114 protein-coding genes, 1 pseudogene, 1 riboswitch and 1 other annotated feature (1 of these 117 cut by a window edge) are annotated in these 115,343 nt (G+C 47.9%); of the genes and pseudogenes, 106 read left to right on the forward strand and 9 right to left on the reverse strand.

Translation table 11 applies throughout. The annotated features are described in order from the left end of the window. Positions 1–214 (forward strand): annotated as a pseudogene (locus DESLBE_RS27165) (hypothetical protein); the annotation flags it as partial. Here DESLBE_RS27165 and DESLBE_RS22410 read toward each other — a convergent pair. Continuing rightward, on the reverse strand, positions 130–1,044 hold the full coding sequence (locus tag DESLBE_RS22410) for a Na/Pi cotransporter family protein (protein WP_058491094.1): 915 nt from the start codon (positions 1,042–1,044) through the stop codon (positions 130–132). The pseudogene DESLBE_RS27165 and the gene DESLBE_RS22410 overlap by 85 nt on opposite strands. Positions 1,045–1,209: 165 nt before the next feature. On the opposite strand from DESLBE_RS22410, the gene DESLBE_RS22415 reads away from it, so the two are divergent. The 58 genes from DESLBE_RS22415 (at position 1,210) to DESLBE_RS22695 (ending at position 62,585) form a co-directional block, all read left to right on the forward strand. Further along, a complete protein-coding gene (locus DESLBE_RS22415) occupies positions 1,210–1,686 on the forward strand; it encodes a GNAT family N-acetyltransferase (RefSeq protein WP_058491092.1) in 477 nt (158 codons plus the stop codon). 337 nt (positions 1,687–2,023) lie between these two features. Then, positions 2,024–3,520 carry a TldD/PmbA family protein gene (locus DESLBE_RS22420; protein ID WP_058491090.1) on the forward strand — a complete coding sequence of 499 codons (1,497 nt, stop codon included), beginning with the start codon at positions 2,024–2,026 and terminating at the stop codon, positions 3,518–3,520. Then, the gene (locus DESLBE_RS22425; protein ID WP_058491088.1) at positions 3,517–4,842 is read left to right on the forward strand and encodes a metallopeptidase TldD-related protein; all 1,326 of its coding nucleotides are present in this window, start codon (positions 3,517–3,519) and stop codon (positions 4,840–4,842) included. Before DESLBE_RS22420 ends, DESLBE_RS22425 begins: the two co-directional genes overlap by 4 nt. Positions 4,843–4,857: 15 nt before the next feature. Further along, positions 4,858–5,616, forward strand: coding sequence for a histidinol-phosphatase HisJ family protein (locus DESLBE_RS22430; RefSeq protein WP_144678252.1), 759 nt, complete (start codon positions 4,858–4,860; stop codon positions 5,614–5,616). 78 nt (positions 5,617–5,694) lie between these two features. Continuing rightward, positions 5,695–6,366 carry an HD domain-containing phosphohydrolase gene (locus tag DESLBE_RS22435; protein ID WP_058491085.1) on the forward strand — a complete coding sequence of 224 codons (672 nt, stop codon included), beginning with the start codon at positions 5,695–5,697 and terminating at the stop codon, positions 6,364–6,366. A gap of 79 nt (positions 6,367–6,445) precedes the next feature. Then, positions 6,446–7,171 carry a hypothetical protein gene (locus DESLBE_RS22440; protein WP_058491084.1) on the forward strand — a complete coding sequence of 242 codons (726 nt, stop codon included), beginning with the start codon at positions 6,446–6,448 and terminating at the stop codon, positions 7,169–7,171. Positions 7,172–7,290: 119 nt separating this feature from the next. Beyond that, on the forward strand, positions 7,291–7,665 hold the full coding sequence (locus tag DESLBE_RS22445; protein WP_015945006.1) for a YlbF family regulator: 375 nt from the start codon (positions 7,291–7,293) through the stop codon (positions 7,663–7,665). 169 nt (positions 7,666–7,834) lie between these two features. Then, positions 7,835–8,719, forward strand: coding sequence for a MoxR family ATPase (locus DESLBE_RS22450; RefSeq protein ID WP_058491082.1), 885 nt, complete (start codon positions 7,835–7,837; stop codon positions 8,717–8,719). A gap of 14 nt (positions 8,720–8,733) precedes the next feature. Then, positions 8,734–10,068, forward strand: coding sequence for a VWA domain-containing protein (locus DESLBE_RS22455; RefSeq protein ID WP_058491080.1), 1,335 nt, complete (start codon positions 8,734–8,736; stop codon positions 10,066–10,068). 74 nt (positions 10,069–10,142) lie between these two features. Beyond that, positions 10,143–10,298 (forward strand): hypothetical protein, encoded by a 156-nt coding sequence (locus tag DESLBE_RS26700; RefSeq protein ID WP_005809802.1) that lies wholly within the window; start codon positions 10,143–10,145, stop codon positions 10,296–10,298. Between the two features lie 132 nt (positions 10,299–10,430). After that, the gene (locus tag DESLBE_RS22460; protein ID WP_005809805.1) at positions 10,431–10,601 is read left to right on the forward strand and encodes a 4Fe-4S binding protein; all 171 of its coding nucleotides are present in this window, start codon (positions 10,431–10,433) and stop codon (positions 10,599–10,601) included. Positions 10,602–10,789: 188 nt separating this feature from the next. After that, positions 10,790–11,224 (forward strand): transcriptional repressor, encoded by a 435-nt coding sequence (locus DESLBE_RS22465; RefSeq protein ID WP_011460706.1) that lies wholly within the window; start codon positions 10,790–10,792, stop codon positions 11,222–11,224. 141 nt (positions 11,225–11,365) lie between these two features. Next, positions 11,366–13,489 carry a beta-galactosidase gene (locus DESLBE_RS22470; RefSeq protein ID WP_058491076.1) on the forward strand — a complete coding sequence of 708 codons (2,124 nt, stop codon included), beginning with the start codon at positions 11,366–11,368 and terminating at the stop codon, positions 13,487–13,489. A gap of 359 nt (positions 13,490–13,848) precedes the next feature. Continuing rightward, on the forward strand, positions 13,849–14,046 hold the full coding sequence (locus DESLBE_RS22475) for a DUF1858 domain-containing protein (RefSeq protein ID WP_005809809.1): 198 nt from the start codon (positions 13,849–13,851) through the stop codon (positions 14,044–14,046). A gap of 218 nt (positions 14,047–14,264) precedes the next feature. Beyond that, positions 14,265–15,554 (forward strand): HAMP domain-containing methyl-accepting chemotaxis protein, encoded by a 1,290-nt coding sequence (locus DESLBE_RS22480; protein WP_018306098.1) that lies wholly within the window; start codon positions 14,265–14,267, stop codon positions 15,552–15,554. A gap of 13 nt (positions 15,555–15,567) precedes the next feature. Beyond that, positions 15,568–16,953 carry a dihydrolipoyl dehydrogenase gene (lpdA, locus tag DESLBE_RS22485; protein WP_058491074.1) on the forward strand — a complete coding sequence of 462 codons (1,386 nt, stop codon included), beginning with the start codon at positions 15,568–15,570 and terminating at the stop codon, positions 16,951–16,953. A 200-nt stretch (positions 16,954–17,153) separates the two neighbouring features. Continuing rightward, positions 17,154–18,566, forward strand: coding sequence for an NCS2 family permease (locus DESLBE_RS22490; RefSeq protein WP_015945002.1), 1,413 nt, complete (start codon positions 17,154–17,156; stop codon positions 18,564–18,566). Between the two features lie 405 nt (positions 18,567–18,971). Beyond that, the gene (gene mraZ / locus DESLBE_RS22495; RefSeq protein WP_172625480.1) at positions 18,972–19,403 is read left to right on the forward strand and encodes a division/cell wall cluster transcriptional repressor MraZ; all 432 of its coding nucleotides are present in this window, start codon (positions 18,972–18,974) and stop codon (positions 19,401–19,403) included. Positions 19,404–19,420: 17 nt separating this feature from the next. Beyond that, positions 19,421–20,353: a 16S rRNA (cytosine(1402)-N(4))-methyltransferase RsmH gene (gene rsmH, locus DESLBE_RS22500; RefSeq protein ID WP_058491073.1), complete on the forward strand. Its 933-nt coding sequence runs from the start codon at positions 19,421–19,423 to the stop codon at positions 20,351–20,353. A 43-nt stretch (positions 20,354–20,396) separates the two neighbouring features. Then, on the forward strand, positions 20,397–20,876 hold the full coding sequence (locus DESLBE_RS22505) for a septum formation initiator family protein (RefSeq protein WP_058491072.1): 480 nt from the start codon (positions 20,397–20,399) through the stop codon (positions 20,874–20,876). A 53-nt stretch (positions 20,877–20,929) separates the two neighbouring features. Further along, positions 20,930–22,978, forward strand: a complete 2,049-nt coding sequence (locus DESLBE_RS22510; RefSeq protein ID WP_058491070.1) for a stage V sporulation protein D — start codon at positions 20,930–20,932, stop codon at positions 22,976–22,978. A gap of 44 nt (positions 22,979–23,022) precedes the next feature. Then, the gene (locus tag DESLBE_RS22515) at positions 23,023–24,510 is read left to right on the forward strand and encodes a UDP-N-acetylmuramoyl-L-alanyl-D-glutamate--2,6-diaminopimelate ligase (RefSeq protein ID WP_058491068.1); all 1,488 of its coding nucleotides are present in this window, start codon (positions 23,023–23,025) and stop codon (positions 24,508–24,510) included. Next, positions 24,500–25,948 carry a UDP-N-acetylmuramoyl-tripeptide--D-alanyl-D-alanine ligase gene (gene murF, locus DESLBE_RS22520; RefSeq protein WP_144678253.1) on the forward strand — a complete coding sequence of 483 codons (1,449 nt, stop codon included), beginning with the start codon at positions 24,500–24,502 and terminating at the stop codon, positions 25,946–25,948. The genes DESLBE_RS22515 and murF overlap by 11 nt, the downstream gene beginning before the upstream one ends. Positions 25,949–25,986: 38 nt before the next feature. Continuing rightward, positions 25,987–26,994 carry a phospho-N-acetylmuramoyl-pentapeptide-transferase gene (gene mraY / locus DESLBE_RS22525; RefSeq protein ID WP_015944997.1) on the forward strand — a complete coding sequence of 336 codons (1,008 nt, stop codon included), beginning with the start codon at positions 25,987–25,989 and terminating at the stop codon, positions 26,992–26,994. A 27-nt stretch (positions 26,995–27,021) separates the two neighbouring features. After that, complete coding sequence (murD, locus tag DESLBE_RS22530) at positions 27,022–28,386, forward strand: UDP-N-acetylmuramoyl-L-alanine--D-glutamate ligase (protein ID WP_144678254.1); 1,365 nt, start codon at positions 27,022–27,024, stop codon at positions 28,384–28,386. A gap of 22 nt (positions 28,387–28,408) precedes the next feature. Continuing rightward, positions 28,409–29,503, forward strand: coding sequence for a stage V sporulation protein E (gene spoVE / locus DESLBE_RS22535; RefSeq protein WP_018212635.1), 1,095 nt, complete (start codon positions 28,409–28,411; stop codon positions 29,501–29,503). A 634-nt stretch (positions 29,504–30,137) separates the two neighbouring features. Further along, positions 30,138–31,247, forward strand: coding sequence for an undecaprenyldiphospho-muramoylpentapeptide beta-N-acetylglucosaminyltransferase (murG, locus tag DESLBE_RS22540; RefSeq protein WP_144678255.1), 1,110 nt, complete (start codon positions 30,138–30,140; stop codon positions 31,245–31,247). Between the two features lie 71 nt (positions 31,248–31,318). Next, the gene (locus DESLBE_RS22545; protein ID WP_144678256.1) at positions 31,319–32,143 is read left to right on the forward strand and encodes a hypothetical protein; all 825 of its coding nucleotides are present in this window, start codon (positions 31,319–31,321) and stop codon (positions 32,141–32,143) included. Continuing rightward, positions 32,073–32,939, forward strand: coding sequence for a UDP-N-acetylmuramate dehydrogenase (gene murB, locus DESLBE_RS22550; protein ID WP_144678707.1), 867 nt, complete (start codon positions 32,073–32,075; stop codon positions 32,937–32,939). The genes DESLBE_RS22545 and murB overlap by 71 nt, the downstream gene beginning before the upstream one ends. Positions 32,940–32,955: 16 nt before the next feature. Further along, positions 32,956–34,215, forward strand: coding sequence for a UDP-N-acetylglucosamine 1-carboxyvinyltransferase (murA, locus tag DESLBE_RS22555; RefSeq protein WP_018212639.1), 1,260 nt, complete (start codon positions 32,956–32,958; stop codon positions 34,213–34,215). A gap of 82 nt (positions 34,216–34,297) precedes the next feature. After that, positions 34,298–35,023 carry an FtsQ-type POTRA domain-containing protein gene (locus DESLBE_RS22560; RefSeq protein ID WP_144678257.1) on the forward strand — a complete coding sequence of 242 codons (726 nt, stop codon included), beginning with the start codon at positions 34,298–34,300 and terminating at the stop codon, positions 35,021–35,023. Between the two features lie 18 nt (positions 35,024–35,041). After that, complete coding sequence (locus DESLBE_RS22565; protein ID WP_005811377.1) at positions 35,042–35,371, forward strand: small basic family protein; 330 nt, start codon at positions 35,042–35,044, stop codon at positions 35,369–35,371. Positions 35,372–35,605: 234 nt separating this feature from the next. Next, complete coding sequence (gene ftsZ / locus DESLBE_RS22570; protein WP_005811376.1) at positions 35,606–36,667, forward strand: cell division protein FtsZ; 1,062 nt, start codon at positions 35,606–35,608, stop codon at positions 36,665–36,667. A gap of 198 nt (positions 36,668–36,865) precedes the next feature. Then, on the forward strand, positions 36,866–37,639 hold the full coding sequence (locus DESLBE_RS22575) for a type II toxin-antitoxin system Phd/YefM family antitoxin (RefSeq protein ID WP_144678258.1): 774 nt from the start codon (positions 36,866–36,868) through the stop codon (positions 37,637–37,639). 287 nt (positions 37,640–37,926) lie between these two features. Further along, entirely contained in the window at positions 37,927–39,300 is a 1,374-nt protein-coding gene (locus DESLBE_RS22580; protein WP_144678259.1) for a helix-turn-helix domain-containing protein, read from the forward strand. Positions 39,301–39,498: 198 nt separating this feature from the next. Beyond that, complete coding sequence (locus DESLBE_RS22585) at positions 39,499–41,187, forward strand: FAD-dependent oxidoreductase (protein WP_144678260.1); 1,689 nt, start codon at positions 39,499–39,501, stop codon at positions 41,185–41,187. 29 nt (positions 41,188–41,216) lie between these two features. After that, entirely contained in the window at positions 41,217–41,654 is a 438-nt protein-coding gene (locus tag DESLBE_RS22590) for an FMN-binding protein (protein WP_144678261.1), read from the forward strand. A 249-nt stretch (positions 41,655–41,903) separates the two neighbouring features. Continuing rightward, positions 41,904–42,806, forward strand: coding sequence for a sigma-E processing peptidase SpoIIGA (locus DESLBE_RS22595; RefSeq protein ID WP_144678262.1), 903 nt, complete (start codon positions 41,904–41,906; stop codon positions 42,804–42,806). Further along, positions 42,806–43,534 carry an RNA polymerase sporulation sigma factor SigE gene (gene sigE, locus DESLBE_RS22600; protein WP_018212644.1) on the forward strand — a complete coding sequence of 243 codons (729 nt, stop codon included), beginning with the start codon at positions 42,806–42,808 and terminating at the stop codon, positions 43,532–43,534. Before DESLBE_RS22595 ends, sigE begins: the two co-directional genes overlap by 1 nt. Positions 43,535–43,592: 58 nt before the next feature. Beyond that, complete coding sequence (gene sigG, locus DESLBE_RS22605) at positions 43,593–44,366, forward strand: RNA polymerase sporulation sigma factor SigG (RefSeq protein WP_015944988.1); 774 nt, start codon at positions 43,593–43,595, stop codon at positions 44,364–44,366. Between the two features lie 53 nt (positions 44,367–44,419). Beyond that, complete coding sequence (locus tag DESLBE_RS22610) at positions 44,420–44,692, forward strand: YlmC/YmxH family sporulation protein (protein WP_144678263.1); 273 nt, start codon at positions 44,420–44,422, stop codon at positions 44,690–44,692. 155 nt (positions 44,693–44,847) lie between these two features. Further along, positions 44,848–45,666: a peptidoglycan editing factor PgeF gene (gene pgeF / locus DESLBE_RS22615; RefSeq protein ID WP_144678264.1), complete on the forward strand. Its 819-nt coding sequence runs from the start codon at positions 44,848–44,850 to the stop codon at positions 45,664–45,666. A gap of 2 nt (positions 45,667–45,668) precedes the next feature. Continuing rightward, entirely contained in the window at positions 45,669–46,352 is a 684-nt protein-coding gene (locus DESLBE_RS22620; RefSeq protein ID WP_144678265.1) for a response regulator, read from the forward strand. 3 nt (positions 46,353–46,355) lie between these two features. Further along, complete coding sequence (locus tag DESLBE_RS22625; protein WP_144678266.1) at positions 46,356–47,759, forward strand: ATP-binding protein; 1,404 nt, start codon at positions 46,356–46,358, stop codon at positions 47,757–47,759. After that, positions 47,728–48,723 (forward strand): HlyD family efflux transporter periplasmic adaptor subunit, encoded by a 996-nt coding sequence (locus tag DESLBE_RS22630; RefSeq protein ID WP_018306086.1) that lies wholly within the window; start codon positions 47,728–47,730, stop codon positions 48,721–48,723. Before DESLBE_RS22625 ends, DESLBE_RS22630 begins: the two co-directional genes overlap by 32 nt. A 69-nt stretch (positions 48,724–48,792) precedes the next feature. Continuing rightward, complete coding sequence (locus tag DESLBE_RS22635; RefSeq protein WP_144678267.1) at positions 48,793–49,494, forward strand: YggS family pyridoxal phosphate-dependent enzyme; 702 nt, start codon at positions 48,793–48,795, stop codon at positions 49,492–49,494. Positions 49,495–49,515: 21 nt separating this feature from the next. Beyond that, a complete protein-coding gene (locus DESLBE_RS22640; protein ID WP_015944981.1) occupies positions 49,516–49,965 on the forward strand; it encodes a cell division protein SepF in 450 nt (149 codons plus the stop codon). 3 nt (positions 49,966–49,968) lie between these two features. Continuing rightward, on the forward strand, positions 49,969–50,256 hold the full coding sequence (locus tag DESLBE_RS22645) for a YggT family protein (protein WP_011460681.1): 288 nt from the start codon (positions 49,969–49,971) through the stop codon (positions 50,254–50,256). An 11-nt stretch (positions 50,257–50,267) separates the two neighbouring features. Next, positions 50,268–51,065, forward strand: coding sequence for a YlmH/Sll1252 family protein (locus DESLBE_RS22650; RefSeq protein ID WP_144678268.1), 798 nt, complete (start codon positions 50,268–50,270; stop codon positions 51,063–51,065). Positions 51,066–51,078: 13 nt separating this feature from the next. Next, positions 51,079–51,537, forward strand: coding sequence for a DivIVA domain-containing protein (locus DESLBE_RS22655; RefSeq protein WP_015944979.1), 459 nt, complete (start codon positions 51,079–51,081; stop codon positions 51,535–51,537). Between the two features lie 72 nt (positions 51,538–51,609). Beyond that, positions 51,610–52,077, forward strand: coding sequence for a hypothetical protein (locus DESLBE_RS22660; protein ID WP_015944978.1), 468 nt, complete (start codon positions 51,610–51,612; stop codon positions 52,075–52,077). A 56-nt stretch (positions 52,078–52,133) separates the two neighbouring features. Further along, positions 52,134–52,341, forward strand: a binding site (T-box leader). A 64-nt stretch (positions 52,342–52,405) separates the two neighbouring features. Continuing rightward, positions 52,406–55,174 carry an isoleucine--tRNA ligase gene (ileS, locus tag DESLBE_RS22665; protein WP_144678269.1) on the forward strand — a complete coding sequence of 923 codons (2,769 nt, stop codon included), beginning with the start codon at positions 52,406–52,408 and terminating at the stop codon, positions 55,172–55,174. Positions 55,175–55,444: 270 nt separating this feature from the next. Beyond that, positions 55,445–56,302, forward strand: a complete 858-nt coding sequence (locus DESLBE_RS27365) for a sugar diacid recognition domain-containing protein (RefSeq protein ID WP_144678270.1) — start codon at positions 55,445–55,447, stop codon at positions 56,300–56,302. 176 nt (positions 56,303–56,478) lie between these two features. After that, positions 56,479–56,586, forward strand: a riboswitch (glycine riboswitch). Positions 56,587–56,784: 198 nt separating this feature from the next. Continuing rightward, a complete protein-coding gene (gcvT, locus tag DESLBE_RS22675; RefSeq protein WP_144678271.1) occupies positions 56,785–57,882 on the forward strand; it encodes a glycine cleavage system aminomethyltransferase GcvT in 1,098 nt (365 codons plus the stop codon). 132 nt (positions 57,883–58,014) lie between these two features. Then, positions 58,015–58,401: a glycine cleavage system protein GcvH gene (gene gcvH / locus DESLBE_RS22680; protein ID WP_015944975.1), complete on the forward strand. Its 387-nt coding sequence runs from the start codon at positions 58,015–58,017 to the stop codon at positions 58,399–58,401. Beyond that, the gene (gene gcvPA / locus DESLBE_RS22685; RefSeq protein ID WP_144678272.1) at positions 58,402–59,742 is read left to right on the forward strand and encodes an aminomethyl-transferring glycine dehydrogenase subunit GcvPA; all 1,341 of its coding nucleotides are present in this window, start codon (positions 58,402–58,404) and stop codon (positions 59,740–59,742) included. Continuing rightward, complete coding sequence (gene gcvPB, locus DESLBE_RS22690) at positions 59,739–61,202, forward strand: aminomethyl-transferring glycine dehydrogenase subunit GcvPB (RefSeq protein WP_144678273.1); 1,464 nt, start codon at positions 59,739–59,741, stop codon at positions 61,200–61,202. The genes gcvPA and gcvPB overlap by 4 nt, the downstream gene beginning before the upstream one ends. Before the next feature lie 804 nt (positions 61,203–62,006). Next, on the forward strand, positions 62,007–62,585 hold the full coding sequence (locus DESLBE_RS22695; RefSeq protein WP_144678274.1) for a phosphate propanoyltransferase: 579 nt from the start codon (positions 62,007–62,009) through the stop codon (positions 62,583–62,585). A gap of 273 nt (positions 62,586–62,858) precedes the next feature. Here the strand turns inward: DESLBE_RS22695 and DESLBE_RS22700 are convergent, their stop codons facing one another. Both DESLBE_RS22700 and DESLBE_RS22705 read right to left on the reverse strand, forming a co-directional pair. Then, a complete protein-coding gene (locus DESLBE_RS22700; RefSeq protein ID WP_144678275.1) occupies positions 62,859–63,512 on the reverse strand; it encodes an L-2-amino-thiazoline-4-carboxylic acid hydrolase in 654 nt (217 codons plus the stop codon). Between the two features lie 242 nt (positions 63,513–63,754). Then, positions 63,755–64,366 (reverse strand): TetR/AcrR family transcriptional regulator, encoded by a 612-nt coding sequence (locus DESLBE_RS22705; protein ID WP_144678276.1) that lies wholly within the window; start codon positions 64,364–64,366, stop codon positions 63,755–63,757. A 363-nt stretch (positions 64,367–64,729) separates the two neighbouring features. On the opposite strand from DESLBE_RS22705, the gene DESLBE_RS22710 reads away from it, so the two are divergent. The 5 genes from DESLBE_RS22710 (at position 64,730) to DESLBE_RS22730 (ending at position 69,645) form a co-directional block, all read left to right on the forward strand. Further along, complete coding sequence (locus tag DESLBE_RS22710; protein ID WP_172625481.1) at positions 64,730–65,980, forward strand: NAD(P)/FAD-dependent oxidoreductase; 1,251 nt, start codon at positions 64,730–64,732, stop codon at positions 65,978–65,980. Positions 65,981–65,999: 19 nt separating this feature from the next. Continuing rightward, positions 66,000–66,641, forward strand: coding sequence for a hypothetical protein (locus DESLBE_RS22715; RefSeq protein ID WP_172625482.1), 642 nt, complete (start codon positions 66,000–66,002; stop codon positions 66,639–66,641). A gap of 179 nt (positions 66,642–66,820) precedes the next feature. Then, a complete protein-coding gene (locus DESLBE_RS22720) occupies positions 66,821–67,744 on the forward strand; it encodes a 1,4-dihydroxy-2-naphthoate polyprenyltransferase (RefSeq protein ID WP_015944966.1) in 924 nt (307 codons plus the stop codon). Between the two features lie 129 nt (positions 67,745–67,873). After that, positions 67,874–68,704 (forward strand): sugar phosphate isomerase/epimerase family protein, encoded by an 831-nt coding sequence (locus DESLBE_RS22725; protein ID WP_144678278.1) that lies wholly within the window; start codon positions 67,874–67,876, stop codon positions 68,702–68,704. Between the two features lie 83 nt (positions 68,705–68,787). After that, positions 68,788–69,645 (forward strand): pirin family protein, encoded by an 858-nt coding sequence (locus DESLBE_RS22730; protein WP_144678279.1) that lies wholly within the window; start codon positions 68,788–68,790, stop codon positions 69,643–69,645. Positions 69,646–69,755: 110 nt separating this feature from the next. On the opposite strand, the gene DESLBE_RS22735 is transcribed toward DESLBE_RS22730, so the two are convergent. Beyond that, the gene (locus tag DESLBE_RS22735) at positions 69,756–70,880 is read right to left on the reverse strand and encodes a Fic family protein (protein WP_144678280.1); all 1,125 of its coding nucleotides are present in this window, start codon (positions 70,878–70,880) and stop codon (positions 69,756–69,758) included. Positions 70,881–71,083: 203 nt separating this feature from the next. On the opposite strand from DESLBE_RS22735, the gene DESLBE_RS22740 reads away from it, so the two are divergent. The 24 genes from DESLBE_RS22740 to DESLBE_RS22855 all read left to right on the forward strand — a co-directional run bounded on the left by DESLBE_RS22740 (position 71,084) and on the right by DESLBE_RS22855 (position 96,514). Next, the gene (locus tag DESLBE_RS22740) at positions 71,084–71,461 is read left to right on the forward strand and encodes a DUF5665 domain-containing protein (RefSeq protein ID WP_015944964.1); all 378 of its coding nucleotides are present in this window, start codon (positions 71,084–71,086) and stop codon (positions 71,459–71,461) included. Positions 71,462–71,479: 18 nt separating this feature from the next. Then, the gene (locus tag DESLBE_RS22745) at positions 71,480–72,148 is read left to right on the forward strand and encodes a TraR/DksA C4-type zinc finger protein (RefSeq protein WP_144678281.1); all 669 of its coding nucleotides are present in this window, start codon (positions 71,480–71,482) and stop codon (positions 72,146–72,148) included. A 77-nt stretch (positions 72,149–72,225) separates the two neighbouring features. After that, positions 72,226–72,681, forward strand: a complete 456-nt coding sequence (gene lspA / locus DESLBE_RS22750) for a signal peptidase II (protein WP_005811304.1) — start codon at positions 72,226–72,228, stop codon at positions 72,679–72,681. A 34-nt stretch (positions 72,682–72,715) separates the two neighbouring features. Beyond that, the gene (locus tag DESLBE_RS22755; RefSeq protein ID WP_005811302.1) at positions 72,716–73,720 is read left to right on the forward strand and encodes an RluA family pseudouridine synthase; all 1,005 of its coding nucleotides are present in this window, start codon (positions 72,716–72,718) and stop codon (positions 73,718–73,720) included. A 45-nt stretch (positions 73,721–73,765) separates the two neighbouring features. Next, positions 73,766–74,947, forward strand: coding sequence for a winged helix DNA-binding domain-containing protein (locus tag DESLBE_RS22760; protein ID WP_144678283.1), 1,182 nt, complete (start codon positions 73,766–73,768; stop codon positions 74,945–74,947). Between the two features lie 219 nt (positions 74,948–75,166). Beyond that, positions 75,167–75,718, forward strand: a complete 552-nt coding sequence (gene pyrR / locus DESLBE_RS22765) for a bifunctional pyr operon transcriptional regulator/uracil phosphoribosyltransferase PyrR (RefSeq protein ID WP_018306070.1) — start codon at positions 75,167–75,169, stop codon at positions 75,716–75,718. Between the two features lie 214 nt (positions 75,719–75,932). Continuing rightward, positions 75,933–76,871: an aspartate carbamoyltransferase catalytic subunit gene (locus tag DESLBE_RS22770; protein ID WP_144678284.1), complete on the forward strand. Its 939-nt coding sequence runs from the start codon at positions 75,933–75,935 to the stop codon at positions 76,869–76,871. Continuing rightward, positions 76,858–78,162, forward strand: a complete 1,305-nt coding sequence (locus DESLBE_RS22775; RefSeq protein WP_144678285.1) for a dihydroorotase — start codon at positions 76,858–76,860, stop codon at positions 78,160–78,162. Before DESLBE_RS22770 ends, DESLBE_RS22775 begins: the two co-directional genes overlap by 14 nt. Positions 78,163–78,174: 12 nt before the next feature. Further along, the gene (carA, locus tag DESLBE_RS22780; protein WP_144678286.1) at positions 78,175–79,278 is read left to right on the forward strand and encodes a glutamine-hydrolyzing carbamoyl-phosphate synthase small subunit; all 1,104 of its coding nucleotides are present in this window, start codon (positions 78,175–78,177) and stop codon (positions 79,276–79,278) included. Positions 79,279–79,343: 65 nt separating this feature from the next. Continuing rightward, the gene (gene carB / locus DESLBE_RS22785) at positions 79,344–82,541 is read left to right on the forward strand and encodes a carbamoyl-phosphate synthase large subunit (protein WP_144678287.1); all 3,198 of its coding nucleotides are present in this window, start codon (positions 79,344–79,346) and stop codon (positions 82,539–82,541) included. A 426-nt stretch (positions 82,542–82,967) separates the two neighbouring features. After that, positions 82,968–83,795 carry a dihydroorotate dehydrogenase electron transfer subunit gene (locus DESLBE_RS22790; RefSeq protein WP_172625483.1) on the forward strand — a complete coding sequence of 276 codons (828 nt, stop codon included), beginning with the start codon at positions 82,968–82,970 and terminating at the stop codon, positions 83,793–83,795. Continuing rightward, on the forward strand, positions 83,785–84,729 hold the full coding sequence (locus DESLBE_RS22795) for a dihydroorotate dehydrogenase (protein ID WP_144678289.1): 945 nt from the start codon (positions 83,785–83,787) through the stop codon (positions 84,727–84,729). The genes DESLBE_RS22790 and DESLBE_RS22795 overlap by 11 nt, the downstream gene beginning before the upstream one ends. A 160-nt stretch (positions 84,730–84,889) precedes the next feature. Beyond that, positions 84,890–85,618 carry an orotidine-5'-phosphate decarboxylase gene (gene pyrF, locus DESLBE_RS22800; RefSeq protein WP_144678290.1) on the forward strand — a complete coding sequence of 243 codons (729 nt, stop codon included), beginning with the start codon at positions 84,890–84,892 and terminating at the stop codon, positions 85,616–85,618. A gap of 49 nt (positions 85,619–85,667) precedes the next feature. Next, complete coding sequence (gene pyrE, locus DESLBE_RS22805) at positions 85,668–86,273, forward strand: orotate phosphoribosyltransferase (RefSeq protein ID WP_144678291.1); 606 nt, start codon at positions 85,668–85,670, stop codon at positions 86,271–86,273. Between the two features lie 232 nt (positions 86,274–86,505). After that, on the forward strand, positions 86,506–86,886 hold the full coding sequence (locus tag DESLBE_RS22810; protein WP_144678292.1) for a transposase: 381 nt from the start codon (positions 86,506–86,508) through the stop codon (positions 86,884–86,886). A gap of 325 nt (positions 86,887–87,211) precedes the next feature. Next, positions 87,212–88,159, forward strand: coding sequence for a hypothetical protein (locus tag DESLBE_RS22815; protein WP_144678293.1), 948 nt, complete (start codon positions 87,212–87,214; stop codon positions 88,157–88,159). A 182-nt stretch (positions 88,160–88,341) separates the two neighbouring features. Then, positions 88,342–89,199 carry a hypothetical protein gene (locus DESLBE_RS22820; protein WP_144678294.1) on the forward strand — a complete coding sequence of 286 codons (858 nt, stop codon included), beginning with the start codon at positions 88,342–88,344 and terminating at the stop codon, positions 89,197–89,199. A 214-nt stretch (positions 89,200–89,413) separates the two neighbouring features. Further along, positions 89,414–90,814, forward strand: coding sequence for a hypothetical protein (locus tag DESLBE_RS22825; protein WP_144678295.1), 1,401 nt, complete (start codon positions 89,414–89,416; stop codon positions 90,812–90,814). A gap of 107 nt (positions 90,815–90,921) precedes the next feature. Next, positions 90,922–91,632, forward strand: coding sequence for a hypothetical protein (locus DESLBE_RS22830; RefSeq protein ID WP_144678296.1), 711 nt, complete (start codon positions 90,922–90,924; stop codon positions 91,630–91,632). Between the two features lie 35 nt (positions 91,633–91,667). Then, entirely contained in the window at positions 91,668–92,105 is a 438-nt protein-coding gene (locus DESLBE_RS22835) for a hypothetical protein (protein WP_144678297.1), read from the forward strand. A gap of 548 nt (positions 92,106–92,653) precedes the next feature. Then, entirely contained in the window at positions 92,654–93,787 is a 1,134-nt protein-coding gene (ltrA, locus tag DESLBE_RS22840; protein WP_144678298.1) for a group II intron reverse transcriptase/maturase, read from the forward strand. 422 nt (positions 93,788–94,209) lie between these two features. Then, the gene (locus DESLBE_RS22845; protein WP_144678299.1) at positions 94,210–95,037 is read left to right on the forward strand and encodes an RNA methyltransferase; all 828 of its coding nucleotides are present in this window, start codon (positions 94,210–94,212) and stop codon (positions 95,035–95,037) included. Positions 95,038–95,726: 689 nt separating this feature from the next. Next, on the forward strand, positions 95,727–95,894 hold the full coding sequence (locus DESLBE_RS26705) for a hypothetical protein (RefSeq protein WP_015944948.1): 168 nt from the start codon (positions 95,727–95,729) through the stop codon (positions 95,892–95,894). A gap of 248 nt (positions 95,895–96,142) precedes the next feature. Further along, positions 96,143–96,514: a hypothetical protein gene (locus tag DESLBE_RS22855; RefSeq protein WP_172625544.1), complete on the forward strand. Its 372-nt coding sequence runs from the start codon at positions 96,143–96,145 to the stop codon at positions 96,512–96,514. A 190-nt stretch (positions 96,515–96,704) separates the two neighbouring features. On the opposite strand, the gene DESLBE_RS27180 is transcribed toward DESLBE_RS22855, so the two are convergent. Next, entirely contained in the window at positions 96,705–97,175 is a 471-nt protein-coding gene (locus DESLBE_RS27180) for a hypothetical protein (RefSeq protein ID WP_242659904.1), read from the reverse strand. A 339-nt stretch (positions 97,176–97,514) separates the two neighbouring features. Continuing rightward, positions 97,515–97,685, reverse strand: coding sequence for a hypothetical protein (locus DESLBE_RS26710; RefSeq protein WP_005811419.1), 171 nt, complete (start codon positions 97,683–97,685; stop codon positions 97,515–97,517). Between the two features lie 161 nt (positions 97,686–97,846). On the opposite strand from DESLBE_RS26710, the gene DESLBE_RS22870 reads away from it, so the two are divergent. Further along, on the forward strand, positions 97,847–98,392 hold the full coding sequence (locus tag DESLBE_RS22870) for a dihydrofolate reductase family protein (protein ID WP_015944943.1): 546 nt from the start codon (positions 97,847–97,849) through the stop codon (positions 98,390–98,392). Between the two features lie 199 nt (positions 98,393–98,591). Then, positions 98,592–99,548 (forward strand): 3-hydroxyacyl-CoA dehydrogenase family protein, encoded by a 957-nt coding sequence (locus tag DESLBE_RS22875; protein ID WP_144678301.1) that lies wholly within the window; start codon positions 98,592–98,594, stop codon positions 99,546–99,548. Between the two features lie 812 nt (positions 99,549–100,360). Here the strand turns inward: DESLBE_RS22875 and DESLBE_RS22880 are convergent. Then, positions 100,361–100,765 carry a PBECR2 nuclease fold domain-containing protein gene (locus tag DESLBE_RS22880; protein WP_144678302.1) on the reverse strand — a complete coding sequence of 135 codons (405 nt, stop codon included), beginning with the start codon at positions 100,763–100,765 and terminating at the stop codon, positions 100,361–100,363. 258 nt (positions 100,766–101,023) lie between these two features. Between DESLBE_RS22880 and DESLBE_RS27370 the strand changes: the two genes are divergently transcribed. The 12 genes from DESLBE_RS27370 (at position 101,024) to DESLBE_RS22935 (ending at position 109,449) form a co-directional block, all read left to right on the forward strand. Next, complete coding sequence (locus DESLBE_RS27370) at positions 101,024–101,278, forward strand: GNAT family N-acetyltransferase (protein WP_041272005.1); 255 nt, start codon at positions 101,024–101,026, stop codon at positions 101,276–101,278. 34 nt (positions 101,279–101,312) lie between these two features. Beyond that, a complete protein-coding gene (locus DESLBE_RS27375; RefSeq protein WP_049769583.1) occupies positions 101,313–101,510 on the forward strand; it encodes a GNAT family N-acetyltransferase in 198 nt (65 codons plus the stop codon). Between the two features lie 365 nt (positions 101,511–101,875). Next, positions 101,876–103,261 (forward strand): radical SAM protein, encoded by a 1,386-nt coding sequence (locus DESLBE_RS22895; protein WP_144678303.1) that lies wholly within the window; start codon positions 101,876–101,878, stop codon positions 103,259–103,261. Positions 103,262–103,491: 230 nt separating this feature from the next. Continuing rightward, positions 103,492–103,809 (forward strand): hypothetical protein, encoded by a 318-nt coding sequence (locus DESLBE_RS22900; RefSeq protein WP_015944938.1) that lies wholly within the window; start codon positions 103,492–103,494, stop codon positions 103,807–103,809. Positions 103,810–104,143: 334 nt separating this feature from the next. After that, complete coding sequence (locus DESLBE_RS22905; protein WP_144678304.1) at positions 104,144–104,602, forward strand: GNAT family N-acetyltransferase; 459 nt, start codon at positions 104,144–104,146, stop codon at positions 104,600–104,602. Positions 104,603–104,702: 100 nt separating this feature from the next. Further along, positions 104,703–104,906: a DUF6366 family protein gene (locus DESLBE_RS22910; protein WP_144678305.1), complete on the forward strand. Its 204-nt coding sequence runs from the start codon at positions 104,703–104,705 to the stop codon at positions 104,904–104,906. A 160-nt stretch (positions 104,907–105,066) separates the two neighbouring features. Beyond that, complete coding sequence (yqeK, locus tag DESLBE_RS22915) at positions 105,067–105,684, forward strand: bis(5'-nucleosyl)-tetraphosphatase (symmetrical) YqeK (RefSeq protein ID WP_144678306.1); 618 nt, start codon at positions 105,067–105,069, stop codon at positions 105,682–105,684. A 200-nt stretch (positions 105,685–105,884) separates the two neighbouring features. Then, positions 105,885–106,481, forward strand: a complete 597-nt coding sequence (locus DESLBE_RS22920; RefSeq protein ID WP_144678307.1) for a VanZ family protein — start codon at positions 105,885–105,887, stop codon at positions 106,479–106,481. Between the two features lie 107 nt (positions 106,482–106,588). Beyond that, a complete protein-coding gene (locus DESLBE_RS26715) occupies positions 106,589–106,753 on the forward strand; it encodes a hypothetical protein (protein ID WP_172625484.1) in 165 nt (54 codons plus the stop codon). Positions 106,754–106,908: 155 nt separating this feature from the next. Continuing rightward, positions 106,909–108,261, forward strand: a complete 1,353-nt coding sequence (locus DESLBE_RS22925) for an IS4-like element ISDha5 family transposase (protein WP_005808317.1) — start codon at positions 106,909–106,911, stop codon at positions 108,259–108,261. 50 nt (positions 108,262–108,311) lie between these two features. Next, entirely contained in the window at positions 108,312–108,800 is a 489-nt protein-coding gene (locus DESLBE_RS22930) for a GNAT family N-acetyltransferase (protein WP_144678308.1), read from the forward strand. Between the two features lie 121 nt (positions 108,801–108,921). Continuing rightward, complete coding sequence (locus tag DESLBE_RS22935; protein WP_144678309.1) at positions 108,922–109,449, forward strand: GNAT family N-acetyltransferase; 528 nt, start codon at positions 108,922–108,924, stop codon at positions 109,447–109,449. Between the two features lie 438 nt (positions 109,450–109,887). On the opposite strand, the gene DESLBE_RS22945 is transcribed toward DESLBE_RS22935, so the two are convergent. Both DESLBE_RS22945 and DESLBE_RS22950 read right to left on the reverse strand, forming a co-directional pair. Further along, positions 109,888–111,051, reverse strand: a complete 1,164-nt coding sequence (locus tag DESLBE_RS22945) for an alpha/beta hydrolase (protein ID WP_243131366.1) — start codon at positions 111,049–111,051, stop codon at positions 109,888–109,890. After that, positions 111,038–111,655 (reverse strand): TetR/AcrR family transcriptional regulator, encoded by a 618-nt coding sequence (locus tag DESLBE_RS22950; RefSeq protein ID WP_144678310.1) that lies wholly within the window; start codon positions 111,653–111,655, stop codon positions 111,038–111,040. Before DESLBE_RS22950 ends, DESLBE_RS22945 begins: the two co-directional genes overlap by 14 nt. 564 nt (positions 111,656–112,219) lie before the next feature. On the opposite strand from DESLBE_RS22950, the gene DESLBE_RS22955 reads away from it, so the two are divergent. The 4 genes from DESLBE_RS22955 to DESLBE_RS22970 form a co-directional block, all read left to right on the forward strand. After that, positions 112,220–113,176: an AraC family transcriptional regulator gene (locus DESLBE_RS22955; RefSeq protein ID WP_144678311.1), complete on the forward strand. Its 957-nt coding sequence runs from the start codon at positions 112,220–112,222 to the stop codon at positions 113,174–113,176. A gap of 300 nt (positions 113,177–113,476) precedes the next feature. Beyond that, positions 113,477–114,406, forward strand: coding sequence for an ABC transporter permease (locus tag DESLBE_RS22960; protein ID WP_144678312.1), 930 nt, complete (start codon positions 113,477–113,479; stop codon positions 114,404–114,406). Beyond that, complete coding sequence (locus DESLBE_RS22965) at positions 114,403–115,221, forward strand: ABC transporter permease subunit (protein ID WP_144678313.1); 819 nt, start codon at positions 114,403–114,405, stop codon at positions 115,219–115,221. Before DESLBE_RS22960 ends, DESLBE_RS22965 begins: the two co-directional genes overlap by 4 nt. Next, a protein-coding gene (locus DESLBE_RS22970; RefSeq protein WP_005817506.1) for an ABC transporter ATP-binding protein crosses the window boundary here: on the forward strand, positions 115,211–115,343 show its beginning. 641 nt of this gene lie beyond the right edge of the window; the window shows 133 of its 774 coding nt (coding positions 1–133); its start codon is at positions 115,211–115,213; its stop codon lies beyond the right edge, outside the window. The genes DESLBE_RS22965 and DESLBE_RS22970 overlap by 11 nt, the downstream gene beginning before the upstream one ends.

The following is a 115,343-nucleotide window of genomic DNA, read 5'->3' on the forward strand; positions in this document are numbered from 1 at the left end:
CGGAGCGGAGGGCTTGAGCGGTAGTTTTGTCCGCGCAGCTTATGGAGCGACCGGTGTAAATCAAAATCCTGGAGATCAGCTTTTGACAGAGCCTACTATGCTTGCGATACCTGCAAAAAAGAGGCTAACTCAGCGTATCCGCTCCAAAAGCCGGGCCGCCAGAGGCAGAAAAGGCATGGCAATGAGAGAGGACAGCACATTGAAAAGGGTATGAGCATTGGCAACCTGAAGACTGACAGGCCCCCCGAGCCATTGCAGGAAAAGAGCGAGTGGCGTTAGGAAGGGAAAGAAAATAAGTGCACCGAAGAGGTTTAAAAGGACGTGGAAGAGGGCTACCCGCTGGGCCGCCCGGTTAGTGGCCAATGAGGCTATGACAGCTGTAAAGCAGGTGCCGATATTGGCTCCGAAGATAAAGGCGATGGCTGTAGGCAGGGTAATGCAACCGTCTGAAGCGAGTATCATGACGATTCCCGTGGTAGCTGCTGAGGAGTGGAGGACGGCAGAAAGCAGAGTGCCGGCGATGATCCCCTGGAAATGGTGATCCCCCAATTGATGGAGTAATTCCTGCACCCAATCCACCTCAGCCAAAGGAGCCATACCGCTTTCCAAAAGGTTTAAGGCAAGAAAGAGAAAACTTAAACCTAAGCAGGAAAGGGCCAGATAGCGCCAGCGCTGAGGAAAAAAAAGATAGCCTAATCCACCTATTAAAAGGGCATAGGGAATCATCGGTTCCAGGGGTAGGGCCAGCAGCTGGGTGGTCACAGTCGTACCTATATTGCTGCCTAAGATCAGCCCTAAAGCGTTGCGAAAGGAAATAAGGCCGGAATCGACAAAAGAGACGGCCATAACTGTCAGTGCCGTGCTGGATTGGAGTACAGCTGTTGCCAGGGTTCCGCTCCAGAATCCCCGCCAGGGGGTGGCGGTCATTTGATAGAGAAGATTGCGGAAGGTGTCACCGGCAAAGGCTTGAAGTCCATACCGCAGAATATGCATACCATAAAGGAGAAAGGCAAGCCCCAGGGTTAAGGCAAGGAGAATGGTCAAGATCGCGGCCTCTCCTTTCTTTTATAGAGTCTGCATTGATAGGGTCTACATAGCCCGCTTAAGGAATCTCTTCGAGGCATCCATAAATTATATGGGTAAATTTTCGTTAGCAGAACAGGAGCATCTCTTCCCGGAGGAGCGTAAATTATCCCAAGGGGTGATGGTATGCTCATTCGCCAGGGAACGGTAAAGGACTGGCCATTTATGTATGAACTAGCCAAGAGGGTTATTCCGGTGAATATTTCGCCATGGCGTCAGCAGCCCATGGAAGAGACCATGAAGTATCGGATCAAGATGCTGAAAAACTTCTGGACATGGATCAATCAAAGCGGCTCTAAGGTGTTTATTGCTGAGATGGAGCAAGAAAAGCCGGCAGGCTTTTTAGTTCTTTATCCCAATGCTGTGGAAGAGCTGACGGGATTACCTCAAGGATGGGTTATGGATATTGCGGTTCTCGAAGACTATCGCAACCATGGCATCGGCAGGGTTCTGATGGAGGCCGCAGAAACCTATTGCCGGGAGCAAGGGATTGAATATCTTGGTTTAGCAGTTAGTTCTCATAACGTCCAGGCCGTAAAATTATATCAGAGCCTTGGTTTTGCGGAAGAGCGGAAGCTCATGGTCAAGGTGCTTAAAGATTAAAAGAAAAAATGCAGGGAGATCAATAGATTTCCTTGCATTTTCCGGCATATGAGACTTACAGATTTTCAGGTTTCCACACTTCCACACTGCTGATCATATTTGTTTGCTTAGGCAAAAAAAAGCTTGCGACAATCAGCCGCAAGTGAAGTAAAAGAGAGGAGTGGGGATAAAAAATTGGAAAACGTGAGACTATCTTCATTGTGTCCCAGGAAATTTGCCAATATACATGTAGGGTAAAATTTTTTGGTGCGAAAAGTAGCTCAGAATTTCATAATGAAGATTATGTTCAGCAAGGACAGTGGTATAATAGAGAAAAGCTTGTTAATGGAGGAATAGTGTGGATCAGAAAGAAATATCAGACATAGTGCAAAGGATCCTGCAGGATGGCCCCCAAACCCAGGAAGGTGGTTATTGCCTTGTGCGTGCTCAAGCGAGACGCGAATGGTCCCTAAGGCTTAACAATGGGCGCTTTGAAAGAGTGTCTACCGCCAGAGAGAGGGGAATCGGCGTTCAGGCCTTTACTCCGGAAGGAGCCTCGGGATTTGCTTCTGTGGATGCTTTGACGGTGGAGGCGGGAAGGGAGGCTATGAAAAGGGCGATGTCCCTGGCCGAACATAACGCTAAATTAGGAGCAGAATTAAACCGCACCATCTACGACGCTTCTCCTTTAAAGGCTGAAGGTCCCAATCCGGCCAAGCTGGAGTTTGCTCATTTTTCCTTAGCTGAATTGCAGGAACAGGTGATGTTTTTACATAAGCGTTTGCTGAATCGAAGTCCGGAACATGCCTGGCAGACCAGTTATCGTCAGGTGGAAGATAGTTGGTGTATCGGGCGGACCGATGGAACCTTAGTGTCCTATGTAGTCCCCCGGGCCGTGCTGATGCATCAGGTGACGGTCAGGGTGCAGGGACGGGCTAAGAATGCCCTTGTACAACGGAGCGGGGTGGATGCCGGGCTCCTGATTTTGGAAAAAGAGGATTCCGATCTGGAGCGAAGAGGGGTTGAGCGGGGAGAATTTGCCAAGCAGGTCTGTGTGGCTCCCCATTTGCCCAGCGGTCATTATCCGTTGATTATTGATTATGGATTGGCCAAGGGGCTGGCTCATGAGGCTTTTGGACATGCGGTGGAGTCGGATCATATGCAGGAGTCCGTGCTGGGGGAAGTAGGGAAGCTGAGAAAAGGCCTGCAAGTAGCCCGTCCCGGGGTACATATTATCGATGGTCCTTTAGAGGGGGATTGGGCCTATCAGCCTTTTTCCGCTAATGGTCTGGTACGGGAAACGGTGGAGATCGTGAAAGACGGCGTGCTGCAAGCAGGCTTAGGCGATATCTTTTCAGCCCATAAGGCCGGTATACCTGTCTCAGGGGCCGGAAGGGCGGAAAGTTATGGACATATTCCTCTGCCGCGGATGACCAATATTCGTTTGCTGGTGGATCATGTCCTTCCTTTAGCCCCTACCTCCGATTTGATGGCAGAGATCTCCCAGGTGCGCCAGACCTTGATGGCGGCGGGGGAGCTTCATGATGAAGGAAAACATCTCCTGCTTTTAGGGTATCGGGGAGGTCAGGTTAACCCGAAGACCGGTGATTTTGTCTTTCAATGTGATGGAATCGTCGATGTGGCTGATCCCAATTTAACCATCTACCAGCCCAGCATTTTTAGCGGTAAAATTCTTTCGGCGTTGCAGGCTATTCGGGCCGGATTGGGCGGGGGATGCTTTGACGCTATCGGAACTTGCGGTAAAGGCGGACAATCGGTTCCCTCCAGCGGCGGCAGTCACCGTTACCTCCTCCTTGATCAGGATGAATATGTGACATTGGGGGGAGAGCAATGATGAAACTTGTGAAACAGCTTGAGGGATTCCTCCAAAGAGCCAAAAAGGAACCCTTAAACGATGAATTAAGAATCCGGGACTGGAGATTGATGGTTCAGGAAGCCAGGCTTATCTCCCTGGGAATTAAAGAAAACTCCCTGGGCAGTGTCTACACTCCGCCCAGCAGCCGTCAAGGAGAGAGTGGAGAAGTCTATATTATTTGGGAGGATGGACGATTAACCCAGGCTCAGGTCCAAACCCCTCCTCCCCATGAGGGAAACGCATATTGGCAGAGTCAGCTGGAGGAATGGCGCCAGGGTGCTTACGAAGATCCGGGGGGAGCGGATATCCCCGCTCCTGAGCCTTTGCCATTAGTAACAGTAGAGGACCAGGGAATAGAGAGGATTTTGGCCGGTGAGGATGGAATTCTCTTCGAGCAACTGGCCAAGCTGCTGGGTGACACTCCCTCAGGAATTCATCTCAATGCCGGTATTCAAGCAAGCTGGGGGTATCGGCACAATCGGAACTCCCATGGCTTAGCCGTCAGCCACCAGCAGTCCCAATATGCCCTTTCTTATTCCTTTGACAGCTTGGTAGGGGCAGGATTTGCCAAGCGCAGGCTGATTCGCCCTGAAGAATGGGAAATTCTTTGGCAGCGAACCCTGGGCTATTATGAGGCATTGCAGAAGGAGTCTTCCGGGATTAACGCCCAAACTGCAGTGGTGTTTTCACCCAGTGTTGTCGGTGAGCTTTTGGGGCAATTTATCTACCCAAATCTTGTCGGGCAAACCATCTTGGAAGGACAAAGCGCTTTTAAAGTCGAAGATTTTAAAAATCATCAGCTGGTTTTTCATGAAGATCTGAGTCTCTATGTGGATCCTCTCCGCCCTCTGGAATGGAGTTCTTATCTCTTGACGTCAGAAGGAGTGCCGGCTAAGCAAACGGTACTGATTCAACGGGGAAGCCTGCACAGTCCCATCCTGCGGATGAAGGACGCCAAAGCCTGGGGAGCACCTCCCACAGGTATCTCCTACGGAACCTCAGGACTCTATCTTAAGTCTGCTCAGGAGAAGCCCTGGGAAGAGGTGCTTGAGGGGATTGAGGATGGAATTCTGATTCTCTCTGTTTTAGGGATGCACACCCAGAACAGTGTTTCCGGGGATTATTCCCTCAGTGCCCCGCAAAGTTTGCGTATCCTGAAGGGTAAAATTGTTGGCAAACGGGATGTGAAGATCAACGGGAACTTCTTTAGAGATTTGGCTGGGGCTGAGACCCTCCTGGGGAAAGCTGAGATTGAGCTGAAGCCTTATCTTGTGGTGAAGACCGGTGTGCAGAATAGTTGAACGGAGGACCAAGGGATGTTGGATATGCATGTACACCTTACCGGTCATGGGGATCGTTTGGCCACGGCGGAAACGATACGGGAGTTCCTGGATCAAGCCCGGAGGGTGGGTCTGAAACAGATCGGCTTCGCGGATCATGATGTTTATTATAACGAGCTGAATCTGCCGCTGATCCGGGAAGTGGCTGAAGAGTATCCTGATCTAAAGGTTGCTGTCGGCCTGGAAGTGGATTATCGACCGTCAGATGAGGGGAAAATCAAAACCCTCTTGGAGCAATTTCCTTTTGACTTTGTCATAGGCTCTGTTCATGAGCTGAATGGGTGGGCTTTCGATTATCCTGAGGAGGAGGCCGTTCATCGTCAGAAAGATCCGGATGGGATGTATGAGGAGTATTTTCGTTGGGTGGAGATGGCGGCTGCCAGCGATCTTTTTACCACCATGGGTCATTTCGATCTCATAAAGCTTTTTGGAGTCCGGCCCCGGACGGATATTCTTCGTTTAGCAGGCGGGGCATTGGCGCAGATTCAAAAAAAGGGGCTGGTCATCGAGCTTAACACCGCCGGACGGTACAAACCGGTAGGTGAATATTACCCTGAGGTGAAAATCATTCAAGAGATTAAGCGTCGCGGCATTCCCATGACCTTGAGCTCAGATGCCCATAGAGCGGAGCATGTAGGACGTGATGCCGGGAGGGCTGCCCAACTTCTGAAAGATTTGGGGATAAAAGATATTATTGGATTTGACCATGGACAAAAAGAATATTACCCGCTGTGAAAGCTGAGCGGCGGCAGTGGGCGGAATGGGGCAGGAAACCTGCTCCCCTGTTCCGGAATGGCGGAAAGGAAATCATGTATGTACGGTAATGAAATACGACAGCTGCTCACGGACTTGGCGTGGGTGGATGATATAAGCTATTACCATAGCTTAAGGGTAGGCTACCTGATGAATCGTTTCGCAGAAACGGACATGGGAAAGCAGTTTGTCAAGCAGGCTTGGGTTACACGAAATGAATTTGTGGCGACAGGACTTTTGCATGATATCGCCAAACTCCGCTGGCCCCTAGAAATACTTCTTTCCGGTGAACGTTTAAAAGATCTCGAACGGGAGGCGCTGCTTAGACTATGGGGCTATATGGTCGAACATCCTCTCGTCTCCGAAGAGATTGTCATGGACTATTATAAAAGGACCGGCAATCGTTTCTGGGAGAGGATTGCCAAAGGCGTGGTATCCCATCACGAGAACTATTCCGGAGACGGCTATCCTTATCGCTTGAAGGGCACGGAAATTCCCTTACTGGCACGGGGGGTGCGGGTTTTCGATCATTATGTCAGGGATGTTGAGGTCCGCCGGCATAAAAATAAATCCCAGGACCCCGGTGCAGTCATTAAAGAGATGCGTTTCATATTGGGAATCCATTTTGATCCCTATTGGGGTGAAAAAATATTGGACTATTTGGAGACGACTCCCGTCTTTCCGGCTAACCTTGATCAATGGTTGGACGAGGAATTAAAGAAGAATTTTTAGCCTCGGTAAATTCTCGGGATAGAAATCCTGATCCGAAGCCAAACTATGGAAAACATAGGATCAGGATAGGAGAGAGTGTATGCCGTGGATGGAATTAGCTTTAAATCCCTTGGGAGATTGGGATGAAGAAGGTTTGACCGATTGGGCCGAAGCTTTGGGAGCGTTTTTAACGGAGCGGGGAAAGGAAATCAAGACCTCCTTACAGCTGCTCCCTGGATATCAGATTCTGCGCATGGGGGAAGAGCAGAGCGCGGGGGAGCTGCTGATTAGTTCCTCGGAACGATTGATCGTGATGATGGGGTTAACAGTCAAGAATGCTGGTGAACGTGAATTTGCGGAAATGGTCACCCGCTTTGCCCGGCAAATGGGAGCGATGGCTTTGCGAGCGCCGATAAACTATGTTGCTGAGAAGGAGTTTTGGCGGGGGCTTGGTGCTCAGGATGTTCTGGAACCCTCTCTTTTGCGGGAGGAGATTCAAAAGGAAAAGGTAGGGGTAGAGCCTTTATATAAACAAAGTTTGCTGGTGACTTACAAAGATAAACCGGCACTATGTCTGGAGCCGATTTTCTGTACGGCACGCCCCAATGGTCCGGTGAGTCTGGCAGCCCGGAGGCTGGAAAAGCTCCTCGGCGAAGGACGCCCCATCGGCTTTGCCAGCCGGGTATCGGCCTATTCACCCTGGGAATTCGAAAGAAGGAAATGGGATGATCTTCTGGCCTACAGCCGCCTTCAGGCTTATGAAGTGCTGGAGCAGCTCATTATCCAAAGCCTTCCCCTGGAATATTCTACGCCTTTTAACGGCTAGTACTCATCAGGCAATATGAGTTTTAAGTGTTACAAAGTATGAGGCGAAGGATTTTATGAGGTGGTTATTGAATAATAAGAGAGTAAGGTTAAAGCGGAAGAGGGAGAGGGGTTGGGAAGATGTCTATTTACGAGACAGCCCAGCAATTGGCTCAGCAAATCAAAGAATCTGATGAGTATCGCGACTTTATCGTCGCCAAAGAGTTGATGAAAGCTGATGAAGGCCAGTACAAAATGATTCGCGATTTCCAGATGAAGCAATTTGAAATCCAGCAAGCACAGCTTTTTCAGCTGGATATCTCACAAGGCAAGCAGCAGGAGCTTGAACGTCTATACAGTTTGTTAAGTCTTAATCCTGCGGCCCGGGAGTACTTGGAAGCAGAATTTCGTATATCGCGCATGATTAATGATGTACAGAAAATCATCGGGGAAGCCATCATTGATGTATTGCCCCTGGGCTTCGAAGATAATGACCAGCCACAAATATTGGCTTAGAAGAGCGCATAGCTGCACATATCTGCAAATTATAAAATCCGTAAATTCCTTGGGGGAGCTGCGGATTTTTTGCTAAAATAACTAAAAAGTAAAAGTTTCACGAGAAGATTTCTGAATTTTCATAATGTTGGTTTCGTGCTATGATGGATACTATGGAGGAGGAGAGCTCATGAAATTGGATATTTCGCTGGATCAATTTGAACAGGAATTGACAAAACAAGGCTATATAACGGAGAAAGAGGATCGAATCGCCCTCACAGCCTATCTAGCCGCCCAACTGGAAAAACCGATTCTGGTGGCCGGACCCCCTGGTGTGGGAAAGACGGAAATTGCCAAAGTGTTGAGCCAGGTATTTGCCGCGCCTCTTATTCGTCTCCAGTGTTATGAGGGACTTGATGAGAACAAAGCTCTCTATGAATGGAATTATCAGAGGCAGCTGATCAGAATTCAAATGAGAGAGGAGGGTCTTAAGGAAGAGGACTTATTTGGGCTGGATTACCTCTTGCCCCGCCCCCTTTTGCAGGGACTGATGAGTGATGAATACACCATATTGCTGATTGATGAGATCGATAAGACCGATGCGGAATTCGAGGCTTTTTTGCTGGAGGTTTTAGGTGAATTCCAGGTAACGATTCCCGAAATGGGAACGGTCAAAGCGAAAAGGCGTCCTTTTGTAATTTTAACCACCAATGGTGAACGGGAATTATCTGACGCCCTCAAACGGCGCTGTATCTTTCTCCATGTCAATCCCCCCACCGTGGAGAAGGAAGTGAGGATTCTCCGTACCAAATATCCTGAGTTACCTGATAAATTGGCCTTTCAGGTGGCTAAGGCCGTCGGTATTCTGCGGGAGCGCCTGGCTTTGCAAAAGCTTCCTTCCATTGCCGAGACCATGGATTGGGCCAAAGCTTTATTGGTCATGGGGAAAACGGAGCTTGACCCTGCCTGGGTAGAGGCTACTCTGAATCTGCTCCTCAAAAGCAAGGAAGATCTGGAGCTTTTCTATCGGGAGATGGGAGCAGAGCGGCTTATCTGGGAGACGAAAGGGATGTAAGGGGTGCGTCTTTAGTGCAACGAAGTGAATTGGATCGTCATCTGCTGGAATTTATTGGCCTTCTGCGTGAAGGGGGCATCTCGGTCAACCTCACTGAGTTTCAGGATGCGCTGCAGGGGTTAACCCTCATCGGCATGGAAGATAAGTCCCGGGTAGAAGGGATTTTGCAGAGTACTTTGGTAAAATCCGTGAATCAGCTTCCCTGGTTCCAAGAGGTCTTTCGTGTGTTCTTTGCCCCGCCTGAGGCCAAGTCCGCCTGGCAGCGGAAGGCTCAGGAGAAAGCGGAGAGCTGGAAAAAAGGAGTGGCCCAGAGCCGGGAGGAATTGCGTTTTCAGGGCGAAGAGCTGAAGTTCTCCGATGAACAGCTGGCAACGTACATGAACCTTCCGGAAGCGGAAAAAGAGCGGTTGAAGCAGTTTCTTGAACGGTCAGAAGAGGGGACGAGAAATGGGATGCAGCTGGATCACTCTTTCCAACCCATGGTGGAAAAAATGCTTCATGGCTCCCTGGAATACTGGAAGCGCAAGCTGGGAGAAGATTTTCCAATTACACCTCCGGGGCAGGAAGGGTTATTGAACGAAGCCCAGCGGGCTATGCGCCAAAAGGAAATGCATTATCTGACTAAGGATTTGAAAGATATCCCCCCGGAGGAATGGCCTGAGGTCAGTAAATTAATCCGCCGCTTATCCCGCAGGCTTGCTTCTCAGGTCTCCCGCAGACTGGGTCAGGGAAAACGGGGAAGCCTGGATATGCGGCGCACCGTCCGGGAAAATCTGCGTTATGGAGGAGTCTTATTAAAGCAAACCTATCGTAAACGGCGCAAGGGTAAGCCCAAATTTGTGCTTGTCTGCGATATGTCGGGCTCCATGTTGAAATATACGGAGTTTATCCTGCAATTTATCTATGGTTTAACCAGCTTGGTTTCCGGAATCGAGACCTATGTCTTTGCCAGCCATTTGGTTAATATTACCTCTAAGCTGAGAGGCGCTCAAACTTTTCAGGGGATGCTCAACACTTCGATGACGGATTTAGTGGGGGAATTTGGCGGGGGTACCAATCTTGCCGTGTCTCTGGAGGAACTCCATGAGCATTATGGTAGTTCCCTCAGCCGCCGGACGGTGCTCTTCATCCTCAGTGATGCGCAAACTCTTGAAGGGGAAAAGGCCGCCGTCTATTTAAAGAAGACCCGCGGCAAAGTCAGGGAGATCATCTGGTTGAACACCTTACCCGAGAAACGCTGGAAAGATGTCAGAGCCATCGAGCTTTTTCAACCTTATTGCCAAATGTTTGAATGCAATACCTTAGGGCATTTGCAGGATATCCTGAAGAAATCAACCGGGTTTGTTTAAACCCTGGATTTGTGAGGCATACTATAGGTGTAAACACATCGTTCATAAGCTCACAAACTAGGAGGTTAGTCAGGGTGTTAGAAAAATGTCGTTCCTGCGGATTTGAACATGAAGATTTGGACAGAGTGCTTTTTCGGAGAAATCATGTCAGCAATCGGATGCTGCCCTATTGCGCCCAGTGTATGAGGAGACTCTATCAGGTTCCTTATCGGCCGGATCGGGATCTCTAAGGTCCTGATGGTTGGGGATGCAAAATGAATAAGTTTTTCTGAGCTGGACAAAATATTGGATTACATATTGCCTAACTTTCTTTCTTTATGTTATAGTGACAATTGAGAATGGGGAGAAAGGGGTTGTATACAATGGCATATGTAATTAATTCTGAGTGCATCAGCTGCGGAGCTTGTGAAGCAGAATGTCCAGTAGGTGCGATCAGCGCCGGAGATGATCTTTACGTCATTGATGCCGATACTTGCACTGATTGTGGTTCTTGTGCTGGAGTTTGCCCGACTGGCGCTCCAAATCCAGCTTAATTCATGTTCTTAAAAAGGGAGTCTTTTGACTCCCTTTTTAATTTATTCAGCCGAGCTGATGATAAAAAGTGGTTCACTAGGACTAAAGTCCTAATTTTAAAGAAATATTGTTTTTTTATCTTGACAATTTATATATTTTTCATTAAACTAAAAATAATAATTATTTTAAAATGCAAGGAGATGAGTTCATGACTGCCATCGAAATTCTTAAGCAGCTTAAGGACAAAGGGGTACGATTTACTCCCCAGCGTCAGGCTATTTTAGAGTTTCTTTTAGGTACGGATACTCATCCGACAGCTGAGGAAATCTATCATCATGTCAAGGCGAAGTTTCCCGGTGTAAGTTTGGGAACTATATACAATACCTTAAACATGTTGAAAGAACATGGACATATCTTGGAGCTTTCCTATGGAGATATGTCAAGCCGTTTTGATGGGAATCCTAGCAATCACTACCATGTGGCGTGCACTGAATGTGGGAAAATCGTCGACTTCCATCGTCCTCTGCTGGAATTGGAGAGAGAAGTGGGTTCCCATACAGGCTTCCAAGTCCATGGACATCGTCTTGAGTTCTATGGGGTCTGTCCCCAATGTGCGGCGCGGGATATAAAAAAGATGAATTAAACGATAGTCGATTGATTAAAGTCTGGTCATGGATCGGGCTTTTTTTATTGTGCGGATTGTTTTCATAGAGGGATTCCTTGAAGGAATTTAACGGACCATCTAGAAATTAAGAACGAACAAAAGGAAAGGTTTACACCGACTATGTTTAATAAACGTCTTTACTTATTGGTTTTGACTTTTGCTATAGCTCTGGGACTGTTGATTTGGAATTGGAATTCTACACCTGGGGTGTTCCTGAAAACCTCCTCTTTTTTAGCCAGCGTTGACCGCTGGGAAATGGACCTGGGAGGGCAGTGGAAGATTTACCCTTCCTTGCGCCAAGCCTGGATTACGGAAACGGAGCAGGAAGGAAAGGGGATCGACTCGCCGATCACAGGCGGGGAATATGGCTATCTTCCTTCAAGCAAGGAATTTCAAGTGGCGCTGAAAACCTTTAAAATCCCGGCTGAATGGAATGCCCGCAGCATTATGCTCCAGATCAATGGAGTATATGGCCATTGTGATCTTTATCTTAACGGGATGGAAAGTGCCCATCGCATTGGCAGTATAGTCGGCGAGGGGGGGAGCGAGCGTATCCAGATTCCTGTCACAGCCTTAAACCATGGTCAGGATAATTTGCTCCTGCTGGAACTTTCCGCACCTTCTTCTCAGAAAGCCACCTTTCTGGGCTCAGGCTATCCGGATAAAGGCAGGATTACCGGGCGCATAGCTTTACAAGCAGTTATGGAGACCAGTCTTGAAAACCCGCGCACTCAGGTGACATGGGAAGATACTATGGCCCGGGTTCAAGTTGATTTTCAGCTCAGTCATCATGGGTTTTCCGAATATGGACCATGGACTGTTCAGGGGATAATTTCTGATGGCTCTGCAGAGATTGCTCAAGCCGTAACTCAAGTTCACTCCGATGAAAGCCCTGTGCAGAATGTGAGCCTGGCCTTTCAGATTCCTGATGGACATCTTTGGAGTCCGGAAGATCCTTATCTCTATCAAGTGTATTTGACTGTAAGCAACTCGCGGGGTGATCGTGACGATATTGCCTTTGCGTTGGGGCTTACATCTTTGGCATATCAGGATGGGCTGTTTCTTTTGAATGGGAAGGAATTGCCCATTAAAGGGCTGGCTCTGTCACCGGAAAAAGAGGCTGAACTGAGAAATCAAGGCGATATTGAAGCTTGGCTTAAGGAGTGCAAGGAGCAAGGTTATAATCTTATTTACTTTCTCGGCCAGCAGCCGGATGAGTATTGGCTGCTGGAAGCAGATCGAGCGGGGATAGGGCTGTGGATAGAGCTGCCAGGCAGTGCCATGGTTCCGGCGCAACGTCTTCCCGAGCCCAGGGCGTGGGGGGAATGGGCGAAAATAGCCAGTCTTCACCCCTCGGTATGGGCTTATACTTCCGGAATCGGTTTGGAGTACAACTCCCAGTCCCTGGTAAAAGCCTATGAGCAGGAAGTCAGCTCTGTAACGGCGCCAATCCCCACTTTCAACTTAAATCTGACCGATGAAGAATCAAGGGTCGGATCTTGGGGAGAAATTCAGCAACCTCAAGAGACTCAAGGAAGCCGAGGGGGATTATGGCCTGCAGAAAAGTGGGTCAGTGTGATCTGGGCAGTCTTTTTGGTCATCGTAGCCTGGTCAAACCTGGCGGCAGTGAACTGGCGATACAAAGAGCTCCAGAATAAGAAGCCTAAACGTGCCTTGCGCATGGCGTGGTTCTGGCAGGGCTTGGCCATGATTACCCGGCAAATGACCCTGGCCGGTATACTGACGGCCCTTCTTTTTAACACGGAGGTTCCCTGGGCGCAGTGGGTTCCCAATCAATGGCCGTTATGGGAAGGAATAAGGATGCAATCCCCCTGGTTGATATGGGTGATTTTGGGCAGTTTGTTTTCTTTATTGCGTTTGCTGCAAGTGGGCGTGGTGGCGCCGCACCTGCCTGGGGCTCCTGATACCAAAGGCTTGGCGGCTTGGCTGGAAAGAAGGTACTTCTGGAATTGGACGGTGGGTGTGTTGTGGGCCTTGCAGGCCTGGGGGATACCCCGCTCAGTGCCTTTCTTGGTCTATATGGGCTTTAACTTTCTTTTCCTCCCTCTCAAGGTTCGGGATGTCCATCGTATTGGCGGTGGTTATGCCGCTTTTCTGTGGGTGCCTGGTATCATTCTCCTGATCGCGGCGGTGGTGGCTGCTTTCCGCTGGGAAGACATCCTCTATGCCGTCCATATGGTTCAGCAGTCCAATTGGCTGAGGCTGATCTTGTTTGATGGCTGAAAGCGAGCCGAAAGCCGAGTCTCCAGGATTTTGCTTTACAGCGGTCGCTCCATAAGCTGCGCGGACAAAACTAACGCTCAAGCCCTTCGCTCCGAAAGGTGCCCCGCCAAATCGCTCCATGCTCAATGGCGGGTTGGAAACGTCCTGTTTCCAACCTTTCTCCGCTGCATGCTCTTCGCGAAGTTTTGTCTCCGCTCGCTTAAATCCGCTCTCTGCTGTAAAGCAAAATTCTTGGGCTGCTTTTCGGGCTTGAAGCGGTACACCACGGACATAAAAAGTTGAACAAGTAAGCAAAATAAGTTATAATAAATCCGACCATTTTAGTGAGAATTGTAAGAGGGAGTTAGGAGGTTTTGGCTTTGATCACTAAGGACATGACAGTGGGTCAGGTTTTACGCAGCTATCCTCAGACGGTGCAGACTTTTCTGGAATTAGGCATGCATTGTTTAGGATGCCCTTCATCCACGATGGAAAGCATTGAAGGAGCAGCACTTACCCATGGCAAGAAACCGGATGAGCTGGTAGAGAAGCTGAACAAGGTGATTGCAGCGAATTAAATAGATAAGTATAGGTGGAAAAGGAGAACCTATTTTGTGTTGTGCAGAATAGGTTCTTTTTGTAGGGAAGAAGGTAGGCGTGCCGGAGGGAAGACCCTGGAATTATTCAGAAATTTTAGTTAATTTAAAAGGAATAAGCAAATTCAAAGAGAATCATTTAGACAAAAGAATAAGAAAAGTCTGGGATAAAATCACCAGATCTATGAGGGGGTATCTCAATGAGCCTTGTGATGAATGGCTCCGAGGATTTAAAGCAGGTTAGCCTTTTCAAGTATATCGGGCAGACCTTGAAGGTTGTCATTCCTTCAGTTGTCGTGATAGCCGCGGTGATTCAATTTATTCTGAAACTACCTCAGTTTGAAATGTTGGTGGTTTGCGGGGGGTATCTGATAGCGGGTTTGGGGATTGCTGTAGCGGCTTCTTTTCGGAATTATAATCGTTTTTTAAAGCCTATTCAGCAGATGGAAATCGGGATATTGCAGGTGGCGGAGGGTGAGCTGAACACGCAAATTCAGGTTACCAGTGCGGAAATGGCGGCAGTGACCCAGGCGTTTAATGCGATGACGAAAAACTTCCGGGAGATCATTCATAAGATCAGAATCATGGCCAATGAATGGGTTGAGTCCATTGATGAGCTTTCCGCAAACTCGGAGGAGATAGCGGCTAAGAATGAAGAAGTCAGCCAACATATAGCGGGAATGTCCAATGGGATGGCCCAGCAAAGAACGGTTATCTCCCGGGCCATGGATTCCTTCAGGGCCCTGCAGGATACTATTCAGATTATTGCGGAGCGAGCCCGTTCGGTGGCCCAGGAAGCAGGTATTTCTCAAGGAAATGCCGAAAAGGGATTGGATGGTCTATCGGGAATTGTCCAGGCTATGCAGGATACCAATACCACGGTGGATGAGGCCTCCGAGCGTATCAAGAATTTAGATGAGCAATCCCAGCAAATTGTTTCGATTACGGCGACCATAGCTTCCATTGCGCGTCAGACCAATCTTTTGGCTCTCAACGCTGCCATCGAAGCAGCCAGGGCCGGCGAGCATGGCCGGGGTTTTGCGGTAGTAGCTGATGAGATTCGCAAGTTAGCGGAAGGGGTATCGGTCTCTACCGATGAGGTAGCCGAGATCACCAATGGTATTCAGGAAACCATTACAGCCACGGTGGACGCCATGAAAGTGGCCGATTCGAAAGTGGAGAATTCTTTACAACAGACCTTGGCGGCCCGGCAGGCTTTGGAGATTATTGTGAAGTCCACCAAACAAGTGTCCAGTGATATTTCGGAAATTGCCGCTTCCGGCGAGCAAATCTTAACTCATATGGAAGGGGTCACCAATCAATCCCAGCAAGTAGAATATATCGCGGCGGAAGCCGAAGTGTCCACAAGGGAGATCGAGCAGGCTTCGGCTGAGGTTGCGGCAAGTATGCAGAATATTGCCGGGGCTGCTCAAAGTTTGGTAAGTATGGCTATCGAACTTAGAGAACAGGTCGCGGGTTTTAAGGTATAGGGAGGAAGAACTAATGGAACAGTATCAGGTTGGCATCTTAGGCGGAGGTCCCGGGGGCTATGTCTGCGCCTTACGCGCTGCCCAGCTTGGCTTATCCGTCGTTTTGGTTGAGAAAGAGCGTTTGGGGGGGACCTGTCTGAACAAAGGATGCATTCCCACCAAGACCTTGGTCAAAAGCGCGGAGTTATGGCGGGAAATAAAGCATGCCGAAGAATTCGGCATTCAGCTTGGGGGCGCGTTGCTCCATTACCCGCAAATTGCCGCAAGGAAAAAGGAAGTGGTCAATACCTTAGTAAGCGGCATTGAGCAGCTCATGAAGGCGAAAAAGATTAATGTGCTGAAAGGGTGGGGAGAGGTAAAAGAGGCCAATCGGATTGAAGTCACGACCGAAACGGGCAAAGTTGAGCTTCATGTGGAGAATTTGGTTTTGGCCACGGGATCCATCCCGACCAGGATTCCTGTACCCGGTGTGGACCTCCCGGGAGTGGTGACCAGCGAAGAGCTTCTCGAACAGGAAACTCTTCCCGATAGCCTGGTGGTCGTCGGCGGTGGCGTGATTGGTTTGGAGTTTGCGTCCATTTACCACGAATTTGGCGTCAAGGTTAGTGTGGTGGAAATGCTTCCTGCTCTTCTTCCCAATATCGATGAAGAGATACCCAAACGCTTAGCTCCTTTACTGAAAAGAAGCGGGCTGGAGATTTTAACGAAGGCTTCTGTAAGAGAAATCAAACCTAAGGAAGAGGGTTTGGTGGTTATCGTTGAGGATGGGAAGGGCTTGAAGGAGTTGCCGGCCCAACAGGTGCTTTTGGCTACGGGCAGAAGACCGAGTCTCAGTGGCATCCATGGGGATGCCTTAGGACTTGAGCTGGACCGGGGAGCTATCAAAGTCAACTCTCAGATGCAAACCTCAGTCCCCAAGGTGTATGCTCTTGGGGATGTAGTGGGTGGGGCGATGCTTGCCCATGTAGCCTCCATGCAGGGGATGGTGGCGGCTGAGCATATGGCGGGGCAGCAGGTTAGTATGGAGGGAAGGGCGATACCCAGTGCCATCTTTACCTACCCGGAGATTGCCGCTGTCGGTGAGACTGAGCAGGCTTTAAAGGCTTCAGGCCAAAACTATAAGGTCAGTAAGTTCCCTTTCAGTGCCAATGGCAAAGCCTTAGCCTTAGGGGAAATCATGGGATTGGTGAAGCTGTTGGCTGATGAAGAGGGAGTGGTAATAGGCGCCAGTATCATGGGACCTCAGGCCAGCAGCCTGATTCAGGAATGTGTGCTGGCCGTGGAGAAAAAGATAAAGGCTGAAGATCTGGCTAAGATCATTCACGCTCATCCCACTTTGCCGGAGGCCATTATGGAGGCCGCTCATGGGATTTCGGCAAAGCCTCTGCATCTGGCCTAGTAGTGAATCAAGGGGACAGGTCCCGTTTTTCAAATTTGAAAAACGGGACCTGTCCCCTTGATTCAAGAAAATATCCGAACGAAAGAAAAAAGCTGTAGACTAATGTTCGGAAGTAAAGTATAATACATTCATTAAATGCCGTTGCAAGTCTGTTTATGACGAATAATGGCAAAGATAACAATAAAACAGGAGGAATCAGAGTGGAAAATTTCTTCAAACTTAAGGAAAACGGCTCCAATGTCCGCACTGAGCTCGTTGCCGGACTCACTACATTTTTCGCAATGGCCTACATCATCATGGTCAATCCGGCTATGCTTTCTCAAGCGGGTATGCCTTGGGGTGCAGTATTCCTGGCTACGATTATCGCAGCGGTTATCGGAACATTAGTCATGGGTCTAGTTGCTAATGTACCTTATGCCCAGGCGCCAGGTATGGGGCTTAATGCTTTTTTTGTTTTTACAGTTGTCTTTGGTCTTGGCTTTACTTGGCAAGAAGCATTAGCCATGGTTTTCTTATGCGGTCTTATTAATATTTTAATCACAGTGACAAGCATTCGGAAAAAAATTATTACATCCATTCCTTTAAGTCTGCAAAATGCTATTGGCGGCGGTATTGGTATTTTTATTGCTTATATCGGTATTAAGAATGCCGGCTTGCTTTCCTTTACCTCCGACCCCGGAACTTATGTTCAACTGGGTGAAGGCGGAACGGTTATCGCAAGCTCCAGTGCTGTTCCGGCCCTTGTTACTTTAAATTCTCCTTCCGTACTTCTGGCTATTTTAGGCCTCGTTCTTACAGTTATTTTGCTTATTCGCAATGTTAAAGGCGCTATTTTGATTGGTATTATTGTGACAACTCTGGTCGGTATTCCTTTAGGTCTTACTCATATGGGTTCCTCCATCAGCTTTAGCGGTGCTCTTGCTGAACTGCCGCAAACGTTTATGGCAGCCTTCGGAAATCCCGGACTTGTTTCCCTCTTCAGTGATCCGGCTAAGATTCCTCTCGTTCTGGTCACAATTTTTGCTTTCAGTTTATCTGATGTTTTTGACACTATTGGTACCTTTATCGGCACCGGCCGCAGTTCAGGAATTTTCTCCGAAGCCGATCTGAAAGCCATGGAAACCAGCAAAGGCTTCAGCTCCAAAATGGACAAGGCCCTCTTTGCCGATGCTATCGCTACTTCGGTAGGTTCCCTCTTTGGGACATCCAACACAACCACTTATGTGGAAAGCGCAGCCGGTATTGGAGCCGGTGGACGGACCGGATTAACCAGCATCGTGGTCGCTGTTCTCTTCGCGGCCAGTGCTTTCTTAGCCCCGGTGGTCAGTGCGGTTCCTGGTGTAGCTACTGCTCCAGCTTTAATCATCGTCGGTATCATGATGCTTTCTTCCTTTAAGGAGATTAAATGGGGAGATTTAAGCGAAGCCATTCCTGCTTTCTTTGCCGGTATCTTCATGGCTTTTTGCTACAGCATCTCTTATGGTATTGCCGCCGGCTTTATTTTCTTTTGCATCGTCAAGGTCTTCAAGGGTGAGACCAAAGAAATCAGCCCGGTATTGTGGATCGCCACTCTGCTCTTTGTTCTTAACTTTATTCTTTTAGCCAGAATTTAATTTGAATCAAGGGGACAGGTCCCGTTATTCACTAGCCCGGAGTATTCCTTCCAGGCAGTGAATGATGGGACCTGTCTTTTGGCGTTTTTTTCGGTCAAATTCCCAAGCGCTTGGGAATTTGACCGGGAGTTTTCTCAAAAAGTGGAGACACCAGGGCTTGAGGCCGGAAACTCATGCCCCTGGTGTTTTTAGCATTTTTGTATAGGATAAGGGAAAATTACTGCGGGATTCAGGCTGAAAAACGGGACCTGTCCCCTTGATTCCTTCAATAGGACTTTCTTCCCATTTTTCGGTTTTCGCAAAAAAAGCTCTTAAGGCAAGAAGGAAAATCCTCATTAATGGAGAATAAGTGGGGTAAAGTGGGTTGAAGTGGGGCAAAGTGACGCCGCTGTGGGGTGACGAAGTATGTTCATGGGGGAATACCTCCATACGATCGATGGAAAAGGCCGGCTGATTGTACCGGCAAGATTCCGGGAAGCCTTAGGGGAGCGGTTCATCGCCACCAAAGGCTTAGATCACTGTCTCTTTGTCTACCCATTGGACGAATGGAAAGTGCTCGAAGAGAAATTGCGGGCCTTACCTTTTACTCAACCTGAAGCACGAGCTTTTGTCCGTTTCTTTTTTTCCGGGGCTACTGAATGCGAGTTGGATAAGCAAGGGAGAATTCTTTTGCCGGCTAACCTGCGGGAATATGCTCAGCTTGATAAGGATACGGTCTTGGTGGGCGTCTCCTCCCGTGTGGAGATTTGGAGTCAGGCCCTTTGGGCAGACTATTCCCGTCAGGCTGAAGATGCTTATGCCAGTGCTGCAGAATCTTTGGTGAACCTGGGAATATAGAGAAGAGGTCGAATGGTTTGGAATTTCATCATGTCACAGTTTTGCTCAAAGAAACGGTGGACGGGGTTGTCAGGGATCCTTCGGGCACCTATGTGGACTGCACCTTGGGGGGAGCGGGGCATAGTGGTTATTTATTATCGAAGCTGAGTGAAACAGGAAAGCTGGTGGGCTTCGATCAGGATCCCTTAGCCATCAAAAACGCTCAGGACAAATTTGCGGGAGACCCCCGGGTTTTTCTGGTTAACCGCAATTTCGAAGGGTTGGAGGAGTCTCTTCAATCTCTGGAACTTCTTCCCGTTCAAGGTGTCCTTTTTGACCTGGGGGTGTCTTCCCCCCAACTGGATGAGGCTGAACGAGGGTTCAGCTATATGCAGGATGCGGAGTTGGACATGCGGATGAATCCGCAGAATCCACTGTCTGCGAAGACTTTGGTTAATGAAGGGAAAGCTGAAATGCTGGCTGAGATCCTCTGGAAGTATGGAGAGGAAAAATGGTCCAAACGCATTGTGGAGTTTATTGTGGAAGCCCGTAAACAGAAATCCATCACAACTACGGGTGAATTAGTGGATATTATCAAAAGAGCGATTCCGGCAGGGGCTCGCCGGGAAGGGCCTCATCCTGCGAAGAGGACATTTCAGGCCCTGCGCATAGCCGTCAATGATGAACTGGGGGTCTTAGAGAGAGCTCTGGACCAAGTGATACACTGTCTGGCTCCGGGAGGAAGGGTAGGAGTCATCACCTTTCACTCTCTGGAAGATCGGATCGTGAAAGAAACCTTCAACTCCTGGCTGGGCCGCTGCACTTGTCCGCCGGTTTTTCCGGTTTGTCAGTGCGGCGCGAAGGCAATGGCCCGTTTAGTTCATCGCAAACCGATTCTGCCCAGTCCCCAGGAGATTGAAGCCAATCCCCGGGCACGAAGTGCGAAGTTAAGAATTGCTGAAAAGCTTTGATTTGGATTTTTTGAATTCTAAAGAGAACGGAGGAGGAATACCTTTGGTATTAGCGCAGGAAAAAATTGAATGGGAACAGCCCATAGAGAAGAAACCCCGCAAAGCAAAAAAACCTGTCCATAGGGAGAAGCCCCGTTCTCACTGGAAAAGTGTACTTATCTTGAGTTTAGTGGTGGCCGTAGCGACAGTTTTTGCCGCGGAAACCATTAATCTGACGGTGGTCAAGGGAGCACAAATCCGGGCGACCCAGAAGGAGATTGCCGACCTGAAGGCCAATAACGATCTTTTGCAAGCCCAAGTGGATAAACTGCGATCGGTAAGCCGGATTGAAAGTGCTGCACTTGCCATGGGCATGGAAAAACCTGCGGGAACGGTCTATGTGGCTGGAACCTTGCCTGTCGCCAAGACTGAAATGGGCGTCCAGTCAACACCGGCCAAAGCGGAAGAGGTCGTTAAAGAGCCTTCCGCTTTGGAACAGATTTCGCAGAAATTTACAAGCTTTTTTGCTTCCACGCAACGATAAACGATCAAAGGCGGTAGAGTTTGCTGTGACGCCCTAGAATAGGGGGTGGGACGATGAGTCCTTATGTCGTCATGCGCAAACGTATCGCCTTTCTTTTTTTCTGTGTCAGTGCTTTTTTGGTGGTGCTGATTGTCCGACTGGCCTTTGTGCAATTGGCTCAGGGGGCGATTTTAAGCGATAAGGCTGATGAAAGCCATTATCGGGGGGTTCCTGTAGCAGCCAAAAGGGGAAATATTGAGGATCGCAACGGGGAGGTGCTGGCCATGAGTGTCAGTACTGAAACTGTGTATGCTGTGCCTGCCCAAGTTCGTTCCTCCGGCAGAGCGGAGGAGATCGCCCATGCTTTGTCCGGCCTCTTGGAGATGGGACCGGAGCAGGTTATGGAAAGAATAACCAAGCGATCGGCTTTGGAATATGTCAAGAAAAGGGTGACGGCAGAGGTGGCGGCTCAAGTCCGGGCCTTAGAGCTGCCTGGGATTGGGATTACTGAGGATAGTGTGCGTTATTACCCCAACAGCACCTTAGCTGCACATATTATTGGCTTTGCGGGGATTGACAACCAGGGGTTAGAAGGAATAGAGTTGACTAGGGATTCCGAGTTGAACGGAGTCCCGGGTGCCGTATTGACAGAGTTTGCTGCCAATGGTATCCCTTTGCCCTTTGCCAATCAAATGTATGTTTCCCCGAAGAATGGCAATACGGTGCGTCTGACCATTGATAAAAATATTCAGGCTTTTGCGGAGCGGGAACTGCAGAAACTGCTGTCCGGACAAGGGGATAATATGAATGGGCAGGTCCCCAAGAGCGCTTCTATCCTGGTTATGGATCCCAATACCGGGCAGGTTCTCGCTCTTGCTTCGGCACCTACCTATGATCCGAATTATTACAACAACTATGATCAGAGTACCCGGCGCAATATTGCGATTCAAAACGGTTATGAACCAGGGTCCACTTTTAAGATTATTACGTTGGCGGCTGCCCTTGAGGAAAAAAAGATCAGTCCCCAGGAAGGTTTTTTCGATCCGGGGGGAGTGACCATTCTGGGCAAGACCGTTCATTGCTGGAAGCATGGGGGTCATGGCAGCCAGACCTTTACTCAGGTCGTGGAAAACTCCTGCAACCCGGGGTTTGTCGCCATGGGCCAGCGCCTGGGTATAGATAAATTCTATGAGTACCTGCATGACTTCGGCTTTGGTCAGAAAACGGGAATCGAGATGTCCGGTGAGGCTGTAGGAATTTTAGCCGGGAAGAAGAGAGCCACGGCCTTGGACCTTGCCACTATGTCGATTGGGCAAACCAATAATGTGACGGCCATTCAGCTGCTGACGGCGGTTTCCGCGGTAGCTAACGGCGGGACCCTGATGAAGCCCCAATTGGTGAAAGAAATCGTCGGGCCTGCGGGGAACGTGGTGGAATCCTTTGAACCTCAGACCGTGCGGCGTGTGATCAGTGAGGGTACTTCGAAAACGGCCCGGCAGATGCTGGAGTCCGTGGTCACCAACGGCACGGGGTACCGGGCCTTTCTGCCCGGATACCGGGTGGCAGGCAAGACCGGGACCGCCCAAAAAGTTGCCAATGGGGCGTACATACAAGGGGAATACATTGCTTCCTTTATTGCCTTTGCTCCGGCGGATAACCCCAGACTGGCCATCCTTTGTGTGATTGATGGTGTGCCCTTTTACGGGGGCTCTGTGGCGGCTCCGCCGGTAAGAGGGGTGCTGCAGGATTCTTTGAAATATTTAGGTGTGGAAATGGATCTGAAAGCCCCTCTGACGCTGGGCAAACCCCGTCTGGATATGCAGATACCTCCTGTAAAAAAAGCGGTAACGGTTCCTTCGGTTCTGGGGCTGACCCTGGCCGAGGCCGAGAAGTCTCTGCGGCAAGCCGGTTTTACCGTCCTGACGGAGGGCAGTGGAACGGTTGTTCAGGACCAAATTCCTCATGGGGATTCTAAAGTGGAAGAGGGATCCTCGGTGCTGCTCTATCTTGGTTCCGAGGCGGGAGCACCCACTTCAGGCAACTGGTGGGCCGTGGAAGAGGAAGTGGATATCGACATAGAAACCATGCTGCAAATGCCCTGGCGGCAGCCCTTAAGCCAATGATTGCAATAGATTTTTACTGTCTATAATAGAGTTGAAAGGTAGTGATGAGGGTGAAGTCTGTTCGGAAAAGACTCTCAGAGATTGCATCCGGAATTGAAATTGTGAATCATGTTGGAGATCAAGATACTCTGATCCAGGGGATGGTTATGGATTCCCGCCAGGTTCAGCCCGGAGACCTCTATGCCTGTGTACCCGGAATGAATGTGGACGGCCATGACTTTGCAGCCCAAGCCATTGCTCAAGGGGCAGCTGCCTTACTGGTGGAACGGATTCTCCCTCTTGATATCCCTCAGCTCCAAGTGAAGAAGGTGCGGGAGGTTATGGGAAATCTCGCCGCCAACCTCTATGATCATCCTGCCGCTAAATTGGAAGTGGTGGGGGTAACCGGTACCAATGGGAAAACCACCATTACCTATCTTGTGGAGAGTATTGCTGCAGGGGAAGGTAAGAAGGTGGGCTTAATCGGCACTTTAGGAGCCCGCATCGCGGGCAGGGAACTGCCGGGAAACCGGACCACCCCGGAGGCTATTGATCTCCAGAAGCTGCTCAGGGAAATGGTGGACGAAGGGGTTCAATTGGCTGTCATGGAAGTCTCTTCCCATGCCTTGGTTTTCGGACGGGTGACAGGGTGCGAATTTGACGCAGGTATTTTCAGCAATTTGACACAAGATCATTTGGATTATCATAAAACAATGGAGGAGTACCTCCAGGCTAAAGCCCAACTTTTCAGCGGCCTTACCGGGGTTAAAGAACCTAAGGTGGGGGTTGTCAACGGGGATGATCCGGCTGCAGAGACCTTGATCCGGCTTTCTGCCGCTCCCGTGGTGACCTATGGAGTTAACGCCGATCCTCTGGATTACCGGGCGGAGGATATCCGGCTGACTGCTGATGGAGTGAAATTCACGGTCCGTTTTAAGGGCGGAGGGTCGCAGGTGGAATACTCAACCCCCGGCATGTTCAGCGTGTACAACGCTCTGGCTGCTTTTGCCTGGGGGGTGGAGAGCGGAAGAAGCCCCCGTCAGGTTTGTGAAGCCCTGGCAGCGGTCCAAGGGGTCCCGGGACGCTTCGAAAGCGTGCGGATGGGGCAGCCCTTCCAGGTCATCGTCGATTATGCCCATACTCCGGATGGTTTGGAGAATGTCTGCAAAACGGCCCGGGAGTTCACCCAAGGCCGCCTGATTACGGTGTTTGGCTGCGGCGGGGATCGGGATAAAGGAAAGCGGCCCCAGATGGGAGCCATTGCCGAGGAACTCAGCGATCATGTGATCGTTACTTCAGATAATCCCCGTACCGAGGATCCCCGGCAGATCATCCGGGACATTCTGGAGGGTATCGAGGGAATCGATTATACTGCTAATGTGAACCGCCGGGAGGCGATTGAATGTGCCTGCCTGCTGGCCAAGGAAGGGGATACGGTGCTGATTGCCGGAAAAGGCCATGAGGACTATCAGATCATCGGCAAGGATGTGTTCCCCTTTGATGATCGGGAAGTAGCCCGGGAAGCCTTAAGGAGGCTCGGTTATGTGGGATAGCCAAAGGATTGCCGATTTGGTCCGGGGGGAATTGACAGGTGATTCCCAGGTCAGGGCTTCCGGCTGTTGTATCGACAGCCGGGGGGTCAAAGCAGGTGAGATCTTTTTTGCCTTAGTGGGCGAGCGGACGGACGGACATGATTATATTGAGGGGGCCTGGCAGAAAGGCGCCTCGGTGGTGATCGGGGAGAAGGAACGGTTGGAACACCGCCGGGAAGTCCGGGTTCCTGAGGGCAAAGCCCTGATCCGGGTGGAGTCCGGCCTTGCCGCTATGCAGACCTTGGCTCAGGCCTGGCGTAAGGAGCTGGGGGCCAAAGTGGTGGCCATCACAGGCAGCAATGGGAAAACCACCACCAAAGATATGGTAGCGGCGGTCTTAAGTGAAAAATACCGCACCCATAAAAATTCAGAGAACCAAAACAATGAGTTGGGCCTTCCTATGACTATTTTAAAGGCGACCGAGAATACGGAAGTTCTTATTTTAGAGATGGGCATGCGCGGATTGGGGCAAATTGCTTTTTTATGTGATATAGCCTGCCCGGATATCGGTGTTATAACCAATATTGGCACGACCCATATGGAGCTTTTAGGTTCACAAGAAGCTATTGCCCGGGCTAAGTGGGAGCTGATTGAAGCCCTTCCTGAGACAGGGAGCGCCGTCCTCAATGGGGAGGATGAGTGGAGTGTGAAGCAGGCTGAGCATGACTCACATCAGACCTTCTTCTATGGTCTGGAAGGGAGATTCCACGAGCCCGATCTGCGGGGAAGGTCTCTGACACCCTTCGGTACTCTGGGAACCTGCTTTCAAGCGGAAATGGGACACGGGGACAGGTCCCTTGTCCCACTAGGAGAAAAGCAAGCCGCTTCGTCGGTTACGGTTCGCCTGCCCCTGCCGGGAGAGCATAATGTGCTGGATGCTCTAGCCGCCCTCAGTGTCGGGGTTCTCTTGAATGTATCCCTGGAAGAGGGATGCCGGGGGCTGGCTGCTATGGAACTATCCAGGATGCGCCTGGAGCTTCAACCGGGACCAGGGGGCAGCACCTTAATCAGTGATGTCTATAATGCCAACCCGACCTCGATGAAGGCCTCCCTGCAGGTCTTAAAGGAAAGAGGGGGGGAGTCCACTGTGGCCATACTGGGAGAAATGTATGAACTGGGGCAATCCTGCCGGGCGGGGCATTATGAAGTGGGGCAGACGGTAGCCGACCTGGGAATCTCTGAACTGATCACCGTTGGTCCGCTGGCTGAGGAAATTGCTCGCGGAGCTTTGGAAAAGGGGTTATCACCCCAAAGGATTCATTCTTTTCCTGAGCGCGAGGGGGCGATCAAGAAAGCCCGGGAGTTGCTGGCAGGTTTAAATCAAGGCACCTGGGTCTTAATCAAAGCTTCTCGTGGTATGAAAATGGAAGAAGTCACAAGGGCACTTCGCAAAGATTAGTGTGTCGCTATGCTGAGAGTAAAGGAAGGAATTAATCCATGTGGGAACGCATATTTTTGGCTGCTGCTTTAGCGCTGATGATCACTTTAATACTTGGGCCGTTGATGATTCCCGTTTTACGGGTGATGAAATTTGGCCAGACTATTCGTGAGGAAGGCCCTAAACGGCATTTAGCTAAGGCTGGAACGCCCACCATGGGTGGTATTATCTTTTTAGTGGGGATTGTCGTAAGTGCTCTGATCATGGCGGAAAAACCCACGTCTCTGGAAATGGTCATGGTGATTAGTGCCATGCTGGGATACGGTCTGATCGGTTTTATTGATGATTTTATCAAAGTGGTGCTGCACCGCTCTTTAGGTCTGAGGGCATACCAAAAGTTAATCGGCCAAATAGCCCTGGCGTTGCTCCTGACCTGGGGGGCCAATCGCTATCTGGGGCGGGGGACGGATCTTGTGATTCCCTTTACCTCCATTCATTTGGAGTTAGGTTTATTCTACTATCCTTTTGTCTCCTTCATCATCGTGGGGATTACCAATGCCGTCAATCTGACGGATGGACTGGACGGCCTGGCGGCAGGCACCACCCTGTTCAGTATGCTGAGCTACGTTAGCATCGCTACGCTGGCCGCTTCCCAGGGGGGCGGAGTGGCTATTCTGGCCTATGAATCCGATCTTGCCGTCTTTGCGGCGGCCGCTGTCGGAGGATGTTTCGGCTTTCTCCGCTTTAATAAAAACCCGGCCCGGGTCTTTATGGGGGATACGGGTTCCTTAGCCTTGGGGGGAGCCTTGGTCGGCTTAGCTGTGCTGACCAAAACGGAGCTTATTCTCCTGATTATTGGCGGGGTCTATGTGGTTGAGGCAATTTCGGTTATTTTACAGGTTTTTTCCTATCAGACTACGGGTAAACGGATCTTCCGCATGAGCCCATTGCATCACCATTTTGAACTGGGCGGTTGGAATGAATGGAAGGTCGTCATGGTTTTTTGGCTGGCTTCTCTTCTTTGCGGTGTGCTTGGGGTAATAGCTTACATGGCTGGAATGTTCTGAGCTTGATTTTTTCAAGAGGGTGAAAGAATGAATTTAAAGAAAAAAAAAGTATTGGTCGTCGGTGCTGGAAGAAGTGGCTTGGCGGCAGTTAAAAGACTGAAAGCCCTGGGCGCGCACGTCATCTTAACGGATCAAAAGGAGCCGGATCAACTCAGTGGTATCTTAGAATTGGGCTTGCCGGATGGACAACTTGTGTTGGGGCATATCCCGCAATGGCATGAGGTGGAAGCTGAAGTGATCGTTCTTTCTCCCGGAGTATCCCCCCAACTTCCCTTTATTCAAGAGGGGATTGCTCAGGGGGCTTTGGTTTGGAGTGAGGTTGAGCTTGCCTTGAGAGATCATCCGGCCTTCAAGATTGGCGTGACAGGTACCAATGGGAAAACCACTACCACCACATTGATTGGGGAACTGGCCAGGCGGACCGGAAAATCAACTCTGGTCGCCGGCAATATCGGCGTGGCCTTAAGCGATCAGGTGGAGAACCTGGATGAGGAAGGGATTATCGTAGCCGAGCTTTCCAGTTTTCAGTTGGAATTGGTGGACAGTCTCTGTATGAATGTGGGGATTCTCCTCAATGTGACCCCTGACCATTTAGATCGTCATGGGACCCTGGAGAATTATCTGGCAGCCAAGGCCCGGATTTTTGAGAAGCAAAGGCCGTCGGATTGTGCTATTTTAAACTGGGATGATGCCAGGGTTCGTGAGTTGGCTCCTCATCTCAAGGCCCGGGTGGTCTTCTTTAGCCCTACTTCTCTCTTGGCAGAGGGATACGGAGTGCAAGGGGATGAGATTGTTCTTGCCAAAGACGGGAAGATCACTCCCATCATCAAGCGCAGGGAACTTCAGCTCAGGGGTAATCATAATCTGGAAAACATTATGGCTTCCATCGCGGCGGTGAGGGAGCTGGGACTTTCCTGGGAGGAGATCGCTCAAGGCCTCCGGGAGTTTAAAGGGGTTGAACACCGTCAGGAAGTGGTAGGGACCTATGAGGGAATCCTTTTTATTAATGATTCCAAAGGGACTAATCCTGATGCGGCAGAAAAAGCCTTATATGCCTTTGAAGAGCCCATCGTTCTTATTGCCGGGGGGAAAAACAAAGGCTTGGATTTCCATGATTTCATGAAAACGGTTAAGGAACAGGTGAAAAGCCTTGTCCTGGTCGGCTCGGCGGCGGCTGAGATGGAGCAGGCGGCCAAAGATACAGGAATTCGGCATTACCTGCGGGCTGAGACCTTTGCAGAGGCTGTGGAGCTGGCCATTGCCGAAGCAGAGCCTGGAAATGTGGTTTTGCTCTCACCGGCTTGTACAAGTTGGGATATGTTTAAGAGTTATGAAGAAAGAGGGGAATTCTTTAAGGAGTTAGTGCGTAGGCATTATAGGGAACCCATTTAAATTTTCAAAGGGGGAACTAAACATGCCAAGACGCCGTCGCCCTGATCTGGTCTTACTTGGAGCAATCCTGGCGCTCCTTACGATAGGAATCGTAATGGTGTACAGTTCCAGCGCTGTGAAAGGATATGTGATGTATGACGATCCCTATCACTTTCTGAAAATGGAGGTGATGTGGGTTGTCGCTGGCTTAGTGGCGATGATTCTGGCCATGACCCTGGATTTGGACCTTATGCGCCGTTGGGCAAAGCCGGCTCTTATGATCGCTATTGTCCTCCTGATCATGGTTAAGATTCCCGGGATCGGGCGCAGGGTTAATGGTGCTGACCGCTGGATCGGTCTGGGTCCTTTATCCATTCAACCTTCTGAAGTGATCAAGTTGGCCATGGTTTTGGTCATGGCCAACATCTTAGCCATTGATCCTCATAAGATTAGGTCTTTTCGGCATGGTTTGCTTCCCGTATTGGGGCTTTTGGGTCTTGTTGCGGGCCTGATTATGCTCCAGCCTGATTTGGGAACAACCCTTGTGATCGCCGGAGTGACTTTCTTTATGCTCATAGCCGCAGGTGCCAGAGCCAGCCATATTATCGGTTTAGGAGGCGCCGGTGTGGGGTTGGTGGTGGCCGCTATTATAGCGGAACCCTATCGCATGAACCGGATTTTTGCCTTCCTGGATCCCTGGGTGGATCCTTCAGGAAAGGGATATCAAACGATTCAGGCTTTGCTTGCTCTGGGGCCGGGCGGGCTTTTTGGCTTAGGCCTGGGGCAAAGCAAACAGAAGTTTCTTTATCTCCCGGAGAATCATACGGATTTTATCTTCGCTATGATCGGGGAGGAACTGGGCTTTGTAGGCGCCACCCTCGTCATTCTGCTTTTTTTCCTGTTTGCCTGGCGGGGGTTCCGGGTGGCTATGGGAGCACCGGATGCTTTTACCGGCTTTCTGGCTGTGGGGCTGACAGGGATGGTGTGCATACAGGCGATGATCAATATGGGTGTGGTCAGCGGAGTGCTTCCCGTGACGGGAATCACCCTGCCGTTCCTAAGCTATGGCGGGACGTCCCTGGTATTTACCATGCTGGGGGTGGGAGTGCTTTTGAATATTTCGCGGGAGTCACGCTAGCAAGGGAGTTGCGTTACAGACGCTCGGAAATTACGGTCGCAGAGCAAACTAAGGGCTAAACTGCCTTTTGCAAGCGGCGGGGTCCCCGCCTAAATCGCTCCTGCTCTGTAGGCGGCGTGTCACATTCGTGTGACCCGCCCCGCTGTCTGGGGTGCAGTTTAGCCCAAGTTTGCTTAACTGCTCCCGTAAAAGCCTCGCTTACTGTAATCGCAAGCTCGCTTGCGGGATTAGCTGGCCGGAGAGTCTCAAGAGGCATACCCGTACATATACTTATAAGTGGGACCCAAGGATTTTGCTATACAGCGGGAAACGCCTTCAAAGCGAGCGGAAACCAATCTTCGCGAAAGTACGCAGCGGAGCCGGGTTGGAAACAGGACGTTTCCAACCGGCCATTGAGAACAAAGTGCGAAAGCAGTGCTTTCGAGGAGCGATTTGGGCGGGAACCCGGCGGAGCGGAGTGCTTGAGCGATTAGATTGGTCCGCGCAGCTTTATAGAGTGACCGCGGATAGCAAAATCCTGGAGACTTAACTTCAGAGTAATACCTAAAGAGCGAGAGAACTATCCGAAACAAGCTAATAAAACACTAAGCAGCAACCCAAACAAACTTACCAAACACGAAGGGAGCAGAATTCCATGCGCGTGATTGTAACAGGTGGAGGAACGGGGGGCCATATCTATCCGGCTCTTGCCATCGCCAAAGGGATTCTCGCCCACCAGCCGGAAGCTGAAATTCTTTACATAGGCACTCGGGAAGGGATGGAAGCGCGCCTGGTTCCTGAGGCCGGGATTGAATTTGCAGGTGTTTCCGGGCAGGGGCTGCCCCGCAAACTCAGCCTGGAAACTCTCAAAGTCGGGGGCAAGAGCTTTAAAGCCCTATGGGAGACCAAACAGATTCTCAAAAAATTTAAACCGGATCTTGTGGTGGGAACGGGAGGATATGTAGCGGGGCCGGTAGTATTGACTGCGGCCTTATTTGGGATTCCGACTTTGCTCCATGAGCAGAATGCTCTGCCGGGGATTACCAATAAGATTCTCACCCGTTTTGTGCGCAAGGTCATGGTGACCTTCCCGGAGAGCATTGCTCACTTCGGTGTGAGGCGGAAGTTGGTTTTGACGGGTTTGCCCGTTCGCCCTGAGATAGGGAACATATCCCGGGAGAAAGGGGCGGCATGTTTAGGGCTGCGCCCTGATTGTCTGACCCTCCTTGTGACAGGAGGAAGCCGGGGTGCCCGCAGTATTAATCAAGCTATGCCCACAGTGCTTAAGCATTTGGCAGGCAGAAAAGATATTCAAGTCATTTGGGCTACCGGTAAAGCGACCTATCAGGAAACTCTGGAGAGTTTAAAGACTCAGGGGATTCAGTGGCAACGAGAAAACTGGCGGGTCCTTGAATACCTTAAGGATATGCCCGAGGCTATGGCCTGTGCTGATTTATTTGTGGGGCGGGCCGGAGCAACGACCTTAGCTGAGATTATGGTGGCTGGCAAACCGGGGCTTCTTGTACCGTATCCTTTAGCAGCTGAAAACCATCAGGAATTCAACGCCAGGGCTCTGGAGAAAGATGGTGCCGCCTGTGTTATTCTGGATAAAGATCTAACCGGTGAAAATCTCTGGGCCTTGGTCCAAGGGCTTATAGAAAAGCCTGAAAAGCTGCGTAAGATGGCTCAAGCCGCCCGGAGTCTGGGTCAGCCGGATGCCCTTAATAAGATCGTCAAAGTCTGCCTGGATACGGCCTGGAAATAATCTCCGCCCTTTCACACCTTCTGACTGTGCTGCATAACATATGACAGTCAGAAGGAAGGGAGTGGGTTGCTTTGTGGCCTAAGCGGAAAATATTACTTCTCGTTCCCCGAGATAGGGATGAGTGGCAAGGAATTCTTTCTCTGTTGAATGCCCTGCATAGAGATGTTATAGTCAGAGAAGCATCACCTGAAGCTAGCGTCGATTGGGCAGATGGAACAATCCCGGGTCTGGAAGAGGAGCTGTATGATGCATCCGATGCAGGACCCACAGAAATTCTCTATTGGCCCGGAATCCCTCAGGAGGATCCTCACCGGCAATGGGGCCTCTCCCGAGGGCTTATGCAAACTGAACTGACGGAGTTCCTACATAGGTATTGGGAAGAAGAGATCATCCTCCCGGTAAATTCCGGGGGAGGAGATGATGAACCTTTTCTGTGGAAAATATTGGATTGTGCCGGATTTGAACCGTCATTGCTGTGGCAGACCGAGGAAGGTCAATGGGAGGTTCGCATCAATAACGGCCTCCATTGGATCATCCCTGAAAGCTGGCTTACAGGGTGTTGGGGTCATGAGAGCTTTGGACGCCGGCCCCAGCTGGTTCTCACTGAAAGCTGTTGGGTTTGTCAGGGAGAGCAGGTGGAATTCTATGGGGATAAAGACCGCTTCGAATATCTGGGGGATGTTGCCCCTTGTGGGAATAAACCCCTGGATGACGCGGTATATACAGTAGTGCTGCAGGCGCTCCAGCTGGGGGTTCCCTGGCGGAGTATCCGGCGTGCCTATGATATGATGAACATAAGGTGGTATACCAATGACATGGCAAGGGATGAGGGGACGGATCGAGCATCGGTACCCTCTGCAGAAATTGAATACCTGGCGTATAGGGGGGCTGGCTGAAACTGTCTGTTGGCCGGAAAGTGAGGAAGAGCTCCGGGAAATTTGGCTTAAGTGTCAGGAGCAGGGCATACCGTTTCGCTTATTTGGCCGGGGCTCCAATGTTCTGTTTCCGGATGAAGGATTAAGCGGGGTAACGGTGATCAGCACGGGCTTAGCTCAGTCCGTATGGGATTCTGAATGGGTCACTGTGGGAGCGGGATATTCTTTGGCCAGGCTGTCTCAAGAGGCCGCCGATCGTGGCTTGACGGGATTGGAGTTTGCCCGGGGGATTCCGGGCACAGTGGGCGGAGCCGTGGTTATGAATGCGGGAGCCCATGGAGGGAGCATCCAGGATATTCTGGAAGAGGTTAAAATCCTGGCTCCAGAGGGAGAAGTGCAGCGGCTTGCTAAAGAAGACATACAGTTTGGCTATAGGGAGTGTTCCTTACGGGATCAGGCCATTGTTCTGGAGGGAGTTTTTCACCTGAAACCCGGAGATCCGGATGTGATTCAGGCCACCATGAGTGAGAACCTGGCCAAGCGCAAAGCAGCCCAGCCTTTGGAGCTGCCCAATGCAGGAAGTGTGTTCCGGAATCCTCCCGGAGGTTCGGCGGGACGTTTAATCGAGGAAGCCGGTTGGAAGGGAAAGCGATTAGGCGGAGCTCAAGTATCCTCAAAGCACGCCAATTTTATAGTAAACCAAGGAAATGCCACAGCCCGCGATGTATTAGCCTTGATTAGGGAAATACAAAAGGATGTTCATCATCAGTTCGGTGTTGAATTAAAGACTGAGGTGCGGTATATCTCACCCAGCTAAGAGGGAGGAATCTTTCATGGCGATGGATCGCTATGTCATTACCGGAAAACAACAGTTGGAAGGTAGACTGCGTAATAGTGGAGCCAAAAACTCATCCCTACCTTTACTGGCAGCTTCTTTGCTGGTTTCGGGAAAAACCACGTTATTGGATATTCCCCATTTAGCAGATATCAGCAATATGATCGAAGTGCTGGAATATCTCGGTGCTCATGTGGAAGATCAAAAAGAGGCCTTGCTTGTAGATGCTTCAGACCTGGCCCGCTGGGAAGTGGATGAAGGACTGATGCGTCAAATGAGAGCCTCTAATCTTATCCTTGGTCCCATACTGGCCCGCAACGGGCGGGTGCGCATTTCCAAACCGGGCGGGTGTGCCATTGGTTCGCGGCCCATGGATCAACATATCAAGGGTCTCCAGGAACTGGGGGTCAAGGTTAAAGAGAAACATGGTTATATCGAGGCTTGGGCGGATCAGCTCCAAGGGGCTAAGATTTATTTGGATCTCCCCAGTGTAGGAGCTACGGAAAACCTCATGATGGCGGCTGTCCTGGCTAAAGGAACCACCACTATCTACAATGCGGCCAGGGAGCCGGAGATTATCGATCTGCAGAATTTCCTGAACAAGATGGGGGCAAAAGTCCGCGGTGCCGGCATGGATGTTCTGCGCATTGAAGGAGTGAGCAAGCTCTATCCTGTGGAGCATACGGTGATACCGGATCGGATCGAGGCGGGGACTCATATGGTGGCCGCCGTAATGACTCAGGGAGATATTGAAATCAGCAATGTGATTCCTGAGCATTTGGAACCTGTGACGGCTAAACTGCTGCAAGCGGGGGCGGAGATCACCCTCGGGGATGACACGATTCGGGTCAAGGGCAAGAGGAGAATCAAGGGAGTGGATTGCAAAACTATGCCTCATCCCGGTTTTCCAACGGATATGCAGCCTCAATTCATGGCCCTGCTGTCCATGGCTGAGGGGACCAGCATCATTACTGAAACCATTTTCGAAAACCGTTTTCAGCATGTGGATGAACTTCGCCGCATGGGGGCTCAAATTACTGTGGAAGGGCGGACAGCCATTATCCGCGGTGTGAAAAGTCTGGAGGGCGCCTTTGTAGAGGCTACGGATCTGCGGGCGGGAGCCGCGCTTTTCCTGGCGGCTTTAGCTGCCGAAGAAGCTACTGTGCTGGAAAAGGTGGGACATATTGATCGCGGCTATGATAATCTGGAGGAAAAATACCGCAGTGTAGGTGCCAAGCTCAAACGGGTCAAATCTTAGAGTGCCGAAATTAAAGGATTCCCAAAGAAAGACATGACAGAGAGGATTGTATTCGATATACTGAGAGCTGGGGGGAGTGACCGTGGAGCCAAGGAAATCGACTACATCCTTTCTCTATATTTCCATACTTGTTATACTCTTTGTAGTGGGGATAAGCTTCTTCCTGCAGTCCAGCTATTTTAACATTGAAGCAGTAAGCATCGAGGGCCTGCAAGAAATTCCCCTCAATGAAATCGAACGTTTAACTACGGATGTAACAGGACAAAATCTAATTATGTTGGATCAAAGGCAGCTTGAGCAAAAGGTGCTGCTTCACCCTCTGGTGGAGTCGGTGGCATTCAAGAAGAAGTTCCCCAATCGTTTGGTCCTGGAGGTTCAGGAGCGTACTCCTGTAGCTCTGGTGATTGTCGCTTCGGGAATAGTTGAGGTGGACGGTAAAGGGATTTATCTTCGTCGCCGGGAGGGATGGCCTGAGCAAAGCTATCCTGTGATCAATGGGGTGACTCTTCCTGATACAGCAGGTCCTGGGCAGGAATTGGATCTTCCCGGTCTGAAGGCTGCCCTTAATTTGTTAGGACAAGCCCCTGAGGAGTTAACGCCTTTGATTGGGGAAATCTATGTTAATCCTATCCAGCAGATTATCCTTTTTCTGACGGATGGCATAGAGGTCCGTTTAGGCAAGGCTGATGCCTGGGCAGAAAAACTTAAGTCCCTTTATACGCTGATCAATGATGAGGGGTATAAGTCGTTTAAGAATGGGGTAAGGTATATCGATTTCACGGCTGCTAAGCCTGTTATCGGTCGTTAATGAGGAGGAATTTCTTACATGTGGTTACCATTTTTAGGTCTGATCCTGGGACTGGCTATCGGCTGGTTCAGCCCGTTTTCCGTGCCGGTTGAATATTCGAAATATCTCTCAGTGGCTATTTTGGCGGCTTTGGACTCCGTATTGGGAGGTATTCGTGCTGCTCAGGAAGACCATTTTGACTCTGTTGTTTTTCTTTCGGGTTTCTTTACCAACATTCTGCTGGCTGGAATCCTTGCCTATGTGGGAGACCGGATTGGGGTGGACCTGTTCTTGGCAGCTGTGGTGGCGTTTGGAGTCCGATTGTTCAATAACTTAGCGATTATTCGCCGACATTTGATTAGGAGATAGAGATAGGGAAGAATAAAAGGATATTCTTGACGATAATCCGTGAACATTAGGTTTTGTGGATAATATTTCATGTTAAAAAATTGAAGTGAAAAGAAGGATAATATGCCTGTCCATAGAATTTATCTCTGGTATGGGAATACTTTGAATTTGCTTCGAACCGGGATTAACTCTATTGGGAAATCGCATTATGGATAAAAGGTTTTCTTTAATATAAGCGAGGGGGTCGTCAGCTAAATGCTTGAATTTGATATGGACTTTAATCAGTTCGCCCAGATTAAGGTGATTGGGGTCGGGGGCGGAGGCAACAACGCGGTTAACCGTATGATTACGGCGGGTTTAAAAGGTGTGGATTTTGTAGCGGTAAATACCGATGCCCAGGCAATTAACCTCTCGCGGGCCGGCCAGAAAGTCCAAATAGGCAATAAATTAACTAAAGGACTTGGCGCAGGAGCAAATCCTGAAATCGGGTCAAAAGCGGCTGAGGAAAGCCGGGAAGAATTGATTAATGTTCTGAAGGGCGCAGATATGGTCTTTGTTACCGCCGGAATGGGCGGAGGCACAGGAACCGGAGCGGCCCCGATAGTTGCTGAAATCGCTAAGGAGCTGGGTGCTCTGACGGTTGGGGTTGTGACACGTCCTTTTTCCTTTGAGGGCAGAAAGCGGGCTATGCAGGCCGAAAAAGGCATCGCTGAGCTTAAGAGCAAAGTGGATACCTTGATCACCATTCCCAATGATCGTTTGCTTCAAGTGGTGGATAAACATACCGCTCTTCATGAAGCCTTCCGGATCGCTGATGATGTATTGCGCCAAGGGGTCCAGGGGATTTCGGATTTGATAGCGGTTCCCGGACTGATTAATTTGGACTTTGCCGATGTGAAGACCATTATGCGCAATACCGGTTCGGCCTTGATGGGAATCGGTTCGGCAACAGGTGAGAACAGAGCGGCGGATGCGGCGCGGAAAGCGATTTCCAGTCCTTTGCTGGAGACCTCTATCGAAGGCGCTCAAGGGGTTCTGCTGAATATCACCGGCGGTCAAAACCTGACCTTATTTGAAGTCAATGAGGCCTCTGAGATCATTGCTGAAGCGGCAGATCCGGAAGCAAATATTATCTTTGGTGCGGTCATCGATGAAGGCCTGAAGGATGAGATTCGGGTTACGGTCATTGCTACCGGCTTTGATCAACAAAAATCCGCTGCCGGTAATTTAAGAGGAAATGCCAATGAAGCGATTCGCCCGGTGGCAGCAACATCTGAGGATCTTGATATTCCCGAATTCTTACGTCGCAGACGTTAATTGATTTGTTAAATTGATTTTGATGAAATACATAGGAGCCAGGCTTTGAGCTCAGTGAGCAGGCAAAGCCTGGCTTTTTATCATTGGCCTTCGGGGGCTTTTCCGGAGCAGACAGCTCTTTAGGTAGTCATTTTTGAATACAAATAGTTGATATAATTCGTGCGATATTATATAATTATCGTACGAGGTGAGAATAAAATGGACGATAAAAAAGAAGCTAATACGATAAAAGCGGACGACACAATCACGGCTACGGAGCTTAAAAACAACCTGGGCATGTATCTGGACTATGTCATGAACGAAAATGAGGAAGTGGTGATCACCAAAAATGGCAAGAAGGCTGTACGGCTCACCCCCTACATCACAGATGCCGACCGCTATTTTCTTATGAAGGAGAAGGCCCTGGATTACCAGTACGGGGGCAAGAAGGTCTCCTATGAGGAATTCATGGAAATCTATGAGAAAAGCGACCTGCGCATGGAGTTCATCAATGGGGAAATCGTGCTGTTGAGTTCCCCAAGCCTCTCTCACCAGGAAATCTCGGGAAACTTATTTGCTGAATTCAGGGAATACCTTAAAGGAAAACCCTGTAAGGTGTTCTACGCTCCTTTCGATGTGCATTTCCGCAAAGAGGGGTTCAAAGATCCTGACGTAATGCAGCCGGATCTGTTCATTGCCTGTGATGTAGCGGAGACCACCAATGAGAAAGGACGCTATATGGGCACGCCGGTTCTGGTGGTGGAAATCCTCTCTCCCAGCACCCGCTCCAGGGATATGGTGGATAAGCTGAACACCTTTATGATTTCCGGGGTCAAGGAGTTTTGGATTGTTGATCCTGTGCAGGAGATTATTCTGGTCTATGGCTTTAAAGACCTGGATATTGATCATTTTATGACCCACCGGAAACAGGACAGGGTCCGGTCCTTCTGGTTTCCCGACCTGGAAATTGAGGGAACCGAGATTTTTCCTTAAAGCCTTGAAACTAACCCGTCACTTGCATGTTCCCCAATCGAACTGCCCGGAGGCAGCCGATTGAGGAACATGCTGTTTTTGTCTAGGGGCACGGGTTCACAGAAAGAGAGATGGGTTGATTAGGACGATATTAGCATAAAAGGTTTACCAAAGATCATAATATCGTCATAGTTTTTCCGAGGGCATCTTTACATAATTGACTTAGGATTGTTATTGTATGATCAATCGCAAAATGCAGTCAGAAACTTTCTAAGGTATTCGCAAGCAGGAAAGGAGCGGAATTCCCAATGGCTGGCAAAACCATTATTTATAGACCCAATGAATATTTGAAGGCTGAAGTTGTAAAAATCAAGCAGACAGCAGTTCATTTTCATCTGAGTTCGCTGCAAATCATCCTGGTTTTGGAAGGAACTCTTTGGGTAAAGACCAGTTTTGAAATCAATAAGGTTCACGAAGGGGAGCTTATTTTCATTAACCCCAGTGATGTTTATGCGCTATGGAATGAGGAAGAAAGCTGTCTGGTTGAAGTCGTTTCCTTGGAGCTTGATAAGCTAAAGCATTCATTTGGGGCGCTGGCGGGAATCCGTTTCAGGAACATTCCCATGAAAGGCAAAGCATTTAAGGAAAGAAAGCTGGATGAAGTCCGCAAAAAGACCTTTCAGCGCTATCTGATCGAAGTTTTACTCCAATTGAACAGCGAAAGTATGCTGAATGAAAACGGCTTGAATAAGCTGGTGATGCGAATGATCTCTCTGGCCCTCAGCGAATACAATTCCTTATACTTTGTCTGGCCGGATGTAAGGTATATCAGCAGCAAGAAAGTTGAACGGTTTCACCGGGTGGTCCGGTATGTCAAAGAGAATCTGAACCAAAACATCGGGTTAAACGATATTGCCCAAATGGAATGGGTGGGGAAGACGTACTTCACTCAGATGTGGAAAGAAATGATGGACCTGCCTTTCGGGGAATACGTCAATTACGAGCGGATTCTATATTCGGAAAGACTCCTGCTTTTCACGGATAAAACGATGATCGATATTTCGGAGGAATGTGGCTTTTCCGATGTCAAATATTATTATAAGAATTTTAAACACTGGTATGGCAAGAAACCTGTGGAATGGAAAAAAGAATGGTTGGAATTTCAGCTGAAGGGAGTGCTCATGGAAACGGTGGAATTTGCCGAAGCTAAACCAAGCGTCAATAAATTTTATGAAAAGTATTTGACCAATACCAAAATGGATAGCAGAATTTATGAGCAGTATTTGATGCTGAAGGAAGAAGTCAGCTTTGAGGAATCTCTGAAAAGAAATATGATTGTGTCCTTTGACTTATTTTCACCTAAAAACCTGTCCGATGAAGAAAGCGGGGAGCTGGAACTTCCAGAATACAGTGCTGTCGATTTATTTATCGGCCAGGTATATGAGTTGGGTTTGGGGCTGCAGATGCAGATAAGAACCGAGGCTTTAAAAGCCCGGGTTTACAGTGATGCGCTGAAGTATATGCTGGAAAAGTCTGAGCAATTTTTCGGTTTGAAAGAAATGAAGAATTGGGAGTTTCAGTTTGTGTGCAAAAGCCTGGAAGAACTATATGAGGCAGAATTTTATGGGAACTGGCTTAATGATCGATTAAACGGCGGAAAAATACGCTATGTTCTGGTCTGAGTAAAGTTCTTATCATAAAATACAGTCATATCAAAATAGAAAAAGTATCTTTAGCAGGGTGATGATATTATACAAAATGTTCTTAGTTAAAGTATAATATCGTCATTTTTTTTCTTTTGTAAATTTTAGATAATCTAGGTATGGGCTTGTTGATTTGGGAGTCAATTTTCAGGACTAATATTATGTGGAGGTAAAAGCATGGAAAGGAAAGGATTAAGCCGCCGGGATTTCTTAAAAGGAACGGTGGCAGGGACCGTGGGCATATCAACGGTTGGCCTTTTAAGCGCTTGCGCAACGCAGGAAACCAGCGGGAAAGGGGAACAGAAGATTCAAGAGCCTGCAGAGGAAGCAGGTAAAGTCTCATGGAAAACACCACCTCAGGCCATCACCGAATTTGTCAGCACCATCAATACGGAGGTTCTCGTGGTCGGAGCTGGAAACGCAGGGTTGTTTGCAGCATGTGCTGCGGCGGAGAAAGGTGCGAAAGTAACTGTTATTGAAAGAAATGCTATGGTGGGCGTAGGCCGTGAGTGGATTGGAGCCATCGGCTCACGGTTGCAAAAAGAAGCCGGAGTCAACATTAATAAATTTGAAGTCATTGAAGAACTATCCCGGTATGCATCCCACAGGGTGGATCAAAAAATAATAAAGCTTTGGGCGGACAATAGTGGACAGACAGTTGACTGGCTGGAAAATGTCGTCAAGGAATACGGCGCATACATGGTTCTGGAAACAGATACCGGTGAACCTATACACGGCGTATATAAAACCTTTGCCATCCAGCACAGTATTCAAAACGATGAAAAACATTTAGACTCCACTCAGATTCTTAAAGAAAAAGCGAAAGAGCTGGGAGTGGAGGTATTGTTTGAAACCACCATGGTTCAAGTGGTGCGAGAGAATAATAACACCGGCAGGGTATCCGGTATTATTGCCAAAACCAAGGACGGCCATATCAAAATCGACGCAAGTAAGGGAACGATTCTTTGCACAGGGGGCTATGGCGGCAATAAGGAAATGGTGGAGGAATTGAATCCGCTCGCAGTCCAAAGTTGTACTGGCAAGGAGGCTCCTCCGGGATGCCAGGGAGACGGAATCAAAGCTGCTACGTGGGTTGGGGCTGCTAAAGATGATATAGCAACGGCACAGATTTTCGACAGAGCGGCAATCAAACCCGGAGCGGACGGAAAGGATTGGTCTCAGGCGGCGTTTCTCCATATGGGAAGCCAGCCGTTTCTGAAAGTAAACCTGAAAGGCGAGCGTTTTGCCAATGAATCCGTTCCTTATGATTTTATTGTACACGCGGCGAGCCTTCAGCCCGGAGATAGATACTGCATGATTTGGGATGGAAATTGGAAAGAACACACGAGACAATTCCATACCATCGGTTGTTCTCGGTTGCAGTACAGCAAATCCGGAAGCAAGCTTATTGTCTTTGACGAAAACGCTACCGAAGGCATGCATAATGAAGCCCTGATACCGCAAGGCTTTATCGTTGAATCTGACACGTTGGAAGGGTTAGCCGAAAAACTTCAATTGCCTGTAAATACGTTTGTAAAAACAGTTCAGAGATATAACGAGCTCTGCCAAAAAGGTGTGGACGAGGATTTCGGTAAGGAAAGCTATCGGATGCTGGCCTTGGAAAAAGCACCCTTCCGAGGCGCTGTTCTGGGTGGACAGCTGATTTGCACATGCGACGGATTACGTATCAACACAAACCTGCAAGTTTTGGATGTAAATCTGGAACCCATTGAAGGACTGTATGCTGCGGGCAATGACAGTGGAGGATTCTTTGCCGATAACTATCCTGAATTAATTATTGGCTCTACCTGCGGAAGAGCGATCACCTTCGGCAGACTGGCCGGGCAAATTGTGGCAAGCTTATAAAGAATGCTAAGAAAGCAGAGGGAAATGCAATGACAAGAAACGGATTGAAAACTGCAGGCTTAGCCCTGTTTTTGTCGGCACTTTTATTGACGAGCACAGGATGTGGAGCTTCTCCAACAACCCAGAATGGTAACGCCAGCCAGAAAGAAGGCTCAGGCCAAACAGAAAGCTCAAATCCAAAAGAGACGACAGGCAACAATTCTTATAAGGATGGCACCTATGAAGGGGTTGGCCAGGGAATTCACGGTGAAGTCAAAGTATCTGTCAGCGTAGCCGGAGGGAAAATCTCAGAAGTCAAGGTCACTGAACATCACGAGACTGATGGTGTAGGTACTGTAGCCGCTGAGATCCTGCCCGGCAAGATCCTCGAAGCTCAAGGGACGGAAGTGGAGACTGTATCCGGTGCTACCGTCACCTCTACGGCCATTATCGATGGGGTTAAAAAAGCTTTGGAACAAGCTAAATAAGCAGTTTCCCTAGATGAAAAGAACTCCGGACGACTAAAAAGACTTAAAGAATTTCTTTCCTTTTCAAGCCTGCCCGAAATAAGTACGCGCGTACTTATTTCGGGCAGGCTTTTCGTTTGAGCTATCAAACCGCGATTATACGTCACCAGTCGCAATAGTTTTCCTAAATATTCCCACCTATTGCGACAGCTTTTATTCGCCACCTTCGGTATAATTTGGGAGAGACGGTAGAAAGGGCTGCAATGAGTCATGGAGAGGTATTTGGATCTTGACCTTTTAGTGAATGGAAGTATGGATGCCTTGCTCTTAATCCTCGCCGCCCGACTAGCGAATCTACCCTTTCGAGGCAAGAGAATTGCGGCAGGTGTAATCGCTGGAGAAATTCCGGTTATTCTATCTGCCTATGCTCCAGCCTCGTTGATTTTTGAATTGAGTAAATACCTCATTCCCTGGCTCATGGTTTGGCTGGCCTATCCCTACCGGGGATTCAGGCTTTACTTTAAGTCTCTCCTGATCTTTTGGATTCTGTCAGCCGGGCTGGGGGGGCTTATCTACGCTTTATGGGGTTGGCTCAGCTTCGATGGCAGAATAGGGGGTTCTTTGCGGCTTGGCCTGAAGAATCTGTGGATTCTGCCCCTGGTGGCCGGATTGTGGTGGTTTACTCAAAAAGCCTGGCATCGGATCTTAGGTTCCGCTGCCCACCACCAAACTTCAATCTATGACCTGGAGATTGACATGGGCGGGGGGAACCCTTTCCAGGTAAAAGCGCTCTTGGATACGGGGAATCAATTGCGGGATCCGTTGACCGGATATCCGGTGATTTTAATTGAGGAAGAGGCAGCTGCTGCCGGGGTGCCGGAAGAGCTGCTCCCGGTTTTGCAAGGAGCTTGGCGGGATTTGGACGATCCTTGGCCCTGGCTGTGGCAGTCCGATTCTTTATGGATTAAACAATGTGCCTTTATCCCCTATCAGGGAGTAGGACATAAAAGTTGGCTTCTGGGTATCCGACCCCAAAAGGTGGTTTGTACATCCTTGTCGGAGCCCAGGGAAATGAAAGCAACCCTTGCTTTTGTGCGGCAGGTGCTTAGCCCGGATAGAGCCTATCAGGCCTTGCTGCATCCGGAGCATGTTCAAGGAGCGGAGGAAAGCTGATGAGAAGGATAGTAGAACGTTTCAAACTATGGATCATGAAAATTAAATCAATAGTGATAAGCAAGTTTACCGACTGGCGGGAAATTTATTATGTAGGGAGCAGTGAAGCTCTCCCTCCCCCCCTGAGCACGGATGAAGAGGGGGAGCTGTTGGAACGCCTGGAGCAGGGGGATGTGAGTGTCCGGGATATTCTGATTGAAAGAAACCTGCGGCTGGTGGTCTATATTGCCCGCAAGTTCGAAAATACGGGAGTAGGTATTGAGGATCTTGTCTCCATTGGCACCATCGGGCTGATCAAGGCTGTCAATACTTTTGATCCTCAGAAAAAGATCAAACTGGCAACCTATGCTTCACGTTGTATTGAAAATGAAATTCTGATGCATTTGCGCCGCAACAATAAAACGAGAACCGAGGTATCCTTCGATGAGCCTCTAAATATTGATTGGGATGGCAATGAGCTCCTGCTTTCCGATGTCCTGGGGACGGAAAACGATATTATTTCCCGCCCTCTGGAGGAGAAGGTGGATCGTCAGCTTTTGCATTTAGCCATGGCCAGGCTGACGGATCGGGAAAAATTGATTATGGAATTGCGCTTTGGCTTGGATAATGGAGAAGAAAAAACCCAGAAGGAAGTTGCCGATCGGCTGGGTATATCCCAATCCTATATTTCGCGGCTGGAAAAGCGGATTATCCGCCGTTTGCGGAAAGAATTTATCCGTTTGGAATAAGTTTCAATTCCAGCGGGCATACTCTTCCAAGATGAAAAATGGCTTGGAGGGTGCTCAAATGGCCTTAAACAAAGTAGAAATCTGTGGAGTGAACACCTCAAAATTGCCTGTTCTCAGTAGCGCAAAAATGAAGGAGTTATTTGTTGCCTATCAAAGCGGGGAAAAGGAAGCTCGGGAGAAGTTGATTTACGGTAACCTCCGCTTGGTGCTCAGTGTGATTCAGAGATTCACCAATCGTGGGGAGTATGTGGATGACCTCTTTCAGGTAGGTTGTATTGGCCTGATGAAGGCTATCGATAATTTTGATCTGAGCCAGAATGTAAAATTCTCGACCTACGCTGTCCCGATGATTATCGGAGAGATTCGCAGGTATCTGCGGGATAATAATCCGATTCGGGTCAGCCGGTCTCTGCGGGATATCGCCTACAAAGCGCTGCAAGTCCGGGATCAGCTGGTCAATGAATGCTCCCGGGAACCAACGGTGTCGGAGATTGCGGATAAGCTGACTCTGCCCCGGGAAGAAGTGATTTTTGCTCTGGATGCTATTCAGGAACCCATCTCTCTTTTCGAGCCCATCTACCATGATGGGGGAGATCCTATTTTCGTTATGGACCAGATCGGGGATGAAAAGCATTCCGATAACAGCTGGCTGGAGGGAATTGCCGTACGGGAAGCTTTGCGGCGGCTGAGTGAACGAGAGAAACTCATTTTGTCCCTGCGCTTTTTCCACGGCAAGACCCAGATGGAAGTAGCCGATGAGATCGGAATATCCCAGGCCCAGGTTTCCCGTTTGGAGAAGGCAGCCTTGGGGCATATGCGCAAGTATGTATGAGGTATAAACCTCCTCTCTCCGGAATATATATGGAGAGAGGGGAGGTTTAGTGGATGCGGATCTCTGAGCTGCGTTTATTGGATATAGTGAATATTAAAGACGGTCGCCGGTTAGGTCCTATTAAAGACCTGGATCTGGACCTGGAACGGGGTTCGATTAAGGGGATCGTGGTGCAGGGTGCCTCTCGAAGCTGGGGTTTCTTTGGGGGACGGACAGAGGATATTCTTGTTCCCTGGGAACGGGTAAAAAAAATCGGGGTGGACGTGATTTTGGTTGATGCCACCGATTTGCCGGAATTCAATTCCCTGATGGACGACCGGCGGTAAATAGGAATAGAAATCTGCAAAAGATAGTGAAAGCCTTCTGAAGGGCAATATACCCCTCGGAAGGCTTTAAATCGTATAAATAGGACTTTTGGGGAGTACATCCCCCCCGGACTTTATGGTATAGTTAAAATTGAGAATCGTATGGGGGTAAATCAATGACTTGGAGTTGGCATCAGGGAAAAAACCTAACCTATCTTACCATTCCCCGCTGGGAAGCGGAGGGACTTCAGATTGGGTTTTCCACACGCTGGGGAGGGGTAAGTCCGGCACCTTATGCCAGCTTAAACCTTGGACTCCATGTAGGGGATGAGCCTGATAAAGTACGGCTTAACCGTGATCTATGGTTTAAGGAATGGGATGCTGCTCCATCTCAGGTTGTAGTTGGAGAGCAGGTCCATGGAACCAGAATTCATCAAGTTCAGGAAGAGGACGGGGGACGGGGCAGCGAGTCCCTGGATAGTGCGATTGCCGGTGTCGATGGCCTGTATACCATGGAGCACAGCGGCTTGATGGCCTTTTTTGCAGATTGCGTTCCGGTGTTCTTTTATCATCCCGGCCTTCAGGCCGTAGGCATTGCTCATGCGGGATGGAAAGGAACCTCAGGGAAGATCGTGGGTCACATGCTGGAGGAATTCCGGCGCCTTGGCGGAGATCCCAGTGAAACCTGGGCGGCTATCGGACCGAGTATTGGACCCTGCTGTTATGAAGTGGATGAACGGGTTATGGCTGAGTTTGCTAAAAATTTTACCCATACCCCTTTTTTAAAACCAAGCAGAAGCGGACATGGGCTGCTGGACTTAAAGGCGGCCAATGAGATGGTATTGAGGGAAGCGGGGATACTAAGGGAAAGACTATGGGTAGCCCCGGAATGTACCGCCTGTCATACGGACTCCTTCTTTTCTCATCGCCGGGAGGGTCCGCGGACAGGACGGATGGCAGGCTGGATTCGCCGGCTGCCGGAAAAGGAGGAATAATCGTGGCCGTAATTTTGGTGGTTGATGACGAAGAACCCATTCAGGAGCTGCTCAAGTTTAATCTTGAGAAGGAAGGCTACCAGGTATTGATCGCGGCAGACGGCACTGAAGCATTGGGCATTCTTGAGGAAAAACAACCGGAGCTTGTGGTTCTTGACATTATGCTTCCCGGTATCAGCGGTCTGGAGGTATTGAATCAAATCCGCAAGACCCCCAAGTTTGTTGAACTGCCGGTCATTATGCTGACAGCCAAAGGGGAAGAGATTGATAAAGTATTGGGGCTGGAGATCGGCGCCGATGATTATATTACGAAGCCATTCAGCCCCAGAGAGCTGATCGCCAGAATCCGGGCCAGGCTGAGGCGTCTCAAACCTTCGGAGGAGAACAACGATATCCTTCGTCAGGATCTGCATATTGATTTGGACCGTTTCCGAGTATCCGTTCGGGGAGAGTACATAGAATTAACACCGAAAGAATTTGAACTGCTGCGTGTCCTGGCCACCTATCCCGGTAAAGTCTATACCCGGGATGAGCTCCTGGAACGAATCTGGGGATATGAATACGCAGGGGATACACGAACAGTGGATGTCCATGTGCGGCATCTCAGGCAAAAGATTGAGAAAGACCCTTCAAATCCTGAATATATCGAAACATTGCGCGGTATCGGGTATCGTTTGAAAGGATAGAACATGAAGATTAAGTGGCTTATCTTAGGTCTTTATCTGCTGGTCAGCTCCTTTTCCATACTGCTTTTCTGGCTGGGTGCTCAAGTGCATACAGGGATTCGTTGGGATATCGATCCTTTGGCGACAGCGTTGGCGATTCTTCTTCCCGGGGGAATAATTTACTTCTTTGCTTTTCAATTTGAAAAGCGCATTCGCAGGATCAATGATGCCATTGCCGGGATTCTTGAAGAGGAGTTTCAGCCAGACTCTCTTCCTGAGGATGCTGATGAATTAGGAACTCTATCCAAGGCAATTGCCAATTTGGGGCAGCAAATTAATCTCAGCATGCTGAATAATCGACAAGAAGCTCAGAAGATTCAGGCCATTCTTGCCGGTATGCAGGAAGGGGTTATTTCCCTGGATCATGTGGGACGCATTGTCTTGCTCAACCGGGCGGCGGAAAGGCTTTTTGGCAGAGAGCAGGAGGCTGTCCGGGATAAGCACTTCAGTGAATTATGCGGGTTTGAGGAATTAGGAGACCTGGTGACTCAAGCTTTGGAAAAGGGCAGCTCCGGCCAAATCGAGCTGGCTACGAATTCGAAACTCATGATCCGGGCACAGGTCAGTCCCATAAGCGGGGAGAGGGCCCGTTCTCAGGGGGCAGTGATCGTCTGCTATGATATTACGGAAATTCGCCGTTTGGAGCTGCTCCGGACGGAGTTTGTCGGGAATGTATCCCATGAGCTGAGAACCCCGTTAACCTCGATTAAGGGATTTGTAGAGACTTTGCTGGATGGGGCGTCGGAAGTTCCTCACTTGCGGGAGCGTTTTTTAAATATCATCCATAAGGAGACCTTGCGTTTGCAGCGCCTGGTGGATGAGCTGCTGACACTTTCCCGGATCGAAAACCAACGGCAGGATGCGGGTCAGGGCATGAGCAAAGTTCAGGAAGCCTATGAGAAGATCCGCCCCGTGATTGAGCCTTATACGGAGGCTAAAAAAGTCGAACTAGAGATTAAAATACCTAAGGATCTTCCGGAAGTTGCCATGGGCATAGATTTATTGAGCCAGGTACTTCTCAACCTTATGGAAAATGCTGTAAAATATACAGTGAAGGGTAAAGTGTGGCTCCATGCTTTTCATGACGACGGGAAGATTCTTTTAGAGTTCGGCGATACAGGGTGCGGGATTCCTAAAGAGGACCTGCCCCGCATCTTTGAACGTTTTTACCGGGTGGACAAAGCCCGCTCCCGGGAACAAGGAGGAACGGGGCTGGGTTTAAGCATTGTCAAGCATATCGTTGAAGGAGCTAAAGGGAAAATTACTGTGGCCTCTGAACTGGGTTCGGGCTCAGTATTTATCTGTGAATTATCAACCGGAAATGGAGTGGAGAGGAATGAAGAGGAGCCCAAGGAGGGGAATATATAAAGTCGTTCGGGTAGTTGGTGTCAGCGTTTTTCTTCTTCTTCTCCTGGGTTCACTGGGATGGGTTTACCGTTCCAGCTTCCTGACAGGATCTCTTAAGGTTGAGATCGCCAGGCAAGGGAGTATTGACCATCTCCAGACTGTCGCGGCGGTTTTTGCCAATGAGGAAACCTTGCTTAAAGCACCTGGCGCAGGAACAACCGAGTTTCTGGTTCAGGAAGGAGAAAGAGTACGCAAGGGGGACCTGATCGCCAGGATTCATTCCGGAGGGGTGGTGCTGGGACAGGAGAATGCCGCTGCCGCCCATGACCTCTATGCCTCCAGCGGCGGTATCGTCTTTTCTGTCATCGATGGATTGGAAACGTATTTAACCCCTGAAAATCTCCTGGCCATGGATGTGGGTAAAATTCTTCAACCGACCCAGGAGCTATCCACAACTCAGGAAGCTCAGGAAGCTCAGGAGCCGTCCCCCCCTCAGAGCAGCGGGAGTGTGGCGGCGGGAAAAGTGATCGGTAAGATAGTCAACAATCTCAAACCTACGGTGGCGGTGCTCAAAGTTGAGCCTAAGGGGTATGAGGTAGGGAAAAGCGTTAAGCTGATCATTGATGATCAGAATTACAGTGCCAAGATTCTGCGCCTTCTGGATAATCCCCATGGTCTGGTCGTTCAATTTAACCAATATATCAATGGGACAAGCCAAAAGAGGCTCCAGGATATTTCCCTTGTGCAGAGACCTTCGGTCAGCGGGGTGCTTGTTCCTAAGAGCAGCTTGTGGAGTAAAGGGGAAGAGCAGGGGGTCTATGTGGTTAAGGAAGGGGCTATTCAGTACCGCAAAGTCAAGATTTTGGATCAAAATGACCAGGTCATTTGTGTTGAGAACCTGCCCCATGGAATTCCCGTCATCACTAATCCCCGAACGGGCATCGATGGGCTGATCATGAATATAAAAAATGTTTCTCAATCTTAACCTGTTCTATGAAACAGGCAGGAAACGGGCCTTCTTTGTAGAATTGAAACAAGATGGACGGTGTAACAAATGGATATTTATGGAAATCTATTTGCTGTGCGGCAGAGGATTCAACAGGCTGCAGTGAAAAGCGGCCGGGATCCATCCGCAATCAAGCTGCTGGCAGTAAGTAAAACCATGAGTGCCGGGACGGTACAAAGGGCATATGAAGCAGGACAGCGGTCTTTCGCCGAAAACAGGGTTCAGGAATGGCAGGATAAGGTAACACAGCTTCCGGAGGATTGCGAATGGCATCTCATTGGCCGTTTGCAAACCAATAAAGTGAAGTATCTGGATGAGAGGATCAATCTTATCCACTCTCTGGACAGGCTTAGCTTGTTAGAGACCTTAGAAAGCCAAGGAGCTCAGCGAAATATTATCTGGCCTACCCTCGTCCAGGTTAATATTGCCCGGGACTCACAAAAGGCAGGATTATTGGCCGAAGAAGTGGAGGATTTCCTGAGGGAGGCAGCGGGTTGTCAGCATATCCAGGTCTATGGATTGATGACCATCGGTGCCTTGGGTGCTTCCCCTGAGGATACTCAAGGTTTTTTCCGGGAGCTTCGTCTGCTCAAGGAGCGGCTTCAGCAGAAAAATCTGCCCCATGTGAACCTCAAAGAGCTATCTATGGGGATGAGTCAGGATTTTGAGTGGGCGATTCAGGAAGGGTCCACCATCATCCGGGTGGGAAGACAAATCTTTGGCGAACGAATAGATTTGAATCATGAGTGATGTTGAAGGAGGTCAATGACAATGGCTAAATTATTTGACAAAGTGATTGGTATTATGGGCTTTGCAGACGATGATTATGAGGAAGATTATTTCGAGGAAGAAGAGGAGAAGGAAGAAGTCCGGGAAGAGACCAGAGGGACCGGCAATCGCAAAGGAGCTCAGGTGGTCAGTATTCACACCCAAAAGCAAATCAAAGTGGTAGTGATGGAACCCCAGGCCTTTGAAGATTCGCAAAGCATCGCCGATCAATTGAGAAACCGCCGTCCTGTAATTGTTAATCTGGAAAATGCTGAACGCAATTTGGCAAAGCGGATTGTGGATTTTGTCAGCGGCGCTACCTATGCTTTAGGCGGAAATATGCAAAAAGTCGGCAACGGCATTTTCCTCTTTGTGCCTAATAATGTGGATATATCCGGAGAAATGAAGGATGATTTTAAAGAGAAAGGCTTCTTTTGGTCTCTCACTAAATAAGGAGTGATTATTATAATTTTTGTTTATCAAGTAGCGGATAAGGTGCTCCTGATTTTGATGTACGCCATCATTTTGCGTGCTTTGTTATCATGGATTCCTAATCTGCCTTACAATGCTTTTGTGCGCATCCTGCATGATATTACGGATCCCTTGATCAGGCCCTTTGAGCGTCTTCAATTTGGCGGGCCTGGTTTCGCCATTGGTTTGGCGCCGCTTATTGCCTATTTCGTGCTGATGCTGGTTCGCTCCATCTTGCTTCCTGGGATATTCAGCTTTTTGCTTCGTCTCTAAGGGTGGAAGGGATGGAATATCATATTGACCGCAGTGCCTTGAAATTCTGGACGGAGAAAGAGATGCGGCTGGAAGGGGCTCATTTGCTGGATTTATGCGATGAGGCCTTGGGTCAAGGTCAGCCGGTATGGACTCCTTTTCTGGGACAGGCGTTAGCTAATTGGCTGGAAGGCATCCTGCAGAGGGAAGGTCTTGCCTTTCGGTTGGAGGGTGGGTTTCCCGATGCGGAAAGGGTGCGCTTTCTGATGGTCGAAGATCCGGATGTTCTGGATAATGTCCCCAGCGAGATCCGTGCTTTGCAGGCAACCCCGGCTGATCCACGGGGCAAGCTGGACCATCGTCAGGTTTTAGGCTCCCTGATGGGTTTGGGGTTGAAGCGGGAAGTTATTGGGGATATACGTTTGGCTGAACAGTGTTGCTTTGTGGCCGTTGCCCAGGAGATCGCCGATTTTCTTCTTAGTCAATGGGATAAGGCGGGGAGGGAACGGATTCGTGTGGAGGCTGTGGAGAAAGATGTGGAGATTCCCCTGGAACAGGGGAAAGAGCGGCGCATTACCGCAGCATCTTCCCGCATTGATGCGGTGGCTTCCAGCGGTTTTAATGTTTCCCGGACTATGTTCCAGGAGCTTATTCAGCAGGGGAAAGTTAAACGCAATGACCGGATGGTTGCCAAAGCGGATCTGGAAGTGAAACCTGGGGATATCTTATCCTGCCGCGGTTATGGCCGTATGCGTTTGCTTGAGTTTCAGGAGACCCGCAAGGGGAGAATTGCATGGAACGTCATACTATATACACCTCATAAGCATTAAGAGGAGGATGATTATGGCATTAACTCCCATCGATATTCAAAATAAAGAGTTTCGCAAAGGGGTTCGGGGTTATAATACTGAAGAAGTAAATAAGTTTTTGGAAAGCATCAGCAAAGAATATGAGGGGGTCTATGCTGAGATTTTTGAACTGAGAGACAAAGTCCAGCGTCTTGAAGCGGAGTTAAAGCAGTATAAGCAGTTGGAGTCTACTTTGCAGCAGACCATGGTCCTGGCTCAACAGACCGCTGACGATGTGAAGCAAGCGGCACGGCATGAAGCTGAGCTGCTCTTAAAGGAAGCTGAGCAAGAGAAGACCAAGCGTATGAGTGAGGCGCAGAAGAAACTGAATCAAGTAAACGATGAAATTGAAGATCTGCAAAAACGCCGGGAAATGATTCGTACCCAATTAAAGTCTTTCTTGCTTGCTCAGCTTGATTTAGCAGAAGCTTTTGACAAAGATCGTGTTTCTTGAATGCTTGCGAAACAATGAGTGATTGTGCTAGAATTAAATCTAGACATTTTTTGAAGGGGAAGAAGATTTCGCATGAAGAGTATTTTGTATTCGGAGCTTGGCTCCGACTTTCTTGTGCAGGGCTTGGGACTACACAAAGAGGAGCAGGGTTCTATCACAGGGAAGTTAGGACGCCACGAAATAGAGATTACCTCTTCGCCAAACTCTTTGAGGAATCAAGAGGAAGTGCAGGTCATCTATATTGGTAAAGCGGAACCTGGTCCTTATCGGGACGGAGACATCCTGATGTCTGGAAGCGATGATTTGCTGGATCGCGCCTTCCGTGCTCTTGATGATATGGAACAACGGGGCGTGGTCGTTGGTTTATCCTCTGCGGCGGACCCTCATCAACTGAGCTTGAACAGAGATGAACTCAATCAAACAACCCTGGCTTGGAAAGAGAAGAAGGTTCCCTTTCTTTGCTTATTTATGAGAGAGCCGGTTGGTTTAGAAGGTCAAGCCAAGCTCGTGACCATCATTCGTAAGGTTTTGAATGACTAAGCACCAATCCCTTTTGGGCATTATATTCTATAAGTAATAAGCAGAAATTTTTATATGAAACAGCGTTGATAAGGACTGTCCTTGTCTGGAGCCTCTAAAGCGAGCAGGAAGTGGTGAAAGCCTGTGAGGAAAAACAAGGAGTATCCCCTTAGAGTGAAGTGCAGAAATTAAGTAAGCCTTCCGTCCGGTCCCCGTTAAAGGACTTCCGAGTGGCCATAGCAATGGCAACAAGGGTGGTACCGCGAGTGATATCCCGTCCCTTTTTGGGGTGCGGGATTTTTTATATTCAGAAGATCTAGCTTTATCGAAACAAGGAGGAATTATAACGATGGATTACCGGAATACATTGAATTTACCGGAAACGGACTTTCCGATGCGGGGAAACCTGCCCCAGCGGGAGCCGGAAATTTTGCAGAAATGGGAAGAAGAAGATATCTATGCTACGGTGCAAAAGGCCCGGGCAGGGCGGCCGAAATTTGTTCTTCACGATGGCCCTCCTTATGCCAATGGTGATATTCACCTTGGCCATGCTCTGAATAAAGTGATCAAAGACATTATCGTTAAATACAAAACCATGGCAGGGTTCGACGCCCCCTATGTTCCCGGCTGGGATACTCATGGTCTGCCCATCGAGCAACAGGTCATTAAAAAATTAGGGGTTAATCGCCATGCTGTTTCGGTGGTGGAATTCCGCCGGATGTGCAAAGAGTATGCCAAAAAATATATCAGCATTCAGAAAGAGCAGTTTAAGCGGTTAGGTGTGCGGGGAGATTGGCAGAATCCTTATTTAACCCTGGAGAAAGAGTATGAGGCTGCTCAAATCGGAGTCTTTGGTAAAATGGCCCGCAAGAAATACATCTATAAAGGCTTAAAGCCGGTCTACTGGTGTCCTTCTTGTGAAACGGCTTTGGCGGAAGCGGAGATCGAGTATGCTGAGAAGACCTCCCATGCCATCTATGTCAAGTTCCCCGTTAAGGAAGGAAAAGGGATCCTTACTGATGAAAACACTTTTGTCATCATCTGGACCACTACCCCTTGGACTTTGCCTGCCAACCTGGCCATTACCCTGCATGAAGAGTTCAGCTATGTCCAGGTGCAGGTGGAGAAGGAGCATTGGCTGGTTGCTGAAGGGATGCTGGAGAGCCTGCGTTCCCTTTGGAACCTTGAACTCTCCGTGGAAAAGCGTTTCGTAGGCAAAGAGCTGGAAGGTGTTATCTGTAAGCATCCTTTCATCGAGCGGGATTCTGTACTCATTCTGGGAGAGCATGTTACCCTGGAAGCAGGAACAGGCTGTGTTCATACCGCTCCCGGACATGGGGAAGAAGACTTTAATGTGGGTAAAAAATATGGGCTGCCTGTGCTTTGCCCTGTGGATCATCAAGGGAAGTTTACCGCTGAGGGCGGGGCCTATGCAGGCATGAAAGTGGACAAAGCGAACCCGGTGATCATTGAAGATCTTAAGAATCTCCACGCCTTGGTTCATGAGGATAAAATAAAGCATAGCTATGCTCATTGCTGGCGTTGCAATAACCCCATTATCTATCGGGCCACAGAGCAATGGTTTGCTTCCATCGATGGCTTCCGCAAAGCGGCCCTGGAGGAAATCGACAAGGTGCAATGGATTCCTTCCTGGGGCAAGGACCGTATTTATAACATGATAGCTGATCGGGGAGACTGGTGCATTTCCCGGCAACGGACCTGGGGGGTTCCCATTCCCATTTTCTACTGTGAGGATTGCGGGAAAGAGATCATTAGCGATGAGACCATTGCCAAGGTTCAGGAGATCTTCCGTGAGGAAGGGTCTGACGCCTGGTTTCTCCGTCCCGCCGCCGAACTTTTGCCGGAAGGATTCACCTGTGCCTGCGGTGGTAAGTCTTTCCGCAAAGAGACAGATATCATGGATGTTTGGTTCGACTCCGGAACCAGCCATACCAGCGTCTTGATGGAACGGAAGGAGCTCGCCTGGCCCGCCGACCTCTATATGGAAGGATCGGACCAACACCGGGGCTGGTTTAACTCCTCCTTGTCCACATCGGTAGCCGCTTATGGAAAAGCTCCTTATAAGGCAGTTCTGACTCATGGTTTCCTGGTGGACGAAAAAGGACGCAAAATGTCTAAGTCCCTGGGCAATGGAGTGGACCCCCTGCAGGTAACGAAGGAGATGGGGGCGGATATCTTAAGACTCTGGGTGTGCGCCGCCGATTATAAGAACGATGTGGCGGTATCACCGCGGATTATGAAGCAAATGTCCGAAGCCTATCGCAAGATCCGCAACACCTTAAGATTCCTGCTGAGCAATCTCAATGATTTTGATCCGGCCAAGGACCGGGTGGCTTACAAGGATTTGCCGGAGATTGACCGTTGGGCTCTGCTGCAGCTGGGCAAAGTGACCCAGCGGGTATTGCAGGGGTACGAGAAATACGAATTCCACTGGGTTTATCATTCGGTGCATAACTTCTGCGCTGTGGAACTAAGCGCTATTTACCTGGATATCGTGAAAGACCGGCTTTATGTGGAAGGAAAGAATTCCACTCTGCGCCGCGCCTCTCAGACCGTGCTCTACGATGTGCTCAATGCCCTGGTCCGCTTGATGGCGCCGGTGCTGACCTATACGGCGGATGAGATTTGGCCTTATGTCCCAGGGGTGCCCGCTGGTTCCCATGTCCAAACTGAGGAAATGCCCAAGGCCCTTCCGCAATGGCTGGATGAAGCGCTGGAGAAAAAATGGGATACTCTGCTGGCGGTCCGCTCCGAGGTAACAAAAGCCTTGGAAAAAGCCCGTCAGGATAAATTGATCAATCATCCTTTGACAGCTCAGGTAGACCTGTATCCCAATGCTGAGCTGGAAGGATTCTTAAGAGGTATTCCCAATCTGTCGGAAATCTTCATCGTCTCGGCAGTTCAGCTCCATAGTGCAGGCGAAGAGAAGCCTGAGGGCCTGAGCATGGCAGAAGACCTGGCTGGTTTCGGTATAGCCGTTAACTCGGCGGCAGGAGAAAAATGCGAGCGCTGCTGGATTTACGATACAGGAGTTGGGGAGAATCAGGAGCATCCCACCCTCTGCCCCCGCTGTGCCTCTGTTGTAAGCCATCTCTAAAAAATAGCATTTCTTCAATATTTCCATTAAACAAGACTTGGGCGGTACCATCTGCTCAAGTCTTGTTTAATGTATCTAAAACGATAACGTTTATTATTAAGGGCAAATCCATGGACAATAGTTTGAATACTTAGTATTATATTTAGTGATGAAAACCAGTGGATTTATTTGTCTAATTTTTAGGATCAGGTACTAAATTACACTTGATTTTCTTCTGGGATTTTGAATTAAATGCTCAAATTAAGACCTGCAGAGGTGGGAGTGAAGAGAATGAGGCTTACAGAAAGTCTGGCCAACCGGATTGTGGATTTGATTTATACCGAAAGTGGGTTTCATGGCATTGTTTGTGACGCTGCGGGGACCATTATCGCCGATTCGGCTAAACAGCGGGTTGGCATTGCCCATGCGGGTGCACACCGCATCATGACGACCTCTATCCAAGACATTAAAATCACTGCGGAAGATGAAATGAATTCTCAGGGAAAACAACGGGAAGGCATGAACATTGCTATTGTCCTCGAGGGGGAAAAGCTGGGGACCTTTGGCGTGGCCGGCCCTTTGGATAGCGTTAGTCCTGTAGCGAAGGTCACAGCGGCGATGATTGCTTTTTTACTCCGGGATGAGGAGCTGAAAGAGGTTCTCAAGGCTCATGTGGAGAGGATGGGAGAGGCTCTGGAACAAGCGGCTGGGGCTATCCAGGAAATGGCGGCTTCCTCGGAAGAGGTGGCGGGGGTGAGCCAGACTGTGGCTACGGTAGCCCAGAATGCCAAAGAGCATGTTAAGGCCACGGAAGGTGTCACCGAATTCATTCGCCGGGTGTCGAAGCAGACCAATCTTTTAGGGCTTAATGCGGCCATTGAAGCGGCCCGTGCCGGAGAACAAGGAAAAGGATTCTCGGTAGTGGCGGGAGAAGTGCGCAAGCTGGCCGATGAAAGCAACCGTTCAGCCAATGAAATCAATAATTTGTTGAGCACCTTTCAGGATACCATGGAAGAGATCGCCAATGGGGTGTTTCAAAACAATGTCATAGCTCAAGAACAAGCTAAGGCCACTCAGGAGATTGCTCAGATGGTGGAGGAGCTGCAGCAGGTCGGCACTGAATTAAACGAGCTGGCCCACAAGCTGTAAGAAATAATCATCGGTGGTTTGTCAAGGATGATGGCAATTGGATAGGATAGGCAATTGTACATTTAATTATTTAGTATAAATGGGATATTTGTGTAGACGAAAATCGGTTTGCTGACTATAATAAAAGCAGGTAAATATAGTCAATCTATATCAGGTAAAAATACATATGGCTTCGAATGATTCCAGTAGGAGAGACTCAACATCCTGAGCGCCGAAGGAGAAACTTCCTGAATGTCGCCTGTTCAGAAAGGGAAACTCTCAGGCAAAAGTACTGCTGGAAGACGAAACTCTGGAGAGCTTCTCAGCGGAGAACACCAAAGGGGTAGCCCGCAAGCAAAGGGTAAATCTCTCAGGTCAAAGGACAGAGGTAGCGCGACGTGCTATTCTCTGTTTTTTTATTTTACCCATTTCTTTATTTTCCCTATGTTCAATAATGTTTTTTCCGGTTTTGGTTAATACTCAATTCTAGGGAGGTGTCCTAAGTGACGGAACTAAAAAGAACACCACTGTATGAGCAGCACCGCCAGGCCGGTGCGAAGCTCATTGATTTCGGCGGCTGGGAAATGCCGGTTCAATACGCCGGAGTCATTGAGGAGCACAAGGCCGTGCGCAGCAAAGCGGGGCTTTTTGATGTCTCTCATATGGGTGAGGTGGAGTTGAAGGGAAAGGATAGCCTTGCTTTTTTGCAGTACCTATTGACCAATGATGTGTCGCGAATTCAGGATAACCAGATTCAGTATTCCCCCATGTGCACCTCTGCTGGGGGTGTGGTGGATGATCTGCTGGTGTATCGTTATAGCCGGGAGCATTTTTTGCTGGTGGTCAATGCCTCCAATACGGATAAGGATTTTGCCTGGATGCAGGCTCAAGCTGAGGGCTTCGAAATAAGTCTGGAAAATCGCTCCGGGGACTTTGCTCAATTGGCTTTGCAAGGCCCTTGGGCGGAGAAAATCCTGCAAAAGCTGACAAGTATGGATTTAACACAGATCAACTACTATTGGTTTAAGCATGGGGAAGTGGACGGAGTCCTTTGCCTGATTTCCAGGACAGGTTATACCGGGGAAGACGGCTTTGAAATTTACCTGCCTCCCGAGCATGCTCCCCGGATGTGGGAAAGAATTCTCGAGGTTGGAGGGTCGGAAGGAGTTCAGCCCATTGGTCTGGGCGCCCGGGATACTCTCCGTTTTGAAGCCAGGCTGCCTTTATACGGCAATGAACTGGGGCCGGATATCACACCTTTGGAGGCTGGACTAGGGTTTTTTGTCAAGCTGGAGAAGGATAACTTTATCGGTAAAGAGGCGTTATCAGCCCAGAAGGAAAAGGGAGTGCCGAGAAAGTTGGTAGGCCTGGAAATGATCGAACGGGGCATAGCCCGCTCCCATTATCCCCTTCAGAAAGAGGGTAAAGAAATCGGCTTTATTACTTCAGGTTCTTTTTCACCTACTTTAAACAAAAACATTGCCCTTGGCTTGATTCCCCCGGAGTATGCTCAAATAGGGGAAACCTTGGCTGTGATCATTCGTGGGAAAGCCGTTAAAGCCCGGATTATTCCTTCACTGTTCTACAAACGGCAGGGGTAAAGCGGTGCGAAAATCGTCCTCGCCGGGCAAGGCAGGTTTTAAGTGCTACAGAGCACTGGGGATGTTAAAAAACACGATTAAATGGGGTTAGGGACCTGTTCCTTTTCCCCGCAAAATAAGGAGGATGATAGTATGAATCCAGTAGAATTAAAGTACAGCAAATCTCATGAGTGGGCTAAGGTCGAAGGAAATACTGTGACTTTGGGGATTACGGCTCACGCTCAGGACAGCTTAGGAGATGTGGTCTTTGTGGAGCTGCCTGATAACGATACCACGGTGGTGGCCGGGGAGGCCTTTGGAACCGTTGAATCCGTCAAGGCCGTGTCGGATATGATTGCTCCGGTCAGTGGCAAGGTTATCGATTATAATCAAGAGGTGCTGGATTCTCCGGAACTTCTCAATGATGATCCTTATGGTGAGGGATGGCTGATTAAGGTGGAAGTGGATGATCTGACGGTATTGGATGAACTCTTATCAGCCGCGGAATATGAGGCGTTTCTTGCGGAGGAGGGCCAATAAATGAATTATGTGCCGAACACGGTGGACCAGCAGGAACAGATCCTCACCCGGATTGGCGTGGGCTCCCTTGAAGAGCTTTTTGCGGATATCCCGGAAAGCGTTCGGCGCCAGGCCCAATTGAAGATTCGGGAAGGGCTGTCTGAGCTGGAACTGGTAAAATATATGGGCAGGCTGGCTGCAGAGAATAAAACGGTGGAAGAGTATACCTCTTATCTGGGAGCGGGGGCTTATGAGCATTTTATCCCCAGTTATGTGGATCAGCTCTTGCTGCGCTCGGAGTTCTATACGGCCTATACCCCTTATCAACCGGAGATCAGCCAAGGGACCTTGCAGGCCATCTATGAGTTCCAGACCCTTGTCTGTGAGCTGACCGGAATGGACGGGGCCAATGCTTCCATGTATGATGGGGCATCGGCCCTCGCCGAAGCAGCTTTAATGAGCTGTGACGCCACCCGGAGAAAGAAAGTCCTGGTGCCCCAAACGATTCATCCGGAATACCGGGAGGTCCTCCGGACCTATCTGCTTCCCCGGGGGGTGGAAATCCTGGAGATCCCTTATCAGGAGGGAGCTGTAGACTCTGAGGCTTTAGAAAAAGTATTGAATACCGAGGTGGCGGCGGTTCTGCTCCAGAGCCCTAATTTCTTTGGTATGATCGAAAAAGCTGAAGAGATCGGCCAAATGGCTCATGCCAAGGGCGGACTGCTGGTGATGGCGGTTAATCCGGTGTCTTTGGGATTGCTTAAATCTCCCGGGGAGCTGGGGGCGGATATCGTGGTCGGCGAGGGTCAGCCCTTTGGCAATCCCCTGAACTTCGGCGGTCCCTATCTGGGGTTTCTGGCTTGCCGGGAAAAATATGTACGTCGGATGCCGGGTCGGATCGTAGGCGCCACCAAAGATAAAAACGACAAGAAGGGCTATGTGCTCACTCTGCAGGCCCGGGAACAGCATATCCGCCGGGAAAAAGCAGCCTCCAATATCTGTTCTAACGAGGCCCTTTGTGCCCTGGCTTTTACCATTCATCTCTCGGGATTGGGAAAACGGGGATTAAAGGAGATGGCCAGGCTTAATCTGCAGAAGGCCCATTACGGGGCTGAGGAGATTGGCAAGCTTCCCGGCATGAGCCTTGCTTTCCAAGGTCCTTTCTTCCATGAATTTGTGATCAAGACTGAGGTCAGTCCCCGCAAAATCAATGAAGCTCTTTTAAGCCATAAGATCATCGGCGGGCTGGAGCTTTCCCGCTTCTACCCTGAGCTGGATCAGCATCTTCTCTTCTGCGTAACAGAAACCAAGACCAAGGAAGATATTGACAGGCTGGTGGCCGGAATGGGGGAGATAAAATGAGAGCCTTGGAACCGCTGATTTTTGAACTAAGCAGGGAAGGGAGAACAGGGGTAAGCCTGCCCTCCTGCGGTGTGCCGGAAATTCCTCTCGAGGAGCTGATTCCTCAAGAGTTTTTAAGAGATAAGGAACCTGAACTGCCGGAAGTTTCCGAGGTGGATGTGGTCCGTCACTTCACCCGGCTCTCTTCCTTCAATCATGGAGTGGATACGGGTTTCTATCCTTTAGGCTCCTGCACCATGAAATATAACCCTAAGGTTAATGAGAAACTGGCCCGCTTGCCGGGCTTCAGTCAGATTCATCCCTATCAGCCGGAAGAATTAACTCAGGGTGCCCTGGGTTTGATGGTTGAACTCCAGGAGGAACTTGCCGAGATTACCGGCATGGATGCCTTTACATTACAGCCCGCTGCCGGTGCCCATGGGGAGATGACCGGGATTCTGATCATCAAGGCCTACCATGACCACCGTCAGGATGTTAAGCGCAGGAAGGTTATTGTTCCCGATTCCGCTCATGGGACCAACCCGGCCACAGGGGCCATGGCCGGCTATGAGATTGTTCAGGTGCCCAGCAATGAGCGGGGAGGGGTGGACATCGAGGCCTTGCGCCAGGTGGCCAATGATGAAGTGGCTGCCTTGATGCTGACCAACCCTAACACCCTGGGATTGTTTGATGAAAACATCCTGGAAATCGCTGAAATCATCCACGCTGTGGGGGGCCTGATCTATTATGACGGAGCCAATGCCAATGCCATCATGGGCATAGCCCGCCCCGGGGATATGGGCTTTGATGTGGTGCATCTCAACCTGCACAAGACCTTTTCCACTCCCCATGGCGGGGGCGGACCAGGGTCAGGTCCGGTAGGGGTGAAGGAATTCCTCGCTCCTTATCTGCCTAAACCCGTGGCAATCCGGACCCCTGAGGGCCGTTACTCATGGGATGAGGACCGTCCGCTCTCCATTGGCCGGGTAAGAGCTTTTCAGGCTAATTTCGGAGTCCTGGTAAAGGCCTATGCCTATATCCGGGCCTTAGGCGGGGAGGGGCTGAAAGCCGCCTCTCAGAATGCCGTCCTCAACGCCAACTTCCTGATGAGCATCCTGAAAGACCATTATCACCTGCCCTATGACCGGGTGTGTATGCATGAGTTTATTATCACTCCCAAAAATCTCAAGGAGTATGGCATCCATACCTTGGATATTGCTAAGCGGCTTTTGGATTATGGCTACCATCCCCCGACGATCTACTTCCCTCTCATTGTGGAAGAGGCCATGATGATCGAGCCTACAGAGACGGAGAGCCTGGAGACTCTGGAGCAATTTGCCCGAGTGATGATCCAAATCGCTGAAGAAGTGAAGCAGGACGCGGAAATGGTGAAAAATGCCCCCCATGATACCCTGGTAACCCGTTTGGATGAAACAGGGGCTGCCCGCAAACCCGATCTGCGCTGGCGGAAACCGCAGTAAAGGATTCGCAGCTAAAGCAAAGCTATCAGTGAGTGATATTTGTGAGTGATCAGAAGGGTTATGATTAGTCAAAAGATCGCCTTAGTCAAAAGATCTCCCGGCCGCTTTTCCGGCGGGAGATCTTTTGGCGGTTCTTTCCGGGTAGCCGGTTATGGGCGCAGGTAGTACCGGCGGCTCCTGCGACACCGGCGAAGGCTTTATCAAGGCAGCCGACCATGCTGCTTAAGCAGCGCGGTAAAGACGGAAAAAACTGCTTGGATCGGTAACTTATCCTACAAAGCCTTATATGCACAGACCCGAAAAGCAGCCCAAGGATTTTGATTTACACAAGGGAAGCGACTTTAAGCGAGCGGAAACAAAACTTCGCGAAAAGCCTGCAGCGAAGGAAAGGTTGGAAACAGGACGTTTCCAACCCGCCATTGAGAACAAAGTGCGAAAGCAGTGCTTTCGAGGAGCGATTTGGCGGGACGAAACCCGGACGAGGGTTTCGCCCAAGCCGCCACGCCACAGAGAATAACTCAGCGGCGCAGGTCCTTTCGGAGCGGAGGGCTTGAGCGGTAGTTTTGTCCGCGCAGCTTATGGAGCGACTGGTGTAAAGCAAAATCCTGGAGACTCGGCTTTCGCCTCTCTTCCAGAACAACATGTAATGCCCCAAGCAACTTTAGGAAATGCTAAGAAAACCCTTTAAAAAACCCTTAAGCCAAAGTAACAATTTTCAGATACAGATTTTTGCCGAATTGTGGAGTATAATTAATCAATGTGCATACGAGAAGCTTGCAAAATCTAAACCAGGAGGTTATTATAATGCAAACCTTTAAAGTTCCTGTAGGAATTTCCAATCGCCATGTTCATCTCTCCGAAGAACATATTGAAGTTTTATTTGGTGCCGGACATCAGTTGACCCGGACCAAGGATTTATCACAGCCCGGTCAATTCGCCTGTGAAGAAACGGTAACCCTGGTGGGGCCAAAGGGCACCATGGCCAATATCCGGGTGCTGGGACCTGCCCGCAAAGCAACCCAGGTGGAACTGGCAGCCACGGACACCTTTAAGCTTGGCGTCAAACCCCCGGTCCGGGATTCGGGAGATCTTTCCGAAACGCCTGGTTTGGAGCTGGTTGGCCCTGCCGGAAAAGTGCAGATCGAAGCTGGAACCATTATTGCTGCCCGCCATATTCATATGACTCCGGAAGATGCTGAAAAATACGGTTTAAAAGATGGAGATCATGTCAAGGTCCAAGTCACCGGGCCACGGGCCGGGGTCTTTGAACGGGTATTGATTCGGGTAAACCCCAATTATGCGCTGGATATGCATGTGGATACGGACGAAGGCAATGCCTTTGGTTTAAAAAATGGGGATTTGCTGGACGTTATTATCGAGTAAGAACTCACTCGGCATCCCCATTGGTAATGAGGCAATAGGGATGCTGTACGTATACTATTCGAATGAGAACAACGCTAATAAAATAAACCTGTCACAGGAAGAGGAGTTTCTTGTCCTGGGATGGGTTTTTTTACAATAAAACGCTATGCGTTCCGGTGGTCGTGTATGAAGCGGAAATAGAGAATCTTTTGCTTGCGAACCGCCGTCTGGAGGGAAAATTGTTTTGCTGATCACGTACGGCGAGGAGCTGGTGAAGAGGTGCTGCACGCATCTTTACCGGCTCGGGGGATGACGGACATTCGTTTTTTTTACAACATGAAATTCGCATACATCATCGCCGTCGGCCAGCGTTTGGGTGCGAATCAGATTCGCTCCCATTTGGTCATAGGTAATGAAATCAATCTTACAGATATATTTTACGAGAGCAAAGCAGTCTTCGCGTTTTCCAAGCTCGCATATGGCGCACTGACGAAACGTGGTGATGTGCTCGTCCGGACCTTTTATTTCATGTGTAAAGACCCAATCCGTACTGTATTCCCGTTTCTGCGAACGCTCCGCGGCGATGGTTTTTTGGCGCATCATTTTTTCGGAAAAGGCATCCTTTTGGGAATAGGATTTGAGCAAGAACGGTGTATGTGCCGCATGATCTGTCATTTCCCCGAACATTTGCTCGCTGATGGTGCCGTTCGCTGCCTTATAAACCGCAAAAAACATCGCAGCCATGATAAGACCTGAGCGGAAAATGTTATCCTTACCGCCCACCGAAGGGGTTCTGAGCAGCATTTTCCGGTATTCCTTCTTCGCTTTTCTGCGGATCAAAGCTGCTTTTTCTTTTCCCAGGATGCCGGTAAGATAGCCGAAAACCCTTTTACTAAACATAAGAAACAAAATTCTTGCCTGCATATCATAGGTGAAGGTTTCTTTCATTGCCGTTCCTCTCCTCATCTCACGTTAATGAAGCGTCAGTTCTTTGACAAAAATCTTTCCTTTGCGCTCCCTGCCGGAAAGCTTGTCGTTGGCTTCCCCCGGCAGGGCCTGACATAGGACAGAATGCTCCCTATGACTCCTTTTTTTTCATTTGTTCTCCTCCTTTGGGAGGTGAGTTTTAGTTAGGGGAGACTAACTTTTGTGTTAAAAAATTTTTGGGTTTTCAGACGCGTCTTTAAGGTTCAAAACCCTAAAACAGCTTGCCAGTTAAAAAATCTGGTAATAATGCTGCAATGGTGCAGCGCTTTTTCTTTGGAAAAATCATGGATGATCGTTTCGAACAGGGTGGACCAATATGCCGTCAGGAGGATGTGGAGCTCATCTTCGTCAATGCGGATTTTTGTAAGCCCCCGGGCAAAGGCTTCTTCCACAAAGGCCAGGGTATGTTTGGTGTTCTCAGCTACAAAATCATTCAAAAAATTCGCATATACGGAGCCTGCGGAGCAGCACAAAAGAAGCTTAAAGCCGTCGTATCTGGAGAAAAGAAACTCGATCCACCTTTGGTGGGTTGCTTCCGACATATCCCACACCGCCTGCATTTCTGCCCGTTCCAGGTGTTCATAATTACTCTGTTCCACGGCTTCGCTTAAGGCGTTGATGTCCTTCAGAGTAGGTTCCAGTACGGCCGCGAACAATTCCTCCTTTCCGGAAAATCTTTTGTACAGAGCGCCGGTGGTGACGCCGGCTTTTTGGCATATTTCCCGCAAGGAAGCCTCGGCAAATCCCTTTTGCAAAAACTCTTCTTTCGCGCTGACCAATATCTTAGGATCAATGCTGCAATTGGGTAATGACATGACATCCCTCCCACGTAGATAACATCGTTATCGATAACGATGTTATCAGTATAATGCAATCCTTTTTTTCTGTCAAGATATACGCCTGTTTCTGCAATTGCCGCCGAGCGGGTTGGGGTGAAATACTCTTGCCTGATTCGACCTTTTGTTAGGCATGACTATATAGACAACAAGTGGGTCGACAGTGTCGACCTAGCGAAGTAACAAAGTACGAAAGCAGTCTTTGGGGACTTTCTTTACGATAAGTCTGAAAAGTGAAGATTGGTTTAGGCTAAGAAAATAGTGTATTATATAAGAGATTAACATATAAGAGATTTAACAATTAAAGCGTCAGTAAGACGAGGGATTCTATGGATAAGGGGGATGGCAATGCCCAAAGAAGAAAAGCTCAAAGTCGCCGTGGTGGGAGGAGGAGCCGCCGGTCTTTTGGCAGCGGTGATCGCCAGGCGGGAAGGGGCAGAGGTTAGGATATTGGAAAGGAATCAACGGGTCGGCAAGAAAATCCTGACCACAGGCAATGGGCGCTGTAACCTGACGAATACGGATTTGCATCTATCCCATTACCATGGCCAAAATCCTAAATTTGCTTATAGCGCTTTACAAGCTTTTGATAATCACCGGGCCATCGACTTTTTTGAGGAGCTGGGTATCACTCATAAAGTTGAAGAAGAAGGCAAAGTCTTTCCTTTTTCCAATCAAGCCTCCAGTGTCCTGGATGTTCTGCGTTATGAAGTGGAGCGCTTGGGGATCGAGACGATCCTCGAAGCGGAAGTGAAAGAGATTCGTAAAGTGAGCCAAGGCTTTGATTTGGCGGCAAAGGATGGCAAGAAGTATTTTGCCCATCGCGTTATTCTGGCTGCCGGAGGTAAGGCCGCTCCTAATCTGGGTGCCAATGGCAGTGGGTATGCATTGGCCGAAAAACTGGGACATCACCTGGTGGAACCCTTCCCGGCTTTGGTCCAGCTGAAGCTGGAGTCGCCCTTCCTCAAACAGATTAAAGGCATCAAATTCGATGGCGGGGCGGAAGTGCTGGTCAAGGGAAAAACTTTGGCCAAAGCCCAAGGGGAAATCTTATTTACGGAGTATGGGATTTCCGGTCCGCCGATTTTCCAATTAAGCCGGACGGCTGCCGAAAAACTGCGGATGAAGGATGAGGTTTGGCTTAAGGTGGTGTTGCTCCCCACTTGGCCCAGGGAAAAGCTGGAGGGGTATCTAAGCAAGCGCTGGGAGGAGGCTCCGGAAAAGAGCGTGCATTTCAGCTTTGTGGGCTTTATCAATAAGCAGTTAGTTCCCGTGCTCCTCAAACAGTCCGGCCTTGAAGAGATCAATAAGCCGGTCTCTGCTTTGACCGCCCGGGAAAAGGCCGGAATTCTGAACCTGCTTCAAGACTGGCGCTTCCAGGTCATCGGCACCAACAGCTGGACAGCTGCTCAGGTCACGGCCGGAGGCATTGATGTTCGTGATATCAACCCCAGGACCATGGAATCTCTGCTGGTGCCGGGACTTTATTTTGCCGGTGAGATCCTGGATATTGACGGAGACTGCGGAGGCTATAACCTGCAATGGGCCTGGTCCTCAGGCTATGTGGCGGGCAAGAGTGCTGCTGAAGGATGATGAAAGGCGGTGTGGAAAGATGATTTCTAAAGCCATTGCCAACCCGGATATTTATAAATTCGTGGATACAGATCAAGAGCCGCTCTATTATGGGGCATGCCAGCGCTGGTATCCCACTACTTGGCAGCGCCTGGCCGGCTGCGGTCCCTGTACTGCCTCCAATATTATGTATTATCTTACCCATGGCCGGCTTGCGCCTGGAGAGGGTTTTCGGAGCCGCGGGGAATGGATTGCCTTAATGGAAGAGTTGTGGAAGTATGTTACCCCCTCCCTCAAAGGGGTCAATAAGCTGAGCATGCTTTATGAACCATTGGCAGCGTTTGCCCGGACCAAGGATATCTCTCTTGAATATCACCTTTGTGAGGTGCCTGAGGAGGTTCACCGCCGGCCATCCTTAGGGGAGGTTGTGGATTTTTTAGCTGAAGCCCTGGACCAGGATGCCCCTATTGCTTTTCTTAACTGGTGCAATGGGGAGGTAAAAAACCTGGACCGCTGGCACTGGGTCAATATCATTCAGCTGGATTTCGATGAGGCAAAGCAGAAAGCCTATGGAACGATCCTGGATGAAGGCAGACTAAAGAAGATCGATCTGGCATTATGGCTGAAAACCAGCACATTGGGCGGGGGATTTGTTTATTTCACGCCAGCGGGGAGCGTTTAAGCTCCTTTTTTCTGATTTCTTTCTTTATCCCTGTTTGAGAAATGGATATAATAAGGCTATTGGGTTGTCTTTTGATGCTGATACGAGAAGGTATCAGTGAAAAGATTGAGGAACTATAACGAGAAATATAATGAGAAGTGTAATGAGAAATATAATAAGAACTTAATGAGGAGAGAGCTATGAGCAGTGACTTCACTTCCCGACCGCCCCAAAAACACCATTGGAAGATATGGTGGGAATTAATTCGTCCCCATACCTTGACGGCCGCCACAGTTCCGGTTCTGCTGGGATCGGTTCTGGCCTTGCTGGAGGGGAAGACCCATCTGCTGCTTTTTGCCGCTATGATGATCGCCAGCCTGCTCATTCAGGCGGCAACCAATCTTTTTAATGAATACTACGATTATAAGCGGGGATTGGATACAGAGAAATCGGTGGGCATTGGCGGCGGCATTGTGCGTCATGGTATGGCTCCCCGCCTGATTATGACCCTTGCTCTGAGTATGTATGCTATCTCGGTACTGCTGGGCGTCTATATCTGTGCTTCTTCCTCCTGGTGGCTGGCAGCGGTAGGGTCCCTGTGCATGCTGATGGGCTATCTTTATACCGGCGGTCCTTATCCTATTTCTTATACTCCCTTGGGAGAGCTGTTTTCCGGTTTGTTTATGGGCTTCCTGATCATCCTGATCGCCTTTTTCATTCAGACCGGTTATGTCTCAACTACTGCTGTTTTAGTGGCGGTTCCCAGCGGTATTTTAGTAGGGCTGATCAATCTAAGCAATAATTTGCGGGACCGGGATGGGGATAAGGCCAACGGACGTAAAACCATTCCTGTTTTATTGGGACCGGAAAAGACCATCGTATTTATGGGGATGATGTTTGCCGTTGCTTATCTCTGGATCGTGGGGCTGGTGATGGCCCGGCTTGTTACCCCCTGGGCTCTTTTGGCCTTGCTGAGCATACCCAAAGCGAGGCAAGCGACAAAAGGCTTTGTAGGGAAAGTGGAACCCATTACCATGATGCCGGCTATGAAAGCGACCGGACAGACCAATACCTTTTTTGGTTTGCTGCTGGCTCTGGGGCTGTTGGTGGGGTATTTTCTCTAATGTACGGACTTTAAAGAAGAGAGCAACCCGCCTGAGGCGGGTTTTCTTTATTATGCTCAAGGCAATCCTCAGCGGAGTCTTTAGGCTCAGGGTTAATGAGGGATTGGCAAGAGAGGGAGGGAAAAGATAGTGAAGGTGCCGGAACAAAAGATAGGTATTTTTTCCTGGTTTGGGTTTGTCCTACCCTTCGGGGAGAGAATCTCATTAATACAGGAAGCGGGGTTTACAGGAACCTCCCTTTGGTGGGAGGATGAAGAGGAGCCCTTTCCTATGCCTAAGGAAAGGATGCCGGCCTTAGTGCGGGAAAGAGGGTTAATCCTGGAGAACATTCATGTACCCTGGTGTGATGCCAATGCCCTATGGTCGGATGATCAAGCTTTGCGCCGAGAGATCATCGCCAGGCATAAGCAATGGATAGAGGATTGCGCACGGTTTGAGATTCCTTTGCTGGTGATGCATTTATGCGATGGGGAAAATCCGCCGGCGCCCAATGAGTACGGGTTGGCAAGTATGGGGGAGCTGGCCAAAGCTGCTGAGGAGCTGGGCGTCAGGATTGCCGTGGAAAATACCCGCCGCAGGGACAGTGTGGACTATGTGCTTCAACATATTGCTTCCCGGGCCTTGGGTTTTTGCTTTGACAGCTCTCACCACAGGCTGACGGATCAGGAGGACTTTCAACTGCTCAGAACCTGGGGCGACCGCCTGATGACCACTCATCTTTCCGACAATGACGGGTTAAAGGACCGGCACTGGCTGCCCGGCCATGGTGTGATTGATTGGGTTAGAGTTGCTGATGCTTTCCCCAGGCTGTATAAGGATTTTCTCACCTTGGAGGTCTATCCTACCCCTTTGGAAGGACAAGGGAGGCCCGAGGAATTTCTGGCGAGGGCTTACGATAGAATTACCGGAATCAGAGCCTTGATCGAGCAGGCTCAAAAGTCCGCCCAAGGCATGGTCTGAGCCTAAAGATGTTGCAGTGTGCAAGCAGTGCTGTCAGATGATCAGCCTTAAGCATGGTGTTTGGAAAGGAAGGGAAAAAGGATATGAAGAAACGCGACATTAAAAAAATGATCCGGGGACAGAGAGCGACAGACGGAGCGGGCGTCCGGCTGGTTCGCGTCCTTGGGCGCCGGGATGTGGAGGATTTTGATCCCTTTCTGATGCTGGATTCCTTTGACTCGACGGATCCCGAAGATTATGTGGCAGGGTTTCCTATGCATCCTCACCGGGGGATAGAAACCATCACCTATTTGATTGCCGGGGAAATCGACCATGAAGACAGCCTGGGCAACAAGGATACCATTCATGCCGGTGAAAGCCAGTGGATGACCGCCGGCAGCGGCATTATGCATCAGGAAATGCCCCAGGAATCGGCTCGGATGCTGGGTTTTCAACTGTGGCTGAATATGCCCCGTGGGGAAAAAATGGCCCCGCCCGCCTATTTGTCCATTACCCAAGACAAGATAGGCAAAGCGGCCAAAGAGGGCGCGGAGATTCGTATCCTGTCGGGGCGGCTCGGCGAAACGGCAGGCGTGACCACCAAACATATTCCGGCCACCATCTATGATGTTTCTCTTGCCCAAGGGAGAGAGGTTGAGATTCCCACCCATCCGGAGGAAAATGTGTTTGTCTTTTTGATCGAGGGGGATGCCTTGATCAACGGGGAGCTGATTGCCGCCAAAACGGCGGTATTGTTTGGGGAGGGGGAGTATATTTCTGTAGCCGCTCCTCCGGGACTTGAGCTGAGATTTGCTTTTTTTGCGGCCAAACCTCTGGGAGAGCCCATCGCCTGGGGAGGACCGATTGTGATGAATACCCGGGAGGAATTGGAGCACGCTTTTGTGGAGTTAAGGGAAGGGACGTTTATTAAGCATAAATCTCCCCGACCTACGCTACGCTAAGAGGATCTTACAAATGTTTCAAGAAATGGATAGAGCTCAGGGTTCATTTTACCACCTTTTTAGCGGTGGTAGTATTCTCCTTGTCTGATGATAAATAAGTCACCATGGAACTATTTGAGTAAATACCGGTATCTTTCCGGTTCCAAGCGAATCTCTTCGGCTAGGGCGTGATATTCAGGGGTTAGCACTATAGAACGAATGCGTTGTCCATCGGTGTCTCGAGGCATGACAAAGCCGTCTTTAATCCATCTTTTTATTTTGTCTCGAATTGTTCTATCAGATAGGTTCAACCATTTTCTCAAATCAGATGTACTTGCCCAGTTATAGCGAAAGGCAAGCTGAGTGAACACTATGCGCTGATTTGGATCGAGAACCCGAATTAATTCTGGTTCAATTATTGTATATTCTTGGCTTTTTTGTTCTACAAGGTTAGCGGCTTCTTCAAAAACTTCAGCTAAACCCGAAATAAAAAACTCCAGCCATTGGGTAATATCACAATCATTTCTACCAAAATAATAATTGTGCTGTAGTCCCATTTGTAGGTTTTTATAATACTCTCTGAGGTTGCGATCATAGAATGATTCAAGTATAAACAAACCTTTTAGACCAAGCCCCCCAAACCTAAGGATATAAGTAGCTATCATTCTGGCTGTTCTTCCATTACCATCCATGTAAGGATGTATTGTTAGAAATTGCCACATTACTACTCCTGCCTTAATTGGGGCTGGAATAGTTTGAGCACTTGATGAATTCACCCAAGCCACAAGATCCTCCATGAGGCTTGGGACATCAGATGGTTCCGGAGGAAGATACCAATTAGATTCATTACGTTTTCCTACTTGGTTTTGATCGGATCTGTATTCGCTTAGGCGGGGGCGCCGACCATGATTTATAACTCTGATGATTGCGTGAAGTTTTTTAACAAATTCTTCGGTTATAGGTAATTGTCTTTCCTCGCATTCATCAAGATATTCGATCGCTTTCATCAAGTTGTAAACTTCTTGCTGCTCACCTGATGTATGTTGATGGTAAAGAGCTGCTCTTTTCATTTGTTCGTCAAGAGTATTTCCTTCAAGTTTAGTGGATAATAGAACGGTTTCTTCCCGGGATTCCTTCCTCAGTAATTCTAGAATTGAAGAAGGAAGTGGCAGGTTTTCTACAAGTAGACTAGATCTTTGTATTTTCATTAAGTTTTGTGCCATTGTATTAGTAATGTTATATCGGGGATTAAACATGGTAATGCCTCCTTTAATAATATTATATCATTGCCGCTAAATTGCCGCAATAAACATGGAATGATTATTGTTTTTAGAGGCCGTTGTTCAGTTCGCTTTTTCGGGCTGGATGACGGCTTTTTATATTTTTCTGGGCAGAATTCAGGGTAATTTATTTTCACCTGGGGAAAACTGATGTTGAAATCATGGCGAGGTGAAGACAGTTGACGGCCTCCAAAAAGAAAGTTAGACATGCAAAAGAAGATCCAGAACGCATTGGCCAAGGGACCGATGAAGCCCGGCTGCCCAATAATGAGCCGCTGGATTGGGACGAGCTGCGGGATAAGGTAACGGAACTTTATCTGGTACTGGAAAGGATCAATCTCACCGAATATATTGCCTATCTCAACAACCCCCGGCGGCTGCTTTGGCTTAATTTTGGCGTGGGGCTGGTTAAAGGCTTGGGAGGTGCCATCGGGGCTACCCTCTTGCTGGGCCTGCTGGTGATGTTTTTGAGGCGTCTGGTTTTACTTAACCTTCCGGTGATCGGCGGAGTCATCGGCGAAATCGTCAAGCTCGTCAATGCCCATAATGGATATTAGACAAGGAGGAGACTTAGCATGGATACCAGTAAATACGCCCGGCTTATTGAACAACTGAAGAAAGATAAAGAGGAGGCTTGGGCAACAGCTCAGGGACTGATTACGGGAGATATGAGAGAATCCATCGCCGAACTTTCCTTAATCGACAACCATCCCGCGGATATTGCCACTGAGGTTTATGAGCGTTCCCGGGATGTGGCCATCCACGACCGGCTTCACCACCGCATCCAGGCTATTGACTCCGCCCTTCAGCGTTATGAGGAGGGAAAGTACGGCCTCTGTGAGCATTGTCAAAAAGAGATTCCCCTGGGAAGGCTTGAAGCGTTGCCCTTCACTACCGTCTGCACGGAATGCAGCCGTCTTGAGGAAATGGAAGAACAACATTCCCTGCATCGGGACTCTGTGGAAGAAGACATTCTGGACATGCCTTTCGCCAGGACCTTTAATGATGGCAAGGATCAGGTGGGCTTTGATGGAGAAGATTCCTGGCAAGCTGTGGCCCGCTTCGGCACCTCGGATACCCTGCAGGATTTAGGAACCAATCATGATTTGAGTGATCCGAACAGCTTTTATGAGCACGGGGATGAAGTCATCGGTGCCGTACAAGCTGTGGAAACCATCGAAGTAGAACTGGAGCCTGGGCATGCCAATACAGTGTATTATGGGAAAAAGCACGGCCGGACATAAAATGGCCACGATTGCCCCACCCCACCCTCCTATGATAATATAGACTGAGCAAATAGAAGTTCTGGGAGGGTAATCGCTTGCTGATATGGATAACGATTGGGGTTATTTGGGCAATTGACCGTGTACTGAAGGTTTTAATTCAGGGGAACTTTGTCGTGGGGGAATCGGTCCCTGTTATCCCTGACTTTTTTCACTTGACTTATGTTCTGAATCCGGGAGCAGCTTTTGGATTGCTGCCGGGCCGGACCTGGATTTTTATCCCTGCAGCCGTTATTGTCTGTGCCGGGATCATTTATGCCCAATTCAAAATACCCCGGCAAGAATGGTTGATGCGTTTGACCCTGGGGTTAATCGGCGGAGGTGCTTTGGGTAATCTTTATGACCGTTTGTTCATCGGTAAGGTCGTGGATTATCTTGATTTCCAAATCTGGCCCTTCGTCTTTAATTTCGCCGACAGCGCCATTGTCGTCGGTGTGGGGCTATTGATGATCTTGATGCTGCTTGAGGATCGCAAGGAGCGCAAAACAGAGTAAATTGAGGGAATACGGGAGAGAACAGGGGATAATTATGAATTGGGAAGGGTTGAATACCGGATTGGAAGCTGAAGAGCTGGAACTGGAACTGGAGTTAGAGAACGAGGAGAGAGAACACCAGGAAGCGGAACAGAAGATGGAGTTCCGGCTTGCCGAAGGAACCCGCCTGGATGTGGGGGTTACGGAAAGGGTAGGCAAAAGCCGGTCTTTCATCCAGGGATTGATCGAGGAAGGCCATGTCTTGGTCAATGGGGCCGCCAGAAAAGCCAATTATAAAGTGCGGGCCATGGATCAGATTACGGTGGTGATTCCTCCTCCCAGGGAATTGAAGGTGGAAGCGGAGAATATTCCTCTGGAAATTCTCTATGAGGATGAGGACGTCCTGGTCGTGAACAAGCCTCAGGGTATGGTGGTGCATCCGGCCCCGGGGGCCTGGACGAAGACCATGGTGAATGCCCTGCTTTACCATTGCCGGAATCTCTCGGGAATTAATGGGGTATTGCGCCCCGGCATTGTCCATCGTATTGATAAGGATACCTCGGGGCTTTTGGTCGTGGCCAAAAATGACCTGGCCCATCAAGGCTTAGCGGAGCAGATCAAAGCCCACAGTATGGCCAGACGCTATCTGGCTATTGTGCACGGAGTGGTGTTCGAGCCCTCAGGAACTGTGGATGCGCCTGTGGGCAGGGATCCCGCCGATCGTAAAAAGATGGCGGTGGTTTTTCAGAATGCCAAAGAGGCTGTGACTCATTATGAAGTCCTGGAGAGGTTCCGTGACTTTACCTTGCTTGAAGCCCGGCTGGAAACAGGCAGGACTCATCAGATTCGGGTCCATATGGCTTATCTTAAGCATCCTGTGCTGGGAGATCCTCTTTATGGACCAAGGAAGAATCCCTTCGGCCTGCAGGGGCAGATGCTTCATGCCCAACTTTTAGGGTTTCAGCATCCGCGCAGCGGGGAGTATATGGAGTTCAGCGCCCCGGCTTCCGGGCTGTTTCAAAAGGTTCTGGAGGAGATTCGCCGGGATGAGCTGGAATGAGGCGCTTGGGCCGGGGGCAGGGTGATTAGAATAGGGTGAGGATAGATGACGGAGATAAACAGCCAAACCATCAGGTTGTTTCGCTTATATACCCATCATCTGGATATGCGGCGTGAAAAGAACTGCATCCCCGCAATCGCAGGTGCTTGTGGGATGCAAAACACCCCGCCCGGTGCGTGGGAAACTGCTTTGTTTAACCGCATTTCCGATTGCAGCCTTGGGGACATGAACGGGCTTCTTTATACGGAAAAATCCCTCCTACAGGCGTGGAGCTTTCGTGGCGCGCCTGTGGTGTTTCCTGCCGGGGAAAGCGACGTATTTCTGTCCGCTCTCGTTCCTGAGGACAGTGAGGATTGGATTTATACCCGTGGGATTTCGGGGGCACTCGACTTTTTACAAATGCCTTTTGATGAATTACTGGGCAAGCTAAAACAGGTTATGCCATGGCTGGATGACCAAACAATAGAAAGCAAAAGTACCCTTGACCAGGCATTAGCGGCAGGGATGCTGCCGCTTTTGCCTTTTGAAAAACGGGATTTGTGGAACAGCCCTTCCATGTACGGAGCACCCGACCGGCAGACCGTTGGCGGGGCTGTGGTGTCTTTCCTGCTGCGGCCATGTGCCTTTTTGGGGTTGGTGGTATTCGGGGAACGCATTGGCATCAGTCCTACTTTTACCTCCTACAAGGGCTGGCTGGGGCAGAAGCTTAACCCTGGCGGGGACGCGGTAAAAAAGCTGATGCGGAAGTTTCTGCACTGTTATGGTCCCACCACCCCTCACGCTTTGGCGAGCTGGCTGGGCTGTTCGGAAAAACAAGCACGGCGCATGTGGGAAGCTGTTTCCGCTGAGCTGGAGCCGGTCAGTGTATGTGGAAAGAAAGCCTTTATTCTGTCTGAGGATAAAGATTTGCTGTGTTCTCCACCTTCTCCGCAAAGGGAATGGCTTCTTCTCGGTGGGCATGATCCGTATCTTGACCAGCGTGACCGGCATATCTTGCTGGATGATCAGGCCCTTCATAAGCAGGTTTGGAAAACAGTAACCAATCCAGGGGCTATTTTGCAATCCGGTGAAATCGTTGGTATTTGGACGAGCAAAAAGAAGAGCAAGGGCATAGAAGTCAAAATGACCTTGTGGAAGGATCGGTCGGCCGAAAAACAAAAGATCTATGACTTGGTCGAAGAATACGTCGTTTTCCGGCAAGAAAAACTGCTGAAAATTGAGCAATAGCTTTCATTTATGGAGTGTGTTGGTTTAAAGCAATCAATTGCCTGGAATATTAAATATTACGCCAATTCATTGAGACATTGACATTGGACAAAATCTAAGCTAGACTAAATTCAATGAAGCCTTTAAAAAGGTCCCGTGAGACACAGAAGGCAGGAAGAAGTAGGGTAAACTGTCTGCTGTGGTAGGCAGTTTTTTATATGCCGAAAGGAGTGCAAACCCTTGGAAGGAATCACAAAGAGCAAGATCCTTGACGCGGATGGAATTCGTCGGGCGATCACCCGGATAGCTCATGAAATTGTCGAGAAAAATAAAGGGACCGACGGAGTGGTCTTAGTGGGAATCCGCCGGCGGGGTGTTCCTCTGGCTGAGCGGATTCAGCAGCGGATCGAGGAATTTGAAGGGGTTAAGCTTCCTTTGGGAATTCTGGATATCACCCTATATCGGGATGATTTAAGTCTGATTGATGTTCAGCCTGTGGTTCATCAGACCGAAGTGCCCTTTACTATCGAAGGAAAAACAGTGGTCCTGGTGGATGACGTTCTCTACACGGGACGTACAGCCCGGGCGGCTCTGGATGCCACCATGGACTTAGGGCGGGCGGAAAAAATACAGCTGGCCGTTCTCGTGGACCGGGGACATCGGGAACTCCCGATTCGCGCGGACTATGTGGGGAAAAACCTGCCTACCTCAAGGCGTGAGATTGTCTCCGTCTGCATTAAGGAGATTGATGAGACGGAAGAGGTCCTTTTGCTGGAGCGAGTGGATAAGTAAATTCCGGCTCTACGGATATGTATAATGATGAGTGAATTGAACTTCATAAACACCCTTTAAGTGCTTTCCAGAGAGTGAGCCAAGGGTAGAGAATACAGGATCTTTGTATCCTTATATCCTCTTGCCTTTGGCAAGGGGATTTTTTGTTATCAGGAAGTATAAGAACCACCGATTCGTTAAAGGTAATAAAAGAAAAAGATAAGGGGAGAAGCATATGGGCTGGTCACGTAAAGATTTACTGCATATTGAAGATTTGCCTGCCAAGGAAATTCAACTCATCCTCAATACAGCCAAACCCATGAAAGAAATCATGTCCCGGGCAGTCAAGAAACTGCCCACCTTCCGGGGGAAATCGGTCTATAACCTGTTTTTTGAATCCTCGACCCGCACCCGGACTTCCTTCGAGACGGCGGCGAAGATTCTCGGTGCTGATACCTCCAGCCTGGCGGTGGCCCAAAGCAGTCTCAATAAAGGAGAGACCCTGCTGGATACAGTGAGGACCTTGCAAGCCATGAAACCGGATCTTGTGGTCATCCGCCACTCCAGTTCCGGCGCCGCCCAGTTTCTGGCCAAAGAACTCAAGGCCGGTGTGATCAATGCCGGGGATGGCCAGCATGAACATCCCACCCAAGCCCTGCTGGATTTGTATACCATGCAGGAGCGCCTGGGCAGTGTGGAAGGGCGTAAAATTCTCCTGGTGGGGGATATCCTCCATTCCCGGGTAGCCCGCAGCAATGTCTGGGCTTTGAAGAACTTAGGCGCGGAAGTGGTTCTGGTGGGGCCTCCCACCTTGCTGCCTACTGAAATCAAATCCTGGGGAGTGAAAACGACCTTTAATCTGGATGAAGAACTGCCCGGAAGCGATGTGATTATGGCTCTGCGCCTGCAGCTGGAACGCCAGCAGTCGGGACTTTTGCCCAGCTTGCGGGAATACTCTCAGCTCTATGGCATTACGGCCGAACGGGTCAAGAAGACCGGCAAACAAACCTTAATCATGCATCCCGGTCCTGTGAACCGGGGCGTGGAGATTGAGAGCAGTATTGCCAATTCCAGTCAATCGGTGATTGAAGAACAGGTGACCAATGGGGTTGCAGTGAGAATGGCCATTATGTATTTATTGTTAGGAGGAGGAACCGCTCATGTGGTGGATTAAAAATGCTCAGGTGGTTGACCCGGCTCAGGGACTTGCCGGTGTCTATGATGTACTGATTGGAGAAGGAAAGGTTCTGCAGCTTAAAAAAGGACTTACCGAAGCTGAAGTCAAAGGGGAATGTGGAGAAGCGGAATGGCAGGAGATTGATGCCGCAGGAAGCTATCTTTTCCCCGGATTGATCGATGTGCACACCCATTTGCGGGAACCGGGCCGGGAAGATAAGGAAGACATCGCCAGCGGCTCCCGGGCAGCCGTCCGGGGCGGATTCACCACGATTTTAGCCATGCCCAATACCACGCCTATTCTGGACCAAAAAGCCCTTGTGGAATATGTAGTGAACCAGGGGAAGAAAGTTGGTTTAGCCAAAATTCATCCCATCGCCGCCATCACCAAGGGTCAGGCGGGGAAAGAACTGGTGGAGATGGTGGAACTGGCTGCCGCAGGAGCGGCGGGCTTTTCCGATGATGGCAGAGGAGTTCAGCAGGGGGAAATGATGCGCCTGGCTCTGGAGTATGCCAAACTGACCTCCTGTCCGGTGATCAGCCATTGCGAAGATGAGAGCCTGGCTCATAAGGGAGTAATGCACCGGGGAATCGTCAGCACCCGTCTGGGCTTAAGAGGAATCCCCAGCAGCTCGGAAAGCGTCATGGTGGCCCGGGATATTCTCCTTGCCGAAGAGAGCGGAGGCAAACTCCATCTAGCCCATATCTCTGCTAAAGAAAGTGTGGCCCTGATTCGTGAAGGGAAAAAGCGGGGTGTGGATGTGACTGCCGAAGTGAACCCTCATCATCTGCTCTTTACCGACGAGGCTGTGGCTCAGACCCCTTATGGAACATCCTATAAAGTCAATCCCCCTCTGCGCAGGGAAGAGGACCGGCAGGCCTTGATTGAAGGTTTGCTGGACGGAACCCTTGATATGCTGGCCACCGACCATGCTCCCCATACCTGGGAAGAGAAAACCAACCCCTTTGATGAGGCACCTTTCGGAATTTCCGGTCTGGAAACCGCTTTAGCCGCAGTCTGGCAAGAGCTGGTGACCCCCGGCATTCTGCCCATAGAGCTCCTGATTAAGGCTTGGAGCATGAATCCCGCCCAGCGCTTCCAGCTGCCGGGGGGAACCTTAAAAGTCGGCGGGCCGGCGGATCTGATTCTTTTTGACCCCGAGCACACAGAACTCATCGATACGGAGTACCTGGCTTCAAAAGGCAAGAACACCCCCTTCCTGGGACAAAGACTGCAAGGATTCCCCGTCAAAGTCTGGGTGGATGGCCGCCTGGTTTATGAAATTTAAGGAGGGCTAAGCATGGCGTTTCTCGTATTGCAAGACGGTACAGCTTTTGAAGGAGAAAGGTTTGGAGCCTGGCCGGAAGATAAAGAACAAGAGACTCAAGCCGGGGAGGTGGTGTTCAACACCTCCATGTCGGGATATCAGGAAATGATTACCGACCTTTCTTACACAGGTCAGATTCTGGTCCTGACCCATCCCCAAATCGGCAATTACGGCTGGCATGATGAAGAAAATGAAGCGGATAAAATTCTGCTCAGAGGGCTGGTAGTGCGGGAGCTTTCCCAAGGGGAAGGCAGCGCTCACGGGGATCGTTCCCTGGAACAGTTTTGCAGGCTGCATAACATCTGGGGCTTGAAAGGAATCGATACCCGGGCCTTAACCCGCCATATCCGCAATCAGGGCACCCTGCCGGGAGTCTTTGCCCACACCCTGGAACAAGGGAAAAAGTATTGGCAAGAGTACGCCAACATTTCCTCGGCTGCGGAAAAAGAGCCCCATTGGGTTTATCAGGCTACAGTCAAAGAGAGTTATGAAATTCCGGGGAGCGGTCCTTATGTGGCGGTCCTTGATTGCGGAGCGAAGCGCAATATTCTCCGCGCCCTGCAGCAAAGAGGATTAAGAATCCGGGTGTTCCCTGCGTGGAGCAGTGCGGAAGAGATTTTAGCCTCTTCCCCCAAGGGAGTGTTCATCAGCAATGGACCTGGGGACCCCAGCGGACTGCCCGAGCTGATTGAGACGGTCCGGACACTGCTGCCCCAGCTGCCGATCATGGGGATTTGCCTGGGTCATCAAATTCTGGCCCTGGCCGCCGGGGGAAAAACCTATAAACTCCCCTTCGGTCACCGGGGAGGGAATCATCCCGTCCAGGATCTGCGCACAGGTCAAACCACCATGACGGCTCAGAATCACGGCTATGCCGTTGCCGAAGATTCTATGGCCGGGACAGGATTTCAAATTATATTGCGCAATTTAAATGATGGCACGGTGGAAGGAATGGAGCATACTCAGTATCCCGTTTACTCCGTTCAGTATCACCCGGAGGGAGCTCCGGGTCCGGAAGAGAACGAGATGCTTTTTGAAGGATTTTTTGCCGCGATAGGTGCCGGAGCAGCCGGCTGAGCAGGGGACAGCCTATCCCCTGAGGAAGAGATAACCCAGGAAAGCCGGGAAAACAGGAGGAATATATGAACGCAGAGAACGGAAACAGGAACACGAAGAAATGGAATAAAGTGCTGGTGATCGGTTCCGGTCCTATCGTCATCGGGCAAGCGGCGGAATTCGATTATGCGGGAACCCAGGCTTGCCGGGCCTTGCAGGAAGAAGGGGTGGAGGTGGTTCTGGTCAATTCCAATCCGGCCACCATCATGACGGACCAGGAAGTGGCGGATCGGATCTATATCGAACCCCTGACGGTGGAATTTCTGGAGAGAATTATTGAAAGAGAACGGCCTGACGGCATCATCGCCACCATGGGAGGGCAAACCGGCCTGAATCTGGCTTTTCAGCTGGCGGAAAAGGGAATTCTCCAGCGCTGCGGCGTTCAACTGATGGGAACTTCCCTGGATAGCATCACCAAGGCAGAGGACAGGGAACATTTCCGGAGCCTGATGAGAGAGCTGGGGGAGCCGGTTCCTCCCAGTGTTATTGTATCGGATCTAGAAGAAGCCCTCAGCTTTGGCGAGGAGATCGGATACCCTGTGATTGTCCGCCCTGCCTATACCTTGGGTGGTACAGGGGGGGGCATTGCCCATAACCGGGAGCAGCTCAGGGAAATCGCCAAAAGCGGCTTACAGGCCAGCCTTATCGATCAGATTCTGGTGGAAAAAAGCGTGGCGGGCTGGAAAGAAATCGAATATGAAGTGTTGAGAGATAGTCAGGGGAATTGCATCACCATCTGCAACATGGAGAATATGGACCCGGTAGGGGTGCATACGGGGGACAGTATGGTTGTGGCTCCTTGCCAGACCCTGACGGATCGGGAGGTTCAGGCCCTGCGCACCTCCTCCCGCAAAATCGTGGCGGCTTTAGGGATTGAAGGAGGATGCAATGTCCAATATGCCTTGCATCCGGAACGGCTGGAGTATGTGGTGATTGAAGTGAATCCCCGGCTGAGCCGCTCCAGCGCCCTGGCTTCCAAAGCCACAGGCTACCCCATCGCCAAAGTGGCGGCCAAGATCGCTTTAGGATATACTCTTCCGGAGCTGACCAACGCCGTCACCGGCAAAACCAGCGCCTGCTTTGAACCGGCTCTGGACTATGTGGTGGTCAAAATCCCCCGCTGGCCTTTTGATAAATTCTCTGATGCGGACCGCCGCCTGGGAACCCAGATGAAGGCTACAGGGGAAGTCATGGGCCTGGGTCGGAATCTGGAGACTGCTCTGCAAAAGGCTGTCCGTTCATTGGAAATCAAAGCCTTTGGCCTGCTGCTCCCGGAATTCCAGGAGCTTACCGATGAAGAGATTCTGGAACGCTGCCAAAAGCCTGATGATCAATTGCTGTTTATTCTCGCCGAAGGGTTGAGAAGGGGACTAAGTCTTGAACAGATTCAGAAGGCCAGCAGTTGGAATCTTTACTTTCTCACGGCTATTGAGCGGATTGTCAGGATGAGTGAAGCACTTCAATTCTCTCCCTGGGATGAGGAGCTTTTGTTAAAAGCCAAGCGAATGGGCTTTGCGGATCGGGAGCTGGCCCGTCTCTGGCAGACCACGGAAAAAGAAATATATGCTTACCGGCGGGAAAAAGGTTTGCAGCCTGTTTTCAAGATGGTGGATACCTGTGCCGGTGAGTTTGAGGCCTTGACCCCTTATTTCTACTCCAGCTATGACCAGGAGGATGAAGGAATGCCCTCCCAGAGGCGCAAGGTGGTAGTACTGGGCTCCGGTCCCATCCGGATTGGACAAGGGATTGAATTCGACTATTGCTCCGTTCACTCCGTTCTGGCTTTGAAAAAAGCCGGTGTGGAAACCATCATCATCAATAATAATCCGGAGACCGTCTCCACGGATTTTGACACCGCAGACCGTCTCTATTTTGAGCCTTTAACTTTGGAAGACGTCTCAGCTGTCCTGGAGCGGGAGCAGCCGGAGGGCGTGATTGTCCAGTTCGGCGGTCAAACGGCCATCGGTCTGGCCAAGCCCTTAGCTGAGAGAGGATATAAAATCCTGGGCACCGGCATTGAGGATATCGATCGGGCTGAGGAACGGGGGCAATTCGATGAAGTGCTCCATACCATCGGCGCCAAGCGGCCTAAGGGAGGCCAGGCCTCTTCTCTGGCAGAAGCGGTTGAAATGGCCGCCCGCATCGGCTATCCTCTGATGATTCGCCCTTCCTTTGTCTTGGGAGGCCGGGCCATGGAGATTGTCTATTCAGCCTCTGAGCTGGAAAATGTGGTGAACCGGGCCATGGCTGATTTCCCAGGCCAGGAGCTATGGATGGATCAGTACCTGGTGGGCAAGGAGGTGGAGGTGGATGCCATCTCCGACGGCAAGAATGTCAGTCTGCCCGGAATTATGGAGCATCTGGAGCGGGCCGGAGTTCACTCGGGAGACTCCATCGCCGTCTACCCTCCCCAGACTTTGTCCGAACCTTTAATCCACCGGATCACCCTGCTGACCACGGAAATCGCCCGGGCTTTAAATGTGATTGGTCTGCTTAACATTCAATATGTCATCTTCCAGGATGAAGTCTATGTGATTGAGGTTAACCCCCGCTCCAGCCGTACGGTTCCCTTTATCAGCAAAGTGACCGGACTGTCCATCGTGGATTATGCCACCGAGGTCATTCTCGGCAAGACTTTGACGGAATTGGAACTGCCCTTAGGCTTGTGGCCTCTCCCGGAACGGGTGGCTGTTAAGGTCCCTGTGTTTTCCTTCTCCAAACTCCATCGGGTGGAGCCCTCCCTGGGTCCGGAGATGAAGTCCACCGGGGAAGTGATGGGAGTGGACCGGACTTATGAAAAAGCTCTCTACAAAGCCCTCTTAGCGGGGGGATTCAATATGTCCGCCCACGGCAGTCTCTTGGTGACCTTAGCGGATCGGGACAAGGTGGAAGGGCTCCCCTTGGTCAAGAAATTCGCCGACCTGGGCTTCCGCATCTTAGCTACGGAAGGAACGGCTAAAATCCTCAGGGAAGAAGGAATTCAGGTTGCGCCGGTGGCCAAGCTCCATCAAGGTTCCACGGAGATTACCGATGCTATACGGCAGGGTGTGATTCAATGCGTTCTCAACACCACTACCCACAACAAAAAGCAGGAAAGCGACGGCTTCGCCATTCGCCGCACGGCGGTAGAGCAAGGGATTCCCTGCTTCACCAGCCTGGACACCGCTTCCGCCTGGGTTCATGTGCTGATGTCGTTTTTGCCCAGTCTGATGTCGCTTAAGTAAGGTGAAAAATGGGGACAGGTACGGTTTTTCAGAGTAGCCTGCCATGCCGTGTGCGGCGTCAGCAGAGAATGAAAAAATCTGTCAGGGTCGTGTAGCTTTACGCACAACGCTCACTCCATAGCTCCGGGACTGGTCAACTCGCTTTCTTAACAGCTCCGCCAAACCCCGTTGCTTTCAGCATGTGGCCGCTCCTGCACGTCCATGTGCCCGCGGCATCAGGACCTCCATGTCCAAGCAACCGGTGGCTGCGCTATGTTAAGAAAGCCTCATTGACCTGACCGCCCTTCCGCTAAATCCGTCCGCTTTTGTGCGTAAAGCTACGCTTGCGGGTCGTTTAGCTCTGTTTTGGGTCTTTTTCAGAACGGGATAACCTCAAAAAATAGAAAATTGGATACAGATAAATAAAAAAACGCCGGAAAGGACGGGATGGAAATGCTGGATAAGGCTGAAGTCGTTTCTCACCAAATCATGGGTGATCCCCGCTATAAAATCATGAAATTGGTTCTCCGGACCGATATTGCCCGGGAAGGGCAGCCGGGACAATTCGTTCATGTGCAGGTCTCCACGGGACTAGATCCTCTTTTGCGCCGCCCCATCAGCATTGCGGATATTGACCGGGAAGCTCGGGAACTCACCTTGCTCTATCGGATTAAAGGCAAAGGTACGGAAGTGTTGGCTCAGGCCAAGGCGGGGGAAAGGCTAAGTCTGATGGGCCCTCTGGGCCATGGGTTTACCCTGCCTGAGCAGGGAGAACTTATCCTCGTTGCGGGGGGAATCGGAGCTTTTCCCCTCCTTCCTTTAGCCAAGGCAGCCCGTGCGAAAGATATTCCTGTACGCTTGTATTGGGGCGGGGAAGATGAAGACTTCTTTACCAGTGCCGGACTTGGACTTTGGCAGGATGCCGGCATCCCGGTTTTCCTGAGTTCCATGGACGGAAGTATCGGGGCTAAAGGCAATGTTTTGGACCTTATTCGCGAAAACTCCTCAGATTTAGTGACTGCCCAAGGAGCGGGATGTTCAGTGGCAGTCTGTGGCCCTCAGGTGATGATGAAGGCTGTCAGCGAGCACTTTCTGCAAACAGGGGCCTCTGTGGAGGTTTCCCTGGAAGAACGGATGGGCTGCGCGGTAGGAGCCTGCTTAGGCTGCGTGTGCACCTTAAAGGATGAAAGCAGCGGTAGGATTTACAGAGGAAAAGTATGTCAGGACGGACCGGTCTTCCAAGGGAAGGAGGTGCTCTGGGATTATGAACAGTGAAAAGGGTGGAGATGACTCCATGAAGAAGGTTAACCTGGAAGTGAATCTAGGAACCTTAACTTTGAGAAATCCTGTGCTCACCTGCTCAGGTACTTATGGCTTCGGAGAAGAATATGCGCCTTATTGCCCGGTTGATAAATTGGGCGGAATTACTCTTAAAGGGCTTACCCCAGAACCCCGCTTAGGGAATCCTTTGCCGCGGCTGGCTGAGACTCCGGCAGGAATGCTCAATTCAGTAGGACTGGAAAACCCCGGCCTTGAGGAGTTTCTCAATTCCTATCTCCCCAGGGTGCGGCAGCTGCCTACTACGGTCATTGCCAATATCTCCGGATTTTCCTTACAGGATTATGAGACTATGGCCAGCGCTCTTCAATCCGGTTCGGGAATTGATGCCTTGGAAGTCAATATCTCCTGCCCTAATGTTAAGCACGGAGGAATGCATTTCGGCACCCATCCGGACAGTGCGGAAGAAGTGATTGCCTTGGTCAAAAGAAAGACGGATCTCCCCGTGATTGCCAAACTGTCCCCCAATGTCACGGATATTGTGGCAATGGCCAAAGCCGTGGAACGGGGAGGCGCAGATATTATTTCTATGATCAACACCCTGCTGGGAATGAGCATCGATATTGAAAAACGCCAACCCCTCTTAGCCAATAAGATGGGCGGTCTGTCAGGACCGGCCGTTCGCCCGGTAGCGGTACGGATGGTGTGGCAGGTGGCCCAGGCGGTAAAAGTCCCCATCATCGGCATGGGTGGAATTCTCACTTGGCAGGACGCCGTGGAATTCATGCTGGCCGGAGCCAAAGCAGTCAGCATCGGCACCGGGAATTTTGTGAATCCCCTTGCTCCTCTGGAGGTTATAGAGGGTATTGAGGAGTACTGCCGCCGTCAGGGCTTTGATGCTGTGGAGGAAATAGTGGGACTGGCTCTGTAGGTTGAGAAGGCGGATATAACCTTTGCCTGCTGTAGTGCAGTCGGTGCCGGCAGAGGATGAAAGCGGCTGTCAGCGGTATGGCGGATGAGTATTTTCGGAGAATATCACCTTTTGGGAGCAGCGAAAAGGGTAGACTTGGCGGAAAGAAAGGAAGATGGCAATGGAGCTGGAAAGAACTGTGTCGGAGAACAATAAAAAGGTCATGGTGGCCATGGATGTGAATAGCCGGGAGAAGGCTTTAGCTCTGGCTGACCAACTTCAGGGGAGCGGCTGCTGGCTTAAAGTGGGGATGGAGCTCTATAATGCTGCAGGTGCCGGCATTATCCGGGAACTGAAGGACAAAGGCTTCCCCATCTTCCTGGACCTGAAGCTTCATGATATCCCCAATACGGTGGAAAGTGCGGTACGGGTTCTGGCCGGATATGGCGCCGATATGCTCACTATTCACTGCAGCGGCGGTCATGATATGATGGCCCGGGCGGTCCAGGCCACCCATGAAGTCCAAAAGCAGAAGAACGCTGAGGAGCGGATGAAGATTATCGGCATCACGGTACTGACCAGCCTTGATGAAGAAAGGTTGCAGCAGGACCTGGGAGTAGGCAGAACCTTGCCGGATCAGGTGGTCGCTCTGGCCGAACTGGGTCAAAAGGCAGGTATTGACGGGGTGGTGGCCTCGGCTCAAGAAAGCCCAATCCTCCGCCGGCATGTAGGACCGGATTTCGTGGTCATTACGCCGGGGATTCGCCCTAAAGGCAGCGAAACTCATGATCAAGCCCGTACACTCACCCCCAAAGAAGCTCTGGAGGCCGGGAGTTCCTATCTGGTAGTAGGCAGACCCATTACCCAGGCACCCAATCCAAGGCAGGCTTTGGAGCAGCTCTGGGATTAGGGTTTACATGAAAAGGTAAAGTGCAGCGATGGAAAGGAGTTTATGATCTATGACAGTATCGAACACATCCCTATCCCCTGAAGAGGTTTTAAACATATTCAAAGAAAGTGAAGCTTTATTGGAAGGGCATTTCTGGCTGACCTCAGGGAGGCATAGCCGTCAATATATGCAATGCGCCAAGGTTCTCCAATATCCCCATCATGCAGCCCGTTTAGGAGAAGCTTTGGCAGAGTCCTTCGGGGACCAGGGGATTGACCTGGTGATCGGGCCAGCCATGGGGGGGATCTTAGTCGCTCATGAAGTCGGCAAGGCTTTGGGAACCAAAGCCATCTTTACCGAGCGGGAGAATGGAGAAATGAAGCTGCGGCGGGGCTTTGAACTCCAACCGGGCCAAAGGGTTCTGGTGGTGGAAGATGTGATCACTACCGGGGGTTCCGTCCGGGAGGTTATCGAGGTGGTCAAAGCCTATGGTGCGGAACCTGTGGGAGTAGGGGTGCTAGTGAACCGGAGCGGCGGGAAAGCTGATTTTAGCGTGCCTCTGGCTTCGCTGCTGGAGATAGAGATTGAATCTTTTGAACCTGAAAGCTGCCCTCTTTGTGCTGAAGGGATTCCGGCTGTTAAACCGGGAAGCCGGGCAGTGCCGGCGGGGGAGTAAGAGGTTTTTCTTATGGCCACAGCAGTCCTTTTCGCGGGGATTTTACCTGGTGTTGAGCTGTCGGAATTGGCTAAGGTTTGTTGATAGAAGTTTGCAGATATATGACAGGTGCTCCCCTTAAGACAACAGTTTTTTTACTGTCTATCCAAGGGGAGCATACTCATTTAAGGTATATCTGGTGGAAGGGGTTCTTTAAAAAGCTATCTTCCCGGAAAGAGGAGTGAGGACTCCAGTGTCAAATAGTATACATACAATCAAGCATGGGCAATGGAAGGACTATGCCAACCAGAATAAAAAGAAAGTTATGGAACTTGATGGAGGAGAATTTATTCGTAGATTTTTACTTCATGTGCTCCCCCTTAACTTTATGAAGATCAGGCACTATGGAATTCTCAGTAACCGTAATAAAAAAACAAAACTCGTAAGGTGTAAGGAGATTTTTAACCTCGAAAAGGAAGAAGCATCAGAGGCAAGACACTCATGGGAAGAGTTGATTCTAGAGATTAAAGGGATCGATGTTCGGGTGTGTCCAGTATGTAAAACAGGCAGAATGATTAGAAAAGAAGGCATAACCCCCAAGGCCTATTCCCCGCCCAATAGGATAATTGCTTAAAAATTTGACAAAATTCCCTGGGATAATTATGCACCTTTTTAGAGAAGATTAAAATTTCGAGAGGAAATTCCTGTAACTATAGCGAAGTGTATTGGTACTTCCATAATTTATGTGGTACATTACTACGAAGCATTTTACAAGGGATACACTATTAATCCCCCATAGATTGCTGGTGCGGCTTCGTTCAACGAAAGTGTATCTGCATTTGAGGAAAAATGAGGTTAAGGAATCTTAGATATATCGCTCAAATTCAGATACAATCCTAAGATGTTAGACGCAATTTCGCAGTGAGCGGATTTCTTTTGTAAAAGAGGAGGATCTTTCTTTGGGGTATGATTCAAATAATCACTTGTCAACGGGAATAAATACAAAGGAAGTTAAAGAGTTTCTTATAATTCTAGGATATAAACAAATAAGTGGTAACATTTATTACTTTTTTAAAGATGATAATTATAAGTACCTAAATGGTGTAAGGGCAGAAATAATTGAAAAGGAAGATGGAAGATTAATTGTTTGGACTAGAACAAATATATGGTGTACTAAGCATGACCTAGACTTTCAAAACTTTACGATAAAGCAAATAAGAAAGAGATTTGGCGGAAATTTTGCTACCGATAATGGGACAAACAGATACTTTGTTCCTGATCAACCAAATAGAGTTAATGCTGAGGCTGGTTGTTATTTAGCCCATGAGCGACTTGATAATGATTTTGTGACTGCAAGATTATACCTCGAAATGGTTAAACAATCTGAAGACAGATTTAAAAGCATACCTGTTGAATATCTCAGAAAAGAGCATCCTCTAGTTGTTGCAACAAATATGCTATTACCTTTTTTAGTATCAATTATTGAAGACTATTTTAGAAACACTTACGTAGCTCTATTAAAGTATTCTGAAAGAAAATCAAATATCTTTAAGAATTTTAGGCCTCATCCAGATGATCTTCTGAAAGTAAGCTCTAGTGAGATATCTATTGAAGAGGCGGTAGCGAGAACTATGTCTTTTCAAAACATCAATAAGATTTGTTCTTATTTTAAGGAGCTTGATCCAAGATTAGATATATCAGGAACTTTACGTAAGCCATATCGTCGTCGAAAGGAATCATTGTTCCAAACTTTGGATAGGATTCTCGAACACAGGCATGGTATTATTCATTGGAGGGAAATGATAGTTAGTTATGATTTGAAATCAGCATATAAAGATATTGATTCTATTCGAGTGGCATTAGACCAAGTTTATGAGTACTTAGTGAATACATATGAGTGGAACTAGTTTTGGAGTATGCATAACCGCGTCTAACACGTCCGTTCCCGAAACTCAGAATATATGAATGCAGTAAGACGCTTCGGGACGGCGGAACGTTAAATGAAATTGGTCGCAGGAACGCCGCGCCGTCCTTGGCGCGAAAAATCGGCTGTTATTATAAATATTTTAAGGAGAGCTGTGGTGAGGGTATGAATATAAAAGAAGCGATTATTTCTTTTATAAAGCGGAAATGGTGGTATTTAGTCCTTCTAATATTGAGTACTAGCTATGTTTTTTATTATAGAAATAATATTTATCAATTAAAAGAGTTAAATGCCACGAATTTAATTTTTATTCTTTGGCTTATCCTTTTATTGCTTCCTTTGTTTTCTGAAATGGAGTTTTTTGGTATAAAATTTAAAAAAGAAGTTGAAAATGCAAAGGCTGAAGTAAAAGAAAGTCTTAATGATCTTCGTATGCAAATTATGGACATAAGAATTTCCAATTCTAATGCTAATACAATAAATTTTGGGAATGGCCTTCTGCCTACTGAACAAAAGCTTAAGGAATTGATAGAGGAATTTATAACGAACTCGAATGCTACAAATGATAATCTTAGTGAAGAAGGTTCTTCACAAACTGTTGAGTTATCTCCAGATACCTTTTCAAAATTCAAATTTGATGTTCCACAGGAATCCATTTATTTATTCAAAGTTAGATTAATGCTTGAAAAAACTCTAACAGATTTATGTGAAAAGACAGATTATAATGGCCGTAAATCGATGTATGAAATGATGAAACATTTATCTCGGTGTGAAATATTAAATGGTAAAACGGTAGATTTGATTAGCCAAATCATAAAAATTGCTAACAGAGGCGTTCATGGCGAATTAATTAGTAAAGAGTACATTGATTTTATAAGTCAAGTTATACCAGAACTCCAAAAGCAACTTGACGAGGCCAATTCAAGATTACATTACTGCATCTGCCCAAGGTGTAAGTATTCTGGATATTCTCGATACGAAAACGCTTGTCCGAGATGTGGATTCATGAGTGATGATTACTAAATCAAAAATATATTCTGATTGCTGATCGGTTTAAGGAGTCGCCGTCCATGGCGACTTCTGAGTATGGGGGCGACCAACTTCACTTAACAGAGTGTTTGCGACACTTTGCCAATATGAATGTAATTGGGACGCGTCGCAAACACTCAAAACGTTAAGTGAAATTGGTTAATAGTTCCGATAAATATTAAATTAAGAAAGCTTTTTGGGGGAGATTATGGGCGGAAAAGAGACTATCCGAGGAATAATTATTCAGGGATTAATTTGTAGTCAAGAAATATTTAATGAAAATTATAGAATTGTAAAGTTTGATCCGTCATACGACAACACAGATAATAAAAAGAAGGAAATTAATAAAGTAGATATTCTATTAATTGATAATGACAATAAAAAGCATGTGTTACAGGTCAAATCTTCAATTAATAATTTTACTAAGAAGCAAATAGAACGGTGGATAAATGAACTAATTAAGGATATTGAGGCAGATTACTATGTGCTTTATTTAGTAGGGACTCCTAGCAAAAAGTGCAGAGATTATATCTCAAAAGTAAATAATAACAAAATAAAAAATATAAAAATAAAATGCGATTCTCTAAAGATCGATAGCCTTGAGAATGAAATAATTAAACGAGCAAAGGATTTTATGGAAAAAAATAATATTTGGCAATCAGATGAGAACTTAGATAAAAACATGCAAATTTTGAACTATATTTTATTCGAAAGTACATTGAAAGAGGAAGCTTTAGAAATTGAATCGCTAATAAATAGATTGTTAATTACTGATAACTCTGATATAAGAGATTTTTGTATTTTGGTTAGAGACAGACTGTTAAACAGAGTTAAAAAAATCCTAGAATTTTACACAAAGACTTATTCGTTATTCGGGTTCGGTTCGAAAGAAGCAGCAATTACTTTAAATAAAAGCATAAAGGAAATTATAAGCATAGATAAGGAAACTGAAAATCAGATTAAAGAAGTTTTAAGCTATATAAAGGTAGAGGAAAGTTTTTTTCATTTTTTATGCAATGAATACTTGGAAAAAGAAAAAAAGGCGATAGATATCTTTCTTGCAGACTTAAGCACTCCTCAAATTTTTTATCATTCGAAATATAAAATGACCTACCACTTAAGGCTTAGAAATGAAATTAACAAATTGATATTTAGTTTTAACGCAATTGATCAAAAAATTTCAAAAAAGTATTGTCTAGAAAATCATTATTTTAATCCGTTTGAGAATCAGGATGATACAATTTTTCGATACTCTGATGATGAAGAGTTGAAAAAAATATTATACAATCTTGAATTTAAAGAACAGGAATATCCAAGAGTTGTATCTTATACAGATGATTTGGAAAAAAGAAATTTAATAGATAAAATCTTGAAAGGCGAAAGTGTGGCTCTGCTACTTAATGAGAATTTCGATCAAGAAAAAATGTTCGATACTATTGTGTTTGAAAATGAAGCATTTACCAAAGAAGGTAGTTTTTCACCGCAACTTTATATGAGATATGTAATTTTTTTAATGAAAGTATCAAATAGTATCAAAAATAAGTTGGAGAAATTCAAAAGTAGATCAACGATAAAATATATTTTTATTGAAGAAACTCAGAGGGACTAACCAACTTCACTTAACAGGAAGTTTCCAAAACTTTGAATAGATGAATGTTGTATGGCGCTTCGGAAACTCCCAGAACGTTCTACGACATGGGAAGGGGTGCGCCATCCGTGGCGCGCAATTATATAAAAGAATGGAGTGGGATTTTTATGGGATTAAATCCAACGATTGATCAATATCTGTTATCCACTTGCCTTTTTATTATTGATGAATTTGATGAGCAATATCGTGATTTGGAAAGGACTCAACTTAAGAAAATTGCAGATGAAAAATTCAACGAAATGGATATATGTGTTCGTGTTGGCTATCCATTCAAGCAGATGGCTCATTATACGGTCGGTGATAGTGGAAATAGAACAAAAAGCAAAGTTAACAACGATATTGATATAGACTCAAAGGATTTCAAGATAGAAGTTAAATACCTTAAAAATTGGAGAAGTGCATCTGGAACAAGCTCTGCGAGTAAGAACTGGATTGTATATCAAGAAGATTTTGATTGGTTATTGCAAGAAATAAGTGAGGGTAAGAAAGGCAAAAGAGCTTTCATTATCGGGTGGTTTAACTGTGTCGAACGATTTTCACAATTGATTCAATTAGGTGAAGGTAATGGAAGTAAACCATTAGCCAGTGAACGGAAGCTTTGCTACTTTCCATTCTTAAGAAAAATGACAGTTCCTACATATACAACTGACTTAGTTTATAATTATAACAGTGCATATAAGCCACTACCTGTTAATTTAATTGGAGAAGCAGACCAAGAGCTAGATTGTTATTTTTTGGGAAATGAGAAAGATGTTTTTCATTTTGCAATTTATTTTTGAAAACAATCAGAAAGCATAATTGGGGATGATTAACTATGGCAGATATGAATCAAATATTAGGAGTTTCAAAAGAGATATTAAAATTTACCAGTCCTCTTACTTGGCTAGTTGTTGATACCACTGAGAAGATAATAAATAAGACAAATACTGTGTCAAATAACGGGAATCTTGATGAAATGAAAGAGGAAGCATTAAGACAGGAAATATCGCTCAGAATGTTAGAAGCACAGGCAAGGGTTGCACAGGAAATATCAATTGCCCGAAGGATTGATACTGCAGAAGAAGTTATTATCGAAGAGTTCTATGATAAAAGCGGTGAAGGTGGAATCGGTCTTAATCTTAAGGAAGAAGGCACTTCACTAGGTATGAATGCTTCAGGAAGAAGTATTACCAAAAGAGTTTATACATTCAAAGGCTGGCGTGATGGCGGGTTAGAAGCTGTTGAAAAGATGATTGTAAAAGATAAAGAATAATTATTTTTCTGGGGAAGAGTGCCATCCGTGGCACTTTCTGAATTGAGGGCCTTCCCACGTTGTAGAACAGCGAATTCTCAGTGCGTCCTGGCAGGTCGTACGTTCTAGCTGGGGAAGATCCAGCCAGGGTAAGGTTTAGCCAACCGCCCTGTATCGAGTCTTGGAGGCATTACAGTAATGTAATACTTTAAGCGTAGATAGAAAGTCGGCGAGGTAGAATTGACTGGATGGTAGCCAGCAGTGAAAGGTATTGAGCCCCGAAAATGCTGTAACTAACGAGAGTGGCCGAAGCGGTTGGGAATCGTGGAAGGCAATAGCCATTTGTGCGGACAGCAAGTACAAATAGACACCTCCGGGGTCTAAGGCCCTACCTAGCTGAACATTAAGAATGTGCGGAAACCCAGGGAGATCCCAGATTGGTCTTTTCGCAAGGAGAGTATGCCAGACAAGCTGAAGAGGTAAGGAAGGCAAAAGCCACTGGGAAGTCGGATTACTCCAGTAGTACCGATGACTTCAGGTAATGCTGAACGAGGAAAGGGGAGTAACATATGGAACCGTTTGCAAAGGACACACTGCCTGGACACAGAACCGGGGAAACGGTGAGAACAAAACCTGCAAGCATAGCACAAAGGGCGAAAAGAGATAAACTCAGACCACTGGGAATCCCGACCCTGGAAGATAAATTGGTACAGAGCGTATTAGCCATAATCCTAGAAAACATCTACGAACAAGACTTTCTGGACACCTCCTATGGATTTAGACCTGGAAGGAAGCCCCACGATGCGCTTAAAGATTTAAGCAAGAACATAGGAACAAAGAAAGTTGGATTTATTGTAGATGCGGATATCCGTGGATATTTTGACCATGTCGATCATGAATGGCTAATGACAATGCTCAAAGAACGAATAAGTGACAGCAAGATACTGAGGTTGATCAAGAAATTTCTCAAAGTGGGAATAATGGAAGAAGGAAAACGAGCGAATACAGACGAAGGAGTTCCTCAGGGCGGAAGCCTATCGCCATTGTTAGGGAACATATACCTACACTACGTACTGGACTTATGGTTCAGTAAAGTGGTTGTGAAGCACTGTCAAGGGGAAGCGTACCTCACGCGATTCGCAGATGATTCAGTAGCCTGCTTTCAGTATCAAAGAGATGCCCAACGATTCTATGAGGCGTTTGAGAAGAGACTTGGAAAGTTTAACTTGGAAATAGCTCAGGAGAAAACCCGAATCATCGAGTTTGGAAGATTTGCCGAAAGGGATATTAAGAGGCGTGGAGGGCGAAAGCCGAAAACTTTTGACTTTCTTGGATTTACACATTACTGTGGAAAAAACCGTAAAGGTCGCTTCAAGCTAAAATGGAAAACAGCGCGAAAGAAATTCCAGGCAAAAGTCACGGCGTTCACAGAATGGATAAAAGCCAATAGGAACCTACCCCTGAAGGATATTTGGGAGAACGTCAATTCCAAACTCAGAGGACATTTTAACTATTATGGGGTAAGCGATAACTGGCGAGGACTCCTGAAGTATAAGAAAGAAGTTGAGCGAGTACTTTGCGAATGGTTAAGACGCAGGAGTCAACGGAGCAAGCTTACATGGCCGTGGTTTAACCAGTTGAAGAAGATATACCCGATAGCTCAACCAAAATCACTCATCAATCTCAATTCAGCATTTGTGTAAAGAGGAACGTATGGGGAGCCGGATGCCTTAATTGGGCACGTCCGGTTCTGAAAGGGGCGTGACTCCAATCAAAAAAAGGAGAGGAGGCCGTCTACTTACCAAATCTGAGACGATATGAATGTAATAGGTACTGTCAATAATCTTTCATGTAGTAATCAGACTTCGGGAATTCACGGGACGTTATATGACATTTCCTTCAAGACCGCCCGCCGTCCATGGCGGGATATAGACGAGAACTTAATTTCGTACTTGTAGATTATTATTTCGTAGTGGTAGAAAGGTGTGTCTTATATGCAATATAGTGTAGTTAATAGTATAGTATATTGATGGTGGTGTAATTCTTACTTACGGTAAAAAAGATTTTATATTGCAAAAAATCAAGGTTTATATATTTCCACTAACCTCGAACATAAGGAGATAAGATGTCAAATATCATTGAGATAAGCGATTTTTCATTGCCCAATTTGGATGTCTTTGCTCGCCTGACGGAAACGCAGCTGCGCAACCGGTTGGAGCCGGAGATGGGCATCTTTATTGCGGAGAGTACCAAGGTAATTGGACTTGCCCTCGACGCGGGATGCGAGCCTATTTCACTTTTGATGGAGCGCAAATATATTGCAGGGCAGGCGCGCGGTATAATCACCCGCTGCGGAGATATCCCCGTCTATACTGCCGATAGAAACCTGCTGGCAGGGTTGACCGGCTTTCAGTTGACCCGCGGTGTGCTGTGTGCCATGCGGCGTCCTCATTTACCCAGCGTTGAGGAGGTATGTGCCGATGCAAGTCGGGTGGCTGTGCTTGAGGGGATTGCGGATTCCACCAACATGGGAGCCATTTTTCGCTCGGCTGCGGCTCTAGGCATCGATGCCGTGCTGCTTACCCCTTCATGCTGTGACCCATTGTGCCGGCGTGGGGTGAGGGTGAGCATGGGTACCATCTTTCAAGTGCCATGGGCTCGTATTGGCAGCGAGCTCTCCCAGTGGCCGCAGCAGGGCATGAAGATTCTGCGCAAGTTGGGCTTTAAGACCGTTGCCATGGCTTTAAATGATAAGGCTGTCAGCATAGACGATCCCCAGCTCATGGCAGAAGAAAAACTTGCTATCGTATTGGGTTCAGAAGGTAATGGACTGGCGCCCTGCACGATTGCTGACTGCGATTACACCGCGTGCATCCCTATGTCCCATAACGTGGACTCTTTGAACGTTGCTGCAGCCAGCGCCGTGGCTTTTTGGCAGCTCAGGGTGCGGTAGGGCAATTAAGAGTCAGGATGCCTTCAAAAGAAGAGCTGCAACTGTGCAAAGGAGAAGGGCTGTCCGAAATAGGTACGCGCGTACTTATTTCGGACAGCCCTTTTTGAGGATGAGGGGTGTGGCCTCAAAAAGAAATAGGACCCCAAGAAAAAGAGGTCTAAAGATTGCATTTTCCCTTAAAAAAGCTATAATTAGGACTAGGTGGAAATTAAAAAGTCGCCGTGACCTAAGAGTGTTAGAGCACCCTCAGGCACGAGCAGGTGGTACCAGCACCTACACGTAACAGTCTAGCTGTCCACGACGACATTCTTATTATACAATGGGGCTCCTTTCTGCACAAGCGAAGCACCTGTGCCGGAAGATGGAGTGGGTATAATGAGATATTGGCTGTCGGCAGAAGAGACTGTGCGGCTTCACGCAACAGGGGATACAGCCTATTCCTGACCCAGGGAGCGGAAGGGGAGTGTTCGCAGACTGATGATGCGGAGCTCTTGTCTGTTCACAGCCGGTTTGTTTCCGGTTGATTGGGGCTGGGTGTTAGGATTTCAGCAGATAACGAAGCATAGCGCATGTGTAGGGTGAAAAAACCTCGCATGCGCTTTTTAATTTCCCCTATCAAAGCAGACGGCAGGACCGGGCATGATCCCGGCTGCCCTGCCGCTGCTTGACGTAGGGGGTAATAGAGGAACATGACGGATTATAAAAGGATGTATTTTCAATTGGCGGCTAAAGTCGCCGATGCCATGGATATCCTGCTTAAAGCACAACAGGAGGGCGAGAAGGAATTCATGGATGGAGAGAGTCTTTCGGAGGGGAAAGTCATGGTCATTCCAGAAGAGCGCGGTGAGTGTGACTAAGGAGGTTTGTCCCCAAATGCGACAACGTTGTCGCATTTGGGGACATGTTTATTGAGCTTGCTTTGTGGGTGTAGGGCTGCCACGGGTGCACCAGTTTTTTTAGGAGCCTTTTTTAAAAAAGGAGTGAGGACTTCGGTGTCAAATAGTCTACGTATGGGTGAACGGGGGAATTAGCTTTAGGGTCGTCTTTTTTGCAGCTATAAATTCACAGTTGTAACAAAGAAAAGGGGGGAGCCACAGTGAAAGGCATGATACAGTCTTTTCGAGAAATGACTATCATTGGCAGAGTAGGGGTATTGGTGGGGATAGTTGCTTCTGTAAGCGGGATTGCTTTAAGTGTGATACTTTGTTTATTTAATCCATATGTTGGCGGTATCGCTAAGGAAACAATACCAGTAGCCCTTTTTGGCCTTGGACTACCGGCGCTTATGGTAGGTGTTGCCTCACTGTATGGGATGTTTTGGTTGAGCTGTGTTGCGTTTATTTATTCCCTGCCCCTTAGTTTGTACTTAGCAGGAACCCCTGGTCTATTCAGGTTTTTTCTGCCGGTTTCAATAGGCTATTTGATATTGGCTATTACGTTAAGGGTTGATCAGAAACTAAGGAACGTAAGGCATTGAAAGCAGCAGGTTGGAGCGAAACTCTTTTGTATCCGCTCCAGTTCAGCTATTATAAAATTAAAATCCAATTCAGGGATTTTTTTGATGAAGCCATCTGCGTTGATTAATTGGCTTAGGTCTGATTTCATTAAAGGAATCAGCTTATAGCCTTATACCCAGGAAGGTTTGGTTAAAAACATTGGCGATGACATTATTCTTCTTCAACAATATAACGGTGATCTTTATTGCTCTTGTCAAATAACAACTTCCCATTCTTAATGGCAAGAGGCTTTACAGTGGCCTTTTCTAACTGTTTAGGAGTTAAGGATAATTTCTTATAGCCCTGTTCTTTGGTAACGGCACTCAATGTTTCCTCCTCCTTAGGTTCAAAATGATTTCCTTCATTGTTCATCATATCACCTTCTAAACAACCGTCCAATAAGTAGTATGCCCATGATTTGCCACTTAGAAGATTTAAAATAGGTGCGTCCATGAGCGGATTAGGAATTGGTGTGATTTTTACACGTTTGTAGGATTTTGTGGCTAACTCGCCACTGACTAAACTAATAGGAAGGTGAAATTGTGGATATGAAAGATGAACAGGATAAGCATGAGAAACATAAAAGAGAAGAATATGAGAAACATCCCATGATAAATTTTGTGGATTCAGTAAACCGTTCATAGTTTGGCGACTTAAGGAGATTAACTCAGGGTGGTTGCCTTAATCAGATTATGACTATTATAGTCATTGCGGTTTTATTTTTGATCTTCCAATTTATAAACAAGTGAAAGTATTGGTATCTGGTTACATTTTACATCGTGTGAATGTTGGGTCCCAATTGGAAATTGTTTAGATAGGGAACTTCGCTTAACACAGAATTCGCCGCAACTTAGAGGATGATGGATGGGGTTAGGATACTGTGGGAATGGCGAAAATGTTAAAAAAACAGAGACCCCAATAAATGAGATCTGCTACTTAGGAAATCGCTCTTTTAGCCAATGTGACAGTTCGAGGATGTATTTACTCGGCTAATTTCTTAAGGAGCTTGGAATGATCTGAAGTAACTTCCTTAAGTGCTTTAGCAACTTGTCGCTTATGCTCATTAGAAGAGTTTGGTTGTGCGCTGTCTTTAGGTTCTTTTGGAATAGCCATATCAACATCCCCCTCAGCCTTAGCCTTATCTTTATCCATAGTGTACCACCCTTCGTGATTTAGAACAATTGTTAGTACTATTATTATTCAAATTGAAGAGATATAGTCTTAAGACTATAAAGGGGCGAGGGAATACTTCAGCTAACACGTCCATTGCCGCAACTTAGAAAATATGAATGTAAGGTGGAGGTGATCATTGGATGAGACGGGTGCGATACCAGGTCGCGTGTAGCATGGATGGCTATATCGCGGCACCGAACGATGGTTTTGATTGGATTACCCCAGAGCCCTCGTTCGATTTTGAGGCGCTGTATGCGCAATTTGACACGTTGCTGATGGGGCGACGCACGTATGAGATCGTACGCGCAACGGGCGAGAGCTTTCGCGGAAAGCAAGTGATCGTGGCCTCACGGTCGCTTCGGCCAGTGGACCATCCTGATGTTGAGATCGTGAGCGAGGGACTTGAAGCACGAGTCCGAGAGCTTCGTGGGCAACCTGGTCGAGATATCTGGCTCTACGGCGGAGGGAATCTCTTCTCCCAACTTCTCGCCTGGAATCTGGTTGATACATTCGAACCGGCAATTATACCGATTCTTCTGGGAGGTGGGGTGCAGTTGCTCCCTCCACACGGGATACGTCGGTGTTTGGAGCTCGTTCGGCACCGTGCCTATCCCAGTGGGATGCTTCTCCTCGAATATAAGGTGCAACAGGCTGGGGAAGGTACGAATGAATTTTCCAGAGGATAGTCATAGTGTCAAACATAGTCACGGTTTTTCGAGGTTTATTTGAATGTAGTCGAGTAAGTTTATACTTCATGGCTGATTTTCAAAAAGTGGTTGCGACTATCCACTAGTCTTATATATCGTAAATATGCGGAGGTTCAGGGATCCGCGTCCATGGCGGCCTCTGGATCTGGAAGATTATGTTCCAAGGGGAGTGTTTGAAATGAATGTAGAAGGTATTGGAAGAATCTGTAACTTGGGAACGGGTACAGTTGGTCCTGGTATAACCCTAACATTCGCTCTAGCTGGATATGAAGTTAATATGTATGGCCGCTCGAATGATAGTATAAAGCGTGGTATGAATGCAATTACGGATATGCTTAAAAAATTTCGGGAACATGGTTTAGTTAAAGACTCAGATATTCCGGAAATCATTGGACGAATAAAAGGCGTTACAACATTAGAAGAAGCAGCTGATGGTGTTGACTTCGTTATCGAATCAATTGTCGAAAACCTTTCAGCTAAGCAGGAAATATTTGCTAAAATGGAGAGGTTATGTTTAGTTAATACTATCTTTGCTTCAAGTACCTCGGGTCTAACCACATCGGCAATTGCCGAAAGCCTGGAATATAAAGAACGTTTTATCGTTGCCCATTTTTGGAATCCACCGCATCTCATACCATTAGTAGAAATTGTTCCTGGACAATACACTTCCCAGAACACCACTAATATTACGTCAAAATTATTACTTAAGATTGGCAAAAAACCAGTAATCTTAAAGAAGGAAGCTTTAGGTTTTATCGGTAATCGTCTACAGTTTGCTATGCTTCGAGAGGCACTTTCTCTAATAGATTCAGGGGTTGCCACGAAAGAAGCAATTGATACAACGATTAAGTATGCTCTAGGTCGTCGCTTATCTACAACTGGTCCACTTGAGAGCGCCGATTTAAGTGGCTTGGATATTATTTATGACATTTCTGCTTATCTATTTAAAGATCTTTGCAACGATACAAGTGTTTCACATACATTAACAGAACCCATTGACGAAGGTAGGCTTGGTACAAAAACTGGTTCAGGATTTTACGAATGGACGCCAAATTCATTGTCTAAAATTAGCAAGGTTCGGGAAGATAACCTAATTGAATGGTTAAAGAAAGATAGGAACGGCTATCTAGAATAGAAGGTGACGAACTTCACCTAACAGCGTATTTCCAAAATCTGAGACAATATGAATGTAGTAACCAGACTTCGGGAATACGCAGAACGTTATCCGAAACCTACACAAAAGGCTGCGCATCCATACGTGGATTACGGAGTGTGGCTTCTGGTGCACACTTGTAGAATTAGACGAATTAACGGAAAAGTATTTATTATAGGAGGGTTTAAGTCCCTACAAGTACCCTTACTATATTTTCAACCAGCTGCCGGGTGTAGAGTTCGGCCAGTATCCAATTTCCGTCCAACAGATAATTCATAAACTCCTATTTATGGTTTAAGGCATAACTCAACGCCTGACCCAATTTCGATTTGGGCAGGACTTTATCCGCAAGCGATGTAGATTTTCTCAGCGCCTGAGAGATTACCGAACATGATGGAGAGCCCGCAAGGTGTTTTCGATCAGGGTGGGATATGCGGTATTCCGGATCTCCAGAGTGACAGACCCAGAATGGACAACAATACTTGGTGAGGGGTCTTCGTTCGTAGGGCCGAAGTCGACGGCGGGGGTGGGAAGCGTGAGTGGAACAAAGAGTTGGTTTTGGATTAGTTTTTGTAGAAATGAGAAAAGACCCCCTTTGCGGAGGTCCTACTTAGTGAAGGTTATTTGGTGGGGTGGCGTATCCCACATCTCTTTCCAAACCACAAGGGCGTGACAGATGCCTGTTCTGTCCTCAAATAACCTTCATTTATATGCTTATGTTTAATTATCTATATTATACACATTATCGTTGTTCATGGTCAATAATTTGTTGTTATCTAATAGTTAAATAATTGCTATTGTACCTTTTTTGCTGTTCCAGATTTAATATAAATTTCTAATTTAGATTGAGTAATTGGGAAGATCGATTTAACCCAAAGGTTGCCATGTTGACGCACTCTTACGGCAACCAAAATAATTTCATCTACCATTTTAATAAATTCAATACTTTCTCCATTCGGATGCAAAGCTACATAATCTGGAGAGGCTACTATTTCAGGAGCCATTTCAATATGCTGTTTATATTCATCATAAGAAGCAAACTTGTGTTTGTGTTTTTCAGTATACTTTATTTTATCTTGACCTATTATTATCTTGGTATTTTCTTGTATATTTAAATTTAATAATTCAATTATTTTTTTATTGAGGTTACCTATATGATATGAGTTTTTATTTATATTTTCAAGATTGAATTTTTCCACAAGATTTACCTACCTCTTTTTATTCTCTACTACAATTAGACAGAAAGGAGGGAAATCCTGTATGTTCAGAGAATTATTTGCATAAGTTTTCATAGAAGCATGGAAAATTTCGGCTAACAGTGAATTCACGTAACTTTGCATAGGTGCATGGGGAAAGACGCTACGCAAATTCACGGAACATTATATTACATTTCTGCAGGGCCGCCCGCCATCCATGGCGGAATTTATTGCTGATTATTTTTGCAGGAGCTGATCATTTTGACTATATTTCTTCCAATACAATCCGCACGTCTAACTTTAAGGGGGTTTAAAGAAGAAGATTTAAATGAAATGCATTATTACCTTTCTGATTCAGAAGTTCTTCATTTCATGATGCAAGATGCCACTACAGAAGAAGGCTCAAATGCATATATAAATAGGTTCCTTCAATTTCAGAAAGATAATCCTCGCATCTTTGTGCGATTTGCTATAATTGAAAAACTTAGCAATTGTTTAATCGAGAGTGTGGTTTGAACATGCCTAATATTCAACACAAAGAGGGGAGCTTGTGTACAGGCTTAATAAAGAATATTGGGGAAAAGGATATGCTACTGAAGTAGCAAGTGAGGTTGTGAGCCTGGGATTTGAAAAGTTAGGCTTACATAGAATTGAAGCAATGTGTGATTTAAGAAATGCCTCATCTATAAAAGTCTTGGAAAAGATAGGTATGATAAAGAAGGTTGCTATAGGGAACATAGATGGATAAAAGGGTGGTGGAGAAACTCGGTAGTATACTCTATTTTAGATAGTGAATATTATAATCGAAAATGAGCGGTATTAAAGGGTTCTTTGAGGACATTAAATGGATTTTGGAGTCATCGATCCAAAAAGTGAAATGTACGCCTTATTGGGTTTAGATCTCCTAATGAGCGTTGGCGTAGTAATAAACCTAAAGGATTTAACATTAACATTTGACGCATAGAAGAACAATCTTTAAGGGAGCCGCTATCCATGGCGGCTTTCTGGCTAGGGGGCACCGTTTCCTGTAACAGCGTATTCTCAAAATCTAAGATAATGTACAGGTAGAAACCAGACTTCGGACACGCAGGGCGTCATGCGAAAGCCCAGTGAATGATTACCTTTGTAGACAGGAAGATTGGAGATATTATGCCGACATTGCTAATGATTACTCCTGAAAACTCAGAAATTAATAAATTCAAAGCCCATCAATTGAATAACTTTACCCAATTAACCATGCCATATCTTGCCGGGTTCGTTCCAGAAGAATATAGCATAAGGTTATTGGATGAATATACAGAACCAATCCTCTTCGAAAAGGTTGACTTGGTTGCGATTACTGTAAATACGCCAAATGCTCCTCACGTTTATAGTGTTTCTAAAAGGTTTCGCGAGCTGGGGGCTTGGGTAGCTTTAGGTGGACCGCATGTGACTTTAAATCCGGAGGAAGCAGCTTGCCATGGCGATACTATTTTCGTAGGGGAGGCTGAAGAAACCTGGCCTGAATTCTTAAAAGACTTTCTTTCCGGGAACATGCAAAAAGTTTACACAAGTCTACAGGTTCCCAGCCTTGATGGTCTGCCGATACCTCGTAGGGATTTGATTGTTGGCCATAGATTTACAAGCGGTGCTGTTTTTGCTTCACGGGGGTGCCCACATAATTGTAGTTATTGTAGTCTTAAGAAAATCTATCATAATAAGCTTAGAACCCGCCCAATTGATGAGGTAATAAAGGATATAGGCAGTATGCCCAATAAGTATTTCGTCTTTTGGGATGACAATTTCTTTGCCGATCCGGTCTACACGAAAGCCTTATTGAAAGAGTTGGCAAGGTTAAACAAGAGATGGGCTGCACAGGTAACGGCGTATAGTTGCGAGGATGAAGAACTGCTTAGCCTGGCAAAATCCGCAGGGTGTTTGTACTTGTTTCTGGGTCTGGAATCATTTTCTGAACAGGGGCTTAGAGATGCGAATAAGAACTTTAATAAAATAGAAGAGTATGGGAAGGTTGTAAATAAACTTCATCGACATGGAATCAGTATCCAGGCTGGTATTGTTTTTGGATTTGACTCTGACACATTAGACGTGTTTGAAACAACCCTAAAAGCGTGCAATAAGATCGGGGTTGATGGGGTAACGGCAAGCATTTTAACTCCTTTCCCAGGAACCAGTATCTATGAGCAGTACAAAAAAGAAGGCCGATTACTTGACGTTGATTGGGATCATTACAACGGTAAAACAAGGGTTGCGTATGTACCCAAACGAATGAACTGTAAGGAATTGTTAAATGGCTATAACGAATTTAGAGGAAAGTTCCACTCGTGGAGGAGCATAGTAAAGCGAATAAGCAAATCACGGGTTAATATCTTTTATAGTCTAGCCATGAACTACGGTTATAAACGGGCATATCGTAATTTTACCAGATTAGGTATTGGAGAGAGAAGTGATGAAAGCCTGGGCCAGCGCATGGAACAGCATTTACGAAACTGGCCAAGATGAAGGTAAGCATGACGCTTCGTGAATACCTGGAACGTTCTAGGACATATCGTGCAAAGGCAGCGCCGCCCATGGTGCGGGAAGCAACTTGGCGTATTTTTGCATTAAGGGATATGGGAACTTGGAACTAAGCTATAGGCTCAAATTAAGACTCGTGGGAAGGAGTCATAAGTGATGGTTCATCCCATAGTCATTATATAGAGTAATGAGGGTATTGCTTTGGAGGTGAAGATTTGAAAAAAGGTATAATTTTAACAGCTTCGGTTTTGGCATTGAGTTTGGCTTTGGTTGGTTGCAGTAATGTGGAAGTAAGTGTAGAGAAAAAGGAAGTAAGTGTAGAAGAAAAGGACCAAAATACTTTATCCGTAGAAAGCGTACAGTTGGAACGAAAAGTTATTATTAGAAATTCTATAGCCGATCCTTTGCCCGCAGAGGCTCAAAAAGCTCTGTCTCTGCCGGGTAAAGGTGGTCCACAACAACTGCCGAATGTTGATTTAAGCACTCCAATCATAATTACTAAGATGCCTTATCCTGAAATAAACAAACCCTAATAAATTTACCTTATCCCAGCGTTAGTCCGAGTTTGTCAACACCACCTTACTTCTCATTATTTTTTATGCCGCAGAAATCTTTATCTCGGCTCAAGGCAGCACCGTCCATGGCGCAGTCCTGGTCTGGGGACACGATAGGTCGTAGAAAAGCGTATTACCGACACTGAGAAGAGATGGAAGCAGTAGGGCGCGTCGGGAATACAGAGAACGCTCTAGGACATATCGTGCAAAAGCCGCGCCATCCTTGGGGCTGATGAAAAGAATTTGTGGTATTCTTTCGCATTTGTTTGAGAAGGTGAAAGAAAGTATTGCTTATACCATGAGGAGATAACAAATGAGGATTATTTCAATACGGCAAGAACCTGATTATAAAGAAGTTGCGGCAAGATATATTCATAGTAAATGGGGAAATGAAACCAACTACCCGTTGTATCAAGATAGTATTTTTGGTTGTGTAAGTATCGGGGAGTCTGTACCATATTGGTATCTGCTGGAAGATGACGAGCACATCATAGGGTGTATAGGTCTGATAGACCATGATTTTATCAGTAGAACGGACTTATCACCATGGCTGTGTTCTCTTTATATTGAAGAGCCCTACCGCGGAAAAGGGTTAGGAGCTCTGCTGATTGAGCAGGTTAAGAAAGATGCTGCACAAGAGGGCTTTAAGAAAATTTATCTTTTCACTGATTTAAATGGGTTTTACGAGAAATATGATTTCCATTATATTGGCGAAGGCTTTTATCCTAATGGAGATTCTTCTAAGGTATATGAAGCCAACCTTGATGAATGAGTATAATTTATTTTTTGTGATTTAATACACACAACGATAAGATCAATAGGGAAAGGGAGTACATACTCACTGCTGACTAAACTAGCAGGAAGGTGAGATTTTGGATATAAAAGATGAACAGGATAAACATGAGAAACGCAAAAGAGAAGAATATGAAAAAAAGCCAATGATAAATTTTGCAGACTCAGTAAACCGTGCACAGTTTGGTGACTTAAGGGGACTAACACAAGGTGGTTGCCTTAATATTACTACAGTCATAATCATTGTGGTTTTATTTATTCTTTTCCAATTCATAAACAAGTAAAAATGTATTTAGAGTAAAATTGAATTACCCGTATATGTTTATTTCGAGGTATTCATAGCATGTGCAACAAATCTGACGAAGGGCTCAATGGTCCGCCGTCCATGGCGGGCCTCCGCGGGACGTTAGACGAAAGTCCCAGTAACCAACAGGAGGTTTTTCGGTGCATAAGTCTTTGGCAAATGCTTTCGAGGGATTTTCATTTTCAGGAGATATTACTTCTGATGCATTGGGCCTTCTTCATCATCATGGACGAGAAGACGTCGCTAAACATGTATTAGCAGTGGCTAAGACAGCTCAACGTCTAGCCCCAATATATGATGTGGATTCGGAAGCAGCATATAGCGCAGGATTACTGCATGATATTAGTTTGATTTTTTCAACGTCACAAATGCTACAAACCGCTCTTGATTTAGGTTTAGAACCAGTTGCTGCGGAAAAAATGGTGCCATATTTGCTTCATGGCAAATTATCTGCAGCCATAGCGGAAATTGTTTTCGAAGTGAAAAACGATAGTCTCGTTCATGCGGTTAGCTGCCATACAACCCTCTGTGCTAAGGCAACGACACTTGATAAAGTAGTGTTCCTTGCAGATAAAATGTCTTGGGATCAAGAACATTCCCCTTTTAAGCCTGAACTTGAGACTGCATTGGAAAAGTCTCTGGACGAGGCGGTTGGTGTTTTCTTAACTTGGACATGGAAGCAGAAAGATAAATTGGACGCTATACATCCATGGCTTATTGATGCCTGGCAGGATTACAAAGTAGGGGATTATGCATGACATAAGGCGGACCTTCGTCTAACAGTGTGTTCTCAAAATCCTGAGACAATAGGCAGATAGTAACTAGACTTCGGAAACAGGCGCAATGCTGTACGGCGGACACGTTTTAAGAGGAGGGCAGGAATGAGAAAAAAGTTATGTGTTGGGCTTTGCATCATTCTTGTATTTGGTGTTTTAATTCTTAGTGAAGGATGTTAGATATGTTCGAGGTAATTGTGTTTGGGGTTGTATTGGGAGGCGTTCCGTGGGTTGTGCTTCGTGGCATCTGTTTGTTATGGAGTAAGAACTATAAACATATATCAATCAGCAGAGAGTTACTGGTGATGGCCTTTGTTATTTACAGCCTTGCGGTAATCAGAGTGACGATATTTTCGCTTCATCCAAGTGCAGGTTATGGGCAAAGTGGTACTCCCTCTGTTAACATCATCCCCTTTACAGAAATGTTCAGAGGATTTCATCCGAACCATTTTTCGTTTGGGTATATGATAAGGCATTTGGAGTCGAATCTTATTGGCAATATTCTGTTGCTGCTCCCCTTAGGTTTCTTCTTACCAACGCTTTGGAGTAAGTTTAGGTCATCTAAAAGAACCGTGTTAATCGGTATTCTTAGCTCATTGTCAATAGAAACTGCCCAATACATATTGGCTTACCTTGGATTAAGCAGCGGGAGGGCATCAGACATCGATGATGTGATACTTAATTCTATAGGAGTGATAATTGGATACATGGTATTCCAAGCAATTTCCTGTGGGATAAAATGTTTCCGCAAATACAGTACATTTAATAGAGTGGATTAAGTATTTCTTGTGGAACCATATCCCATCAGATAACACGGCGTTCCCGCAAGTGGAGGATGATGCCAGTGGTTGGACGCGGCAAGAACTCTTGAAAGGGGGGAATTGATATGATGCAAAATATGGGAGGTTTCATAGGAGGCCTTGGGTATTTAAGTATTAGTTTAGGGTTTATCAAATCAATATTAGAAGTTCTACTTTATATATCAGCAATTATTGTATCATTTAAAGCAGTGCAAGCTTTAAATATATATATCAAAAAAAATTCTAGATAACTCAACTTTCGCAGCGCGAAAATCTGTTCAAACTCAGTCTACTACTGGATTAGGCTAAAAATATTTTGTTCATTGACAGAAAAACACCTTTCGAATTGGTAAAATGGAAGTGACCAAACAACCATAATTTCCAAAACAGAAAGGTGCGTATCTCCATGTTACAACACAACTCTCTGCCTGAACAGCATCAAAATCAGCTTTCTTTAATTTTTTCTTCCCTTAAGCTTAGTCAGCTGCTTCGAGCCGCTGGGATCCGCAAGTCCTATGGGGTTTCAAGCTTCGTTGTCTTCCAAATCATTTTCCAACTCGTTTTTCAAGGTCGAAATCTGTTTCGGCTGTTAGAAGGAAGCCGGGCAGAATCTCTTCCAGGTAAAGATGTTGTTTATCGGTTTCTCAATGACTCTCGGTATAACTGGAGGCGTTTTTACCAGTTACTCAGCCTCAAGATGGTCGGACGCTTTGAAAAGCTCACCTCTGCGCAGCGTATCCGTGTTTTTATCGTAGATGATTCTGTAATGGAGCGCGAACGAAGCAAGAAAGTTGAACTCTTAGCCCGAGTGTTTGACCATGTTTCGGGCCGCTTTGTTCGCGGTTACACCTTACTAACCTTGGGCTGGTCTGACGGGTTCAGCTTCGCACCCCTTGATTTTACATTGATGAGTTCTGCAAAAGCTAAAAATCGTCTTTGTGAAATGAGAGAGGACTTAGACAAACGCTCCGTAGGCTATAAGCGTCGCCTGGAAGCGATGAGCCCTAAACCGGACACCGTGGTTCAAATGCTTGAACGAGCTCTCAAAGCCGGATTCTCAGCGGATTACGTCCTAATGGATAGTTGGTTTACCCATGCTCCACTTTTGCAAAAGCTAAGGGATAAGGAGCTTCACGTTATTGGAATGGTTAAAGAACTTAAGCAGCGTTATCTCTTTGAAGGAAAATCACTCAGTTTACGAGAGCTCTACGCGAGAGTCCCAAAGAACCCGAAAGCAGAAATACTGGGTTCAGTGCGTGTTCATACCCCTTCAGGCTTAGCTTTAAAAGTTGTTTTCGTCCAGAATCGAAACAACCGAAGAGAGTGGTTAGCGATCTTAACCACCGATCTTTCCTTAGAAACTACTGAAGTCGTAAGAATTTACGGGATGCGTTGGAGTATCGAAACGTTTTTCAAAATGGCCAAATCGCATTTGAAGCTAGGAACTGAATTTCAGGGCCGATCCTTCGATATGATGGTTAGTCACACAACCATAGTCTTTACCCGTTACCTCATCCTGGAGTGGGAACGAAGAGAAAACAATGATGAACGCTCTCTTGGGGGACTCTTTTATCTTTTTGCTGATGAGGTTATGGATTTAGACTTGAAAACAGCACTACGTCAGTTAATGACGTTTGTTCTTAATCTACTACCCAATAAACCAGAGAATAACGAATCACTCAGTCAATTACAAAAGTGGATTGCTGCATTACCCAGTTATATCAAGGCTCTATTCCCTCAACTGGGGTGCGAAAGTTGAGTAGATAATATAATGGCGCATCATTCGGCGCGGATGGGCGGGAGAATAGAATGAGCAACTATTTAATTAGGGAAATACAAGCGCATGAGTTAGGAATACTTGAAGATATGCTTTATGAGGCTATTTTTCAACCCGATGAAAATAACCTTTTGCCAAGGAAAGTCATCAAACAACCTAAAATCGGTGTTTATATAGACAATTGGGGAAAACCCGATGATTTGTGCCTTGTTGCAGATGTTGACAAAAAAATTATCGGCGCCGTTTGGACAAGAATTTTAGCAGGAAATATCAAAGGCTATGGGAATATAGATGACCAAACACCGGAATTTGCCATTTCCTTAGTTAAGGAATATAGAGGCAAAGGCATTGGAACTGTTTTGATGAAAATGATGATAGAAAAGCTGAAAGAACATGGGTACAAGCAGGCTTCTTTGAGTGTAGCGAAGGATAACTACGCTCTAAAAATGTACCAAAATGTAGGCTTTGAGATTTTTGCCGAGCAAGAACAGGATTATTTAATGTTGCTGGATTTGAATTAGACACCTTATCTGCGGGAAGGGCCAAGATGTTCGAAACCGTACGCAAGAAAGCCGTGCGTCCATGGGCGGGTTGAATAGGCTTACTATTAAGTTTGAATAAATCAGCAAGGAGAATTGGAACATGGTGAGCTTAACGCTTGCAAATGAATATACGATTAAATCTTTGACAAGGGATAGTTTAAAAGCTATTGAAAGGTTGAACCAGGAGTGTTCGGATTATTATCTATTGCATGAAAGAGAATTGCCGTCGGAGAAGAAAGCATTGGAAATACTCAACGAATTGCCACCAGGAAAGCACTATGAGGATAAATATTCTCTGGGAGTATTTAACGATATAAATGAACTGATCGGAATGATTGATATTGTGAGAGACTTCCCAGTTACTGGAGAATGGATGCTGGGCTTATTGCTGATTAAACCGAAAGAAAGGAATCATGGATTAGGCAGGAAGATTCATGACGCATTGGTCCGGTGGGCAATAACCTTAGGAGCAACATCGTTTCGAATTGGTGTAATTGAGGATAATTATAAGGGGAAGAAATTTTGGACTGATTTAGGTTACATGAAAACCAAGGAGGCTGTTTTGAAGACGGAACAGAAAACAAATATCGTCAATGTGATGAATTTCCCCATTGGAACACCCGAGTAGCCAGTCCACCCTTGCTATTTTTTCTCCGTTAAACCTTCTTCCAGGGGCCATGAACAGTGACCATGGGTAGAATAGCGGCAATTGCAGACTTCATCGCCATCGCCGAGTGTTTTGGTACGGCAAAAACCGCACCCTATATAGTGTGAAATCAAATAGTCGATTCGGCATACCCCGGGGAACAACCCTGCCGCTCCTTGCTCCTCACACAGCCTTTTCATCCCGCATTGATAAAAATCGATCTCAAAGGTATGCTCATCAATAGCCCTGTAGCGAATTTTATAATCATAGGCATGGAGCTTGTTTTGGTCTGAGTTGATTTCGTGAGCCGGGGCTTTTTTCCGGCCATTCTGACGAAATCTTTATAGAATTCCCTGCCATATTCCTGCTGCAGTCTCTTTTTAGAGGCCCATAATCCCATGTGGAAAATAAACCTGCTGATCATAGGCCAGGGGTCTCCATAGCTGTGATCCAGCTGCAGACGGTGTTGAGGGCTAAAGGCATATTCCCGATATTGCAGTGGCTTTCGGCACTTTCTTCTTTTGTAAATAGGCGGAAGGTTAAGGATTTAACCTTTGTCAAGCAATCTATTTCATTTTTATACATGGACAGAGGGATAAAGTGATCTTCCGCCGCTCCGAGCAGCAAAACATCTTGGGTGATCTGTCCTGACAGAGAGCGGAGATTGTATTTTTTTGCTTCTGCTAAAAAATCATAAGCAGACGGTTGACCGAAGACATATTTTCCTTGTTCAATTCCCCATGCTGCGTAAGGCTCTTTCTCCATCATGGCCTTAGCCAAGCTGTTGACAGCACCTTTGGCATGGGCTTTTATTAAACTGTCTAACACTACCCGAAGCGCCTTAGGGCGTGAAGAGAGGAGGACATCATAAAAATTTTCCATGATGCTCCATGCCACCACTCTTTTAATCCTCTTTTCCCAGGCGGCGCGGAGGGCCAAAAGGGAGCCCAGGGATATGCCGATCAAGGTCACATCCTCAAGACCGAAATAATTTAAAACTGCGCCCACCGGCTTATGCCAATCCAAGGTAAACGGTATTTTTTGTTTATGGATGCATTCCCCTTGGCCGGGGCCTTCAAACAGGTATACTGCAAATCCGAGCTCCTTGCAATAAAGCAAAGCGGGAAGAAATTCTTCCATATAGGAATCAAAGCCGCCATGAATGACGAGGGTACCCAGGCTGCCTGTTTCAGGAGCAGCATAGAAAACGGGCAGACTTCCCTTTTCGTAACCTATATCAATACGCTTAATCCCCTGGCTAGCGATAAAACCGCCATGCACTTCATAAAATAATGCTTTATATTCCCGGTACAACGTTTCCTTAGCGGCGTTGCTTTCATTCATAAAAAACTCCGCCGCCCGGATATAGGCCAAAGCGTTTGGGGTGCGTTTTTCCGCCTTGGCCTTGTCGGCCAAAGAGAGCAAGGTCTCTATCCAGGTGGGAATATCTTTGATTTGGTTCGTCACACTGCGAATCTCGTCCAGTGCGCCACCTGAAAGCATGACCGCCCTGTTCAGCTGGTAATTGAAGTTAGGGTCATGGTGTAAGGGATAGGTTCCTGTCCTGAATTCAAGTGTTTCCATCAAGGTTTACCTCCGAAGGCGTACGGTCATGGGTGACACCCAGTACCGTAAATAACAGGGTTTGAATATCCTTCTGAAAATTATCCTTTAGTTCATCGCTTAAGTTTTCATGCAAGACGCCTGATAGCCCATGGATGATAAAGGGAGCGGCAACCGCAGGATTTTCGACATGAAACACCCCTTCACCATTGCCCTGCTCAATGATTTCCTGAATGATTGGACATAATCTTTGCAGCATATTATCCATCAGCACATGATGCTGCAAGGATGTTATGGCCTCTTCCCCCATCAGGGGAGCAAGTCTGAGGGCATGTTCCTGAAAAGCCGCAAGAGCGCTTTTTACACGTTGCAATAAAGGTACTTCCCCGTTCTGCAGCCCCTCCAGCATATTCCCAATCGTTCCTTCAATGTGGGCATTGAGGGCTTCTTCTAAAAAAGCGTCTTTGGACTTGAAATAATAGTAAAATAAACCGGTGGCAACATTAGCCTGTTGCACTACTTCTTTTATGGAAACCCCCTCGGCCCCTTTGCGCATAAATAAATTCAAGCCGATTCCCAGCAATTCTTGCCGCCGTTCGTCAGGCGCCTTGATCGTTCTTGACAATGAGATCCCTCCTTACTGAATTTGATTCAGTAAGGATAGTATAGTGTACTGAACCAAGTTCAGTCAATGCTTTTTAAAACAGCGGCCTTACGTCGATTGAGAATGGGGATGCTTTCATTCCCTAAGTGCATCTTGAGCAGGCGCAACTGGGCAGAAGGGAAAGGGCTGTCCGAAATAGGTACGCGCGTACCTATTTCGGACAGACTCTTTTTCGAGCTGTTTTTTCCGCTTCCGGGCTGCAGCTGCCGGATACAGGGTAGAGGGCTGCTTGCTTCTGAGTCACGGATGTACTACCGGTTAATAGGGAAGCCTGCGGCTGACAGTGAAGCTTCAGCTTATCCCTCTTCCCCGGGTTAGGATGTGAATTGTTGGAATAAGTCGAAATTTATGGATGAAAAATTGAGCTTTCAGATAGGAATTTGCTGAATCCGTACGGAAATAACTTAGATAGAATTCTTTAGGGTTTGAGAAAGGGTGGATGAGTGAAGGGTGGAAGGTTATTATAAATAATGGTGAATGGGTGAGAGGTTGTTATGAGAAAGGGTGAATGGGTGAGAGGTTGCTATGAGTAATATTGAACAGGCTTATCGCGGCTATGGCTTTGCCGGCCGCGGGCAGAAGAATGGCTGCACTGTGTATCAGCTCAAGGGCGAAGGGGGTTCCGGTGAAATGGTTTGCTATGACATAGCCCCGGGCATCCAAATGTCCTTTAATCAGCTGACGATGGATTCGACGTTTCAATCCATCGCTCCCGTTAAGAAGTTTCTGCAAATTGATTATTGTATCGAAGGCTGCTATGAGGTGGAGTATCAGAATGGGACGGTCAGCTTTTTGGGTGAAGGGGACCTGTGTGTAACCGATCTAAGCAGGCAGGTATTTGTCAGTTCCCGCCTTCCCCTCAGGAAATACCGTGGGGTTACGCTGTTTTTGGAGGTGGAAAAGGCTCAGCATACTTTAGCTGCGGGGTTTCCCCAAGCTGAAATCAACCTGAGTGGGATTGTTGATGAGCTGTGTGGCAAAGAACAGTCCCTGCTTGTCAAATCCAGAGAGGATGTTGAGCGCATCTTCGGCAAACTGAGTGAGGTGGATGAACGGATTCAAGCTCCCTATTACTGGATCAAGACCATGGAGTTGCTCTTGTTCCTGAGCGTGTTGGATGAGGGGCAGAGGCAGCCCCTGAAAATATTTTCCGGGGAGGTAGCCAGGAGTACGAAAGCGGTTTATCACTATATCCTGGAAAATCCCTTGGCCAAAGTGACCATTTCCGAACTGGCCTCTCAGTTCGATATCACGGAATCCAGCCTGAAAAGATGCTTCCGCTCGATTTCCGGCAGTTCCATCGGCACCTTTATGAAGGCCAAACGGATGGAGGCGGCAGCGGAATTGCTGACGGCGGGGGAGAAACTCAGCATCGGCGAAATTGCCGAAAGGGCCGGATATGAGAATCAAAGCAAGTTTTCCGCCGCTTTCAAATCTGTATATGGTGTGACCCCTTTGCTATACCAGAACAGGCATCTATGAGCCGGAACAGGCACCTATGATCCGGAATAAGCATCTATGAGCTGATTGGAGTTTAAATGACCTTATATGGCATAGATTGGGAAGTTTTCCTATGATACAATAATCCAAAATACGGTACTTATTTTGAGAGTGAGCCCCTTGTTGCGGCTCTTTCATTTAAGTCCTTGGTTAGCGGCGGCTAACCAAAAGACGGAGAGGAAGCACGTGCCAATAGGGACATAAAAAATGGAGAGGAAGCATGTGCCGATAGAGACATAAAAAGTGGAGAGGAAGAATGTTCTGATAGGGATAAGTAGCGGTATGACTATCATAAAAGAGCTGTTGCGTTTGGTGGCCGTCATCTTTGGTGTAATTACGTTGAGTTTTTGCCTTCAGCTTTTCACCGGGACCGATCCGGCGGAAATGATCGTGCGCAAGCAGAATATTTTTGCCACGGAGGCACAGATCCAGGCAGTCCGGGAGGAGCTGAAGCTGGATGCCCCCTTTCAGGTGAGGTATCTGGATTACCTGGGGGGTGTGGCCCGGGGGGATCTGGGCACCGCCATCATGAACAGGCGGCCGGTGGCGGAAAATATCAGGGAGGTGCTGCCGGTTACGACAATGCTTATCCTGCTGTCTATGCTGTGGGTGGTCCTGTTCAGCATCGTGGTCGCGGCGGCTGCCGTGCTCAGGAAGGACAGAGCCTTTGACAATGTGACGCGGATCATCTGCATCATAGGAATTTGTGTGCCCAGTTTCTGGTTGGGCCTGATCCTGCTTGCGGTCTTTGCCGTCAGGATTCCGATCTTTCAGGTGATTGCGGATGGGAGCCTGAAGTCCTTTATTCTGCCCTCCATCGCCATGGCCTTCCCGATCACGTGCATTTCCATTCGGGTCTTAAGGGCTTCGGTGCTCAATGAGCTGAACAGCGATTATGTTACGTATGCCAGGGCCCGGGGCTTTACCAATGGCCAGATCATCTATGGGGAGGTTTTGAAAAATGCCCTGCCCCCGGCCATTACTTTGTTTGCACAGTATTGCGCCGCCCTTTTCGGCACTTCGGCCTTGGTGGAAAGTGTTTTTTCCATCCGGGGGCTGGGCATCTATCTGATGGAGTCCTGTGAAAGCATGGATGTCTACGGAATTTCAGGAGCTATTTTGGTCTGTGCGGTGCTGTTTGTGCTGTTTAATATAGCGGCGGATCTTTTGTCCAGCGCGGTTTGCCCTGCATACGGGAGGAAAAGGATATGAAAAGAAACAAGCAGATCCTGGCGGGGCTGATTCTGATCGGTTTTTTTGTTCTGATGGCCTTGGCGGCTCCCTGGCTGGCGCCTCATGATCCCAACACCACCAACCTTGCCCTGAAGAATGGGCCGCCTACGGCAGCATATCCTTTAGGCTGCGACCAGTTGGGCAGATGCGAGCTTTCCCGGTTGCTTTATGGAGCCAGATATTCCCTCGGTTTATCCGTGCCCGTTCTGATCGCCCTGGCGGCTTTTTCCCTGTTTGCCGGCAGCTATGCCAGCTATCGGGGGGGCATTTGGGATGGAGCGGTCCGGATCTTCTGCGATATTTTCATGGCCTTTCCTTTAATTGTCATCGCTATGGCCTTGGTATCCACCATAGATAATTCGGTGGCCAGCATCATTGTGGCCATCGGCATTTCCATGACGGCCTGGTTTCTGCGTATGGTTCGCTCCTACGCCAAAACGGAATGCGGCAAAGAGTATATGGAATCGGCCCGGATTGCCGGGGCCTCTGAGCTGCGGGTTGTGGTGCGGCATTTAATCCCCAATGTGTTTCCCCAGTTCGTTGTCTATTTCACAACCGGGATTGCCACAGCGATTATAGCCGTTTCCGGCTTTGCCTTTTTGGGTGTGGGCCTGATCGCGGGAACGCCGGAATGGGGGGCCATGCTCAATGAGGCCCGCAACAGTATCTATACCAACCCCGGTTTGATTGTCTATCCCGGGATTTGCCTGATAATTTGCTGTGCCGGCTTTAACCTGCTGGGTGAAGGCCTCAGGGATACCATCGGGAAGGAGGGGGAAAGCCATGTCCCTTGAGGTAAAGAATTTACAGATTTCACTGGCCGGAGGCCAACGGGTGGCCCAGGATATTTCTTTTCCCATCAAAAAAGGTGAAATGGTTTCCATTGTCGGCAGCTCAGGGGCGGGAAAGACAACCT

It is taken from the genome of Desulfitobacterium sp. LBE (assembly GCF_007830365.1).
Lineage (GTDB): Bacteria > Bacillota > Desulfitobacteriia > Desulfitobacteriales > Desulfitobacteriaceae > Desulfitobacterium > Desulfitobacterium hafniense.

Bases quoted from the DNA above. Each gene is read 5' to 3' on its own strand.
- DESLBE_RS22415 (WP_058491092.1), top strand. From the start codon at position 1,210: ATGCTCATTCGCCAGGGAACGGTAAAGGACTGGCCATTTATGTATGAA.
- DESLBE_RS22425 (WP_058491088.1), top strand. From the start codon at position 3,517: ATGATGAAACTTGTGAAACAGCTTGAGGGATTCCTCCAAAGAGCCAAA.
- DESLBE_RS22430 (WP_144678252.1), top strand. From the start codon at position 4,858: ATGTTGGATATGCATGTACACCTTACCGGTCATGGGGATCGTTTGGCC.
- DESLBE_RS22435 (WP_058491085.1), top strand. From the start codon at position 5,695: ATGTACGGTAATGAAATACGACAGCTGCTCACGGACTTGGCGTGGGTG.
- DESLBE_RS22440 (WP_058491084.1), top strand. From the start codon at position 6,446: ATGCCGTGGATGGAATTAGCTTTAAATCCCTTGGGAGATTGGGATGAA.
- DESLBE_RS22445 (WP_015945006.1), top strand. From the start codon at position 7,291: ATGTCTATTTACGAGACAGCCCAGCAATTGGCTCAGCAAATCAAAGAA.
- DESLBE_RS22450 (WP_058491082.1), top strand. From the start codon at position 7,835: ATGAAATTGGATATTTCGCTGGATCAATTTGAACAGGAATTGACAAAA.
- DESLBE_RS22460 (WP_005809805.1), top strand. From the start codon at position 10,431: ATGGCATATGTAATTAATTCTGAGTGCATCAGCTGCGGAGCTTGTGAA.
- DESLBE_RS22465 (WP_011460706.1), top strand. From the start codon at position 10,790: ATGACTGCCATCGAAATTCTTAAGCAGCTTAAGGACAAAGGGGTACGA.
- DESLBE_RS22470 (WP_058491076.1), top strand. From the start codon at position 11,366: ATGTTTAATAAACGTCTTTACTTATTGGTTTTGACTTTTGCTATAGCT.
- DESLBE_RS22480 (WP_018306098.1), top strand. From the start codon at position 14,265: ATGAGCCTTGTGATGAATGGCTCCGAGGATTTAAAGCAGGTTAGCCTT.
- lpdA (WP_058491074.1), top strand. From the start codon at position 15,568: ATGGAACAGTATCAGGTTGGCATCTTAGGCGGAGGTCCCGGGGGCTAT.
- mraZ (WP_172625480.1), top strand. From the start codon at position 18,972: ATGTTCATGGGGGAATACCTCCATACGATCGATGGAAAAGGCCGGCTG.
- DESLBE_RS22510 (WP_058491070.1), top strand. From the start codon at position 20,930: ATGAGTCCTTATGTCGTCATGCGCAAACGTATCGCCTTTCTTTTTTTC.
- DESLBE_RS22515 (WP_058491068.1), top strand. From the start codon at position 23,023: ATGAGGGTGAAGTCTGTTCGGAAAAGACTCTCAGAGATTGCATCCGGA.
- murF (WP_144678253.1), top strand. From the start codon at position 24,500: ATGTGGGATAGCCAAAGGATTGCCGATTTGGTCCGGGGGGAATTGACA.
- mraY (WP_015944997.1), top strand. From the start codon at position 25,987: ATGTGGGAACGCATATTTTTGGCTGCTGCTTTAGCGCTGATGATCACT.
- murD (WP_144678254.1), top strand. From the start codon at position 27,022: ATGAATTTAAAGAAAAAAAAAGTATTGGTCGTCGGTGCTGGAAGAAGT.
- spoVE (WP_018212635.1), top strand. From the start codon at position 28,409: ATGCCAAGACGCCGTCGCCCTGATCTGGTCTTACTTGGAGCAATCCTG.
- murG (WP_144678255.1), top strand. From the start codon at position 30,138: ATGCGCGTGATTGTAACAGGTGGAGGAACGGGGGGCCATATCTATCCG.
- murB (WP_144678707.1), top strand. From the start codon at position 32,073: ATGAGGGGACGGATCGAGCATCGGTACCCTCTGCAGAAATTGAATACC.
- murA (WP_018212639.1), top strand. From the start codon at position 32,956: ATGGCGATGGATCGCTATGTCATTACCGGAAAACAACAGTTGGAAGGT.
- DESLBE_RS22565 (WP_005811377.1), top strand. From the start codon at position 35,042: ATGTGGTTACCATTTTTAGGTCTGATCCTGGGACTGGCTATCGGCTGG.
- ftsZ (WP_005811376.1), top strand. From the start codon at position 35,606: ATGCTTGAATTTGATATGGACTTTAATCAGTTCGCCCAGATTAAGGTG.
- DESLBE_RS22575 (WP_144678258.1), top strand. From the start codon at position 36,866: ATGGACGATAAAAAAGAAGCTAATACGATAAAAGCGGACGACACAATC.
- DESLBE_RS22580 (WP_144678259.1), top strand. From the start codon at position 37,927: ATGGCTGGCAAAACCATTATTTATAGACCCAATGAATATTTGAAGGCT.
- DESLBE_RS22585 (WP_144678260.1), top strand. From the start codon at position 39,499: ATGGAAAGGAAAGGATTAAGCCGCCGGGATTTCTTAAAAGGAACGGTG.
- DESLBE_RS22590 (WP_144678261.1), top strand. From the start codon at position 41,217: ATGACAAGAAACGGATTGAAAACTGCAGGCTTAGCCCTGTTTTTGTCG.
- DESLBE_RS22595 (WP_144678262.1), top strand. From the start codon at position 41,904: ATGGAGAGGTATTTGGATCTTGACCTTTTAGTGAATGGAAGTATGGAT.
- sigE (WP_018212644.1), top strand. From the start codon at position 42,806: ATGAGAAGGATAGTAGAACGTTTCAAACTATGGATCATGAAAATTAAA.
- sigG (WP_015944988.1), top strand. From the start codon at position 43,593: ATGGCCTTAAACAAAGTAGAAATCTGTGGAGTGAACACCTCAAAATTG.
- DESLBE_RS22610 (WP_144678263.1), top strand. From the start codon at position 44,420: ATGCGGATCTCTGAGCTGCGTTTATTGGATATAGTGAATATTAAAGAC.
- pgeF (WP_144678264.1), top strand. From the start codon at position 44,848: ATGACTTGGAGTTGGCATCAGGGAAAAAACCTAACCTATCTTACCATT.
- DESLBE_RS22625 (WP_144678266.1), top strand. From the start codon at position 46,356: ATGAAGATTAAGTGGCTTATCTTAGGTCTTTATCTGCTGGTCAGCTCC.
- DESLBE_RS22630 (WP_018306086.1), top strand. From the start codon at position 47,728: ATGAAGAGGAGCCCAAGGAGGGGAATATATAAAGTCGTTCGGGTAGTT.
- DESLBE_RS22635 (WP_144678267.1), top strand. From the start codon at position 48,793: ATGGATATTTATGGAAATCTATTTGCTGTGCGGCAGAGGATTCAACAG.
- DESLBE_RS22640 (WP_015944981.1), top strand. From the start codon at position 49,516: ATGGCTAAATTATTTGACAAAGTGATTGGTATTATGGGCTTTGCAGAC.
- DESLBE_RS22650 (WP_144678268.1), top strand. From the start codon at position 50,268: ATGGAATATCATATTGACCGCAGTGCCTTGAAATTCTGGACGGAGAAA.
- DESLBE_RS22655 (WP_015944979.1), top strand. From the start codon at position 51,079: ATGGCATTAACTCCCATCGATATTCAAAATAAAGAGTTTCGCAAAGGG.
- DESLBE_RS22660 (WP_015944978.1), top strand. From the start codon at position 51,610: ATGAAGAGTATTTTGTATTCGGAGCTTGGCTCCGACTTTCTTGTGCAG.
- ileS (WP_144678269.1), top strand. From the start codon at position 52,406: ATGGATTACCGGAATACATTGAATTTACCGGAAACGGACTTTCCGATG.
- DESLBE_RS27365 (WP_144678270.1), top strand. From the start codon at position 55,445: ATGAGGCTTACAGAAAGTCTGGCCAACCGGATTGTGGATTTGATTTAT.
- gcvH (WP_015944975.1), top strand. From the start codon at position 58,015: ATGAATCCAGTAGAATTAAAGTACAGCAAATCTCATGAGTGGGCTAAG.
- gcvPA (WP_144678272.1), top strand. From the start codon at position 58,402: ATGAATTATGTGCCGAACACGGTGGACCAGCAGGAACAGATCCTCACC.
- gcvPB (WP_144678273.1), top strand. From the start codon at position 59,739: ATGAGAGCCTTGGAACCGCTGATTTTTGAACTAAGCAGGGAAGGGAGA.
- DESLBE_RS22695 (WP_144678274.1), top strand. From the start codon at position 62,007: ATGCAAACCTTTAAAGTTCCTGTAGGAATTTCCAATCGCCATGTTCAT.
- DESLBE_RS22700 (WP_144678275.1), bottom strand. From the start codon at position 63,512: ATGAAAGAAACCTTCACCTATGATATGCAGGCAAGAATTTTGTTTCTT.
- DESLBE_RS22705 (WP_144678276.1), bottom strand. From the start codon at position 64,366: ATGTCATTACCCAATTGCAGCATTGATCCTAAGATATTGGTCAGCGCG.
- DESLBE_RS22710 (WP_172625481.1), top strand. From the start codon at position 64,730: ATGGCAATGCCCAAAGAAGAAAAGCTCAAAGTCGCCGTGGTGGGAGGA.
- DESLBE_RS22715 (WP_172625482.1), top strand. From the start codon at position 66,000: ATGATTTCTAAAGCCATTGCCAACCCGGATATTTATAAATTCGTGGAT.
- DESLBE_RS22720 (WP_015944966.1), top strand. From the start codon at position 66,821: ATGAGCAGTGACTTCACTTCCCGACCGCCCCAAAAACACCATTGGAAG.
- DESLBE_RS22730 (WP_144678279.1), top strand. From the start codon at position 68,788: ATGAAGAAACGCGACATTAAAAAAATGATCCGGGGACAGAGAGCGACA.
- DESLBE_RS22735 (WP_144678280.1), bottom strand. From the start codon at position 70,880: ATGTTTAATCCCCGATATAACATTACTAATACAATGGCACAAAACTTA.
- DESLBE_RS22745 (WP_144678281.1), top strand. From the start codon at position 71,480: ATGGATACCAGTAAATACGCCCGGCTTATTGAACAACTGAAGAAAGAT.
- DESLBE_RS22755 (WP_005811302.1), top strand. From the start codon at position 72,716: ATGAATTGGGAAGGGTTGAATACCGGATTGGAAGCTGAAGAGCTGGAA.
- DESLBE_RS22760 (WP_144678283.1), top strand. From the start codon at position 73,766: ATGACGGAGATAAACAGCCAAACCATCAGGTTGTTTCGCTTATATACC.
- DESLBE_RS22770 (WP_144678284.1), top strand. From the start codon at position 75,933: ATGGGCTGGTCACGTAAAGATTTACTGCATATTGAAGATTTGCCTGCC.
- DESLBE_RS22775 (WP_144678285.1), top strand. From the start codon at position 76,858: ATGTGGTGGATTAAAAATGCTCAGGTGGTTGACCCGGCTCAGGGACTT.
- carA (WP_144678286.1), top strand. From the start codon at position 78,175: ATGGCGTTTCTCGTATTGCAAGACGGTACAGCTTTTGAAGGAGAAAGG.
- carB (WP_144678287.1), top strand. From the start codon at position 79,344: ATGAACGCAGAGAACGGAAACAGGAACACGAAGAAATGGAATAAAGTG.
- DESLBE_RS22790 (WP_172625483.1), top strand. From the start codon at position 82,968: ATGGAAATGCTGGATAAGGCTGAAGTCGTTTCTCACCAAATCATGGGT.
- DESLBE_RS22795 (WP_144678289.1), top strand. From the start codon at position 83,785: ATGAACAGTGAAAAGGGTGGAGATGACTCCATGAAGAAGGTTAACCTG.
- pyrF (WP_144678290.1), top strand. From the start codon at position 84,890: ATGGAGCTGGAAAGAACTGTGTCGGAGAACAATAAAAAGGTCATGGTG.
- pyrE (WP_144678291.1), top strand. From the start codon at position 85,668: ATGACAGTATCGAACACATCCCTATCCCCTGAAGAGGTTTTAAACATA.
- DESLBE_RS22820 (WP_144678294.1), top strand. From the start codon at position 88,342: ATGAATATAAAAGAAGCGATTATTTCTTTTATAAAGCGGAAATGGTGG.
- DESLBE_RS22825 (WP_144678295.1), top strand. From the start codon at position 89,414: ATGGGCGGAAAAGAGACTATCCGAGGAATAATTATTCAGGGATTAATT.
- DESLBE_RS22835 (WP_144678297.1), top strand. From the start codon at position 91,668: ATGGCAGATATGAATCAAATATTAGGAGTTTCAAAAGAGATATTAAAA.
- ltrA (WP_144678298.1), top strand. From the start codon at position 92,654: ATGGAACCGTTTGCAAAGGACACACTGCCTGGACACAGAACCGGGGAA.
- DESLBE_RS22845 (WP_144678299.1), top strand. From the start codon at position 94,210: ATGTCAAATATCATTGAGATAAGCGATTTTTCATTGCCCAATTTGGAT.
- DESLBE_RS26705 (WP_015944948.1), top strand. From the start codon at position 95,727: ATGACGGATTATAAAAGGATGTATTTTCAATTGGCGGCTAAAGTCGCC.
- DESLBE_RS22855 (WP_172625544.1), top strand. From the start codon at position 96,143: ATGATACAGTCTTTTCGAGAAATGACTATCATTGGCAGAGTAGGGGTA.
- DESLBE_RS27180 (WP_242659904.1), bottom strand. From the start codon at position 97,175: ATGAACGGTTTACTGAATCCACAAAATTTATCATGGGATGTTTCTCAT.
- DESLBE_RS26710 (WP_005811419.1), bottom strand. From the start codon at position 97,685: ATGGATAAAGATAAGGCTAAGGCTGAGGGGGATGTTGATATGGCTATT.
- DESLBE_RS22870 (WP_015944943.1), top strand. From the start codon at position 97,847: ATGAGACGGGTGCGATACCAGGTCGCGTGTAGCATGGATGGCTATATC.
- DESLBE_RS22875 (WP_144678301.1), top strand. From the start codon at position 98,592: ATGAATGTAGAAGGTATTGGAAGAATCTGTAACTTGGGAACGGGTACA.
- DESLBE_RS22895 (WP_144678303.1), top strand. From the start codon at position 101,876: ATGATTACCTTTGTAGACAGGAAGATTGGAGATATTATGCCGACATTG.
- DESLBE_RS22905 (WP_144678304.1), top strand. From the start codon at position 104,144: ATGAGGATTATTTCAATACGGCAAGAACCTGATTATAAAGAAGTTGCG.
- DESLBE_RS22920 (WP_144678307.1), top strand. From the start codon at position 105,885: ATGTTCGAGGTAATTGTGTTTGGGGTTGTATTGGGAGGCGTTCCGTGG.
- DESLBE_RS26715 (WP_172625484.1), top strand. From the start codon at position 106,589: ATGATGCAAAATATGGGAGGTTTCATAGGAGGCCTTGGGTATTTAAGT.
- DESLBE_RS22925 (WP_005808317.1), top strand. From the start codon at position 106,909: ATGTTACAACACAACTCTCTGCCTGAACAGCATCAAAATCAGCTTTCT.
- DESLBE_RS22930 (WP_144678308.1), top strand. From the start codon at position 108,312: ATGAGCAACTATTTAATTAGGGAAATACAAGCGCATGAGTTAGGAATA.
- DESLBE_RS22935 (WP_144678309.1), top strand. From the start codon at position 108,922: ATGGTGAGCTTAACGCTTGCAAATGAATATACGATTAAATCTTTGACA.
- DESLBE_RS22945 (WP_243131366.1), bottom strand. From the start codon at position 111,051: ATGGAAACACTTGAATTCAGGACAGGAACCTATCCCTTACACCATGAC.
- DESLBE_RS22955 (WP_144678311.1), top strand. From the start codon at position 112,220: ATGAGTAATATTGAACAGGCTTATCGCGGCTATGGCTTTGCCGGCCGC.
- DESLBE_RS22960 (WP_144678312.1), top strand. From the start codon at position 113,477: ATGACTATCATAAAAGAGCTGTTGCGTTTGGTGGCCGTCATCTTTGGT.
- DESLBE_RS22965 (WP_144678313.1), top strand. From the start codon at position 114,403: ATGAAAAGAAACAAGCAGATCCTGGCGGGGCTGATTCTGATCGGTTTT.